General features: G+C 32.7%; 129 protein-coding genes, 1 tRNA gene and 2 pseudogenes (1 of these 132 running past the window's edge). 73 read left to right on the top strand and 59 right to left on the bottom strand.

Annotation, left to right across the window (positions count from 1 at the left end; translation table 11 throughout):
* The 3 genes from N5D90_RS00660 to N5D90_RS00650 all read right to left on the bottom strand — a co-directional run.
* A protein-coding gene (locus N5D90_RS00660) for a hypothetical protein (RefSeq protein WP_280061208.1) crosses the window boundary here: on the bottom strand, positions 1-462 show its 5' portion. Its footprint begins 24 nt before the window's first position; only the first 462 of its 486 coding nucleotides appear in the window; the start codon lies at positions 460-462; its stop codon lies off the left edge, out of view.
* Positions 463-913: 451 nt separating this feature from the next.
* Positions 914-1,396 carry a hypothetical protein gene (locus tag N5D90_RS00655; protein ID WP_147280010.1) on the bottom strand — a complete coding sequence of 161 codons (483 nt, stop codon included), beginning with the start codon at positions 1,394-1,396 and terminating at the stop codon, positions 914-916.
* Between the two features lie 311 nt (positions 1,397-1,707).
* A complete protein-coding gene (locus N5D90_RS00650) occupies positions 1,708-2,331 on the bottom strand; it encodes a hypothetical protein (protein ID WP_280061207.1) in 624 nt (207 codons plus the stop codon).
* A gap of 399 nt (positions 2,332-2,730) precedes the next feature.
* Between N5D90_RS00650 and N5D90_RS00645 the strand changes: the two genes are divergently transcribed.
* From N5D90_RS00645 to N5D90_RS00630, 4 genes are all read left to right on the top strand, one after another.
* The gene (locus tag N5D90_RS00645) at positions 2,731-3,534 is read left to right on the top strand and encodes a hypothetical protein (protein ID WP_280061206.1); all 804 of its coding nucleotides are present in this window, start codon (positions 2,731-2,733) and stop codon (positions 3,532-3,534) included.
* A 68-nt stretch (positions 3,535-3,602) separates the two neighbouring features.
* Positions 3,603-4,055 carry a DUF5675 family protein gene (locus tag N5D90_RS00640; RefSeq protein ID WP_280061205.1) on the top strand — a complete coding sequence of 151 codons (453 nt, stop codon included), beginning with the start codon at positions 3,603-3,605 and terminating at the stop codon, positions 4,053-4,055.
* 12 nt (positions 4,056-4,067) lie between these two features.
* The gene (locus N5D90_RS00635) at positions 4,068-4,331 is read left to right on the top strand and encodes a hypothetical protein (protein ID WP_074233821.1); all 264 of its coding nucleotides are present in this window, start codon (positions 4,068-4,070) and stop codon (positions 4,329-4,331) included.
* The gene (locus tag N5D90_RS00630; protein ID WP_280061204.1) at positions 4,321-4,593 is read left to right on the top strand and encodes a hypothetical protein; all 273 of its coding nucleotides are present in this window, start codon (positions 4,321-4,323) and stop codon (positions 4,591-4,593) included. Before N5D90_RS00635 ends, N5D90_RS00630 begins: the two co-directional genes overlap by 11 nt.
* Before the next feature lie 187 nt (positions 4,594-4,780).
* Here the strand turns inward: N5D90_RS00630 and N5D90_RS00625 are convergent, their stop codons facing one another.
* Positions 4,781-5,203 carry a DUF6943 family protein gene (locus N5D90_RS00625; protein ID WP_280061203.1) on the bottom strand — a complete coding sequence of 141 codons (423 nt, stop codon included), beginning with the start codon at positions 5,201-5,203 and terminating at the stop codon, positions 4,781-4,783.
* A gap of 1,322 nt (positions 5,204-6,525) precedes the next feature.
* Here N5D90_RS00625 and N5D90_RS00620 point away from each other — a divergent pair.
* From N5D90_RS00620 to N5D90_RS00600, 5 genes are all read left to right on the top strand, one after another.
* Positions 6,526-7,620, top strand: coding sequence for an ATP-binding protein (locus N5D90_RS00620; protein ID WP_280061202.1), 1,095 nt, complete (start codon positions 6,526-6,528; stop codon positions 7,618-7,620).
* 3 nt (positions 7,621-7,623) lie between these two features.
* The gene (locus tag N5D90_RS00615; RefSeq protein ID WP_280061201.1) at positions 7,624-9,987 is read left to right on the top strand and encodes a S8 family peptidase; all 2,364 of its coding nucleotides are present in this window, start codon (positions 7,624-7,626) and stop codon (positions 9,985-9,987) included.
* A 405-nt stretch (positions 9,988-10,392) separates the two neighbouring features.
* A complete protein-coding gene (locus N5D90_RS00610) occupies positions 10,393-10,521 on the top strand; it encodes a hypothetical protein (protein WP_280061200.1) in 129 nt (42 codons plus the stop codon).
* 24 nt (positions 10,522-10,545) lie between these two features.
* Positions 10,546-10,872, top strand: coding sequence for a YegP family protein (locus N5D90_RS00605; RefSeq protein ID WP_280061199.1), 327 nt, complete (start codon positions 10,546-10,548; stop codon positions 10,870-10,872).
* A 26-nt stretch (positions 10,873-10,898) separates the two neighbouring features.
* Complete coding sequence (locus N5D90_RS00600; RefSeq protein WP_209390671.1) at positions 10,899-11,072, top strand: hypothetical protein; 174 nt, start codon at positions 10,899-10,901, stop codon at positions 11,070-11,072.
* A 629-nt stretch (positions 11,073-11,701) separates the two neighbouring features.
* On the opposite strand, the gene N5D90_RS00595 is transcribed toward N5D90_RS00600, so the two are convergent.
* The 14 genes from N5D90_RS00595 to N5D90_RS00530 form a co-directional block, all read right to left on the bottom strand.
* A complete protein-coding gene (locus N5D90_RS00595; protein ID WP_280061198.1) occupies positions 11,702-13,876 on the bottom strand; it encodes a VapE domain-containing protein in 2,175 nt (724 codons plus the stop codon).
* Between the two features lie 39 nt (positions 13,877-13,915).
* On the bottom strand, positions 13,916-14,197 hold the full coding sequence (locus N5D90_RS00590; protein ID WP_165130411.1) for a helix-turn-helix domain-containing protein: 282 nt from the start codon (positions 14,195-14,197) through the stop codon (positions 13,916-13,918).
* Positions 14,198-14,286: 89 nt separating this feature from the next.
* The gene (locus N5D90_RS00585; RefSeq protein ID WP_280061197.1) at positions 14,287-15,195 is read right to left on the bottom strand and encodes a hypothetical protein; all 909 of its coding nucleotides are present in this window, start codon (positions 15,193-15,195) and stop codon (positions 14,287-14,289) included.
* A gap of 65 nt (positions 15,196-15,260) precedes the next feature.
* Complete coding sequence (locus N5D90_RS00580) at positions 15,261-16,382, bottom strand: ABC transporter permease (RefSeq protein WP_280061196.1); 1,122 nt, start codon at positions 16,380-16,382, stop codon at positions 15,261-15,263.
* Entirely contained in the window at positions 16,379-17,485 is a 1,107-nt protein-coding gene (locus tag N5D90_RS00575) for an ABC transporter permease (protein ID WP_280061195.1), read from the bottom strand. Before N5D90_RS00575 ends, N5D90_RS00580 begins: the two co-directional genes overlap by 4 nt.
* Before the next feature lie 2 nt (positions 17,486-17,487).
* On the bottom strand, positions 17,488-18,234 hold the full coding sequence (locus N5D90_RS00570) for an ABC transporter ATP-binding protein (protein ID WP_124803761.1): 747 nt from the start codon (positions 18,232-18,234) through the stop codon (positions 17,488-17,490).
* A 1-nt stretch (position 18,235) separates the two neighbouring features.
* On the bottom strand, positions 18,236-19,150 hold the full coding sequence (locus tag N5D90_RS00565) for an ABC transporter ATP-binding protein (protein ID WP_280061194.1): 915 nt from the start codon (positions 19,148-19,150) through the stop codon (positions 18,236-18,238).
* A 2-nt stretch (positions 19,151-19,152) separates the two neighbouring features.
* On the bottom strand, positions 19,153-20,055 hold the full coding sequence (locus tag N5D90_RS00560) for an HlyD family secretion protein (protein WP_280061193.1): 903 nt from the start codon (positions 20,053-20,055) through the stop codon (positions 19,153-19,155).
* Between the two features lie 22 nt (positions 20,056-20,077).
* Positions 20,078-21,361, bottom strand: coding sequence for a TolC family protein (locus N5D90_RS00555; RefSeq protein ID WP_280061192.1), 1,284 nt, complete (start codon positions 21,359-21,361; stop codon positions 20,078-20,080).
* Positions 21,362-21,444: 83 nt separating this feature from the next.
* Positions 21,445-22,089, bottom strand: coding sequence for an NAD(P)-dependent oxidoreductase (locus tag N5D90_RS00550; protein WP_124803753.1), 645 nt, complete (start codon positions 22,087-22,089; stop codon positions 21,445-21,447).
* Between the two features lie 54 nt (positions 22,090-22,143).
* Positions 22,144-22,746 carry a TetR/AcrR family transcriptional regulator gene (locus tag N5D90_RS00545; protein ID WP_280061191.1) on the bottom strand — a complete coding sequence of 201 codons (603 nt, stop codon included), beginning with the start codon at positions 22,744-22,746 and terminating at the stop codon, positions 22,144-22,146.
* 102 nt (positions 22,747-22,848) lie between these two features.
* Positions 22,849-24,066, bottom strand: coding sequence for a site-specific integrase (locus tag N5D90_RS00540; RefSeq protein ID WP_280061190.1), 1,218 nt, complete (start codon positions 24,064-24,066; stop codon positions 22,849-22,851).
* 474 nt (positions 24,067-24,540) lie between these two features.
* Complete coding sequence (locus tag N5D90_RS00535; protein ID WP_280061189.1) at positions 24,541-25,029, bottom strand: hypothetical protein; 489 nt, start codon at positions 25,027-25,029, stop codon at positions 24,541-24,543.
* A 107-nt stretch (positions 25,030-25,136) separates the two neighbouring features.
* Complete coding sequence (locus tag N5D90_RS00530) at positions 25,137-25,961, bottom strand: hypothetical protein (protein WP_280061188.1); 825 nt, start codon at positions 25,959-25,961, stop codon at positions 25,137-25,139.
* Positions 25,962-26,393: 432 nt separating this feature from the next.
* Here N5D90_RS00530 and N5D90_RS00525 point away from each other — a divergent pair, with 432 nt between their 5' ends.
* A complete protein-coding gene (locus N5D90_RS00525; RefSeq protein WP_038335831.1) occupies positions 26,394-27,035 on the top strand; it encodes a DUF6266 family protein in 642 nt (213 codons plus the stop codon).
* Between the two features lie 342 nt (positions 27,036-27,377).
* On the opposite strand, the gene N5D90_RS00520 is transcribed toward N5D90_RS00525, so the two are convergent.
* On the bottom strand, positions 27,378-28,148 hold the full coding sequence (locus N5D90_RS00520) for a tetratricopeptide repeat protein (RefSeq protein ID WP_160279596.1): 771 nt from the start codon (positions 28,146-28,148) through the stop codon (positions 27,378-27,380).
* 225 nt (positions 28,149-28,373) lie between these two features.
* Between N5D90_RS00520 and N5D90_RS00515 the strand changes: the two genes are divergently transcribed.
* From N5D90_RS00515 to N5D90_RS00495, 5 genes are read left to right on the top strand one after another with little or no spacing between them, the layout of a single operon-like run.
* Positions 28,374-28,781: a DUF6146 family protein gene (locus N5D90_RS00515; RefSeq protein WP_260392465.1), complete on the top strand. Its 408-nt coding sequence runs from the start codon at positions 28,374-28,376 to the stop codon at positions 28,779-28,781.
* Positions 28,782-28,814: 33 nt separating this feature from the next.
* Positions 28,815-29,213: a hypothetical protein gene (locus N5D90_RS00510; RefSeq protein WP_115000920.1), complete on the top strand. Its 399-nt coding sequence runs from the start codon at positions 28,815-28,817 to the stop codon at positions 29,211-29,213.
* Positions 29,214-29,239: 26 nt separating this feature from the next.
* Complete coding sequence (gene prfB, locus N5D90_RS00505; protein ID WP_280061187.1) at positions 29,240-30,340, top strand: peptide chain release factor 2; 1,101 nt, start codon at positions 29,240-29,242, stop codon at positions 30,338-30,340.
* A gap of 20 nt (positions 30,341-30,360) precedes the next feature.
* Positions 30,361-31,728, top strand: coding sequence for a Trk system potassium transporter TrkA (gene trkA / locus N5D90_RS00500; RefSeq protein ID WP_115000923.1), 1,368 nt, complete (start codon positions 30,361-30,363; stop codon positions 31,726-31,728).
* Positions 31,728-33,269, top strand: a complete 1,542-nt coding sequence (locus N5D90_RS00495; protein ID WP_280046507.1) for a TrkH family potassium uptake protein — start codon at positions 31,728-31,730, stop codon at positions 33,267-33,269. Before trkA ends, N5D90_RS00495 begins: the two co-directional genes overlap by 1 nt.
* Here the strand turns inward: N5D90_RS00495 and N5D90_RS00490 are convergent.
* Together N5D90_RS00490 and N5D90_RS00485 are read right to left on the bottom strand one after the other, a co-directional pair.
* Positions 33,266-34,240, bottom strand: a complete 975-nt coding sequence (locus N5D90_RS00490; RefSeq protein ID WP_180906654.1) for a glycosyltransferase family protein — start codon at positions 34,238-34,240, stop codon at positions 33,266-33,268. The genes N5D90_RS00495 and N5D90_RS00490 overlap by 4 nt on opposite strands.
* Complete coding sequence (locus tag N5D90_RS00485) at positions 34,241-35,065, bottom strand: UDP-2,3-diacylglucosamine diphosphatase (RefSeq protein ID WP_280061186.1); 825 nt, start codon at positions 35,063-35,065, stop codon at positions 34,241-34,243. It lies immediately after the preceding gene.
* Between the two features lie 92 nt (positions 35,066-35,157).
* On the opposite strand from N5D90_RS00485, the gene N5D90_RS00480 reads away from it, so the two are divergent.
* Positions 35,158-35,370, top strand: a complete 213-nt coding sequence (locus N5D90_RS00480; RefSeq protein ID WP_280061185.1) for a hypothetical protein — start codon at positions 35,158-35,160, stop codon at positions 35,368-35,370.
* Between the two features lie 58 nt (positions 35,371-35,428).
* On the opposite strand, the gene N5D90_RS00475 is transcribed toward N5D90_RS00480, so the two are convergent.
* The gene (locus N5D90_RS00475) at positions 35,429-36,199 is read right to left on the bottom strand and encodes a T9SS type A sorting domain-containing protein (protein ID WP_280061184.1); all 771 of its coding nucleotides are present in this window, start codon (positions 36,197-36,199) and stop codon (positions 35,429-35,431) included.
* A 138-nt stretch (positions 36,200-36,337) separates the two neighbouring features.
* Positions 36,338-37,729, bottom strand: a complete 1,392-nt coding sequence (lpdA, locus tag N5D90_RS00470; protein WP_038335929.1) for a dihydrolipoyl dehydrogenase — start codon at positions 37,727-37,729, stop codon at positions 36,338-36,340.
* A 90-nt stretch (positions 37,730-37,819) separates the two neighbouring features.
* Here lpdA and N5D90_RS00465 point away from each other — a divergent pair, with 90 nt between their 5' ends.
* Positions 37,820-38,167: a hypothetical protein gene (locus tag N5D90_RS00465; protein ID WP_038335851.1), complete on the top strand. Its 348-nt coding sequence runs from the start codon at positions 37,820-37,822 to the stop codon at positions 38,165-38,167.
* A 28-nt stretch (positions 38,168-38,195) separates the two neighbouring features.
* On the opposite strand, the gene N5D90_RS00460 is transcribed toward N5D90_RS00465, so the two are convergent.
* A complete protein-coding gene (locus tag N5D90_RS00460) occupies positions 38,196-38,393 on the bottom strand; it encodes a hypothetical protein (protein ID WP_038335852.1) in 198 nt (65 codons plus the stop codon).
* A 107-nt stretch (positions 38,394-38,500) separates the two neighbouring features.
* Between N5D90_RS00460 and N5D90_RS00455 the strand changes: the two genes are divergently transcribed.
* Positions 38,501-39,115, top strand: a complete 615-nt coding sequence (locus N5D90_RS00455) for an alpha-ketoglutarate-dependent dioxygenase AlkB (protein WP_280061183.1) — start codon at positions 38,501-38,503, stop codon at positions 39,113-39,115.
* Here the strand turns inward: N5D90_RS00455 and N5D90_RS00450 are convergent, their stop codons facing one another.
* The gene (locus N5D90_RS00450) at positions 39,116-39,652 is read right to left on the bottom strand and encodes a hypothetical protein (RefSeq protein ID WP_038335856.1); all 537 of its coding nucleotides are present in this window, start codon (positions 39,650-39,652) and stop codon (positions 39,116-39,118) included.
* A gap of 103 nt (positions 39,653-39,755) precedes the next feature.
* Entirely contained in the window at positions 39,756-40,502 is a 747-nt protein-coding gene (locus tag N5D90_RS00445) for a M15 family metallopeptidase (RefSeq protein WP_236688214.1), read from the bottom strand.
* Positions 40,503-40,571: 69 nt separating this feature from the next.
* Between N5D90_RS00445 and N5D90_RS00440 the strand changes: the two genes are divergently transcribed.
* From N5D90_RS00440 to N5D90_RS00425, 4 genes are all read left to right on the top strand, one after another.
* On the top strand, positions 40,572-41,849 hold the full coding sequence (locus N5D90_RS00440) for a hemolysin family protein (protein WP_280061182.1): 1,278 nt from the start codon (positions 40,572-40,574) through the stop codon (positions 41,847-41,849).
* Positions 41,850-42,236: 387 nt separating this feature from the next.
* The gene (locus N5D90_RS00435) at positions 42,237-43,295 is read left to right on the top strand and encodes a 3-oxoacyl-ACP synthase III family protein (RefSeq protein ID WP_115000940.1); all 1,059 of its coding nucleotides are present in this window, start codon (positions 42,237-42,239) and stop codon (positions 43,293-43,295) included.
* A gap of 339 nt (positions 43,296-43,634) precedes the next feature.
* On the top strand, positions 43,635-44,060 hold the full coding sequence (locus N5D90_RS00430; RefSeq protein ID WP_115000942.1) for a cold shock domain-containing protein: 426 nt from the start codon (positions 43,635-43,637) through the stop codon (positions 44,058-44,060).
* Between the two features lie 19 nt (positions 44,061-44,079).
* Positions 44,080-44,271 (top strand): cold-shock protein, encoded by a 192-nt coding sequence (locus N5D90_RS00425; RefSeq protein ID WP_135837000.1) that lies wholly within the window; start codon positions 44,080-44,082, stop codon positions 44,269-44,271.
* Positions 44,272-44,366: 95 nt separating this feature from the next.
* On the opposite strand, the gene N5D90_RS00420 is transcribed toward N5D90_RS00425, so the two are convergent.
* The 6 genes from N5D90_RS00420 to N5D90_RS00395 form a co-directional block, all read right to left on the bottom strand.
* Positions 44,367-45,080, bottom strand: a complete 714-nt coding sequence (locus N5D90_RS00420; RefSeq protein WP_280061181.1) for a GLPGLI family protein — start codon at positions 45,078-45,080, stop codon at positions 44,367-44,369.
* A gap of 49 nt (positions 45,081-45,129) precedes the next feature.
* A complete protein-coding gene (locus tag N5D90_RS00415; protein ID WP_280061180.1) occupies positions 45,130-45,855 on the bottom strand; it encodes a GLPGLI family protein in 726 nt (241 codons plus the stop codon).
* A gap of 6 nt (positions 45,856-45,861) precedes the next feature.
* Positions 45,862-46,614, bottom strand: coding sequence for a GLPGLI family protein (locus N5D90_RS00410; protein ID WP_052217824.1), 753 nt, complete (start codon positions 46,612-46,614; stop codon positions 45,862-45,864).
* Positions 46,615-46,759: 145 nt separating this feature from the next.
* Positions 46,760-47,539, bottom strand: coding sequence for a Cof-type HAD-IIB family hydrolase (locus N5D90_RS00405; protein WP_038335870.1), 780 nt, complete (start codon positions 47,537-47,539; stop codon positions 46,760-46,762).
* Positions 47,540-47,599: 60 nt separating this feature from the next.
* Positions 47,600-48,889 (bottom strand): L-lysine 6-transaminase, encoded by a 1,290-nt coding sequence (lat, locus tag N5D90_RS00400; protein WP_038335872.1) that lies wholly within the window; start codon positions 48,887-48,889, stop codon positions 47,600-47,602.
* Between the two features lie 12 nt (positions 48,890-48,901).
* Entirely contained in the window at positions 48,902-50,431 is a 1,530-nt protein-coding gene (locus N5D90_RS00395) for an aldehyde dehydrogenase family protein (RefSeq protein WP_038335873.1), read from the bottom strand.
* Positions 50,432-50,571: 140 nt separating this feature from the next.
* Here N5D90_RS00395 and N5D90_RS00390 point away from each other — a divergent pair, with 140 nt between their 5' ends.
* Together N5D90_RS00390 and N5D90_RS00385 are read left to right on the top strand one after the other, a co-directional pair.
* Complete coding sequence (locus N5D90_RS00390; RefSeq protein ID WP_280061179.1) at positions 50,572-51,738, top strand: acyl-CoA dehydrogenase family protein; 1,167 nt, start codon at positions 50,572-50,574, stop codon at positions 51,736-51,738.
* 72 nt (positions 51,739-51,810) lie between these two features.
* Complete coding sequence (locus N5D90_RS00385; RefSeq protein WP_280061178.1) at positions 51,811-53,490, top strand: PNGase F N-terminal domain-containing protein; 1,680 nt, start codon at positions 51,811-51,813, stop codon at positions 53,488-53,490.
* A 73-nt stretch (positions 53,491-53,563) separates the two neighbouring features.
* On the opposite strand, the gene N5D90_RS00380 is transcribed toward N5D90_RS00385, so the two are convergent.
* Positions 53,564-54,895 (bottom strand): amidohydrolase family protein, encoded by a 1,332-nt coding sequence (locus N5D90_RS00380; RefSeq protein WP_280061177.1) that lies wholly within the window; start codon positions 54,893-54,895, stop codon positions 53,564-53,566.
* A 110-nt stretch (positions 54,896-55,005) separates the two neighbouring features.
* Positions 55,006-55,881, bottom strand: a complete 876-nt coding sequence (locus N5D90_RS00375) for a DUF808 family protein (RefSeq protein ID WP_280061176.1) — start codon at positions 55,879-55,881, stop codon at positions 55,006-55,008.
* A 197-nt stretch (positions 55,882-56,078) separates the two neighbouring features.
* Here N5D90_RS00375 and N5D90_RS00370 point away from each other — a divergent pair, with 197 nt between their 5' ends.
* The 7 genes from N5D90_RS00370 to N5D90_RS00340 all read left to right on the top strand — a co-directional run bounded on the left by N5D90_RS00370 (position 56,079) and on the right by N5D90_RS00340 (position 61,767).
* Positions 56,079-56,663, top strand: a complete 585-nt coding sequence (locus N5D90_RS00370; RefSeq protein ID WP_280061175.1) for a Crp/Fnr family transcriptional regulator — start codon at positions 56,079-56,081, stop codon at positions 56,661-56,663.
* 54 nt (positions 56,664-56,717) lie between these two features.
* The gene (locus N5D90_RS00365) at positions 56,718-57,152 is read left to right on the top strand and encodes a carboxymuconolactone decarboxylase family protein (protein WP_280061174.1); all 435 of its coding nucleotides are present in this window, start codon (positions 56,718-56,720) and stop codon (positions 57,150-57,152) included.
* A 93-nt stretch (positions 57,153-57,245) separates the two neighbouring features.
* Entirely contained in the window at positions 57,246-57,959 is a 714-nt protein-coding gene (locus N5D90_RS00360) for an AAA family ATPase (protein ID WP_280051170.1), read from the top strand.
* A 9-nt stretch (positions 57,960-57,968) separates the two neighbouring features.
* On the top strand, positions 57,969-58,454 hold the full coding sequence (locus N5D90_RS00355) for a GNAT family N-acetyltransferase (protein WP_280061173.1): 486 nt from the start codon (positions 57,969-57,971) through the stop codon (positions 58,452-58,454).
* A 79-nt stretch (positions 58,455-58,533) separates the two neighbouring features.
* Positions 58,534-59,571, top strand: coding sequence for a sulfite exporter TauE/SafE family protein (locus N5D90_RS00350; RefSeq protein ID WP_038335887.1), 1,038 nt, complete (start codon positions 58,534-58,536; stop codon positions 59,569-59,571).
* Positions 59,572-59,652: 81 nt separating this feature from the next.
* Positions 59,653-60,936 carry an MFS transporter gene (locus N5D90_RS00345; protein WP_280061172.1) on the top strand — a complete coding sequence of 428 codons (1,284 nt, stop codon included), beginning with the start codon at positions 59,653-59,655 and terminating at the stop codon, positions 60,934-60,936.
* Positions 60,937-61,002: 66 nt separating this feature from the next.
* A complete protein-coding gene (locus tag N5D90_RS00340; RefSeq protein WP_280061171.1) occupies positions 61,003-61,767 on the top strand; it encodes an Eco47II family restriction endonuclease in 765 nt (254 codons plus the stop codon).
* Here the strand turns inward: N5D90_RS00340 and dcm are convergent.
* Both dcm and N5D90_RS00330 read right to left on the bottom strand, forming a co-directional pair.
* Positions 61,743-62,999, bottom strand: a complete 1,257-nt coding sequence (gene dcm / locus N5D90_RS00335; protein ID WP_407932330.1) for a DNA (cytosine-5-)-methyltransferase — start codon at positions 62,997-62,999, stop codon at positions 61,743-61,745. The two genes, N5D90_RS00340 and dcm, sit on opposite strands and share 25 nt — an antisense overlap.
* Positions 63,000-63,107: 108 nt before the next feature.
* Positions 63,108-65,492, bottom strand: a complete 2,385-nt coding sequence (locus N5D90_RS00330) for an outer membrane beta-barrel family protein (RefSeq protein ID WP_280061170.1) — start codon at positions 65,490-65,492, stop codon at positions 63,108-63,110.
* A gap of 166 nt (positions 65,493-65,658) precedes the next feature.
* Here N5D90_RS00330 and N5D90_RS00325 point away from each other — a divergent pair, with 166 nt between their 5' ends.
* The gene (locus N5D90_RS00325; RefSeq protein WP_280061169.1) at positions 65,659-66,213 is read left to right on the top strand and encodes a DUF4303 domain-containing protein; all 555 of its coding nucleotides are present in this window, start codon (positions 65,659-65,661) and stop codon (positions 66,211-66,213) included.
* Between the two features lie 37 nt (positions 66,214-66,250).
* On the opposite strand, the gene rpoN is transcribed toward N5D90_RS00325, so the two are convergent.
* From rpoN to N5D90_RS00260, 13 genes are all read right to left on the bottom strand, one after another.
* Positions 66,251-67,723: an RNA polymerase factor sigma-54 gene (gene rpoN / locus N5D90_RS00320; protein ID WP_115000980.1), complete on the bottom strand. Its 1,473-nt coding sequence runs from the start codon at positions 67,721-67,723 to the stop codon at positions 66,251-66,253.
* A gap of 81 nt (positions 67,724-67,804) precedes the next feature.
* Entirely contained in the window at positions 67,805-69,253 is a 1,449-nt protein-coding gene (asnS, locus tag N5D90_RS00315; RefSeq protein ID WP_115000982.1) for an asparagine--tRNA ligase, read from the bottom strand.
* 156 nt (positions 69,254-69,409) lie between these two features.
* Complete coding sequence (locus tag N5D90_RS00310; RefSeq protein WP_280061168.1) at positions 69,410-69,784, bottom strand: VOC family protein; 375 nt, start codon at positions 69,782-69,784, stop codon at positions 69,410-69,412.
* A gap of 142 nt (positions 69,785-69,926) precedes the next feature.
* Complete coding sequence (locus N5D90_RS00305) at positions 69,927-70,748, bottom strand: helix-turn-helix domain-containing protein (protein WP_280061167.1); 822 nt, start codon at positions 70,746-70,748, stop codon at positions 69,927-69,929.
* 361 nt (positions 70,749-71,109) lie between these two features.
* Positions 71,110-71,607 (bottom strand): hypothetical protein, encoded by a 498-nt coding sequence (locus N5D90_RS00300; RefSeq protein WP_280061166.1) that lies wholly within the window; start codon positions 71,605-71,607, stop codon positions 71,110-71,112.
* Between the two features lies 1 nt (position 71,608).
* On the bottom strand, positions 71,609-74,020 hold the full coding sequence (locus N5D90_RS00295; RefSeq protein ID WP_280061165.1) for a DUF5686 family protein: 2,412 nt from the start codon (positions 74,018-74,020) through the stop codon (positions 71,609-71,611).
* A gap of 76 nt (positions 74,021-74,096) precedes the next feature.
* Positions 74,097-74,651, bottom strand: a complete 555-nt coding sequence (gene frr, locus N5D90_RS00290) for a ribosome recycling factor (RefSeq protein WP_115000990.1) — start codon at positions 74,649-74,651, stop codon at positions 74,097-74,099.
* Positions 74,652-74,659: 8 nt separating this feature from the next.
* Entirely contained in the window at positions 74,660-75,370 is a 711-nt protein-coding gene (gene pyrH, locus N5D90_RS00285; RefSeq protein WP_115000992.1) for a UMP kinase, read from the bottom strand.
* Between the two features lie 50 nt (positions 75,371-75,420).
* Complete coding sequence (locus N5D90_RS00280) at positions 75,421-76,188, bottom strand: TatD family hydrolase (protein ID WP_115000994.1); 768 nt, start codon at positions 76,186-76,188, stop codon at positions 75,421-75,423.
* The gene (locus N5D90_RS00275; protein WP_280061164.1) at positions 76,178-77,167 is read right to left on the bottom strand and encodes a GSCFA domain-containing protein; all 990 of its coding nucleotides are present in this window, start codon (positions 77,165-77,167) and stop codon (positions 76,178-76,180) included. The genes N5D90_RS00280 and N5D90_RS00275 overlap by 11 nt, the downstream gene beginning before the upstream one ends.
* Before the next feature lie 3 nt (positions 77,168-77,170).
* Positions 77,171-78,142, bottom strand: a complete 972-nt coding sequence (locus N5D90_RS00270) for a polyprenyl synthetase family protein (RefSeq protein WP_280061163.1) — start codon at positions 78,140-78,142, stop codon at positions 77,171-77,173.
* A 39-nt stretch (positions 78,143-78,181) separates the two neighbouring features.
* Entirely contained in the window at positions 78,182-78,637 is a 456-nt protein-coding gene (locus N5D90_RS00265; RefSeq protein WP_280061162.1) for a hypothetical protein, read from the bottom strand.
* A 42-nt stretch (positions 78,638-78,679) separates the two neighbouring features.
* Positions 78,680-79,669, bottom strand: a complete 990-nt coding sequence (locus N5D90_RS00260) for an LLM class flavin-dependent oxidoreductase (protein WP_280049271.1) — start codon at positions 79,667-79,669, stop codon at positions 78,680-78,682.
* Positions 79,670-80,173: 504 nt separating this feature from the next.
* Here N5D90_RS00260 and N5D90_RS00255 point away from each other — a divergent pair.
* On the top strand, positions 80,174-81,751 hold the full coding sequence (locus N5D90_RS00255) for a tetratricopeptide repeat protein (protein WP_280061161.1): 1,578 nt from the start codon (positions 80,174-80,176) through the stop codon (positions 81,749-81,751).
* A 7-nt stretch (positions 81,752-81,758) separates the two neighbouring features.
* Here N5D90_RS00255 and N5D90_RS00250 read toward each other — a convergent pair whose 3' ends face one another.
* Both N5D90_RS00250 and N5D90_RS00245 read right to left on the bottom strand, forming a co-directional pair.
* Positions 81,759-83,567 (bottom strand): chloride channel protein, encoded by a 1,809-nt coding sequence (locus tag N5D90_RS00250; RefSeq protein WP_280061160.1) that lies wholly within the window; start codon positions 83,565-83,567, stop codon positions 81,759-81,761.
* 632 nt (positions 83,568-84,199) lie between these two features.
* On the bottom strand, positions 84,200-84,958 hold the full coding sequence (locus N5D90_RS00245) for a S24 family peptidase (RefSeq protein WP_280061159.1): 759 nt from the start codon (positions 84,956-84,958) through the stop codon (positions 84,200-84,202).
* Positions 84,959-85,131: 173 nt separating this feature from the next.
* Between N5D90_RS00245 and N5D90_RS00240 the strand changes: the two genes are divergently transcribed.
* The 19 genes and pseudogenes from N5D90_RS00240 to N5D90_RS00150 all read left to right on the top strand — a co-directional run bounded on the left by N5D90_RS00240 (position 85,132) and on the right by N5D90_RS00150 (position 95,661).
* Positions 85,132-85,326, top strand: a complete 195-nt coding sequence (locus N5D90_RS00240) for a hypothetical protein (RefSeq protein ID WP_280061158.1) — start codon at positions 85,132-85,134, stop codon at positions 85,324-85,326.
* A gap of 71 nt (positions 85,327-85,397) precedes the next feature.
* A pseudogene (locus N5D90_RS00235) lies at positions 85,398-85,470 on the top strand.
* Between the two features lie 16 nt (positions 85,471-85,486).
* Positions 85,487-87,622 carry a hypothetical protein gene (locus N5D90_RS00230; protein WP_280061157.1) on the top strand — a complete coding sequence of 712 codons (2,136 nt, stop codon included), beginning with the start codon at positions 85,487-85,489 and terminating at the stop codon, positions 87,620-87,622.
* 2 nt (positions 87,623-87,624) lie between these two features.
* Positions 87,625-88,551, top strand: coding sequence for an ATP-binding protein (locus N5D90_RS00225; protein ID WP_280061156.1), 927 nt, complete (start codon positions 87,625-87,627; stop codon positions 88,549-88,551).
* Position 88,552: 1 nt separating this feature from the next.
* Positions 88,553-89,203, top strand: coding sequence for an ATP-binding protein (locus N5D90_RS00220; protein ID WP_280061155.1), 651 nt, complete (start codon positions 88,553-88,555; stop codon positions 89,201-89,203).
* Between the two features lie 12 nt (positions 89,204-89,215).
* Complete coding sequence (locus tag N5D90_RS00215) at positions 89,216-89,563, top strand: hypothetical protein (RefSeq protein ID WP_280061154.1); 348 nt, start codon at positions 89,216-89,218, stop codon at positions 89,561-89,563.
* Positions 89,544-89,786 (top strand): hypothetical protein, encoded by a 243-nt coding sequence (locus tag N5D90_RS00210; protein WP_280061153.1) that lies wholly within the window; start codon positions 89,544-89,546, stop codon positions 89,784-89,786. Before N5D90_RS00215 ends, N5D90_RS00210 begins: the two co-directional genes overlap by 20 nt.
* Complete coding sequence (locus N5D90_RS00205) at positions 89,750-90,019, top strand: hypothetical protein (RefSeq protein WP_280061152.1); 270 nt, start codon at positions 89,750-89,752, stop codon at positions 90,017-90,019. Before N5D90_RS00210 ends, N5D90_RS00205 begins: the two co-directional genes overlap by 37 nt.
* Before the next feature lie 3 nt (positions 90,020-90,022).
* Positions 90,023-90,292: a hypothetical protein gene (locus N5D90_RS00200; protein ID WP_280061151.1), complete on the top strand. Its 270-nt coding sequence runs from the start codon at positions 90,023-90,025 to the stop codon at positions 90,290-90,292.
* 3 nt (positions 90,293-90,295) lie between these two features.
* On the top strand, positions 90,296-90,979 hold the full coding sequence (locus N5D90_RS00195) for a DUF3164 family protein (protein ID WP_280061150.1): 684 nt from the start codon (positions 90,296-90,298) through the stop codon (positions 90,977-90,979).
* 92 nt (positions 90,980-91,071) lie between these two features.
* Entirely contained in the window at positions 91,072-91,251 is a 180-nt protein-coding gene (locus N5D90_RS00190; protein WP_280061149.1) for a hypothetical protein, read from the top strand.
* 227 nt (positions 91,252-91,478) lie between these two features.
* Positions 91,479-91,874 carry a hypothetical protein gene (locus N5D90_RS00185; RefSeq protein WP_280061148.1) on the top strand — a complete coding sequence of 132 codons (396 nt, stop codon included), beginning with the start codon at positions 91,479-91,481 and terminating at the stop codon, positions 91,872-91,874.
* Positions 91,871-92,506 carry a class I SAM-dependent methyltransferase gene (locus tag N5D90_RS00180; protein WP_280061147.1) on the top strand — a complete coding sequence of 212 codons (636 nt, stop codon included), beginning with the start codon at positions 91,871-91,873 and terminating at the stop codon, positions 92,504-92,506. Before N5D90_RS00185 ends, N5D90_RS00180 begins: the two co-directional genes overlap by 4 nt.
* Before the next feature lie 50 nt (positions 92,507-92,556).
* Positions 92,557-93,027 (top strand): conserved phage C-terminal domain-containing protein, encoded by a 471-nt coding sequence (locus N5D90_RS00175; protein WP_280061146.1) that lies wholly within the window; start codon positions 92,557-92,559, stop codon positions 93,025-93,027.
* Positions 93,028-93,100: 73 nt separating this feature from the next.
* On the top strand, positions 93,101-93,745 hold the full coding sequence (locus N5D90_RS00170; protein ID WP_280061145.1) for a hypothetical protein: 645 nt from the start codon (positions 93,101-93,103) through the stop codon (positions 93,743-93,745).
* 1 nt (position 93,746) lies between these two features.
* Complete coding sequence (locus N5D90_RS00165; RefSeq protein WP_280061144.1) at positions 93,747-94,133, top strand: hypothetical protein; 387 nt, start codon at positions 93,747-93,749, stop codon at positions 94,131-94,133.
* Positions 94,117-94,338, top strand: a complete 222-nt coding sequence (locus tag N5D90_RS00160) for a hypothetical protein (RefSeq protein WP_280061143.1) — start codon at positions 94,117-94,119, stop codon at positions 94,336-94,338. Before N5D90_RS00165 ends, N5D90_RS00160 begins: the two co-directional genes overlap by 17 nt.
* A gap of 47 nt (positions 94,339-94,385) precedes the next feature.
* Positions 94,386-95,360 carry a hypothetical protein gene (locus tag N5D90_RS00155; protein ID WP_280061142.1) on the top strand — a complete coding sequence of 325 codons (975 nt, stop codon included), beginning with the start codon at positions 94,386-94,388 and terminating at the stop codon, positions 95,358-95,360.
* A 94-nt stretch (positions 95,361-95,454) separates the two neighbouring features.
* A complete protein-coding gene (locus tag N5D90_RS00150; RefSeq protein ID WP_280061141.1) occupies positions 95,455-95,661 on the top strand; it encodes a hypothetical protein in 207 nt (68 codons plus the stop codon).
* 18 nt (positions 95,662-95,679) lie between these two features.
* Here N5D90_RS00150 and N5D90_RS00145 read toward each other — a convergent pair whose 3' ends face one another.
* Positions 95,680-96,114 (bottom strand): hypothetical protein, encoded by a 435-nt coding sequence (locus N5D90_RS00145; RefSeq protein ID WP_280061140.1) that lies wholly within the window; start codon positions 96,112-96,114, stop codon positions 95,680-95,682.
* The gene (locus N5D90_RS00140; protein ID WP_280061139.1) at positions 96,114-96,647 is read right to left on the bottom strand and encodes a phage virion morphogenesis protein; all 534 of its coding nucleotides are present in this window, start codon (positions 96,645-96,647) and stop codon (positions 96,114-96,116) included. Before N5D90_RS00140 ends, N5D90_RS00145 begins: the two co-directional genes overlap by 1 nt.
* Positions 96,648-96,674: 27 nt before the next feature.
* Here N5D90_RS00140 and N5D90_RS00135 point away from each other — a divergent pair, with 27 nt between their 5' ends.
* Positions 96,675-96,884 (top strand): hypothetical protein, encoded by a 210-nt coding sequence (locus N5D90_RS00135; protein ID WP_280061138.1) that lies wholly within the window; start codon positions 96,675-96,677, stop codon positions 96,882-96,884.
* On the opposite strand, the gene N5D90_RS00130 is transcribed toward N5D90_RS00135, so the two are convergent.
* The 6 genes from N5D90_RS00130 to N5D90_RS00105 all read right to left on the bottom strand — a co-directional run bounded on the left by N5D90_RS00130 (position 96,868) and on the right by N5D90_RS00105 (position 102,405).
* On the bottom strand, positions 96,868-98,301 hold the full coding sequence (locus N5D90_RS00130; RefSeq protein WP_280061137.1) for a phage minor head protein: 1,434 nt from the start codon (positions 98,299-98,301) through the stop codon (positions 96,868-96,870). The genes N5D90_RS00135 and N5D90_RS00130 overlap by 17 nt on opposite strands.
* 212 nt (positions 98,302-98,513) lie before the next feature.
* Positions 98,514-99,731: a DUF935 family protein gene (locus N5D90_RS00125; RefSeq protein ID WP_280061136.1), complete on the bottom strand. Its 1,218-nt coding sequence runs from the start codon at positions 99,729-99,731 to the stop codon at positions 98,514-98,516.
* A 2-nt stretch (positions 99,732-99,733) separates the two neighbouring features.
* On the bottom strand, positions 99,734-100,201 hold the full coding sequence (locus N5D90_RS00120) for a phage protein Gp36 family protein (RefSeq protein ID WP_280061135.1): 468 nt from the start codon (positions 100,199-100,201) through the stop codon (positions 99,734-99,736).
* A 16-nt stretch (positions 100,202-100,217) separates the two neighbouring features.
* Positions 100,218-101,747: a hypothetical protein gene (locus N5D90_RS00115; RefSeq protein WP_280061134.1), complete on the bottom strand. Its 1,530-nt coding sequence runs from the start codon at positions 101,745-101,747 to the stop codon at positions 100,218-100,220.
* Positions 101,747-101,980 carry a hypothetical protein gene (locus tag N5D90_RS00110; RefSeq protein WP_280061133.1) on the bottom strand — a complete coding sequence of 78 codons (234 nt, stop codon included), beginning with the start codon at positions 101,978-101,980 and terminating at the stop codon, positions 101,747-101,749. The genes N5D90_RS00115 and N5D90_RS00110 overlap by 1 nt, the downstream gene beginning before the upstream one ends.
* On the bottom strand, positions 101,980-102,405 hold the full coding sequence (locus N5D90_RS00105) for a hypothetical protein (protein WP_280061132.1): 426 nt from the start codon (positions 102,403-102,405) through the stop codon (positions 101,980-101,982). Before N5D90_RS00105 ends, N5D90_RS00110 begins: the two co-directional genes overlap by 1 nt.
* A gap of 166 nt (positions 102,406-102,571) precedes the next feature.
* Here N5D90_RS00105 and N5D90_RS00100 point away from each other — a divergent pair, with 166 nt between their 5' ends.
* From N5D90_RS00100 to N5D90_RS00005, 20 genes and pseudogenes are all read left to right on the top strand, one after another.
* Positions 102,572-103,516 carry a hypothetical protein gene (locus N5D90_RS00100; RefSeq protein ID WP_280061131.1) on the top strand — a complete coding sequence of 315 codons (945 nt, stop codon included), beginning with the start codon at positions 102,572-102,574 and terminating at the stop codon, positions 103,514-103,516.
* Positions 103,517-103,538: 22 nt separating this feature from the next.
* Positions 103,539-104,426, top strand: coding sequence for a hypothetical protein (locus tag N5D90_RS00095; RefSeq protein ID WP_280061130.1), 888 nt, complete (start codon positions 103,539-103,541; stop codon positions 104,424-104,426).
* 15 nt (positions 104,427-104,441) lie between these two features.
* On the top strand, positions 104,442-104,807 hold the full coding sequence (locus N5D90_RS00090) for a hypothetical protein (RefSeq protein ID WP_280061129.1): 366 nt from the start codon (positions 104,442-104,444) through the stop codon (positions 104,805-104,807).
* Between the two features lie 16 nt (positions 104,808-104,823).
* Complete coding sequence (locus N5D90_RS00085) at positions 104,824-105,219, top strand: hypothetical protein (protein ID WP_280061128.1); 396 nt, start codon at positions 104,824-104,826, stop codon at positions 105,217-105,219.
* Positions 105,203-106,405 carry a DUF2586 family protein gene (locus N5D90_RS00080; protein ID WP_280061127.1) on the top strand — a complete coding sequence of 401 codons (1,203 nt, stop codon included), beginning with the start codon at positions 105,203-105,205 and terminating at the stop codon, positions 106,403-106,405. Before N5D90_RS00085 ends, N5D90_RS00080 begins: the two co-directional genes overlap by 17 nt.
* A gap of 5 nt (positions 106,406-106,410) precedes the next feature.
* Complete coding sequence (locus N5D90_RS00075) at positions 106,411-106,812, top strand: hypothetical protein (RefSeq protein WP_280061126.1); 402 nt, start codon at positions 106,411-106,413, stop codon at positions 106,810-106,812.
* Positions 106,813-106,937: 125 nt separating this feature from the next.
* Positions 106,938-107,003 (top strand) — tRNA-Trp (locus N5D90_RS00070).
* Between the two features lie 22 nt (positions 107,004-107,025).
* Positions 107,026-107,328 (top strand): hypothetical protein, encoded by a 303-nt coding sequence (locus N5D90_RS00065; RefSeq protein WP_280061125.1) that lies wholly within the window; start codon positions 107,026-107,028, stop codon positions 107,326-107,328.
* Between the two features lie 89 nt (positions 107,329-107,417).
* Positions 107,418-107,582: a hypothetical protein gene (locus N5D90_RS00060; protein ID WP_280061124.1), complete on the top strand. Its 165-nt coding sequence runs from the start codon at positions 107,418-107,420 to the stop codon at positions 107,580-107,582.
* Positions 107,582-109,549: a tape measure protein gene (locus N5D90_RS00055; RefSeq protein ID WP_280061123.1), complete on the top strand. Its 1,968-nt coding sequence runs from the start codon at positions 107,582-107,584 to the stop codon at positions 109,547-109,549. Before N5D90_RS00060 ends, N5D90_RS00055 begins: the two co-directional genes overlap by 1 nt.
* Positions 109,550-109,551: 2 nt before the next feature.
* Positions 109,552-110,208, top strand: a complete 657-nt coding sequence (locus N5D90_RS00050; RefSeq protein WP_280061122.1) for a DUF6046 domain-containing protein — start codon at positions 109,552-109,554, stop codon at positions 110,206-110,208.
* Positions 110,208-111,176 (top strand): hypothetical protein, encoded by a 969-nt coding sequence (locus N5D90_RS00045; RefSeq protein WP_280061121.1) that lies wholly within the window; start codon positions 110,208-110,210, stop codon positions 111,174-111,176. The genes N5D90_RS00050 and N5D90_RS00045 overlap by 1 nt, the downstream gene beginning before the upstream one ends.
* A complete protein-coding gene (locus N5D90_RS00040) occupies positions 111,176-111,679 on the top strand; it encodes a hypothetical protein (protein WP_280061120.1) in 504 nt (167 codons plus the stop codon). Before N5D90_RS00045 ends, N5D90_RS00040 begins: the two co-directional genes overlap by 1 nt.
* 1 nt (position 111,680) lies before the next feature.
* Positions 111,681-111,893, top strand: coding sequence for a hypothetical protein (locus tag N5D90_RS00035; RefSeq protein WP_280061119.1), 213 nt, complete (start codon positions 111,681-111,683; stop codon positions 111,891-111,893).
* Between the two features lies 1 nt (position 111,894).
* A complete protein-coding gene (locus tag N5D90_RS00030; protein ID WP_280061118.1) occupies positions 111,895-112,239 on the top strand; it encodes a hypothetical protein in 345 nt (114 codons plus the stop codon).
* On the top strand, positions 112,223-112,516 hold the full coding sequence (locus N5D90_RS00025; protein ID WP_280061117.1) for a hypothetical protein: 294 nt from the start codon (positions 112,223-112,225) through the stop codon (positions 112,514-112,516). Before N5D90_RS00030 ends, N5D90_RS00025 begins: the two co-directional genes overlap by 17 nt.
* Positions 112,516-113,382: a nucleotidyltransferase gene (locus N5D90_RS00020; protein ID WP_280061116.1), complete on the top strand. Its 867-nt coding sequence runs from the start codon at positions 112,516-112,518 to the stop codon at positions 113,380-113,382. Before N5D90_RS00025 ends, N5D90_RS00020 begins: the two co-directional genes overlap by 1 nt.
* The gene (locus N5D90_RS00015; protein ID WP_280061115.1) at positions 113,357-113,842 is read left to right on the top strand and encodes a hypothetical protein; all 486 of its coding nucleotides are present in this window, start codon (positions 113,357-113,359) and stop codon (positions 113,840-113,842) included. The genes N5D90_RS00020 and N5D90_RS00015 overlap by 26 nt, the downstream gene beginning before the upstream one ends.
* Complete coding sequence (locus tag N5D90_RS00010; protein ID WP_280061114.1) at positions 113,835-114,734, top strand: hypothetical protein; 900 nt, start codon at positions 113,835-113,837, stop codon at positions 114,732-114,734. Before N5D90_RS00015 ends, N5D90_RS00010 begins: the two co-directional genes overlap by 8 nt.
* A gap of 3 nt (positions 114,735-114,737) precedes the next feature.
* Positions 114,738-115,343 (top strand): annotated as a pseudogene (locus tag N5D90_RS00005) (hypothetical protein); the annotation flags it as partial.

The following is a 115,343-nucleotide window of genomic DNA, read 5'->3' as shown; positions in this document are numbered from 1 at the left end:
ATAAACGATATAGCCTAAAATTATAATTCTCAAAATTATACTAAAAAGTAAATTTTTTACATTTCCTTTTTCAAGTTTTAGAGGTAACGCATCCTGATTTATCCATTCCGGGTTAATTTGCATTCCAAATTGATAGTTTTTATTGTCTTTTGTTTCAATCGTCAAAACTTGACCATTTCCAAATAAAGAACTTATTTTAGTAAGTTTAGCAGTACTAATAATATCAAGAGGTACAATCCATTTACCACAAATAATATTCTTGTTTGTCAACATTAACACAGCTCTTTGAGATGTCACCCAATTAATTCCACGAGTTATTTCCTGACTTTCATTAGTTATTATGCCTTTACTAGCATCAGCAGCTAAAACTTTTTCATCTGCATTTTTAAGTTCAAAATTTCTTCTTTTTCGGTTTGTACCATAAATAATATCTACAAATCCTTTTAATATTTTATCAAACATTTTTGACTGTTCTCTTTTAAAAATTAAAACTAATTTGTTTTAAGAAACTTAAAAAAAATTAGTTCATTCAACAACAACTAATATACATAAATTAAAACACTCACAATAAGCTATAAAAAAAGCTCATAATCAAGAGTTTTTGGGTTATTCTTTTTAAAAATAGTTTTTTAACAATTTTTAAAAAATTATAATAGCAGTTTTATTAATAATTATCAGCTAGAAAATAAATGTTAGACTTATTCTTTATACATTCTTCACAAAACTTAATCAAATATTCATATTCTTTTCTTACTAAGTTTAATTCTTCATTTTTTTTTATCAATCGTAGTTAAATGATTTAAAAACTCATGTATATTTTCAATTAAAACTTCAGAATATACTGCCCATTCCTCATTTTCTCCAACATAATCCCTATCAAAGTATTTATATAGTAAACTATTTGTATACATTTTTATTCTTCTGATATTCTTAACTCCCAATCGTTCTTATTTACAAAATTTAAGAAAATGATTAAATCATTTATACAATTACTATCCCAAATATCTTCTTTTAATGCTTTTTTTTGATTGTCGTTAATTATTGGAATTATTTCTAATAACCATTTAAGTTCGGTTTCTAAAATTACATCTTCTATAAAGTCTACACCCCACCAGCCTTTACATTCATACCAATTTTTGATAAATTTTGGTAATTCCTGATAGTTATTTTGATTACCAATCAGTTTCCTTATCAATGTGTCAAAATACCCTTCCCAAAGGCTAAAAAAATATATATTGTTTTCTCCTTGATTTAATTGTACTTCGTAAAATTGATTTTTTGTAAGTTCTTTTATATTTCGTTTAAATTCAATGTCTTTTGAATTTGTGTAAAACCGTATTTCTTTTTCTCCTAAAAAGTCTGAGTAATAATCCAATTTTAAAAAATCAATTTCCATTAGTTACTTAATTTTTATTTACATTTAGTATTTACTTGGTATAACAAGCAACCATTTTATAAATTTTATTTTCTGAAAAATATTTTAAATCATATTCATCATTCAATAAATCAATAACTTTTCCCCAATCATTCAAAGATGTTTCTTGTATATAAATATCACTTAAAGGATCATCTGGTCTAAAAATCCAGCTAATATTGTCCCTTATAATTCATATTTTATTTTTATGGTTTATTTTATAAACTGATGCATTCTGTAAAAGTAAATTATATTTCACTTCGTATTTTATCAATACAATGTTAGCTGTAGTATCATAGTAACTCTATTTCTTTCGAAATATTTTCGCGTGCTTGTTTTTCATATTTATCTTTAAAATATTCGGTTTTGTATATTCTGTCGAACGTTAGAAAATGTTTCAGAACTTTTTTTCTACCTGAATTATATATAAAATCTGGATATATGGAATATTCTTTTCTTATTTGCTTTATATAAAGTTCATATTCATTCCAACTTTTACCTAAAATAGAAAGATCTGAATCTAATAAATAATTTGTGTCTTTTTGATTGGATAATTGATGAGATTTGGTTGCTAAAATTTGATTATATACCTTATCAATTGATACATCGTTATAATTTAATTTCCTCAATTTACTCTTTGCGTATTCAACACTTTTCTCTTCGTTATCTTTCGACGTACTCTTATAAATAAAATCATGATAGAATATAGAAAATAGAACAGAATCAAAATCTTCAATATCGTTTTGTACACTGCTTAATTCCATTATCATATTTTCTAAATGAATCAAATTATGGTAATGTCTACTTCTATGAGAATATGATTTTTCAATCTCATTCCAATATCCTCTAAAAATCTTTTCATTACTTGAATATTTAGAGCATAGATCTATGAAGATTTCCTTTATAGTTTCTTTCATTATTTATGGGAAAAATTGGTTTTTCATATTACATCTAACACTCAATTATCAGTAATTGTTTTGCAGATGTCTGTAAATCAATACGTTTTGCTTACTTTATTTTTTGAAGTACAACATAAGTACAACTTTTCACAACCTTTTTATTTTACAAATATCTACCGCATAAAAATAGCTAATTAAGAGTATTGAAACACTATACTTTTTCTGTTTTTTATCCTTGCTTCTTCCTCCGATTTCTCAAACTAATTGCTGTTCTGAATTGTGAAAATGGGTGTTTTCGGTGCGATAGCACCGCATTGCATTACATTGTACAACCTTGTGTATTGTTCATAAAATGAGATAGATAGAACTTTGTAGTAGCTATAGCAAAGCATTTATTAACTCTTAAATTTTAAAACAATGGCAAGACAAAAAGGACTTATGAAGTACGTTGGCACTATCGGTGATGTGCGACACTTCAAGATAAAAGGTCAACAAGGATTTTTCGCCGGAATGGTTGGCGGACCAACCGCAGAACAGGTAAACTCCGCACCGGAATTTGAACGTACTCGTGAGAATATGAACGAGTTTGGCGGATGTGCAAGAGCCGGAAAGTCTGTGAGAACAGCACTTTCGGCATTGATGTCAAAAATGGCGGATAGCCAGGTTACAGGTCGATTAACTTCTATAATGAAAAAAATCAATTTGGAAGACGGAACGGAAGCCAGAGGCTACCGAAAGGTCGAAATTTCAACCCAAAGAAACTATTTACTGGGTTTTGAGTTCGATAAAAAATTATCCATTAATGGCGTGTTCAATGCTCCGTATGATGTAACCCATACCGCAGGTAGAGAAAGTGCAGATTTCATCATCGCTCCGTTTAACCCTGCCGATTTGATTTCTGCACCTTCAGGAACTACACATTTCCGATTGATTAACGCTTTGGCGGTGGTTGCCGATTTTGTGTACAATGCAACAACCGGAACTTACGAACCTGATGACATCGTAAACAATGAGCTGAGCATCGTTGAGTATTCGGATTATATCCCTTTAAATACTGCTTATGCAGGCTCTACCTTAACTGCAACGCTTCCTGGTGCTCCAACGCTGGGCGCAAATGTTACAGTTATTCAGTGTATCGGGATTGAGTTTTTCCAAGAGGTCAACACCAATTATTATGCGCTCAATTCTGGCAACTGTTTGCGAATTGAAGATGCGTTTTAAGCCAACCCAATCCAAAGCCTTCTTCACAAGAGAAGGCTTTTTTAATTAATTCCAAAAACGATTTTCAAATGAAAGCAAAAATCATAAGAGTTGCCGAAGGCAAACAAAGCACATTAAGCCAGCTTTATATTGATGGTATTTTTCAATGTTATTTGTTGGAGGACAAAATCAGAGCCATCAAAATACCAAAACAAACCGCCATTCCTGAAGGAAATTATACTTTAAGATTAAACACCTGGGGCGGAATGAATGCCGAGTATCGGCAGAAATTCCCGAAGTTCCACAAAGGAATGATTGAGATAAACGGCTTGCCGAATTTCAGTTTTGTATACATCCATATTGGTAACAATTTCAGACAAACCGCAGGTTGTCCGTTGTGTGGTTTTGGGTTCGATTTTATCGATGGCGATTATCAAATCGTAAGAAGTAAAGATGCTTATCAAATGATTTACCCAAAGCTTTTGAGCGTTGCACAAAGCGAGGAAAATCAAATCAGCATCGAGAATAATTTTCAATTTTAAAACCCCGTAACAATGGAAAATGCAATCACATTAAACATCGTGTTCGGCTCTTTGATTAGTATGCTGTTGGCGATTGTTGCCTACTTCATCAAACAACTTCATTCCGATTTTAAGAATATGGAAAAAGATTTAACCGAAGTAAAAACGATGGCTTTGCTCATCAAAACAGAGTTTAAAAGCAGTTATAATATGCTCAATCAAAAGGTAGATTATCTGGAACACAGAGTAAACATTATTGAACAAAACAATTTAAAACATTCAGGCAATGAAAAATAATAATTTAAACTTAGTAGAGCGTGTAAAAGCTCCAACCCCAAAATGGTTCAAAATCGTTAGAGCCATTGGCATCACATTGACCGCTGTAGGCGGTGCAATCTTAACCGCTCCGGTGGCTATTCCCACCACTATCGTAACCGTTGCAGGCTATTTGGCATTGGGCGGAACAATCGCCACAGCAGTTGCTCAAACCGCCATCCAAGCGGAAGAAAGCAACAATACCGAAAGTAAAGACGAAGCGAAAAACGCTGAAAAGCCTTAATAAATAAAGCTTTCAGCGATGGTTAGTTTTTAAAATCCTGTCCTTTGGGCAGGATTTTTTGTTTTCTGCATCCGCTTGCATCGTTTTTATAAAACGGTGCTTTTATATTGCCTTTATATAGCTGTCAAAGTGCCAATAACGGTAAATCAGTGGGTATGGTAAACGCAAACGAAGGTAGCCGAAACGGCTACCTTTTTAAATGCCTTGAAATATACATTCGTTTTAGTTCGGAAATTAAAAGGAGCTGTTCGTACATCGCTCTTTCGTTTTGCGCCAAAGCTTTGAACTTTTTTACATCTTGCTGATAGGTTTTTTGTTTTTTCTGTAAATGTGCCATTTGCTCAAAAACGAGGTTTTTAAAATCTTGTATTCTGATGAATGGAATGACCGAACCGACAAAATATTGATGAAAAGATTTTGCTTTCCATAATCCAAATAATAAGGTGCGGTATTGGTCTAATTCTTCCGCATTACGACAGGAAATAACGAAGCAATTCGGGCAGGGGTTTTCTAAAGGTTTTCCGCTGTTTAAACCTTTGGAGAGTGCGTACAAATCAAATGCTGACTTTTGATTTTTTGGACTGTAGGTGTAGATTTTTGGAGTTTTCATACTATCTGCTTTAAAAATTTTGCTCCGCTCCGCTTCGATGAAATATTTTGAAAAGAAGAAAGAAAAAAAGGGAAAAAAAAGAAAAAAGAAAGCCGTTTAAAAGGTGGCGTGGCAAAAAAGCAAAAGGAAACGGAATAAGTCCCGAAGGGTGGCAAGGCAACGGAAAAACTCGGCGAAGCCACCATAAATGCCTTGCCATTATGCCGTAGTCTTTTGCTTTTTTTTGAGCGTTGGGCTTGTGGAAGCCACCTAACTTTGCTTACTTTTTTTTATTTATTGACCGGCTACTGATAACCAAATCTTCTTTTCATTTTCAGCTATCAATCAAGTTTCAATCGATGAAATTTCTTCTTTTCAATTCTTCAGAAAAAGTCAATCGGAAACGAAACTTTCTTTAGGAGCGTTGGCAATGGGGCAATAAACTCGCAGGGATAAAAAGGTATATCCAAAACTGTTAGCGGTGGGAAAAAGCAAGGTTATGCGTCTCGCAATACGCTTGCAGTGCGGTGCTGAGGCTGGTGCAAATCAAGCGAAGTGCAATGCAATGGAACTATGCTGTTTGCACCTGCCGTAGGCACTTGGGATATAAACAACTTATGCCTTTTTATTCCTGCACCGCTGAAATGGGTGGTGGGGAGCGTGGGAAAAAGCGTGGGCAAGGCGTTGGGAAGAAAAAATACGGCTTCCGATACACGAAAAATATGAGCGTTGGGATTGTGCGTTGGGATATTTTTTCGGGTAGCGGACTATGGCATTGGCTATTTTACATAATGTTATTATAGGACATTTTTGCGTTGGCGTAGTCGCCTACAAGCGTGGGAAAAATGTACTATAATAACATTATGTAACTTAGCTTCCACCGATTTGCATACTGGCATAAACGGAACGGTGGTGGTGGTTGGAGTGCAGTGTCTTTTTGCTTTGTTTTTTTGGTGTTGGGACAGCTCTTTGCCACCGCAGGAACGAGGATGGCAATGTGCTGTAGCGCGTTGGCAAAAACAACGCAAAAAGTATGACAGTTGCAAATCGGTGGCAATGCCATAGAAGACAGGCGAAGCGTTGGACTTGTGCGGATGGCGCCTGGCTTAAGCCGTATTTTTTCTTGGCGTGGGCAGAGCGTGGGTTCTGTGAATTGTTCTTAGAAAACTCAACTACCCTTTCAATATTCCGATTTTTAGAAATAATATTCCATATAAGATTACTTAAATAACGATTAGTGTAAAATAATTACAATTTTTGTATTTAATTTTACGATTTATTTGTTTTTATTTCCAAAATATAATATCTTTGTGTCATAAAAAGTAACTTACAATCGAAATATTATGTACACGGAAATACTAAGGATAATTGAAGGCGGGCTGAATAAAGACACTAAAAAGGTTTTAAATTATTCTAAAATGCTTGCTGAAAAGCTAGATGGCGACGGCGACCAAAAACTAGCTAAACTTATCCTAAAGACCATTGACAAAGGTCCGGCTACAACAATTACAATGGATGAATTACTTACTACGCCTGTTGACCAAGAAAGCCGGTTAAGTATTGTTGATGTTGAAGTTCCATCAAAAGATAAAAATTTAATCGTTTTGCCTCATCTTGTTGAGAATAAAATAGACGATTTTGTTAGTCTTGTTAAACATCAAAGCGAATTAATTAAAAACGGAATAGAAACTTCCAATACATTATTATTATTCGGAAAGCCAGGAGTTGGAAAAACAAGTATTGCAAGATATATTTCTGAAAGCACAGGGCTTCCCTTGGTAATAGCGAGATTTGATGCAATCGTTTCTTCCCTATTAGGAAATACAGCAAAGAACATCAGAAAAATTTTTGAGTTTGCTGAAAATAAACCTTGTATCCTTTTTCTTGATGAGTTCGATGCAATTGCTAAAGCAAGAGACGACCAATATGAATTGGGAGAACTGAAAAGAGTTATTAATAGTTTGCTTCAAAATATTGATGTTTTTGCTAAAAATAATATACTTATCGCAGCGACTAATCATCCAGAAATTTTGGATAAAGCAATTTGGAGAAGATTTAATACAGTTATAGAAATAGGCTCTCCTCAAGAAAATGAAATTGAAGAACTAATAAAAAACTTTGTTGATGACTTCAAAACCGATTTCATAAACGATGAAAAAAAGAAAGACAGATTAGTGAAACTTTTTGAAGGAAAAACACCATCAGATATTAAAGCCGTAATTAATAATGCAAAAGCACATACTATTATCCATAGTAGTCAAATCCTATCCTATGAAGATGTAATTATTGAATTGTATGAATTCAATAACAATGGAAATATTACTATTGAAAAACTTGTTGAGTTCCTAAATGAGAATGGAGTGCCGCAAGCAACTATTGCCGAGCGTATGAAAGTGTCATTAAGACAAATTAGAAACTACTTAAACAAACAAGCATAAACTATGGAAAATAGAAATTTGCCAATTAAATTCTTTCAGAAAAGACAGAAAGATGAAATGGGAACCGAAGCTGGTGGTGGTCAAACAATTCCTAAATGGGCTTCTCAAGGACAGATGAGAGAGAAGTCGGAATACATTAAGACAGTCTTGGCAGAAGTTTCCAATTCATTAGCCGAAAAAGTTAAGAAGAATAACTATATACCTTCAGTAGTAAAACTAAAGGTAAGCGGCGATGCTTTAGCCAAAACCTACAGAAAAGAAATTGGTAATCTTTTCAATGTTGGTAAGCTGAATATTATTGGTGTAAGCGGTGAAGATGAAGTGCTAATCAAAATTGATAATGAAACCGACTTGAAAAATATTTCAAATCGGTTTTCTGATGCCAAATTAGCTTTTCCTAATTATACAACCCTTGTAGGTATTTCAGCCATTAATAATATAGAAGAATTTAAACCGCAAATTGAAATTGAGGAAGAATACGAAGACCAAGTATATAAAGTAAAGCTTTTCAATTATGGCAATGCCGATTTGAACAATATCCTTATCAGAAGTTTTGAAAAATATTGTAGAGATAATGATATTGACTTTGAAAAAGCTGAATATTCAGACGAATTAAACATTTTCAGAATTAGCAAGGTAACTACTGATGATTTTGAAGAATTGCGTGACTTTGACGGTATCCAGCTAATTACAGAAATGCCTTCTTATAGTCTGACCTTGGATGAATTGACAGAGGAAAATGTTATTGAAATAAAACAACCAAAAGAAGGTGCTAATTATCCAGTAGTAGGAGTTCTTGATACAGGGATTTCAAGCATTCCGCACCTTACTCCGTGGCTACACAATAAAAGTTTTACCAAATATCACAAAGATTATATTAATAAAGGGCACGGCACTTTTGTAGCTGGTGTTTTGTTGTATGGCGATAATTTAGAGGGTAAAGACTACACTGGTTTTGAAGGATGCAAATTGTTTGAAGCCATTGTAATGCCTGATTTGACCAAGCAAAAAATATTTGAGGACGAATTAATTGAAAATATTAGAGAAGCAATAACTGACCATAATGAGATAAAAATATGGAACTTATCTCTTGGTACTGACAGAGAAGCTGATTTATATGAATTTTCAGATTTTGCAAAAGCATTAGATGAAATCCAAGAAGAAAACAATGTATTAATATGCAAATCTGCAGGCAATTGTAATAATTTTAAAATCAATGCACCAAAAAGCAGAATAGCAAAATCAGCTGATACCGTAAGAGGCCTTGTAGTTGGTTCTATAGCTCACGATAAATTGGAAACAGATTATGCTGAGAAAAACAATTCATCTCCTTTTTCGAGAATTGGTCCAGGACCATCAAATTTGATTAAACCTGATGTTGTTCATTTTGGCGGAAATGCCGGTTTAGATACTACTAATAAAGTTGTTATAAATCCTGTGAAATCATTTTCTTCTGACGGAAGTTTAGCAAAACAAGTGGGAACAAGTTTTTCTACACCTCGTATCGCTGCTATAACAGCAGGCGTTCATTCAATGTTAAACGAAGAATTTAACCCTCTTCTTTTGAAAGCACTTGTAATTCATTCTGCAAAGTATCCGGAAGAAATGAAAATGACTATTGCAGAAAAAATTGATGCAGCAGGATTTGGAATGCCTACAAATATCAACGATATTTTATTTAATCAACCCAATGAAATTACATTAATTCTTCAAGACAATATTGAGAAAGGTTCATTCATCGATATTCTGGATTTTCCATTTCCACAAAGTATGATAGATGATGACGGATATTTTTATGGAGAACTAACCGTAACACTTGTAACTTCTCCTATTTTAGAAGTATCGCAAGGAGCGGAATATTGTCAGTCAAATATTGATGTCTATTTAGGAAGCTATGATGAAAAAATTGAAAAAGATATAACCCAACCAAGGGTTAAAAACCCAATTGGAGCGGATGGAAGACAAAATGTTTTAGCAACAAGTGTTTACAGCAAAAAGGCTATGAAGGATTTTGAAACTTCTTTTGCAAGCGAGAGAATGTTACTTTCTTACGGAGATAAATTTCAGCCTGTAAAAAAATGGAGTGTAAATTTTGATGATTTTACACCAACCAATAAAGATAAGTTTTTAAAAGCACCTAAGAATTGGTACTTAAAACTTGAAGGGCTTTTCAGACATTTTACAGAAAGCAAGTGTGAAATACAAAAAACCGTACCAAGCCAGGAATTTTGTTTGGTCGTAACCATTAAGGACACCAAAAAAAGAGGAAATATTTATAATGAAGTTACGCAGCTGTTGAACAATTTTAGTTTCGTTCATAGCAACGTGAAAATAAGAGAAGAAGTAAGAATTAGATTAAATGGATAAAAATTACCAATAAAAAAAGACAAAAAAAATGTCTTAAAAGTTCCAGCTTTTAAGACAATAATTTAAACCGGAATGTAAAAAGCAGTGTGTAGCTTATCGGGGTTGGTAACCCTTTGGCATTCCAATATTGAAAAGTTTCGTTTTGCAAAAGTAACTGTTTATTTTAATAAACATAGATTTTAATTAGTTTTTCAATAAAAAGTACGCACCGGGTAAAATTCCTAACTCCGTGAATGTAGAGGATAAGTTATTAATAATTTAAAATTACATTTTATGACGTTCGAAGGAGCAGTATTAAAAGAGCAAGGAGTATCATTTGCCATTGTCGTGGTCAAAGAACACGTACTCAACAGCTCTTCAGAGTGTAACAATGCCAGAAGTGGTTTTCAAACTATTTTTCCAAGAATGCCAATCATTTTGATGGCTCAAAACAGCCGTGGTGTTCCAAGGTATCAAGGAAGAACAGATATTGTAAACTTCTTAGCAAACGTACATCCATCTAGAATACCTTGGAAAAGGTACAATTACAATTGATTAACTAATTAAAATTTAAAAAAAATGTCAAAGTACATTATTCGTAAAACGTCCAGCGGACAATATTGGTGGGTTTTAAAAGCTCCAAATGGAGAAACCCTATTAACAAGTGAAACTTATACTACAAAGCAAAACTGTCAAGGCGGTATTGCGAGCAGTAAGGTTAGTATTGCAGATGCTAACTTTAGACGATTGACATCGGTAAGAAATGAACCTTATTTTACTCAAAACTCTAATAACTATCAAGTATTGGGAACGAGTGAAATGTATTCATCAATATACAATCGTGACAATGGTATAGAAGCCGTAAAACGGTATGCTCCAAATGCGGTAATAGAAGATTTATCTTAATTATTAATTTAAAAATTTTAAAGAAAATGGCAACTAATCCTCCTAAAGGTGACGGACATCGAAATGGTGCTGTAAGAGACAGAAGTCAAACATATAATCCAAAAACTGAAACTTGGGTAAAAAGAGACAGTGATAACGGACGTTTTATGGATGTCAAAAAAGATGGTACACCATTTAAAGGTGTTCGCAAAGAAAAATAAGATGGAACTTATTTTTGTAAACAAAAGAGGTTATTCTGAAATACGGATAGCCTCTTTCTTTTTAAGTAAGTAGGATAACTACATTTCCACAAAACATATTTTTTGTATTTCTACGAAATACAAAAACCGATTTATTGGGATGATTGGAAGCAAAGCAACGAAGTACTTGTTTCGGTTTGCATCGAAAAGGTGCAAAGTGGCTTGTTTTTTATCGGAGATAAAAAATAAAAAATCTTTTTGGTCAAAAAAGGTTATCCTACTTATCCTCTCCAATTAAGGTAATGAGGTGCAGAATGCACCGATATTTTATTATAAAGCGAAGCTTTAGAAAATAGGTTTTTGCCGAAGGCAAAACCGATGAAGCAATGCAGTGCAAAATCCTACTGTAAGTAGGATAAGTACATTCAGTCAAAAAGATTATTTTTTATTTCGCAGAAATGAAAAACGGATTTATCCGATTAAAAGAATGCAAAACGATAAACCGCAGGTTTCCATTTGCACCGAATAGTTTTGTTATGGCTTGTTTTTTATCGCAGATAAAAAATAAAAAATGTTTTTGCCCGAAAAAGGTTATCCTACTTATCCACCCCAACGAATGAAAAAAGGTGCATTTTGCACCTTTTGAAAATTCAGAACGGTAAATCTGTTTGCTCTGGTGGTTTGGGCGGTTCGGGTGGTGGCTCTTTTTCCCTGTTTTGATTATCCACTTCTTCCCAACTCAATTCCCTTACTGCATACACATAACCGCTTTTTTTGGATAAACGCAAATAGCCGTGTTTCTTTAATGCTTTGCCTAACTTCATAACTGTACCGTCTGTGATATTTAGCTTCGCTCTCTCTGCTAATTTGGTTGCTATCTGTGTAGTGTTCAGAAAATTGTTTGCGGTATCTCTGTCGGCTATCTCAAACCACGTTAATAATAATTCTTCTTCGGGGCTTCTGATTTGGTATTGTTCGTTGTTCAAATTGATTTCTTTTATTTCTTCCTGATTGAACCAATAACGGAAACCGTCTTTATAGAGTTGCCTTGCCTGTGCATACGCTTGGTTGATGTCAATGTTATGTGTGTACTCGATATGCTCTACTTCAAAACATAAAAATCTACGTGAGCCTGTTGTATCGTTTAAGAATTGGGCAGTGTTTACACTGCCTGCAAACGATGCCCTGCGTGGCAGGGTTTCGTTGTTGTGTCCGTATGCTTTACGCACACGGATATGCGTTTTTGTTATCAGCTCTTTGAGTGTACCGATTTCGGTACGGTTTAAGTTTTCGAGTTCGTCCAAATTGATTAGCATACATTCCGCTAAATGTATCAAGGTGTCTTTATTGTTTGGGTTGATTGTTCCCGAAAACATATAATCCTTTAACGGCTTTGGTATGAGCTTTTCTATCCACGTTGTTTTTCCTACTCCCTGTTTTCCGCTAAATACAATTACAGTTTGATTGATTGCTTTATCATTGGTTACGCAAGCTACCATTGCGACAAACCATTTTTTAAAACATACCTGCCATAAATCCTGCTTTGTTGTTGTAATCGTATTTGCAAGCTCTGTGATGTAGTCGGTTTCATCTTCATTGTTTGGTAGGTTATCAAAATAGTTTTTGAATGGGTCGAACTGCTCGCAGTAATCGGAACGCAACAAATTGCGTAGTGTATTGATGTTGCACTTTACTTTTGCTTTTAAAATCTCACGCAGGATTGAGTTTTCAACAAAATCTGTTACTGGTTTCCAAAGTGTTCCTTTAGCAACCTTGTACTCCAATTTTCCCGAAACTACGTTATAGCGAAAGCTATAACGGAAGTTTAAAAAGGTTTCCAACCTATCAATGAAACTCGGCTTTTCTTCTTCCTCGTCCGTTTCGTCTTCAGATGATTTTATGCTTTTGGATTGCTCGGAAATTTCGCCATTTGGCGAAATGGACAAGGTGCTTTTGTTATGCTCTACAACATTTTTATAAGCACTATTTACGGTTGCTGTTACTTCCTTTGCATCATAATTATAATCAGAAAGGATATAACCCATTGCCATAGGTAATGGCACTCCTTTACGGTTGAGGTTGCAAGCCAATAAATGCACAAAGTTGTTTCTATTGCCGTTAATGTAGCTTTCTTTCTTCTCTGTAAACCTTACGCAATGTTCGTATGTAGCCAAATAATCGCTTGTGAAATTTTGCGTAGCAAAATCATTATTTACAATGGCTGTACTTTCTTGAATTACTTCTTTTGATTGTTCAATGTAAGGCATTAAATCTTCCGTAGAAATTACAGGATATACCGTTGCATTTTCATTCAAATATAAATCGGTATCGTAAGACACGAAGCAAAGGCGTGTAACGTCTTTGCCCGATTTGTCAATGGCTAACGATAAAAATTCTTCATAGAATTTCTGTAATGCTAAAAACGCTTCTTTGTGGTTTTCCTGTGATGAATTGACACGAACAAAGATTTTTAAACCGTTTCCCGATGGACTGATAAAAGCCGAATAAGTGTAGGGCGTTTCCTGTGCCAATGCTTTAGCATTGGTTAATTGTTCCTTTGTGAGCTTGTCAATGTCTAATACTACGATTTGAGTATATGCAGTAACAAACTCTAATTTCCTGCCACCATTAAAGGAAGCCGAAGGCGTGAAAGCGGGCAAAGATTTCTTTGCCCTTTCGTATGCTTCCATTTTGCTTTCTGCCAATGACTTTCTTAAATAAGTTATCACATTGATATACTTACCTGTTTTGATGTCGTTCAATACCTCAATGATTTTTTGGTTCTCTACCACTTCATTGAAGTTTTTAAAAATACTTACTACCATAGTCAAACGTTTTTAATTGTTCTGAAACTCTTACCTGCATTACTTTTTAGCAAATGCTTTGTTGTAATGTTCCTGCAACAGTTTTTCAACGTCTGACAGCTTGTAATAAATTTTGTTGCCTACCTGACTGAATGAAATACGCCCCTCGTCCCGCCACGTCTGGGCAGTTCGTTTGGAAATTTTCATCAGCATTAAAAACTCCTGATTGTCTAAAAACGTGTCCTTTTTGGGTTCGTTTTTTGCGTTAAGACGTGTTGCGATTTCGTCCAACCTTGCTACCAATTCTGTGTATTGGTCTTTGCTTAAAATAATTGCTTCCATTTTATTGAAATTTTATGTTTATGGAAGCAAAGGACAGCAATGTAAAAAAGTCCGAAAGTTCCGAAATGGTCTATCGGAACTAAAAAGTTTTAAAGCAATTTATCAATGTCTATTCTTTTGTGGGGTTTAGGGCGTTTATCGGTTTTGGATGGTGTGAGCATTGTTTTTACACTTTCGGGACTTAAATCTCTTCCATCTCTATCTGTAAAGCTATTTACAATTACTGAAGCGATGTCATTTATGTTACCATCAATTATTGGTTTTCCATCAACAAATACTTCTCTGTGGAGCTGGTAGAAAATATCTACCAACTGATTGATGTTGCAATTTATTTTGAGTTTATTAAACGGAAATCCGTTTGTATTCTTCTGCATTTGCTCTTTAGAAAATTCATCAGTTAAACGAATTAAATGCTGTATCTGGTCTATCTCTTTTTGACACTGGTCTGAGTAATCCGGTAATTTTGGGTTGATGAAATCGATACTTGCCTGTTCGTAATCAAATCTTTCGTTGGTCAAAAACATAATCTTGTCTGTGTAATCTGCCATTGCGTTTACTTTACTTTTTACTTCTCTAAATGAAAAATACCGTTCCTCACATTCTGCATTTATATATTGCATTGGTGGTTTTTGGTTAGTATGTCGGTTTCTTAAAATCTCTAATTCTTTTCTTTTGCTTTCAATAATTGTATAACACTTCATCATCCTGCCATCATTACTGGATGAATGAAATATCCCTTCGTTTTCAGAAATGAGTTTTTCAAATTTATTCAGCCATTTTATCGGGTCTTCCACAAAATCGCAATGATGAGAAAAAAAATCGGGCAATTTGGCGTAAGGAAGTTTTAGTATTCTGTTTATGAGTTCCTGGCAATAGGTATTATTATCTTTTACATCTTCTACCAAAATATCAAACAAGGTATTTTCCGACTGCTCTTTTGCAACTGCGGTATACTCTGTAAACTCTACTATCCGTTTTATTTGGTATTGATTATTCATAGCTGTATGTCTTATTCGTTCATTGTCCAAATTGTTTTTTTAAACCCTTGTTTACTGCATCATCCCTAACTTGTTTTCTTGTAATTCCAAATCGCTAAACCATTTAACAAAACGGCAAATCCAATCATAATAACGAAATGATATTTGATGTCGGCAAAACCGCTTCCCTTTAAAATTATCATTCTTACAACTTCAATAAAATACGTTACAGGAATGCTCTTTGCGATGTAATAAGCCCAAGTCGGCATACTGTCGATTGAGGTAAACAAACCGCCCATCAGCATAAATATCATAATGAAAAAGAAAGCGACTGACATTGCTTGCTGTTGCGTTTCGGCAAAGGTGGAAATGAGCAAGCTCATTCCTAATAAAGCAATCAGATAAATTGACAAATAACCATACAACAAAAGCAAACTTCCGACAGGAACAATGCCGTAAACGAAACGTGCCACAACGAAAAGTCCTATACTAAAAATAAACATTCCGATTGCCCAAAACGGAATGAGCTTGCCTAATACAAACTGATATTTCTTAATCGGTGTAACGTTGATTTGTTCAATAGTGCCGACTTCTTTTTCTTTTACAATGTTCAATGCACACATATAAGCCCCTACCATTGTTACCAATACAACCAATATGCCCGGAACCATAAAAAAACGATAGTTCAAAAATTTATTGAACCAATTTGATGAAGCAATACTGATAACAGGTGTCGCATTAAATTTATCGGGTTGAAGCCATTGCAAGCGAATATCAGCATTGTATTCCGTAATAATCTGATTGAGGTATGCACCGCCCAGACCTGCCTTTACGCCATTGATTGCATTAACGGCGACAAACAATTTTTCTGAATTTTCACGCACCAAATTCTTTTCAAAGCCCTGCGGAATTTCCAGTATCAAATCGGATTTGTCTTTTTCTATTTGCTGAAATGCCTGATTGAATGATGTGCCGTAATCTGCCAACTGAAAATATCCCGAAGCGGTAATTTTCGAAATCAATTGTTGGGAATAGGTAGAATGGTCGTGGTCAACGATTGAAATGTTGATGTTTTTTACTTCATAATCAGCTGCCAACGGCAGTATCAGCAACTGTACTATCGGCACAACAAAAATCAATGGCAACAAGGCTTTGTTGCGAAAGATTTGTTTGAACTCTTTTCGCAATAAAAATTTTAGCGTTCTCATACCAATCTGTTTTTAAAAGTTTTTAAACTGACAAACAGCAAAAAGCAAGTTGTTCCGAATAGGATAAGCGTTTCTTTCCATATCGCTGAAAAGCCCAAACCTTTTATCATTATTGATTTTACAATGATGTAATACCATTTTGACGGAACAATATTGGTTATTACCTGCAACGGAACAGGCATATTTTCGATAGGAAACATAAACCCCGTAAACAACATTGTTGGGACTAACATACCCATCATTGAAATAAGCATTGCGGATTGTTGCGATTGGGTATTATTAGAAATCAGCAAGCCCAATGACAAGGCACAAATGATAAGTAAAGTACTTTCGGCTATTAACAACCAAAGACTGCCATTTATTGGCATTTCTAACAGGGTAACGCTTAATATAAGTATTACGGAAAGGTTGATAAGCGATAGAAAAAAGTAAGGAATGGCTTTTGAAATGATTACCAAAAAAGGACTAATGGGCGAAACCAACAAAATTTCCATTGTGCCTGTTTCTTTTTCCCGAACTATGGACACGGCTGTCATCAGTACACACACTAATAACAGTACCAACGCCATAATGCCCGGCACAAAGTTGGTTGCTCCTTTCAGTTCGGGATTGTACAACATTCTTATTTCTGAAACAATGCGAAGCGGAATAGTATTGTTTTTCATCAATTCCTGCTGATAATCCATAATAATTGCCGTTGCGTAATTTGTTAATGTGTTGGCGGTATTCGGGTCTGAAGCATCGGCAATAATTTGTACCTGTGCTTTATTCAGATGTAACAAATCCTTATTGAAGTTTGCAGGAAAAATGATTGCCAGTTTGATGTTTTCTTTTTTGAAAGCATTTTCAATTTCTGTGTGGCTCATTATTGTTTTTGTAATCTTAAACTGATTTCCTGCTTCCAATTTGTTGATGATTTGCTGTGTGGCTTGGTCTTTGGCATAGTCGCAAATCACAATTTTTGCATTTTTGATTTCGTTGGTTACCGCAAAGCCGAATAACACTATCAATGCAATCGGCAAACCGAAGAGCATTAACAGCGTTTTCTTATCACGGAAAACGTGATAAAATTCTTTTCTTACAAATGATAAAAACTGTTTCATTTTTAATCTGATTTTCGTTTTGCACCTCTTGCCAATTCAAAAAATACTTCGTCCATTGTGTTTGCGGAAAATTGTCTTTTCAAATTGTCGGGTGTGTCTAATGCTTGTATTACTCCGTCCACCATCATCGAAATTCGGTTACAATATTCGGCTTCGTCCATATAATGCGTGGTTACGAAAATGGTAATGCCTCTGCCTGATGCCTGATAAATTAAATCCCAAAACTGTCTGCGAACAATCGGGTCAACTCCTCCTGTGGGTTCGTCTAAAAAAACAATTTTGGGTTCGTGAATTACGGCTACCGAAAATGCCAATTTCTGTTTCCAACCCAACGGCAATGAAGCCACCAACTTTTTTGCTTCGCTCTGCAATCCCAATGTTTCAATCAGTTCGATGCTTTTTGCTTTCAGTTGCTTATCGGATAAACCATAAATTCCGCCAAAGAATTGTATGTTTTCTATTACCGTCAAATCTTCGTACAATGAAAATTTTTGGCTCATATAGCCGATGTTCTTTTTTATTTCTTCGGTCTGCTTGTAAATATCAAAACCTGCAATGGTGGCATTGCCCGATGAGGGTTTTGAAAGCCCGCAAAGCATTTTCATTGCGGTTGTTTTGCCTGCACCATTTGCACCGAGAAAGCCGAAAATTTCGCCTGCATATACTTCAAAGGTTATTTCATTTGTAGCGATGAAATCGCCGAAACGCTTGGTGAGCTTGTCTGTTTTTATTACTACTTCGCTTGTCATATCAATTCATCAGCTTTATAAAGCAATCTTCAATGGTTGGTGTGATGTGTTTGAGTTCAATGTCTTGAAAACTGTCTTCCTGCAAGGTTTGTATCAGTTTCTTTTGTGAATGTTCATTATCGTTTTGAAACGTAATGTGATGAAAGTCGCCAAATGAAAAACAGCTTTTTATCTGCGTGTTGTTTCGCAAAGTGTTTTGCAATCTGCCCATTTCAGTTGCCCTTACTGCAAACAATCTTTCGGGAAACTGTCTTATGATTGCATCGGGTGTATCAATGGTCATTATACTGCCGTTTTGTATCAATGCGATGCGTTCGCAAAGCGTGGCTTCGTCCATATAAGGCGTGGAAACCAAAATGGTAATGCCCTGTTGCTTTAAGCCTTTCAGCATTTCCCAAAATTCTTTTCGTGAAACCACATCTACGCCTGTGGTCGGCTCGTCTAAAAACAATACGGTAGGACGATGAATTAAGGCACAACACAAAGCCAATTTCTGTTTCATACCGCCCGACAATTTTCCTGCCCTGCGATTTTTAAACGGCTCTAATTGTACATAGATGTCCTTTACCAAATCGTAATTTTCGACTACGGTGGTATTGAATACCGTTGCAAAAAAGTTGAGGTTTTCCTCTACTGATAAATCTTGATACAATGAAAATTTGCCGGGCATATAACCTACATTTTTGCGAATGGCTTTATAGTCTTTTACTACGTCAAAACCATTTACGGAAGCCGTACCGCTATCGGGAAGCAATAGCGTAGTAAGTATGCGGAAAATGCTTGTTTTTCCTGCTCCGTCTGCTCCAATCAAGCCAAACAATTCGCCCTTGTTTACCTCAAAAGAAACATCGTTTACTGCCTTTACTTCGCCTTTATTGTAGGTCTTTACAATGTTATTTAATACAACGTCTGCCATTGCTATTGGAATTTTATTTCGCCATACATACCTACTTTGTATAAACCGTCATTTTTAACTTTTATCTTCACGGCATATACCATATTTGCCCTTTCGTCTTTGGTCTGAATGGTTTTGGGTGTAAACTCCGCTTTGTCGTTTATCCAAATGATTGTACCTGCGGTTTCTTTGTAACCGCCTTTGCCGTCATCGGTAAGCACTTTTACTGTTTGGTTCAGTTTAATCTGTGTGAGTTGATTGCTTGTGATGTAAGCCCTTAAAATGATGTTTGACAAATCGGCAATTTTGTAAAGTGGTTTTCCTGTTGTGGTCATTTCGTTGGCTTCGGCATATTTGGCAAGCACTGTTCCGTTTGCAGGATTGATGATTTTACATTTTGCTAACTGGTCGTTTAACTGTTCCACTTGCACCTGTAATGGTACAATGTCTTTACTCAAACCCTCGCTTGAAATGCTTAATGTTGATTGTTGTGCCTCTATCTGTTTTTTCAGCACTTCAATCTGTGCGTTGATGTCGTCCAACTGTTTGGGTGTAGCTGCATCGCCTTTTACCAAATTAGCAACTCTTGTTCGTTCCCTTTCGGTAGTTTTTAGCTGTTCCTGTAAGGCGGATAGTTGGACAGGTATATTGGGCTTTTTTCCCAAAATGGCTGTAACCTGTGCTTCCAACTGCTTTTTCTTCAAATATAACTGCAAGCTGTCTATGTAGCCGATTTCCTGTCCTGCTCCTAATGTTTGCCCCTCCTCAATATTGAATTGTTTGATTGTTCCTGTGGCTTCAGATGAAATAATGGTTTCCTCTGCTTCAAAACTTCCTGAAGCATCAAATGAAACTTTATTGTCGTTGCAAGCTGTTAGTAATGCTGTAACAGCTGTTAGCAATGTGATTATTCTTATTTTATACATTGTTCTACTTTTTTTATTGTTACTAATTTCCTGCTGTTGTTTGAGCGTTGTACTCTGTCATTAAAAGCTGTATTTCGTGTAAAATCAAACTTTGCTTCGCCTGGTCTTCGGCATTTACCGCAATGAGGTAATCGTTTGTGGTTGCCGTACCATAAGTAAGTTGATTTTGTGTGGTGTTCTTTACGCTTTCACGAAGTATAACAATGCTCTTATCGGTTTCAATCAAATCCTGCATTTTGGTTATATCAGCGTTTTGCTGTTTCAATGTGAGGTTGGTATTGAACAAAAAAGTTTCTCGTTGTATGTCTATCAAACTTTGATTGTTAGCAAGCATTTTCTTTTCGTTCTTATAAGTATAGAAACCTGTAATGTTCCAACTCAACCGTAAACCACCGATATAGTAACCTTGAAAATCATTATCCAGCATATTCAAACCAGGTCTGCCAAAACCGCCTTGAAAAAATGCACTCAAACGAGGCAGGTTTTTAGCGGTAATCAGCTTTTCCTGTACGTCAAAGGATTTTTTCTGCAAGTCGAAAAGTTTTAGTTCTGGACGGTTGATTGTGTTGGTAAGCATTTGCCTATGTGGTTTTTCAAGAACGGTATTTTCATCAATCGACTTGCCGATGAACAAAGCCAGCATATCGGCATAGCCTTTGCGTGTGGCTTTCAGTTCAATGGTACGTTGGTCAGCTTTCAGCAACTCGGCTTTCAGGTTGTCGGCTGTGCTTTTCAATGCTACGCCGTTGGCAATGGCTACATTGGTTTTTTCGATGCCGCTTTTAATATCCTTTTTAAGTAGTTCGGTCTGCTGGATTTGGGCATCAATCAATAATATTCCGAAATAAAGGTTGTTGATGCGTTCCCTTAGCTTGTATAGTTCCACTTCTGTTTTTTGTGTTTCTATTTCCGAATTGGCATTGATATATTCCTTTTGGTCTTTAACGGTAAACAGGTCGGTAATGGACTGCGATACCTCGCCATATAACCTGTATTGGTCTTTGCTCACTGTAGGAATATCCACATTGGGCAATGAAATCGGGACTTGGGTAACAGCCGATTGATAGGTTGCCTGTCCTGCTATATTGAATTGAGGTAAAACCCCTTTTTGAGCGTTGGCAATAGAATATTCCTTTGTCTTTTCTATCAGCGTGTACTGCTTTATCAAAGGATAATTCTGCTTTGCCATTTCGAGGCAGTTATCAAGGGTCAATGAATTGTTTTGTTGTGCCATTGCCCAATGGCTGCACATCAGCAATAAGACAATGAGCCATTTTGATTTTTGTTTATGAATTACTTTAATCATTTTATTTAATTTTTAGTTTCAATCATTTGATTAATTGTAGAGCAAAAAAAATTGACTTTGCTCTATATAACCATTCTACCGAACTAATATGCAATAGCAACTTTCTGATGAATGTATTTATCTGAATTGATTTGCTTAACAATGAAGTCTGCTAAATCGCTTAGGTTTATTTTACTGCCACCTTTCGGGCAATGGTCGAGCTGTACACGATACTTACCTTTTTCTTTTCCGTTCAGTAGTCGGCTTGGTCTAATAATCGTCCAATCAATTTCCTCGCTGTTTTCTAAAATGGTTTCCCATTTCTGCATATCAGAATAGATGTTTTTGAACAATGGCTGAACGATATATTTTACAATGAAATTTCGGGTTGCAGGGTCGGTAGGGTCAAAAGCTCCTGCGGTCAAAGTTATAAGCCGTTTTACATTTGCTTTCCGCATTGCCGTAATAACCTGTTGCACGCCTTTTGAATAAATTTCTGTCGGCTTTCTTGATGTTCCTGTACCCAATGCAGAAATTACAAGGTCGCATTTACTTAACTCGTTTTGATACGTTTCGGGATTGTAAATACTGCCCTTGATTATTTTCAGATTGTCATCTGTAATGTTCAATGTTTCGGGATTTCGGGCTAAAACAAATACCTGGTGTTTTTGTTCTAATAACTTTATCAGGATTTCTTTACCTGTTCCGCCTGTGGCCTCAAATAGAAAGGTGTTGATTTTTTTAATCATTTTATTAATTATTTTGTTTTAATCATTTGATTAGTTTATATGCAAAAAAATATACTACGTTTCCAAAATGGCTTTTGCCCACTTCACAACTAATGTCTTTCTTTCTTCCATCAGGGCATTGAACCTTTTTGTATCTGAAAACAGAATAGGTTTAGCTATAAACGGGAAAATAATCATTCCCAAAAGGGAAACGATAAAGTGTACCGGTTCTACATCAGGTCTTTTCTCCCTTATCTGGCTGACAAAGGAAGAGTTTCTCAAAATATGTTGCACTTGCAATCTATCCTTAAATCTTTCCGGGTTTGCTCTTATTTCACTCAATATAAAAATAGGCAAATCAGAATTGTCAATAAGCAAATCGATATAGTTTTCGGCAAGGGTTTCCAATTTCTGTTCGAGCGTTAGTTCATCATTGTTGACTATGGGCAATACTACACTAAACAACTGTTGCAACTTTTCCACCATAACCAATTGGAATAGTTTTTCTTTGCTACGAAAATAATAGTTGAGCAAAGCCAAGTTTATCCCCGCTTCTTCAGCAATATCACGGGTGCGTGTAGCTGCATAGCCTTTTTCGAGAAATACTTTACGAGCTGCCTCTATGATTTTTTCTTCTGTGGAAGTATCTATTTTCTTCGGGTCTTTAGACTTCGCCATTATGCTCTAATATGCTTTAGATTGCAAATATAGAAACTATTATCTGATTTAACCAAACAATTTAATCGTTTGATTAAAATAATAACAAAATATAAAACTCTCCTAATTAATATATTTATCCACCGCATTATCCAATTCCTCGCTTACAATTTTGGCATATACCTGTGTTTGCTGGATGGAAGAATGGTCGAGCAATTTACTCACGTATTCAATCCGCATTCCATTACTCAAAGCATTGGTAGCAAAAGTATGACGGCTTAAATGGAAATGCAGGTTAAAAGGCAATTTCAAGTCTTCGCCCATTTTCTTCAGATGCACATCGCCCAAACGGATTTTGGAACGGATGCGTGTACTCTTGTGAATTTCATCGGCAAATATCTTTTCCGGATGTTCTAAAACAGGAAATATAAAAGCTTCGGGGTCTATCGTTTTAGGTTTGTATTTGTTGAGAATGACAATCGATTTTGCCCCTAATCTAAAACTGTGCTGTTTCTGTGTTTTCTGAATAACCTTGGTAATCTTTTGGGTTTCTTCGTCATAACATTTCCACTGCAATAGCATCACATCGCTGATACGCAAACCGCCACCAAAGGCACTGAACAAAAACATATCCCGATGCACCTGGGCTTTTGGTCTTTGGCTCAAATCTAAATTTTCTAATTCTTCAATCTGCTTTTTGTTGAGGTATTGGCGTTCTACCTTGCTTTTCGAAATATTGACTTTGTAGAAAGGAGAGGGTGCCATTTCAATCAATTCTTCTTCCATTGCATCATTGTAAAAGAAACTCAAAATTCTTATTGAGCTGAAAATGGTGGTGTTGCCATTTTTCAATTTCTTTTTGCAGTAGGTTGCATAATCGTTCAAAATACCCACATTGATATCCGAGAAATAAAACTCCCGATGTCCTAAGAATTTTTGAAACTTATTGATGTACATACCATAAATAACGGTTGTACGGTAAGAAACAATGCCTTTCAAGACTTCCAATCTCTTTTCGCAATACTCGAAGAAATTAGGGTCTGTTTTGCCTTTAATAGCTTCTTTAAGTTTACGTGCCGAAACTGATTTTTTGGTGCGTTCGTGGTCGGCTACCTGAGCTTCTGCATCGGCAACCTTTTGCGAAAGGAAAGCGTTCATCCTGGCGCTGTTGGTATAATTCTTTTTAAGCCTTTGCTTTTCATCATCCCATTCGCTTGCTTTGGCTTTAACGCCGGTTGCTACAAATTTGGCTTTTCGGTCTTTAATCAACCGGATGTAAATAGGGCTTTGACCTGTGGCGTCTTCCTGCTGTGTACGCAGTACTAATTTAATTGAAGCCATAATAAAGAAGTATTTGATTGTTGTACTTACTAAACTCAACGAGTGCAATCTGATGAAACCATTGATTTACTTGATGTTTCAAAGCGATGCAACCGAGTACTAAGGTACAACTTTTAGTACAACAAACCTAACATTTACTTGCTTTTTTATGCTTTAATCTGCATTGGTTTATTTTATAACTATCTGATTAATAGTATAATTAGGTGCAAATTGGATTTTTGAATTTGATTATTCGTATAACATTATTTTATACGAAATTGAATATACAAAAATTTAATAAATAAACACAATCAATACCCATTATTGTAAAACTACAATTCTACAAATTCTCTCCCACTTTCCTCTGTGTTTTCTTCGACCGTTCTTCGACGAGAATGCCGTTTTTCCGAAGGTTCGTCAAAAAAAAAAATTATCTATGAGATTCCATAAACCAAAAAGCTCCTGTGAAGGAGCTTTTTTTTGGAATTTAAAATACTATTTAAATATTTCTTTAAATTCATCTAAATATGACAACTTTTCGTATCCAAGATATTTTATTTTTTTATTGATTTCACTTTTTACTTCAAAATAGTTTTTGTGATAGAATTGTGATATTTTAATAGTTTTATCTTCATTTTTATATAAATAGAGATATTCGTATGTTTTACTATTAGAACTTAAATGGCTTACTTTAAATCCTTTTATATCAGATGATTTATAAATTTCAGTTTTAATCCCAAAAAAACGTTTTACAATTATATCATTATTAATGAATTCTACTGTTATACATTTAGTTCTAAATTCTCCATAAAAGAAACTAATAGTAGCAAAAGAAAAAAATACAGGTAAGAATATTTTTGGAAATAATTTATCATCATAAAATGGTGAAGTAAACACAGAATAAGTAAATATGATAAAAAAGATTAAGAAAATAAGTGAAAATAATAAAGGCATATATGCTTTTAATGTAAATTTAGTTTTCATTGTTTTGTTTCTACTTTTAAACTACTCTCAAATATACCAAAATTCCATCATAATAATCCTTATTGTAAAACTACAAATCTATAAATTCTCCTCTAATTTCGCTTACGTTATTTCAGAACTTTTACCTCTCCATTTACATATTCATAATCCCAACTAGATTCTGAAACATTAAGAGTAGGTTTCCCTTCTTCGTCATATTCTCTTGTTTGTGTTTTACGGAAGTTATTTTTAGATAAAGATTTATAATATAAGTCTGTAAACACACCTAAGTTTTGAAATGGGTTTTGCGATTGATCATAATTAGAGAAAGTGGTTACTTTGCGCTCTTTCTTCTTGTAGTTAATATATGGAGGGACACCTTCATCATAAAAATCATAGTCAGCATCTCTGTAAACCAAACTATCTAAATTTCCCTTTGCATTAAAGTAAAAATCTCTACGACTTCTTAAATCATTTGTGTAATAATGGTCGGTAACCAGAAAATCGATGTATTTTATCTGGTTATTTTCATAAGTATAAACATATTTTTCTGTATAGTTTGGTCTTGCCTTGTAAGTTAAAGTAGCCTCAGAAATTTGTTGACCACTCAACGTATATACGTGTGTATCATTTGGATATTGATACCAATCTAATTTAGAAAACTTAGTTAGACTTGCAGTTTTATCTATGTAGCTAATATTAGTTTCCAATGATTTAGAAAACTTGTAAACGTAGCTTGTATACGGATCTATAATATACCATTCACCAATTCGTTTGGTTACTTTATTGTTTTGATATTCAAATTTTATTGTATCATATCCATTTACAGTAGCTATAAAATAACCTTTTGGATAGGCCGTAAACGAATTATTTTCAACAGGTGTAATGACATCATCTTCATTATTGCACGACCATAATAAAATAAGTGGTAATAAGTAAAGGAATTTTTTCATCGTGTTATTTTTGTTCAGATTATTCAAGATAAATATTGAGTTTATTTCTTTCCCAAATATACCAAAAATCTCTTATCAAACCCTTTATTGTAAAACTACAATTCTACATATTTCCTCCCACTTTCGTTCATGTTTTCTTCGACCGTTCTTCGACGAGAATGCCGTTTTTCCGAAGATTCGTCGAACAATGGTCGAACGATGGTCGAACAAGCTAAAAATCAATCAAAAACACGAATCTTATCTACCTATGATGAATAGAGGTTTAGCGAGGTTTTTATTTTGCTATAATACTATTATTGAATAAAAAGCAACCGGACAAAAGTGGACAAATGTGGACAGAAGCGGACAAATGCGGACACAAAATGGCGTTTTTGTAAATGGTGTTGTTTCTGTTGCTAACTTTATGAATATTAACTATAAAAACTTCCAGTTATGGCAGAAATTAAAAAAGGAATCCTTGGTGGATTCTCAGGAAAAGTGGGAACTGTAGTAGGCGTTAATTGGCGCGGCAAAGACATTATTCGCAGTTTACCAAAAAAATCGAAAAGGCGACCAACTGATTTGCAATTGATGCAACAAATCAAATTCAAGCAAGTGATTGGTTTCTTGCAACCAATTCGTCCAGTTCTTAATCTGTATTTTGGGAATAGAGTTGGACTAAAATCGCGTTACAACATTGCGACATCTTACACGCTGAACAATGTGTTAGAAATGGTAAATGATTTGCCTGTTATTGTGTTGGAGCGTGTGTTGGTTTCGAAAGGTGACTTGGTTGGTTTTTTACAACCTACGATAGAATCGACTGGCGGGGATAGCTTCCAAATGAATTGGGAAGATAATTCTGGACAAGGTAATGCGCTACCAACAGATCTTGTGAATGTTATTTGCTATTGTGAGGAACTAAATTCGTTCGAAGTGTTGCAAAGTATCGAGTCGCGTGATGTTTTGGTAGCACATATTCCATTACCAACCTATTACAATGGTAAAAAGGTTAACTTTTGGGCGTTTCTGAATAGTGAAACGAAAACGATGGCAAGTACCAGTATCTATCTTGGCGAGCATACAATTGTGTAAGTGTAGTGGAGAAATTGAGTTTGTTAATTAAAGTGATTTTTCGGTACAATGCTCTGATTAACGGCGTAGAAGAATGAAGAAAAATTGTATCGAAAATAGAATTTTATAGATGTTGTTCAAATTTATTTTAACCACATAGAGACATCGTTTTAGTTGTGATGACTTGTAAAGATTAGTTAAAAATACGAATAGGTAAGCAACTAATTTCAACACAAAATCATTTGGTTCTATGTTTCTATGTGGTTGTTTTTTTGGGAGCGAGTCAAACAAATTCAAATGGTTTATATTTTATTAGAAATATAGATTTTACAAGAATTACCGCTATAATGAAATTTCTTTTAATTATAGCGAGTTTTTATATAATTCACTAAGATTATTTAATTTTCTTCCTAAAAGTTCTTCTGCATCTTTAGAAGCTTTTTCAAGTTCAGTTTTTGTTAAACCTTTTTCGAGTTCTTTAATTTCTTTAATAACTTCTTCTTGCTTCAAAATACTAAAATCAACCTTATTTTCATTGTAAATTAAATACCATAAATAACTTTGATAATAATCTTTCTCAAAGTATTCTCCATTTTTGTAAAAGTTGGCTAATTCTAATCGAGCAGATGTGATATATCCACTTTGTGAAAGGTTTTCAGGATTTGGAAGTTTTGCAAGCTTAATAATCCATTCTTTAAATTTTGAAATATCTTCTTTTACTCCATTGCCTGTTAAATAACTATTAACTACATTCCACATACAAGTAGCGTCGTTATTATTCGCACATTTCAAAGCATATTCAAATGCTTTTTTAGAATTTTGTTCAATTCCTTGTCCATTTCCATATGCCATCATCATTGCGTAATGACCATCATTAAATCCATTGTCAGATGATTTAGAATACCACTTGATAGCTTCTTGTTCATTTTTTTGAATACCAATACCTTCTTGTAAGAAAAAAGCATAGTTGTACTGAGCTTCGGAATTTCCTAATTCAGCTGTTTTTTTCACAATTGGAAGCGCTTCTTCAAATTTATTTTGTTGTATTAATTCTTTTGATTGCTGATTCAGTTCTTCTGCCGATTGAGCAAAAGAAAAACTTGAAATAAAAAGTAAAGTTATAATTTTAATCATTTGTACAATTTTGGTAAACATATTATTTGATAGACAATGTACGAACTAAATTGTACAAAATATATAATTTCTACCAAGTGAAGCTTATACTTTTAAAAAAATATAAATTAATAAAAAAACAATACTTTAACTATAAACCTCATCGAGTTTAAAACTTTCAATCATCAAACTAAATAGAATCAAGCTTCTCATTAATTTTCAGTATATTTAATTAAATTAAAAATTATGAAAAAGCTATTTTTATTTATCAGCGTTTCTCTCCTATTTTTTGCTTGTACAACCAATCAATCCACACAAAATTCAGTTCCGAATAAAGATGAGAATTCATTAAAATTCGAGCCGAATGAAGATGGAGATTATGATATTGTTGTATTTGATCCTCAATATGATATTTATTTAAAAACAACTGCATTACCCAAAGAATATTATTCAAAAGAATATTACGAACAAAAAAATCGCCAATATGTGATGATTTGGAATCAACGACATATGCAACCAATGACATATAATCCAGATTTGTATGCAGTAAGTATAGATTTGAATCCTTCGATTGACTATGGTTATGATTTTGAATACAAATTATTTAACTTTTTTCGATTCATTGAAACAAAATATCGTGTCAGAATTAGATAATATCGTTTATTTTTGCAAGCTAATTTCAGAAAGATGAACGATTTTTCAATCAAAATATACAATCAAATCATTGAAGCAATTCCAGATTTCACAGGGCTTCACAAGAAAGATACAGAATTATTAGAATTTCATATCGAGAATGAATACAAATCAACTTTTGTTGATCTTTATATTCAGACTTCGGATGATGATAAGATTTGGATCAAATCTTCTTTTCCTTTTACAACCTATGAAGTAGATGGCGTAGAAGAACTTGTTTATATTTTGGAAGGGTTGTTGTTCAACCAATTATTCTGGGTAATTAGTTATGATGATGGCGATTGGGACGATACTTTTTTGATGCTGAAAGACCAAGAAATTAAAACAGAAGAAGGTTTTACTTATAAAATTCTTTCTTGGAACGGAAAAGATGATAAAGTGATTAATGCTTAACCTCCTATTTTTATACATTTGCAATTATGTTTAACAACGAATTACTAAAAGACATCCAAAAACGTACACAAGATTTGCACGAATATTTGGAAATCGAACAAAAAGAAATCGAAGTGCAAAATGAAGAAGAACATGCTGCTTCTCCTGAATTTTGGAACAATCCGAAAGAAGCCGAAGCTTTTATGAAAGTTCTGCGTGGTAAAAAGAAATGGATCGATGAATACCAAACAATTGCAAATGCTGTAAACGATGTTGAAGTTTTAGTAGAATTTAATCGCGAAGGCGAAGTAAGTGACGAAGAAGTAATGGAACAATATACTGTTGTTGCTAAGCTTTTAGAAGATATAGAATTCAAGAATATGCTTTCAGAAGAAGGAGATAATCTTGGTGCAATTCTTCAAATTACTGCCGGAGCTGGAGGTACAGAATCTTGTGACTGGGCTTCTATGTTGATGCGTATGTATTTGATGTGGGCCGAAAAACATGGGTATAAAGTAAAAGAATTAAACTATCAAGCGGGTGATGTCGCAGGTGTAAAAACGGTAACATTAGAGGTTGATGGCGAATTTGCTTTCGGTTATCTAAAAGGAGAAAATGGTGTGCATCGTTTGGTGCGTATTTCGCCTTTTGATAGTAATGCAAAACGTCATACAAGTTTCGTTTCGGTTTATGTTTCACCAATTGTAGATGATACAATCGAGATTGAAATCAATCCTTCTGATATCGAATTGCAAACGTCTCGTTCTGGAGGAGCTGGAGGACAAAATGTAAATAAGGTTGAAACGAAAGTTCAGTTAACGCACAAACCTACAGGAATTGTGGTTGTTTGTCAGGTTGAACGTTCTCAGTTAGCCAATCGCGAACGTGCAATGGAGATGTTAAAATCTGAATTGTACAAGATTGAGTTAGAGAAAAAAATGGCTGCACGTAATGAGATTGAAGCAAATAAGATGAAAATCGAATGGGGTTCTCAAATTCGTAATTATGTGATGCATCCATACAAATTGGTAAAAGACGTCAGAACAGGAACTGAAACAGGTAATGTGGATGCTGTAATGAACGGTGATATAGACGAATTCTTGAAATCGTTCCTAATGTTAATGGGACAAAAAGAAACGTCAAAATAGTTTTATCCTAAATTTCTTTCATGAAAATATTAATCGGAGGCGCTGGAGAAGTTGGTTTTCATTTGGCTAAATTGCTTTCTAATGAAATGAATGACATCGTCATCATGGACATGGACAAGGACAAATTGTTGATGATCGAAAACTCGTTAGATGTAATGGCTTATCGTGGTGATATAACTTCTTTCAAGGCTTTGCGCGAAGTTGGAATTGATGATACAGATATTTTTATATCGGTCACTCATCTTCAAAACACAAACCTTACTAGTGCTTCGATTGCGAAAGATTTAGGGGCAAAACGTACATTAGCTCGAATTTCGAATCCTGAATTTCTTTACAAAGAAAATCAATTTTGGGTGCAAGGAATGGGAATTGATGCATTAATTAGCCCTGAGAAATTAGCGGCTGATGAGATTTATTCACTTGTTCAACAATCTGCTTTCAATGCGATGCATCCCTTTGCAAATGGTCAACTTTTTATGGTTGGAACTGTTTTGGATGCGGATTGCAAGATTTTGGACAAGCAATACAAAGACATGTATTTGACGACAAAAGGTGGTGAAGACAATCTTTTGATGCCAATTGCAATTATCCGTAGCAACGAACGCGGCGAATATCAAACCATTATTCCTGAAGCTGATACTGAATTTAGAATAGACGATCACGTTTATTTTATTGTAAAAAAAGCTGGAATTTTAGAAGTTTATAAAATCCTAGGAAAAAAACAAGAGTATTTCAAAAATGTAATTGTTTTGGGAGGAGGAAGTATTGGTGTCAAAGTTGCCAAACTTTTAAAAGATAACAAGCACAACGTTAAGTTATTAGAAATCAATCGAAACAAAGCTTTTGATTTAGCTGATGATTTAAATAACATTTTGATTATCAATGGTGATGGTCGAGATGGAGAATTGTTATTGGAAGAAGGTATTTCTGATTCAGATGCTTTTATTGCTGTGACAGGAAGTTCGGAAACGAATATTATGTCGTGTCTTTTAGCAAAATCAAAAGGTGTTAAAAAAACAATTGCTTTGGTCGAAAATATCGACTATATTCATCTTAGTCAAGAAGTTGGAATTAACGCTTTTATCAATAAAAAACTCTTAACCGCAGATAGTATTTTCCGTTATATTCGACAAGGTTCTGTGATGGATGTAACAGGAATTTCTGATTTAGATGCCGAAGTTTTAGAATTCCGTATTCACGAAAATTCTGAAATCGCATTCAAAAAAGTAAGCGATTTTCCATTTAAAGAAGGTGCTATTATTGCTGGAATTGTTCGTAGAAATGATGGATTTATTCCAACCAAAGATTTCATTATCGAACCAAAAGATCATGTTGTTGTTTTTAGTCAAGCGAATTTAATTCCAAAAGTGACCAAATATTTTAAATAATGAAATCACTTAACATCAAAGTAATCCTGAATCTTTCGGGTGTTTTATTACTATTAAATGCGCTCTTTATGTTTATTGCAACATGTGTCAGCATTTATTTTAATGATCATCTACTCTACCCTTTTTTAGTTTCGGGGAGTTTAGTGGGATTGTCGGGAGCTGCAATGATGTATTTTACGCGTGACAGAAGAAAACACATCAACAAACGCGAAGGTTATATCGTGGTTTGTGTCGGATGGCTTTTCTTGATTCTTTCGGGATGTTTGCCATATGTTACGTCGTTAATATTTTTACCAAACGATCATATCATCAATGAGAATTTCAGTTTTGTGAACATTGTTTACGAAACCGTTTCTGGTTATACAGCGACTGGAACATCGATTTATGATGATGTAGAAAGTCTCCCAAAAAGCATATTGTTTTGGCGAAGTACAACCAATTGGATTGGTGGTATGGGAATTATCGTTTTGACGATTGCGATTTTACCGTTTCTTGGAATTGGTGGTCGACAACTTTTTATGGCAGAAGCGCCTGGAATTTATACGGATAAAATTCACCCTCGAATTACAGAAACAGCGAAAAACCTTTGGTTAGTTTATTTAGGATTAACTGCTTTTTTTGCATTGTTGCTTTATTTTGGTGGAATGAATTTATTTGATGCTGCAAACCATTCGATGAGTGTGATTGCAACCGCAGGTTTTTCTACTAAAAATGAAGGTTTGATGTATTGGAATAACAATGTTTTTATTCAATATGTACTAATCGTGATGATGTTTTTGGGCGGAACAAACTTCGCTTTGATTTATTTATTGATTAAAGGACAATTCAAAAAAGTGTGGAAAAATGAGGAATTTCGCTGGTGGGTTGGCTTACTTGCTGTCGTTACATTTATCGTTTTTGTCGTATTATTTTTTAATATTTACCCTAGCTATTCCGTCGAAACTTATTCCTGGTTTAACTTCGAACATTCATTCAGAAGCTCATTATTCCACGTCGTTTCTATCGCATCTACAACCGCTTTGGCAATGGAAGATTACACAAGTTGGTTAACCGTAACCACACTTATTTTCTTCTCTTTGTTCTTCATCGGAGGTTCGGCAGGTTCTACATCTGGAGGAATTACAGTTATCAGACACGTCATTTTATTAAAAAATAGTTGGATCGAATTTAAGCGTATTTTACATCCAAACGCAATTATTCCAGTTCGTTACAACAATCGTTCGCTGAATCAATCTATTGTTTTCCACGTCATGGCATTCTTTGTTATGTTTATGTTTACATGGATTGTGAGTTCTATTTTGTTTGCGCTTTTGAATTATGGTATAACAATGAGTTTCCAAGATATTTTGGCCTCTTTAACATTAACTGCTTCCACTTTAGGAAACGTAGGTCCGGGAATTGGCGAATTTGGTCCGGGTACCTCAATGAATTCTTTAACGGATAGTGCAAAATTATTATGTTGTTTTTTAATGGTTTTAGGTCGATTAGAGCTTTATACAATCTTAATTTTATTTACGCCTGCTTTCTGGAAAAATAATTAATGAGAAGCTTCTAAAATTACTTTCTGAATGATTTCTTCAGTTTGATCTGGGAAATCTTTCTCAATAATTTTATTCGAATCCACCCAACGTTGCAATTGTTCGACATTCAAATCATACGAATAATCAACGCCAATCATTTTTAAAGCCTCGCAGTTACACAATTGTTCGTATTGACCTTTGATCGGAATCACAAAAAGTTTCTTTTGAAGATAAATACTTTCAGCAGGCAATTCGAAACCAGCACCACACAAAACTCCTTTACAATTTTCTAAAGTTTTGGTAAAAAGGCGTTCATCAATTGGATAAATTTCAACATTAAATTGACGCATAACTTCTTTCACAAAAGGTGAAAAAACTTTCCATTTTGAATCTTTAATAAATGATAATTTCTCCATAATTTCAGTTGGATGAAAACTTGGTAAATACACCAAATAATAATCTTTTTGTTTTGGATGCAATGCTCTAATTTTATCTCGAATGATAGGTAAAAAAATAGCATCATTATATTCTTCGAAATGAAAACCGTAATGCTTAGAAGTTGGTGCGTAATATTTCAAAATCGTCTCACCTGTTTTATTTTTTACTTTTGGCGTTTCATCAAATAAAAGCGAAGCTTGATGACTCAAACCAACAATATTTATCTTTTTCTTTCGTGCTGCATGTGCTGTAATTGGTTCAAAATCATTAATAATCAAATCATATTTTTCAATTGGAAAATGATTCACTTCATTCCAAAAAGATTTAAAACTATTCTCCTTAAAAATTCGTTTATACGAAACTTTTCCCATCTGATTATAAAATAATGACAATCCATTGTGATGTTTGAATTGATAATTTTCAAGTTGTAATTGCGAATTAGAACCGCTTACAAAAACATCCAAATCTCCATATTCTTCAAGGATTGGTAACATTTTTTGCGCACGAGCCAAATGTCCATTTCCCGTTCCTTGTAAAGCATATAAAATTTTCATTTACTTCTTATTGAGAATTGAAACAATCAGTTCATCCAACGAATAATTGAACTCGATTTCTTCTAAATTTTGCATCAAAGTATGTTTGTGTTCTTCAAAATAAAACACTGACCAATTTCCGTCTACACATTCTAAAGCCGATAAATTCTCAATCCAATCGCCTGAATTCATATACACACACGATCCTTTATCCGTTTTTACTTTTCGCAATTGTGGCTGATGAATATGTCCACAAACCACGTAATCATATTCATTTTCGATTGCTAATTCAGCAGCAGTTTGTTCAAAATCATTGATATGTTTCACCGCTTTTTTAACTGAGTTTTTAATCTTTTGAGACAGTGAATAACGTTCCCTTCCAAAAAACTCTAAACATTTATTGATAAAATAATTCAATTGAATTAATTTATCATAACCCCAACCTCCTAATTTCGCAATCCATTTCGAATGTTGAATCGAGGCATCAAACACATCTCCATGAAAAATCCATGCGATTTTATCATTCTGTTTCAACATATATTTATCCGTTAAAAGAATATTCCCAAAACGCATTGTCGTAAATTTACGCAACAGTTCATCATGATTTCCAGTGATATAAACGATTGGAATTCCTTGTTCAGATAAATTCAATAAATAACTAATGATTTGAAGATGCGTTTCTGGAAAATAACTCTTCTTGAAATTCCAAATATCCACAATATCGCCATTGAGAATAATTTTTTTTGGATTGATTGACTGTAGATAAGCTAACAGCTCTTGTGCTTTGCAACCAAAAGTTCCTAAATGCACATCCGAAATAACAACAACATCAAGATTACGCTTCATTGATTTTTATTTAAATTTCGAAATCAAATATTACTTAAACGTTTTTTTAATCTTATGAAATCTTTATAAATTTGAGTCTAAATTGTAAAGTTATGAGCGAATTGAAATTCAAAACAAATATAAATTGTGAAAGCTGTATCAAATCTGTAAAACCTTTTTTGGACGAAGCTGTAGGTGAAGACAATTGGAAAGTTGACACTTCTGATGAACGAAAAGTACTGACTGTGACAACAACCGAAGATGAAGAAGAGGTTGTGGAAGCTGTGACAGATGCAGGTTTTAAAATTCAGAAATTAGAAGAATAAATAAAAGCGATTCAGTAAACTGAATCGCTTTTTTGTTAGATTAAGAATATATTCTTTCTTATTTTTTTACTACTTTTTGAGTAACTTTAGTTGTTCCGTTATCAACTGAAACTAAATAAACTCCTTTTGATAATGATTGAGTATTGATAGATGAACCTACTTCAACTCTATTCGAAGAAACTAATTTTCCATCAACAGTATAAATATTAACCGTAGATTTTACTGGTAAATCAATAACCAATTTATCAGTAATTAAAGTATTCATTTTTACTTTATTTTTAAAATCAACATCAGATATTGCTAAAGTACCTTTTTCATAAGCAAGAATATCATCAAATGAAGAAGATTGACCTCCATAAGCTCTAAAAGCAACATCTAAACTTTTAGCATCTGCATGTGCTGGCATCTCTACAGTATATTTAGTCCACTCAGCAGCAGCTGGTAAATATTTATTTAATGATCTAAATGTATCTGTTGTTGCATCTATTGTTGTGTATACAGCAGTTCCCGCAGCATTTTTATAAATACTCCAGATTCTTGCTGCACTAGCACTAGAAGCTTTATACCAAAATTCGATAACATATGTTTTTGCTCCTGTAACAGCTACATTCTGAAAAAAACCAGTTGTTGCTGTAGCATTGTATATTGCACTATATGTTCCTGAATGTGCTCCTGTATTAGAAACTGTAGGTTCTGTGTAGCCTGAACCTGTACCTGCTGCCCAAGGTGATAAACTTCCTGTTTCAAAACCTGAATTAACAACTAGATTTTGTCCAAATGATAATGTTGATAATGCAGCAACTGCTACTAAAGAATAGAATTTTTTCATATTATATTTTTTTAAATTATTTCTGTAAAGATAGTTAAAAAACTAAATCAATATACAAGACGCAAAAAATTAACGATTTGGTAAAATAAAAAAGCAGCCATATGGCTGCTTCAACTATAAATTCTAATTTTTTATTTCTTAAATATGAATTGCATGTCCATATGCATCTTCTACCGCTTCCATAATAGCTTCTGCCATTGTTGGGTGAGCATGTACAGATTTCATAATTTCGTGTGCCGTCGTTTCTAATTTACGTGCAACAACTGCCTCAGCAATCATTTCCGTAACACCATCACCAATCATGTGACATCCTAACCATTCACCATATTTCGCATCAAAAACAACTTTTACGAATCCATCAGCAGCTCCATTTGCAACAGCTTTTCCGTTTGCAGAGAATGGGAATTTACCAACTTTAACTTCGTAACCTGCTTCTTTTGCTTTTGCTTCTGTAAGCCCAACAGACGCAATTTCTGGTGAACAATATGTACAACCTGGGATATTTCCGTAGTCAATTGGCTCAACTTTTTCGCCAGCAATATGCTCAACACATAAAATTCCTTGTGCTGATGCTAAGTGTGCTAAATCTGCTCCTTTTACAACATCACCAATTGCGTAATATCCTTTTACAGATGTTTCACAAAAATCATTGATAACAATTTTACCTCTTTCAGTTGCAATACCAACTTCTTCAAGACCAATATTTTCTGTATTTGGAACAACACCAACAGCAGATAAAACAACTTCAGCTTCGATGATCTCTTCACCTTTAGCAGTTTTAATTGTTGCTTTTACTAAATCTCCAGTTGTATCAACTCCTGTAACTTCTGCATTTGTTAAGATATTAATTCCAGATTTTTTAAGAGATAATTGTAATTGTTTCGAAATATCTTCATCTTCAACATTTACAATACGTGGCAAAAACTCTACAATTGTCACTTCTGTTCCTAATGTATTGTAGAAATGAGCAAACTCAACTCCAATCGCACCAGAACCTACAACAATCATTGATTTTGGTTGTTTTTCCATTGCTAATGCACCACGGTAACCAATTACTTTTTTACCATCTTGTGGTAATGCAGGTAATTCACGAGAACGTGCACCAGTTGCAATAATTATATTTTCTGAAGATAATTCGCTAACAGAACCATCTGCTGCAGTAACTTTTACTTTTTTTCCTGGTAAAACTTTTGCTTCACCTTGAATCACTTCAATTTTGTTCTTCTTCATCAAGAATTGAACACCTTTACTCATACGATCCGCCACTCCTCTACTACGAGAAACTACATTTCCAAATTCGAATGAAATATCTGAAGGTAAGTTAATTCCAAAATCTTCTGCATGATTTAAGTATTTGAATACTTGAGCAGATTTTAATAATGCTTTTGTAGGAATACATCCCCAGTTAAGGCAGATTCCTCCTAATTCAGCTTTTTCTACGATTGCTACTTTTTTACCTAATTGTGCTGCTCTAATTGCTGCAACGTATCCTCCAGGACCACTTCCAATAACTATAATGTCGTAACTCATTTTTTCCATAATTTGAATGCTAATTTAATAATTATAACCCGAAAAAAAAGGAATTCCTTAAAATAGATTAAAATTTCTTACTTTTGCAATGTGAAAATATTCTTTGAAAATTACGCTGACGACTTACTGGTCGAAACTGAATTACCTTTAGAAGGTAGTTTATCACAAGCTATTGAGATTTTTCATAACCTACCTGATTATGACGGAAGTTATATTGGTTTGATGAATCAAGATGGGAATACTGTTCAGATTTCGAAATATGATCGATTTTTATTTTTAGTAGAAATCCCTGTTTATCAAGAACAAGCTTCATATTCAGTATTATTTACTTATTTTCAAGTAATGCAATTATTGGAAGACTTATACAAAGGATTTGATCCTTACAACATAAAAGGATTGAAGTTTGAACAGTATTTAACAAAAAAAGCAACGAAATAATCGTTGCTTTTTTATTTAATATTATGTATTAATTCGCTAAATCCGTATATTTTTTTCTTGACTTTTTCAAACGAATTAATACATAAATTAAAGAGATTACAGAAATTGTAAACGTAGTATTTAATAATAAATCTGCAGATTCAAATTCTAAAATCTTAGTAAAACCAGCAATCACAACTAAAATAAAACTAAATACATAAATAAAAAATGGGTGTCTAACATTCATTTCTACTATTTTTTAACTTAAACTTAACATTGATAAAAATAAAAATAATTTTATAATTTCCAAATTATTTATCATCAATCAAATAAAATTTAACATAACTTCGCTCTATGGACCTATTCAACGATTTATTTGACGGACAAGAGAATCTACTTCCTAAAGATGGAACGGTAAATTATTTTGGGCAAATTATGAGCGACGAAGAAGCGCATCGTTATTATTCTGTTTTATTAAATGAAATTGAATGGAAGAACGATCAAGCAATTATTTTTGGTAAATTAATCGAAACTAAACGAAAAATTGCTTGGTACGGAGATTTTCCATTTGCTTATACCTATTCCAAAATCACGAAAACAGCTTTACCTTGGACTGATACTTTACTTGAATTAAAAAAATTAGCTGAGGAAAAAACTGGTGAAACTTATAATTCTTGTTTGATAAATTTATATCACGATGGTTCCGAAGGAATGGCTTGGCACAGCGATGGCGAAAAACAATTGAAACGTCATGGCGCAATTGCGTCGCTTAGTTTTGGTGCTGAACGTAAATTTGGTTTTAAACACAAAGAAACCAAAGAAGTAATTTCTTTAAATCTTGCAAGTGGTAGTTTATTGGTAATGAAAAATGAAACGCAGGATTATTGGCTGCATCGCTTACCTCCTACTAAAAAAGTAAATTCGCCACGAATTAATCTAACATTCAGAACAATCGATTTGGAGCAATAATTATTTTTGCTTGGAGATTTCAGCTTTATAAAAAGTCAAACTTTGTTGATTAAATTTATTCAGAAATGCATCATTAAAATCATTCAAAGAAATAACATCCAAATCAATTTTAGTTTTTAACGTCGGTAAAGCAATCACTTTATTTGATGATTTATCCAAACTATTCCATTTCGCAATAAATTCTTTTGTAGCTGTTATAAAAGTTGATTCGCCGTTTTCTTTCGAATAATCATCCGAAACTATTGAACGTTTTATAGCAGATAATTCAATCTTTTTTGTCTGACGATTGTATCGAAAATAAGATGTAAACAAAACATCTCCTATTTTATTGATAATCTTAAAACCTTTCTTTGTTTCCTCAATCTTCGCATTGTGATCCAATTCATGAAAAGCTAAACTACTCTGCTTTTTATATTCAGTATCAGAAAGTAAAAACTCTATTTTGTTCGTTTCAAAATTAATCGAAACCTTGTCAAACTTTCCATCTCCGTCCAAATCTTTCACAATAGATTGTTTTGCAAAAGTCAGTAGACTCATGCTCAAAAACAACGATATGAAAAATATTAACCTCATCAGAAAGTACAATGTTTTAATTTTTATCTAAAGATACCACAAAAAAAGCTCCAAAAAGGAGCTTTAACTATTTAATAACAGGATTTATATCAAGTATATTTTCTTTTCTATATTTTTCGATAAAATCATCTGTAAAATTTTCGCTTCCTAACAATTTATTTTCTTGCAAAACTTTTTTGATATCTAGCTTTTTGTAGGCTTGTAACATCGGTTCAGAAATCGCTTTGTACGTAAAATGCCACGGCTCATACTTGAATCCTTTTCTCGCTGAATTATCCGTGTATACCAAATAAAAACCATATTTCGAAGCGTTTTCATCTAACCAAAGCTTAAACTTATGCATTGATCCTCCTTCATTAAAATGTTTCTCATTCAACGGATCTGCTGGTATTCCACGCGTTCCGTCTATAATATCCAAATCAGTTCCCCAATGATGACGAGAAGTTCCTGGAATAGTAGAATATTCAATAATCTTTTCGATGTTTTCTTTCGCTGCAATTTTCTTCGCCTGATTCGCTTTATACTTGCGCTCCCAAATTCCGTTTTGGTAGGTATAATTTCTATAACTCGAAATCACTTGTATTTTAAAGCCTGCTTTTTGCGCATCAGCTTTCATCAATTCAAATTGTTTTGCAACTTCTGGCAACAATTTATACCCATTCCCCACCATCGTAGGATTTCCTTTACCAATCAATTCAGCGGTTGTAAAAGCAGGTAAAATAGTATCTGTTTCTTCTGGTGTTTGATCGCTGCTACCGAAAGCACAACCAGCATTTAGCATAAAAGCAAGTAAAATTAAATAAGAAAATTTCATAATATTAAATTGAGACATTATGGTAGGTATTAGATTTTGGTTTATTTTTATCAAAATTAAAGAATAAAAGTGGAGATTGTTATAATAATCGTATTGATTTTATTGAATGGAATTTTTTCCATGTCTGAAATGGCACTTGTTTCGTCAAGAAAATTCAAATTAGAAAATCAAATGAAGAAAGGAAGTTCTGGCGCTAAAACTGCCTTGGAACTTGCTGAGAATCCGAACAAATTTTTATCAACCGTACAAATCGGAATTACCCTTATTGGTATCTTGTTAGGGGTTTTCTCTAGTGATAAATTAACTGCAGATTTAACAGAATTTTTAACATCTATCGCTTTCATTGCACCTTACGCCAAAACACTTTCTCCAATTATTATGGTGGTTATTATAACTTATTTTTCGATTGTATTTGGCGAATTATTACCAAAACGTTTGGGAATGAAATTTCCTGAAATGGTTTCTACTATTGTTTCGAAACCGATGAAATGGTTATCTATCATCACTTCTCCATTTGTTTGGTTGCTAACGGTTACCAATGATTTTTTCTTGAAATTGTTTGGTATTAAAGATGATAGCAGCGAAGTTGTTTCGGAGGAAGAAATAAAAAATATCATCAAAGAAAGTACAGAAGGTGGTGAAATTCAGGAAAAAGAACACGAAATCTTAGAACGTGTTTTCGAGCTTGGAGATCGTCGTGTAAATACGTTGGCAACGCATCGTTCAGAAATTGCTTCATTAGATATTTCGGATGATTATGAGAAAGCCCGTGCAAAAGTCAAGAAAAATAAATATTCTGCCTACCCCGTTACGAAGAACAATAATTTGGATGAAATCGTTGGTATCTTGAAACTAAAAGATATGTTTGGGGTAAGTAAAGAAGATTTTAGCCTTAAAAAATTCATACACAAACCTATTTTTGTCAACGAGAATTCGTTTAGTTATCCGTTGTTGGAAATGTTACAGAATTCGCAGGCACATTTCGCCATTATTTTGGACGAATATGGTACAACGGCTGGTATTGTAACGATAAATGATATTCTGGACGAATTGGTTGGTGATACACCAGAGAACCAAGACGAAGACTACGAAATCGTAGAACGTGAAGATGGTACATGGTTGATCGATGGGCAATTTTCTATTTACGAATTCGAGAAATTTTTTGAGATTGATATAGACGAAGACATCGAAAATAGATACGTTACCGTTGCTGGGATTTTCTTGGACAAATACGAAACCATTCCAAATGTTGGGGATAAGGTAGAAGTAGAAGATTTGACGCTAGAAATTGTAGACAAAGATGGTAATCGTATTGATAAAATATTGGCATATCGAAAATTTAATTGAATTTTTTAAATTAATAGGATAACATAATTTGAATTTGTTTCTTGAAATTCAGTTTTATTTGTGCAACTCATGATTTAAACAGAAAGTAAAACTATTGAACCTAATAATAAAGGTGTGATTATTTTTTTCATTGTAATAGATTTTGAGAAATAGTTTTATCAAAAATCTATCTGAATAAATTCTGAAGATTAAAAATTTATTTAAAACCATTCTCAATAAAATTGTATTAATTAATTCTCGATAAAAATTTTAATTTGTTATTTTTTATCACCTTATTTTTAATAGTACATAATTTTTACGTTAAAAAAATAAATTTATACGATTTATTAAGTAAGTTTTTCGGAGATTGTAAGCAATTGTAGATTTAATGCTACAATTTATAATACTATGACAAATCACTTTATAGGAATAGGAAAATATATTCCAACCGAAACAATTTCAAATCAATTTTTTGAAGAACATCAATTTTATAATGAACAAGGAGAAATTTTAGACCAAAATAATGCTACAATTTCGCATAAATTAAAACAAATAACAGGAATAGAAGAACGTCGATATGCCAGAAAAGATCAAGTAACATCAGACTTAGGTTATATGGCTGCGGCTGCGGCTATCACAAATGCAAATATCGATGCCGAAACTATTGATTATATTATATTCGCGCACAATTTTGGAGATGTAAAACACGATACGATTCAGTCTGATATGGTGCCAAGTCTTGCTGCAAGAGTAAAAAATTTATTGAAAATTCAGAATCCTTATTGTGTTGCTTACGATGTTATTTTTGGTTGTCCTGGTTGGGTAGAAGGTGTTATACAAGCCAATGCATTTATGAAAGCTGGATTAGCAAAAAGATGTTTGGTAATTGGTGCAGAAACGCTTTCGAGAGTTGTCGATGAACACGACCGAGATACGATGATTTATGCAGATGGCGCTGGAGCTGTAATACTAGAAGCTTCTGAAAACAATAAAGGGATACAAGCCCATTTATCTGCCTCTTATGCAAACGAAGAAAAAGATTATCTGTTTTTTGGAAAATCATATAATTCAGAAAAATGTCCGAATACCAAATACATCAAAATGTATGGTCGAAAAATCTATGAGTTTGCTTTATCCAAAGTACCTTTAGCAATGAAAAAATGTGTTGATGATAGCACATATAATATTGACGATATCAGTAAAATAGTGATTCATCAAGCTAATGAAAAAATGGACGAAGCAATTGTAAAACGCTTTTATAGTTTATATGATCTTGACGTGCCAAAAAATATTATGCCAATGAATATTCATAAACTTGGCAATAGTAGTGTGGCAACAATTCCAATTCTTTTGAAAATGATTATGGATAATGATTTGGAAAATCACCAAATAAACGAAGGCGATGTAGTATTATTTGCATCTGTTGGTGCAGGTATGAATATCAACACATTTATTTATCAATTTTAACGATATCAATCATAATAAGATCAAAGTTCTAATCACAATTAGGTTAGAACTTTTTTGTCATATCGAATTCTCTAGGAATTAATACCATTTAATTCATTAAAACTTATTACCTTTGCAACGTACTTAAGAAGATATTTTGTCTTAATAGTTTACAATTGTATTCTTTATTTTACTTTTTTTAATTCACTAATTGACCTAGTCAATATAATTTTAACTTCTGTTTTCTAAAACGTATACTTGTAAGTTTTACTACATTATAATATAAATGTTGTTGGATAATTAATTCATGTTTTCTTAGGTTTTATCAGTATTAATAATAAAAAATCTATACAAACATTTATGGCAGATTCTACATCTAAAAAAGAAAATAGCAAAAAGAAAGCTTTAAAAAAATTAGAGAAATTAAACAAAAGAGAGAACAGAAAAGAGAATAACAACAAAGGAAAATCATTAGAAGATATGATTGTCTATGTTGATGTACTTGGTAATTTTACAGATGTACCACCTCATTTACAAGACAAAGAAGCCGATTTGCTGAATAATAAAAGATTAGAATCTGATAACAGAGATGTTTTTATAGAAGGTATGGTTGATATCTACAACGATTCAAAAGGTTTTGGTTTTATTAAAGTAGCAACTTCTAACGATAAAATCTTCTTCCACTTCAAAGAATCAAAAGAATTACTTAAAGTAGGAGATCAAGTGCAGTTCAAAAAAGAAATGTCTGAAAAAGGATTCAGAGCAATTCAAATATCAAAAAAATAAATTAATTAAATATACAACTATGCAAGAAGGAACAGTAAAATTCTTCAACGAATCAAAAGGTTTTGGTTTTATCTCTAACGCAAACGGAGGTGAAGATGTTTTTGTACATGTTTCTGGATTAATTGACAAAGTAAATGAAAATGATCAAGTTACTTTTGATATTGAAAAAGGAAAAAAAGGTCTTATGGCTGTTAATGTAAAAAGAAAATAATTGAACATATAATTATTTCTTATAAATCACAAAGTCCTTGTCTTTATTAGATAAGGACTTTGTGATTTATTACAAACCTATTAAAAGTATATCTCTTAATTTTTATCCACTCCTTGACTATTCATTTTTTGTTGTTTCTTAAAAAAAGCATCCATTTCTGCTTTATACGTTTTGAAATCAACAATTTTCCCTTTCTTTGGTTGATTTATTGTTACATTTTTCTTCGCTTCTTTTACAGATGTTGCTTTGTATGTAATAACCATATCAGCATCGTCGTTCGTTTTTCTTTCTAATTCTAAAATCAAACCAGGTAATCCCATATGCTTATCTGATCTTGAAGGAAAAGACAAAGAAGTAGCAAACCAAGCTGTAAACTCTTCTTTATTGATTTTTGCAGTAGCTTTACGAACATCAAAACCTAAGACTTTTTTTTTGTCGCGTGTTATAGTCCAATTAATTTTAGGAATAGAATCTTTGATAATTCGATCCATCCCAAAGCCAACCGATTCGTGCATATAATAATTTTCAAGCAAGTCTTTGTAATACAATCCATTTCCTTGTGTCGAACTATAGCTTACTGAATTTCCACCATTTAGTGTTGGTTTTTGATTATAATTAGAAGCGGTTTTATCCGTTATTAATATATAAGGTCTAGGAATTTTCATTTGTTCAGTAAAATACCTAATCGTCTCATCTTTAGTTAATTTTCGATTATCAATTGTAACTGAACCTTGAGTTTTACATGCGTCATATACTGTATATACATCATATTCTACTTCTAAAATATCTTGCGCATTTACAAAATACACAAACTGCTTAATACAATCAATAGTAATTTTTTCATAATTTTTATTTAGATTAATCTTTATCTACTCCTTGATGTTCATTCGAACTTTGTTGGTTATAATCAGCTTTCAGCTTTTCAAATTCTGCTTTAGAAATTTCCTTCGCCTTGAATAATTTCTTAAATTCTAAATGATCTTTTGTTGTAACAGAAGTTGCTTTCAAAGAATAAGATGGATCAATAATTCCATTTCGAATAGATTCTACTTTTAATACCAAACCTGGAAGATTAATAAATTCTTTTGGACCAAAACGTTTGGGTAAACTTGGTGCATACCAAATAATTGATTTATTATTATCATCATATTTTACAACTGCTTGTTTAACATCAAAACCCAAATAAGTAGATTTTTCTTGCGTTAATTCGTATTTATAATGTGTAGAAATGGTATCAGTTACAAGGTATTTTTTATTCTCTATCATCCATTCTTGTTTCATTTTATTTTGATTGAAATCTTGTTCAAAATTATACGAAAAAATACCATACATCGTAACCGATGCGTTACCTTGTGAATTATTAATTTTCTCAATCTTGGAAAAAACACTTTTTCCTTTTTCTATTTGTAGCACATAATTTTTTGGAACAGAAAGTGCTTTTATAAAATCATCATCCAATTTTTCTTCCTTCCCATCTTTTCCTATAATTCTAGGAATAGAAACTTCTTCGTATTCAATCTCTAGAGCTTCTTGCGCTTGAGCTAAACAACAAAAAAAACTAATAAAAATTACTAAATATTTCATTCAAAATTATTTTTTATCCACTCCTATCGAAAAAGATTCTCTCATTTTTTGACGAGATTCATCTTGCAATTTTTTAAATTCTTCTTGTGTTATTTCTTCACCTTTTAAAGGTTTAGTTTTAGACATTTTCTTAGGGTTTAAGGTAATTTTATCCGCTTCATAAGTCATAATCGAACCAAATTTACCGCCCGTTTCGCTCACCGTTTTCAGAATCAAACCTGGCAATCCATTCACTTGATTTGGTCCTGCATCAACCTTAATATCTGGCGCAAACCAAGCTGCTATTTGCTTACCTTTATCATTACCAATAGCTTTTTTTACTTTGTGACCCAAAATCGTATCTTCAATATCTGTAATTTTCCATTCATAATCTTTATATGGAGTAACCACAATAAAATTTTGTTTATCTAAAACGACTTCTTGGCGAAACGCTTTCTTACTTATTTCATTAATCAGATCTTTATATTCTCCTCCAATATTAATTGAAAAAGCCCCCATAGAGCTACCATTTTGATCATTATTGATAGTTTCTATTTTTTTGTAAATGGACTGATTATCATTATATTCTAATTGATAATAAATATTTGGAGACCCACCAATTTTTATTGTACCTCCTCCTTTTTGTGCTTGCTCTCTTTCAAACTCCTTTATTTTTTCTTCATCATGCTTTATATCGTATTTATAATCGACAATAAGCTTTTCTTGCCCAAAACCAAAATTCGAAAAAAGTAAAAATCCAGCTAGTAATAATTGTTTCATTATGTTGTAGTTTATAATTAATACTCTAAAATAATTTTTATTTTTTAATTCTACAATAATAGAATATATAATTAACACAACATTGGGAAAAGAAAAAAAATCCAACCGAAGTTGGATTTTTTTCTATATATATTAAAATAAGTTTCTAAATTATCTCAAAGTGTTTCAGCGCATTCCATATTCCGTGATTATCCGCAGAAGTTGTATAATAATCAGCGGCTTCACGAACATTCTCTTTCGCATCGCCCATGGCTACACCTATTTTGCAGCCTTTCAACATACTAATATCGTTACCGCCATCGCCAAAAGCCATTGTTTTAGATAAATCTAAATTATCGCGCTCAGCCATTCGTTCTATTCCGCGCATTTTACTGATATCTTTCGGATTTATATCGGCGAAATATTCTATCCAACGTGTTCCTACACTGTTTGTCAACACATTTTTCATCAAATAATCTTCTTGTTCTTCATTTACAAAAAAGTTCATTTGCATGATATTATCTTTCGGTAAAGTTCGAGGATCAACCACTTCTGGAACTTCCATTCCAAAATATGCAAACGATTTTTCTACATTTTCATTCACACGATTAATACTAAACGCTTCTTTGGTCATATACGAAAATGAAAAAGGATTTTCATCATCATATTGCAACAAAGCCTCTATATCATTAGGATTGATATAATCTACAAAAAATGATTGACGGTTTTCATCCGAGCACATTCCACCATTATTATTGATATAACCATCAAAACCATATTCAAAAATATGTTCGGGCATATCCACCATATTTCGTCCTGTTGCGATGTATATTTTTTTATTTTTTTGTTTTAATAATTTCAACGCTTCGATTGTCGAATCACTGATTTCGTGGTTTTCAAAACCTTGTAATGTTCCGTCAAAATCGAAGAAAAAAGAATCTATCATACTTTAGTTTTATCTTTTACAAAATTAAAAAAGCAACCTTTCTTTGGTTGCTTTTGCTGTTTATTTTAACGCTAATTTAATAATTTCTATTGCTTTATTGGTATCTTCTTCGGAAATGTTGAGATGAGGACGCATTCGCACAGAGTTTTCACCACAAGGAAGAATAATCATGTGATTTTCGAAACATGTTTTGATGAACTCTGAACGATCCAAATCTGATGAAAAATCAAATGCGATGAACAATCCTAATCCACGAACCGAATGAATTTTCTTCGTTTCTTTTGCTATTTCATTCAATTTTGATAAAATATATTTTCCTTTTTCTGCCGCATTTTCAACTAATTTTTCTTGTTCAATCACTTCTAAAATTAATTTGAAACGCAACATATCGATATAATTCCCACCAAAAGTCGAATTGATTCGACTTGATTCCTTGAAAACATTATTCGGAATTTGATCTAACTTTTCTTTATTCGCTAAAATTCCACAAACTTGCGTTTTCTTTCCAAACGAAATTACATCAGGAATCACATCATAGTGCTGAAAAGCCCACATTTTACCAGTCATTCCCATTCCTGTTTGTACCTCATCAAAAATCAATAAAATCTCTTCTCGATCACAGATTTCTCTCAATTTCTGAAAAAATTCTTTTCGAAAATAATTATCTCCTCCTTCTCCTTGAATCGGTTCAATAATAATACAAGCAACTTTATTTTTTCGCGTTTCTAAAACATTTTCTATTTGCTCAATCGCTCGTTTTTCAGCCTCAACAACTTTGCATAAATTATCCTCTGTAACTGGAAAAATTCGTTTCGGATTTTCAATTCTTGGCCAATCAAACTTTGGAAAATATTCGTATTTACGAGGATCTTTCGTATTCGTCAACGACAATGTATAACCAGAACGCCCATGAAACGCTTGCTTAAAATGAATGACATCACTTGCTTCTTTCTCAATTCCTTTCGAAAAATTTAATCTTGTTTTCCAATCAAAAGCCGTTTTCAGTGCATTTTCTACCGCCAATGTTCCACCAGAAATAAAGAATAAATATTGCAATTCTTTTGGCATCGCAACACGCTCAAATGTATCAATTAAATCGGCATAATCTTTTGTATAAATATCTGACATCGCAGGTTTATTGACAGCATTTCGACCTAAAAAGTCAACTTTCGCCATCAAATGTGGATGATTATAACCGATTGCCGTCGAAGCAAACATCGAAAATAAATCCAAATATTCTATGCCATTTTCGTCTACAACATAGGAACCATGCGACTTATCCATATCCATAACAATCGGATATCCATCTGCCAATATATGTTTTGCTAATCTTTCGTGTACTGTACTCATCTGTGTAAATTTTTAAAAATCAAACTTAATTCCTTGCGCCAATGGCACTTCTGTCGAATAATTAATTGTATTCGTTTGTCGTCGCATATACGCTTTCCAAGCATCCGAACCTGATTCACGACCACCTCCAGTTTCCTTTTCTCCACCGAAAGCACCACCAATTTCAGCTCCAGAAGTTCCGAGATTTACATTTGCAATTCCACAATCAGAACCTTGTTGACTCAAGAATAATTCAGCTTCGCGAAGATTATTTGTCATGATAGAAGACGATAAACCTTGCGCTACATTATTCTGAATTTCTATTGCATTTAACACATCTCCAGAATATTTGATTAAATATAAAATTGGAGCAAAAGTTTCGTGTTGAACAATTTCGAAATGATTCTCAACCTCAGCAATTACTGGCTTTACATAACAACCACTTTCAAAGCCATTTCCTTCTAAAACACCACCTTCAACGATAATCTTTCCTCCTTCTTGATTAATTTTTTCCAAAGCATTTGAATACATTTCAACCGCATGTTTATCAATCAAAGGACCTACATGATTTGCTGTATCCAACGGATTACCTATTTTAATTTGTTTGTAAGCATTTACTAACGATTCTTTTACTTTATCATAAATCGACTCGTGAACAATCAAACGTCTTGTTGTAGTACAACGCTGTCCAGCCGTACCAACCGCACCAAAAACAGCTGAAGTTAACATAATTTTTAAATCTGCATCTGGCGTAACAATAATCGCATTATTACCGCCTAATTCTAAAATTGTTTTACCCAAACGAGCAGCAACAACTTTATTCACTTCAATTCCCATTCGCGTAGAACCTGTTGCAGAAACCAAAGCCACACGAGCATCTAGCGCAATTAATTCACCGATTGTTTTATCCCCCATTACCAAAGAAGAAACTCCTTCAGAAATATTATTTGCTTTTAAAACTTCTGCTAAAATATATTGACACGCAACCGCGCACAAAGGTGTTTTTTCACTTGGTTTCCAAACAACAACATCACCACAAACCATTGCTAAACATGTATTCCAAGACCAAACTGCAACTGGAAAATTAAACGCAGAGATCACCCCTACAATTCCAAGCGGATGATATTGATCGTACATGCGATGCAGCGGTCTTTCCGAATGAATTGTCGAACCATATAATTGACGAGATAATCCAACCGCAAAATCACAGATATCGATCATTTCTTGCACTTCACCTAAACCTTCTTGATAAGATTTCCCCATTTCATATGAAACTAATTTTCCCAAAGAAGCCTTTTTTTCACGAAGTTTCTCTCCAAATTGACGCACAATCTCTCCACGTTTCGGAGCAGGAATCATTCGCCATTCTTTGAAAGCAACTTGCGCTTTTTTTATCACTTCTTCATAATCATCTTTTGTTGATGATTTAACTTTTCCAATCAATTTTCCGTCTACTGGCGAGTAAGAAGAAAGCTCTTCACCTTTTCCAAACCAAGTATTTCCTGTTGATGTTCCGAGATTTTCGGAAGAAATACCTAATTCTTTTAATTCGTTTTCTATCATTTTTTTGTGTTATTTTGTGTTTTAACTTTTACCTAAATTAGTCAAAAGTTTCATAAATTAAAATTTTTAATAAATATTATTCAGAATAATTTTTAATTTAATGAATAATCGTTAGATTTAATAAAATAAAACCGCATAAAATGAATTCAACTACAGATTATTTTAAGATTGATGATTTATTAACCGAAGAACATAAATTAATTCGTCAATCTGTTCGAGATTTTGTGGACAACGAAATAAAACCTGTGATAGATGATGCTGCTCAACATCATAAAGATATTCCAGATTTAATGAAAAAATTAGGCGCAATTGGTGCTTTAGGACCGTATATTCCAGAAGAATATGGAGGCGCTGGCTTGGACCAAATGTCGTATGGATTAATCATGCAAGAATTAGAACGTGGCGATTCGGCTGTTCGTTCTGCTGCATCTGTACAATCTTCGTTGGTGATGTATCCAATTTTTTCTTTTGGATCAGAAGAACAAAAACGCAAATATTTACCAAAATTAGCTTCAGGAGAATTCGTTGGAAGTTTTGGATTAACTGAACCAAATCACGGTTCAAATCCTGGCGGAATGGAAACTCGTTTGACTAAAAATGGTGATCATTATATCTTAAATGGAGCAAAAATGTGGATTACAAATTCACCAATTTGTAATATTGCAGTTGTTTGGGCAAGAGATGAAGAAGGAAAAATTCGTGGAGTTATTGTAGAACGCGGTATGCAAGGTTTTACAACGCCAGAAACATTGAATAAATGGTCATTAAGAGCTTCAAAAACAGGTGAATTAGTTTTCGAAAATGTAAAGATTGAAGAATCTCAAATTTTACCAGAAGTGAGTAGTTTACGCGGTCCATTATCTTGTTTAAATTCTGCTCGATACGGAATTTCTTGGGGTGTAATTGGCGCTGCAATTGATTGTTACGAGTCTGCTTTGAAATATTCATTAGAACGAACACAATTTGGAAAACCAATTGCTTCTTATCAATTGCAACAAAAAAAATTAGCTGAATTTATTACAGAAATTACGAAAGCTCAGTTGTTATGTTGGCGATTAGGAACGTTGAAAAACGAAAATAACGCAACTCCTGAACAAATTTCTATGGCAAAACGCAACAATGTAAAAATGGCTATTGATATTGCGCGAGAATCTCGTCAAATTATTGGAGCAATGGGAATTGTTGGCGATTTTCCTATGATGCGACATGCTGCAAATCTGGAGTCTGTAATTACTTACGAAGGAACGCACGATGTCCATTTATTGATTACTGGAGCAGATGTGACAGGAATTAATGCTTTTGTATAAGATATTTTTTCATACAATCAGATATTTTTATAGGTTTACAATTCGTTTGTAAACCTTTTTTATTTATCACACATGAAATTGAAATCAATTCTACTTATCATTTTTTGTATTCAGGCTATTGTTCTTGATGCACAGGAAACCTACAAAATTACGTATGAACGCTTTTCGAATGGAAAGAAAGTCGAAGAAAATAACCCCATACAAGTTATTGCGAATACAAAAGAAACAGTTATTGGAAAGCAACAAAGTTTTAGTAATTCTTCAAATTATCCTGATGAAATGTTTTATTATACCAAAACAAATCCATCAATTATTTCCTTGATTACACAATTTGACCCGACTAATTCTATTATTACAAATGATTCTGTTGCTTTTAATAAATCTATTTTCACGATTTCTAAAGAAACAAAACGAATTTTAGGTTTACGTTGTAAAAAAGCGACGACAAATATCAATTCGAATACAATAGACGTTTGGTTTGTTGACAATATGGAATTGAATGCCTCTCCAACAATGGTTGGAATGAATTTAGGTTTTGTGTTAGAACTTACACGAAATAATAATTCAACGATTCGAGCTTCGAAAATAGAACGCGAAAAAGATTTGATTCCAAGTCAATTTATCCAAAAAGAATTGCATCAAAATCGGGTTGATTTGTTGACATATAAAGACATTATTTGGAAAAGTAAATTTGTCGATATACCACTTTTATCACATCAACAAGTTAACTTTAGTAAAGATTTTTCGTCAAATGATTCAATTTATCGCTTTGCAAATGGAACTGTTGTGGTTCGAAAAATTAAAATTCCTCAAATTAAAGTAGGAAGTCAAGTTTTCTTAAATGTTTCGCAACAATCGAATGGTGATGCATACGATAGAACGGGTTCTGTATTTTTGATTCCGCGTGATTCTAAAATTACGTTTATGGATGGTTTACAAAAAGGAATCAACGAATTACCTGTTTATACATCGGCAAATAATAAAAAATACCAAGGTTATTTTTTGACAGAAAATTATTCGCCAACGATAGAATTAATGCGCTTTTTCACACCTTTTGGAATTAATAAATTCAATCATATTCAATTAAAAAATCAAACTTGGGAAACCGAAGCAAAATATCGTCAAGAAATCACAGAATTTCAAGGTTTATTATCTAATCAAGAAGTTTTGATTGGTTTCTTCATTGGAAATTATGATCAAGGCGGACATACAATTACTGCTAATATTTCTATTCATCCGTCAAGTTCAACGACAACGTTGCCTATCAAAAAAGTTTTACCAATTTTCAATACTGCAAATGTGATGGAAATGGCTGGACAGGAATATCCTACTTTGTTCGAAAATTCGAATGGTTTTACAGTAGAATTCACGTTGAAAGAAGATTACAACAATGCTAAATTGCGTTTTACAACAACTGGACATGGTGGTTGGGAAAATGGAGATGAATTTGTTCCGAAAGAAAATAGTATTTTTCTTGATGGACAAAAAGTATTTAATATCGTGCCTTGGAGACAAGATTGTGGTTCGTATCGCGCTTACAATCCTGCTTCTGGTAATTTTGACAATGGTTTATCATCATCTGATTATAGTCGTTCTAATTGGTGCCCTGGAACAATCACAAATCCATATTTTATAGATTTGGGCAATTTAAAAGCCGGAAAACATAGTATACAAGTAAAAATTCCGCAAGGAAAACCTGAAGGAAATAGTTTCAGTTATTGGAATGTTTCGGGAACAATTATTGCAAATTAATTTTCACTAAATCATATTCAAAAAAATAAGCTGTATCAATGATACAGCTTATTTTTTTTGAAATTATTTTATATTATTTTTTCGCTTTGATTGTGTTTTTATAAATCTGACCATCTTTAATAATCACTAAAAAGTTTTTATCAGGATTGGCGATTAACGATAAATCTTTCAATGGATTTCCATCAACCAAAATCAAATCTGCTAAAGCTTGTTCTTCTACAACACCTAATTTCCCAGGATATGGGCTTCTTAAACCAGATAACTGTAATAATTCACCATTATCTTGAGTAATCATTTTCAGAATTTCAGCATTTGTAAACCATTTTTGAAGACGTAAAATATAACTATTTTGCTCATCATTTAACTCAGGTTCAAACAAGAAATCCGTTCCCCATGCGAGCTTCACACCAAGTTTTTTTGCTAAAGGCCAAACTTTATCTTGACCATCCAAAACTGGTTTACGCTTTTCCTTGCGTTGCTCGTCCATGTTATCATTATTATCCATCAAATTCTGAAGGCTTAACCATACACCTTTTTTAGCAAGAATTTTCAATGTTTCTTCATCCAACATTTGACCATGCTCAATTGACTTCACTCCTGCTTCCACAGCGCGTTGCACAGCTCTCGGCGTATAGGCATGTACCATCACATACGTTCCCCAATCTTCTGCAGCATCAACAGCCGCTTTCATTTCGTCAAAAGTATATTGAGTAACATCAATCGGATCATAAGCAGAAGACGTTCCACCGCCTGCCATTAATTTGATTTGACTCGCTCCAAAACGTAAATTTTCTCTTGTTGCTGTCAAAACTTCATCTCTTCCATCAGCAATAAAAGTAGCTCCTAATTCCTCTGCACGAGATGCTTTTCCAAAAAAACGACGCGAACGTTCATCAGGAGTTCTAAAATCTCCGTGACCAGCCGTTTGACTAATCGTTGCTCCTGAAGGCCAAATTCTAGGTCCTGCAACTTTACCTTTATCAATGGCTAGTTTCAAAGGAAAAATTGGTCCTCCAGCATCACGAACACTCGTAAAACCGCGCATCAACATTTTGTGAGAAGCTTCACCAATCTTTGAAACCAACATTTCTTCAGACATATCTGGTGACATCATTTGCGCCATCGTCAACGAACCAAATACCATGTGTACATGAACATCGATCAAACCTGGCATCAACGTTTTTCCTCCTCCATTAATTTTTACAACATCTTGATTAGGTGAAGAAATTTTTGCAGAACTAATTTTTTCAATTTTTTGACCAGAAACTAAAACATTCATCGGTGATGTTAATGCTTTAGTTTGATGATCTAAAATTCTAACATTTTCAATCAGAATCTGTTTTGTTTGAGCAAAAGTAAAAGCGGTAGCGAGAAAAAAAAGTGCTATTATCGACTTTATTTTCATAATTTATTGTTTAATTGTCCTAAAGATACGTTGAAAGTGTGTATTTGAGGATAATAAAGTTTATTTCTTAATTAAATGGAAACAATTCTTTTCTAAATCTATTCTATCTCCTAACCTTTAGCTAAACCTATTATTTTCTTAACTATTGTGACAAGTAACACAACCAATAATCCTGCAACTAATGCAATCAAAGCTTCGTTAATCATCATTGGAATTGCTGTAGGTAAATGATGATGAATATAATCGATGTTGTGAACAAATATTCCGCCTGAAACCAATAAAAGCGCAACAGTCCCTACAAATCCTAAAATTTTAATCACATAAGGCAATGCATCAACCAAAAAGTGTCCCAATTTAGAAACAGCTCCTTTGTCATGCGATGCTTTTATCAGTTTAAAACCAGCATCATCCATACGAACAATTAAAGTTACAATCCCGTAAACACCAATAGTTGCTAAAATTGCAATAAACGAAACTGTAAAAACTTGTGTCAACATTGGTTGTTCCAAAACTGTACTCAATGCAATAATCACAATTTCTATCGAAAGAATAAAGTCTGTAATAATCGCAGATTTCACTTTTGCTTTTTCCGAAACTTGTTTCTTATCTTCTACTTTATCTTCATGAATAACTTCTGAACCTTTTTTTGGACGGTGAAAAATAAACTCGATTATCTTCTCAACACCTTCAAAAGCTAAATAAAAACCTCCCAAAATCAAAACATATTTTATCACTTCTGGCATATAATGATTTAGTGTCAAAACAATTGGAACAATAATCAATTTATTGATAAAAGAACCTTTTGTAATTGCCCATAAAACAGGTATTTCACGCGAAGACAAAAATCCCGTCGCTTTCTCAGCATTTACAGCCAAATCATCTCCTAAAATTCCTGCTGTTTTACTCGCTGCCACTTTACTTGTAACCGCTACATCATCCATCAATGCTGCAATATCATCTAAAATTGCAAATATTCCTGAAGCCATATTATTGTTATTTTTTGGTTCGTAAAAGTAAAAAATAATGACAAATCTTAACAGATTATTTTCATGTTCTTTCAACGATTCATTTCAAGCAAATTGCACTCCAAATTTTGACTATAATTCTGATTAATTTTGAACTAAATTAAGTTCTTTCGGAAACTAATCATTAATTTTAAAGAGGAATACATTAAGACTATAAAATGGAAAATTCTTTTAATCAGTTAAAGAAACATATGCAAATTTTCACTTCAATTTCTGAAGAAGAATTTCTTGATTCAGTCCAATATTTTGAAGAGTTTTCGGTGAAGAAAAAAGAAATGATTCAAAGAGCAGGAACAATTAGTACATATAATTATTTTATTGTTTCTGGATGTATTCGATCATTTTTCATCAATCAAAAAGGTGTAGAACAAACCATTGATTTTGCTATCGAAAATTGGTGGTTGACAGATTTGTTTTCTTACATTAATCAGCAAAATTCGGAGTTTTATATTCAAGCAGTAGAAAATTCTATCATTATAAAAATGAGTAAAACGAATGAAGAAATTTTATGTGAAAAACATCCTATTTTCAATTCATATTTCAAACAAATTTATCAAAAAGCAAATGCTGCTGCTCAAATGCGTTCCAAATATTTGAAAGAGTTTTCGAAAGAGGAGTTTTATCTTCATTTCAAGAAAAATTTTCCTGAGTTTTTACAACGTGTTCCGCAATATTTATTGGCTTCTTATTTAGGTTTCACACCCGAATATTTAAGCGAAATCCGAAAGAAAGAGTTTTCTTAAACCAGCTTAATTTTATTGAATAAATAATCGACGAACTTTGTTAAAAATTAAGAAATGAAATCACGATTAAACATTCAAAAATTAGAACCAAAAGCTTACGAAGCGATGTATGGTTTAGAGAATTTTTTAGCAAATTCTGAATTAGACAAATTGCATTTAGAACTTATTAAAATTAGAGCTTCACAAATCAATGGTTGCGCTTTTTGTATTAATATGCACACCAAAGATGCGATGAAATTAGGCGAAACAAATCAACGTATTTTTTTGTTGAATGCGTGGCGAGAAACGACACTTTTTACAGAAGAAGAACGTGTAATATTGGCGATGACCGAAGAAATTACAAATATTAGTCAACATGGTTTATCAGAAGAAACGTATCAAAAAGCATTGACACTTTTTTCTGAAAATTATATTGCGATTATCGTTATTGCAATTACCACGATTAATGCTTGGAATAGAATTGCGATCAGTTCTCATATGATGGTTTAAAATTTTAGCTTCAGAAATCTGAAGCTTTTTTTTTGCTAAAAATCGGCTTTCGGATTAAAATAGTTTAATTTTGAGTCTTGAAGTAAAATTGATATGAATATTTACGATTTAATTGTTGACGATAAGGAAGAAATTTCTTTGAATGATGTTTTTTTGGATGATCAAAATCTTGCTCAAGTAAAACAACTTATCAAAGAACATCGATATATAGAGGAATTGAGTAAATATAATTTGCCTGTCAATAATAAAATTTTGTTGCATGGATTTTCGGGTTGTGGAAAAACAACAACTGCAAAAGCAATTGCAAATGAAATCGGAAAACCTATATTGATTCTGAATTTAAGTAATATTGTTTCGTCAAGAATCGGTGAAACTTCACAAAATATTCGAATGCTTTTTGATAAAGCTGCTCGTGAAAAAGCAATTCTATTTTTGGATGAGTTTGACCAAATTGGAAAAGCGCGTGGAAATGACGACAAAGATGTTGGCGAAATGCGTCGTTTGGTGAACACGGTAATTCAATTAATTGATTATTTACCACAGAATTCATTGTTAATTGCCGCAACAAATCACCCGCATATTATTGATGTCGCATTGTTGAGAAGGTTTCAGTTAAAAATTGATTTCAAAATGCCAACTTCCGAAATGTTAGATGTTTATTACGACAAACTTTTAAACGATTTACCAAAAGATATTCAATCGCTTAAACGACAATATAACGTTTCATTTGCCGAAGCAAAAGATTATGCGTTAACAAATGCAAAAGCTTTATTGATTGAAAAATTAGAACGTCAAGCAAATTCTTAAAACCAAAATATGGAAGACGAATTAATTTATTTCAGAGAGCTTTTGGATACTGATGTGACACGACTTTTCGAAATTTATTCGAATGCTGAAGCCATGAAATATCGCGAAACCACACCAATGAAAACGATCGAAGATTCGTACAAAATGCTGGAAAGAGATAAAGAAAAAAAGAATTCTGGATATGAATTTCGTTTTGCTGTTATCGAAAAATCTTCTGAAACCCTGATTGGTACTGTAATGTTTCAACCTGTGCACGACAAAGCGATTATTGGCTATTCGATTGATGAACAATTTTGGAACAAAGGTTATGCAACACGAATTATCAATCTGATTTCGAAAGAATTGAAATCGAGAAAATATATGCTGATTGAAGCTTGGGTAAAAAAAGAAAATATCGCCTCGTCTAAAGCTTTATTAAAAAATAATTTTCAACAGATTTCGCAAACAATTTATCCAAAAAATCATCTTTTTCAATTAAGATTTGCCTATTCTTAAGTTTTACTTAAGATGAGTCTTTAAGCATTTATTTCTAAAATCATCGTCCTAATTTTGTGTCAGAATAAAATTTCTGATCATGATTTTTACTATTTTTCTCCTATTTATTGGAGCAATTTTAGCATTTTGGATAAGTGCAATTTGTGGCGGTGGCGCAAGTTTAATCTTAATTCCAATCCTCAATCTTATTATTCCAACTTCTCTAGTCCCTTTTTCATTAACAATCGGAACATTTACAAGTTCTGCCTCTCGAATAGCGGCTTTCAGAAAATCTGTACATTGGAAAATCTTCTTTTGGTTTGTGCCATTTTCAATTCCAGCAGTTTTAATGGGTGCTTATTTAATCAAATTTATCAACCCAATTTATTTGCAAATTATTGTTGCTGTATTATTAATTTCAAATGTTCCACAATTATTTCTAAACAAAAAACAACAAGATAATGAAGAAAAACCTTCGCCAAAATATATTTTAGCTATTGTTGGTTTTTTAGCTGGATTTGTATCTGGAATAACAGGTGCAATTGGTTTATTGTTCAACAGATTTTATTTGAAATATGGTTTAACAAAAGAAGAAATTATTGCAACACGAGCTGCCAACGAAATTATACTTCATATCATAAAACTAATCATTTATATTGTTCTTGGTTTATACTCAAAAAACGCTTTATTACTTGGGTTGACGATTGCAGTTGCTTCAATTATTTCTTCTTATACGGTCAAATATATTTTACCTTATTTTAGCGATTTTATTTTCAGAAAAGTTGGCTATGCGGCAATGGTTATTTCTGGAATTACACTTTTTTATACAAGTTCTCAAAAAATCATTCAAGAAGATAAGGTACAACTTACAACAACAAGTAAAGGTGACGAAAATGAAACAACTTTGAAATGGCGAAACAGCGATTTTGTGATGGAATATTCGTTAGATGGTGAATTTGAGATTGAACGTCCAATTCAACCGAATGAATTACCTGAAAAATTATTGAAAAAATACAATGAAATTTTACCTAATTACGATAAAATCCATCTCGAAAAAGTATTCAAAATTGGAGAAGATAGTTATGAGTTTTATTGTTACAAAGACAATAAACTGACCAAATTTGAACTGAAAGAATAGAAGATTGAACAATTAATTTTTACGAAACATTATTTTTGATAAATTATTCTTAAGTTTAACCAACATTACTATAAAAAATTTATGAATACAAAAGATAATCCCAAACTAATACGAGCTTGGATTTCTTACGACTGGGCAAATTCTGTTCATTCTTTAGTTATTGCCTCTGCTATTTTTCCGGTTTATTATACTTTAATGACCTATGATGCGAACGATCACCCAATTAAATTTTTAGGATTATTACCAGAGTCCGCATTCAATTTTTCATTGGCAATTGCTTTCTTTTTTGTGATTGTTTTGTCGCCTGTTTTATCTTCAATTGCAGATTTAATCGGAAATAAAATAAAATTTCTTCGCTTTTTTTGCTATTTAGGATCTTTCTCATGCATCGGAATGTTTTTCTTTACATCAAGCGATTTAGTTTGGTTAGCTTTATTACTCAATATCACTGCAAGCATAGGTTTTTGGGGAAGTTTAGTTTTTTACAACGCCTATTTACCAGAAATTGTCTCAGACGAAAAAATGGACAAAGTTTCGGCTCAAGGTTATATGTTTGGTTATATTGGTTCTGTCATTTTATTGACGATTTGTTTGGCAATGATACAATTCGCCCCAGAAGAACAACAAGCAATGTTTACTCGAATAAGTTTCTTATTAACAGGAATTTGGTGGTTAGGATTTGGACAAATTGCATTAAGTAAATTACCAAACCACAAATATGATCGCGAAATTCCAAAAGATATCATCAAATCGAGTTTTAGAAATTTAAAACATACCTTCAAAGATCTTAATCAATACAAAAATATTCGTGTTTTTTTGGCTGGATTTTTCTTTTACAGTTTAGCAATGCAAACTATCTTTTTGATGGCGGCAATGTTTGGAAGTTCAGAAATAGGAATGGAATCTTCAGAATTGATTATGACCATTTTATTAATTCAAATTGAAGCTGTTTTAGGTGCATGGTTATTCTCTTTTCTATCAGGAAAAATAGGAAATAAGAAAACTTTATTAATCGGTATTTTTATCTGGATTATTACATGTATTATTGGTTATTTAATTAATAAAAATGATCCTAATGTAAAAACTCAATTTTACGTAATGGCTGCAATGGTTGGTCTTGTAATGGGAGGTTTGCAAGCTTTATCACGTTCTACATACGCCAAATTATTACCAGAAACAGAAGACACAACAACCTATTTTAGTTTTTATGATGTGTTCGAAAAATTTGCCTTATTTTTAGGTTTAGTTATTTATGGATTATTGATTGAATATTCTGGCGGAATGAAAGCTTCGGCTCTTGCAATGGGCGTTTCATTTGCGATTAGTTTCGTTATTTTATTGTTCTATAAAATGGAAAAGAAGTAAAGCATAATTACATTTTTATATAATCGAATAATTATTCTAACTTAGCAATATTATACAATACTGGTAATGAAAAATAAATATGTAAACTTTATTTCAGATGAGCATTTATTAAATTGCATTGAAAATTTATATAAATCTTATCAAAAGGCTAAAAGCAAAATTTCTAAAAAAAGTTTTTATACAAATAAAGTTGATACAATTAAACTAACCTTTGATTCTAAATTCAATAACATTGATGAAGAAGATTTAATTCAATCAGAAATTCTTAGACAAATAGATAAGTCTATTAATAATTCTATCGGAACTTTTCATGAACAAATTTTAGGAGGTATAAAAGGCTTTGAAGTTGGAAATTTAAGTGGTTTTGATATAAAAGCAAATGATGATACACTTTTTGCAGATATCAAAAATAAACATAATACAATGAATAGTAGTTCTGCGGAAGCTCTTTTTCAAAAATTGGCTCGATATGCTGATGATTACAAGAAAGCTAAATGTTATTGGGTTCAGATTTTAGCGAAAAATAGTTTTAACGAAAATTGGAAAGGTGAAATTAATGGTAAAGAATATAGTCATTCGAGGGTTTTTAAAATCTCTGGAGATCAATTTTATGCTTTATTAACTGGAGAAGAAGATGCTTTCTATCAACTTTATAAAGCACTTCCAATTGCAATAAATGATTTTTTAGAAACCACAAAAAAAGAACAAAACGAAAATGAAAATTCGGCTTTAGAAGAAATTACTTCAGAAACCGAAAATTCAAAACGTTCTATTCTTGATCAAATTTCCTTTGATAATTATTCTTATTATTCAGGTTTTGACAAACTATAATATTGATTAAGAAAATTAATTATAGAGTAACCAACCTCTTTTCCTAAATTAACAGGAACAGCATTACCGATTTGCTTATATTGTTGAGCCATAGGTCCAGAAAATTCCCATTCATCAGGAAAAGTCTGAATACGAGCATATTCTCTTACTGTAAAAGGACGAGTTTCATCTGGATGGCAACGCTCTGTTTGCTTTTGAGCAGGGCTACATGTTAGCGTTAAACAAGGTTCGTCCCAGCCTATTCTTCTTGCCATTCCTGTTTTTCCTCCGCCTAAATAAAAACTTGCTCCCATAAATTCTTTCTGAATATCAAGAGGTAAATCTCTCCAATAGCCTTTTGGAGGAACTAAATCTAATACACTTTTCTTGCTTTCAGGATATTTAGCTCCAGTAGATTTCGGAACATTACAATCGAACAATTCTCCTTTTTTCAACGCATCAGAAAGATTATATATTTTTTTGTACGGCGTTGGATAGTGATAATCTATTGGAATATCTTTGCGAATTCCTACTAAAATTAATCGTTCTCTTTTTTGTGGAACATTATAATTAATTGCTTTCAAAACCTCTACTGGAACTACTTTATACCCAATTTCATCTAAAATTGAAATCATTCCACGTAAAGTATTACCATTATCATGATTCAATAAACCTTTTACGTTTTCTCCAATGCAAATAGGTGGATTAACTTCTTTTACAGCTCTTGCAAATTCATAAAATAAAGTTCCTCTTGCATCTTCTAAACCAAGTCTTTTTCCTGCGTAACTAAAAGCTTGACAAGGAAATCCTCCTGTTACAACATCAACTTTATTATAATATTCAGAAAAATTAAAATTCTTAATATCACCTTCTAAGACATTCCAATTTGGTCTATTTTTTCTTAGAGTTTCGCAAGCGTGTTTATCAATTTCATTTAATGCAACACATTTCAACCCTGCTTTTTCCATACCAATTGCCAAACCTCCAGCTCCAGCAAATAATTCTAAGACATGAAAATCTTGCGTTGGCTTTACAAAATTTGAAACAGTTTCTTCAATATCTGTCTGCAAAAATTCAGCAAACAACGTCTCTACATCTCTTCTCCTATAAACTCTATAATTACTTATAGGTTCTCGAACAGCCGATAACTTCCCTTCTTCATCCCAACGACGAAGTGTTTTTGTACTTTTATTAAGTAATTTCGCTGTTTCTGAAATAGTTAAATACTCACTCATAACCAAATTATACAACATTAGACATTGGTTACAAAATAAAAGAAAAAAAATAGAATCTCAAAGAAAAAATTATAAAAAAAACAAACCTCAATATTTTAATCAATATTGGGGTTTGTTTTTAACAATTTACAGTCTTCCTTTTTCTGAACTACTTTTTGATTGTTCTATTGTAAATGATTTTCCGAAATTGTATCGAATTCCAACGCGATAATAGCGAGCAGATTGTCCTGTATAAACAAATTTTGTATCGTTACTAAAGCTTTCATCTTGCCAAGCTCTATCTTTAAATACATTATTCACATTAAACGAAACTTCGAATTTTTTATCCAAAAATAACGCTCTCAAACCAAAAGCTGTACTCCAATTAGCGCGACTTCTTGACATGGCATCAATCGTTTTTGTTGTATAATTTGTGGTATGATTAAATAATAATGTTTTCGATTTATTCAATTCTAAATTATTTGTCAAACGAAATTCTCCATTAAATCCATCCAATACATAATTGTATTCAGGGATTATTCCTTTCGTTTTTTTGTAATACAAATCAATCGCTCCATTGACTTTCCACCATTTTACAAGCTTGAAATTTAGATTTTCACTAATCCCAAAACTCTCCGAATCAGCATAATTATATGGAATCCAATTTTGTGTATTTTCTGTTGGATTTACAACTACAATTTGATTGATTTCATCCGTAGAATTTCTGTAATATAATGTTGTAACTGCCAAATCTTTGTATGCATATTCCAACTCATAATTATACGAATAAGAAGGTTTTAACTTCGGGTTTCCTTCGGCAAAAGAATAAGGAGAATAAATGGTACGAAACGGATTCAATTGTCCCATAAAAGGTCGATCAATACGGCGCCCAACATTTACACTTAATGAATGATTTTCAGCTGGTTTATACATCAAATAAGCCGTTGGGAATAGCCCATCATATTTATAGGTATCATGTTGATTTTCTTGCGGAGAAAAACCTTTTGCATCTGTATTTTCGTATCTCAAACCAACTTTTGCAGACCATTTTTCTGAAATATCTTTTTCGATACTCGCATAAAAAGCTAAAATATTTTCGTCATAATAAAAACCATTACTCAACTTTTCATCATAAACAGGTGAACCAGACGAAGTATTGTAAAATAAATTATCGCTATTATTTTTAGTCCAACTATAACGTCCACCATAATTTAGTTTCCAAGTATTAACGGGATGTTCCATATCAATATTCAAACTATAATTGTTTGCTTTTTGATCGGACAAACTTTTATTTCCTTGATATTCTGCTGTATTCTCAACATTATTTGAGTCAAAAAATCGATTAGAAGTTACACTTGTATTGTTGTTATTAAAATTTACCCAATCAAAATCAAATGTCAGTTTTTTTCCGATGGTATCCATTTTATAAATCACGTGATAATTTAAAGTATTGTATTTCGTGTTTCCTTTGCTCCCATTTCGATCATTCAAAATATAACTCAACAATTCGTTCTTATCCAAACTATTTATCATTGTTTTCGTACCACCAGTTCCTTTTCGATTTCCAGCATATAAATCAACCGTAAAACCAGTCGTCAATTTCTCCGAAATTTTATAATCCAACCCTAATTTTCCGCCAATATTTCTATTTTTACCACTATTTTTTTCTCTTTCGGTCCAAACTTCATTGGTTTTTGTAAAATAAATATCCGATTGTCCAATTCCGTCATATTCACCAAAACCTCCAAAAATATTAGAGACTAATGTCCATTTATTTTTTCGATAATTAAACGATGCACTATTGTTCCAATATGGTTTGTTATAATGTTGCAATGATGACGACAAACTCCCATTCCACGAGTCTTTTTTACCAGATTTTAATACAATATTGAGAATTCCACTATTTCCTATTGCTTGATATTTCGCTGGCGGATTTGTAATTACTTCTATTTTCTCGATATCATCTGCACGAAGTGTTTTTAAATAATTTGTCAATTGATCACCAGACATTTCCAACAAACGATCGTCCACCATCACACGCAAATTACTTTTACCAATTATCGAAACAACATCATTATCAACCTTCACACGAGGCGCCAATTTTAGCAAATCTAACGCATCTCCACCTTTTGCTCCTTCTGCTAAATCTGCATTAAAAACAAGTCGATCAACTTTCTTTTCAATTAATTTTTTTTGACTTTTTACAACTGTTTCAGTTAATGTAATGTTTTCAGTTTTTGGAAGAATTATTACGCCTAAATCTTGATTTTGTCCACATAAAATCGTTTGAGTATAAAGTAAAACTCCAGCTTCTTCTATTCGAAACGTATAATTTCCTTCGGGTAATTCGACCACAAAATTTCCTTTATCATCAGTTGAAATTTCATCAATAATTTGATCATCTTTCAGAATAATCACATCAGCCAAACTAACAGACGTTTGATTCGCATATTGCAAGCTTCCTTTATATTGTTGTTGCGCAAAAATCGAGGTCGAGGCAAATAATAAAATTGGTATATATAATTTAGACATATTAGGTTTGTTTACTATAATGACGTGTGAATTGTAGAAAAGTTACATAGAAAATGAATAATAATTGAATTTGTCTTTAAAAAATAAATTAACAATGATTTAATATTTAAAGAATTTTACTACATTTCAAAAAAATAATTTTAAACGATTAAAAAAATATAAATGAATGGATTTTAATGAATTAAAAAACAAATTAGTGCAATCAACCAAACAAGCCTTTTTGAAAATTTATAACGAAAATCCTTCCCAAGACCTTTACGCTTTTGCCTTGTGCAATAACGACTCGAAAATAGCTATTCATCCTTCGGCAAATTCTGTAGAACATTTAGAAAAAGTTTCGGATGAAGACGATTTTTGTTACTACAAATACGAGCCTTCTGAATGGAAATATGATTATTTAGGAGCTGAAAATTCTTTTCAAGAAATCAATCAAATATGCAAAGAAATAGTTGATAAACACGACGATGACGAAGATTGGTTTTATCAATTTCAGAATAAAATTAATGAAAAATGTATCGAAGTTTTAGAAGAATTAAAGAATGAAAATTTCTTTTCAAAATTAATCGGTAAAGATATTTTCTTAAATTTTTCTGTGATTGATGATGATTTGAACAAAGAAAAACAACAAAAAATTATTACGCAATTAAATGATAATTCATATAAAGAAGATTATTTTGAATGGATGACAACTTGGGGTAAAAACAAAAAAAGAGCTTTATAAAAAGCTCTTTTTTTGTTTGATTATATGTCTAAAAATTTTAGATTTCTTTTCTCAATCGCGCAACTGGAATATTTAGTTGTTCACGATATTTTGCAATTGTACGACGAGCAATTGGATAACCTTTTTCTTTTAAAATTTCAGTTAATTTTTCATCTGTCAAAGGTTTACGCTTATCTTCATCTGCAATTACATCTTGCAAAATTCGTTTGATTTCGCGCGTTGAAACTTCTTCACCTTCATCATTTGTTAACGATTCTGAGAACAAATCTTTAATCAAAAATGTTCCGTAAGGTGTTGTGACATATTTTGAATTCGCAACACGAGAAACTGTCGAAATATCCATTCCAATTCTGTCTGAAATATCTTTCAAAATCATCGGTTTAATTTTCGTTTCATCTCCTGTTAAGAAATACTCTTTTTGAAATTTCATAATCGCTTCCATCGTGTACAAAAGCGTGTTACGACGTTGCTGAACCGCATCAATAAACCATTTCGCAGAATCTAACTTTTGTTTGACAAACATCACAGCTTCTTTCTGTTGATTCGATTTATTTTCGGTTTTTTTATATGTATCTAACATTTCTGCAAACGCACTCGAAATTTTCAATTCTGGTACATTACGTCCATTTAACGATAATTCTAAATCGCCATCGTTGATATGAATTGTAAAATCTGGCGTTATTTGCTCTACAATTTTACTACTACTCGAAAATGATTTTCCTGGTTTTGGATTCAAACGTTCAATCTCCGAAATTGCATCACGCAACTCGTCATCATCCGCATCATATTTTGCCATCAATTTAGAATAATGCTTTTTCGTAAATGCATCAAACGATTCTGAAATTAATTTTTCGGCTAATTCTACTGCTTCAGTTTGATTTTTATTTTCTAATTGAATCAATAAACATTCTTGCAAATCACGCGCACCTACTCCAACTGGATCCATTCGTTGAATATAATTAATCAACAAATTTTCAACCTCTTCTGGCGAAGTGTAAATATTTTGCGAGAATGCTAAATCGTCAACCAACGATTTAATATCACGACGCATATAACCATCATCGTCAATATTTCCTAAGATAAATTCAGCAATTTGAAATTGTTCCGAAGTTAATCGATTCGTATATAATTGTGATGTCAAAAACTCGATAAAACTCTCTCCTTGTGCGTAAGGAACAGATTTATCTTCGTCATCATCACTATAATTATTCGTATACGTTTTATAATTTGGGATGTCATCATCGCTCAAATAATCATCAATATTGATATCACTTGTATCAATCACTTGCTCATCGCCAAAATCATCACTCTGATTGTCCCATTCTTCCTGCTCTCCTCCGTAATCTTCATCATATTCAGAAGATTGATCATCCAAAGCAGGGTTTTCTTCCAACTCTTCCTTTACGCGTTGTTCAAAAGCAACCGTAGGAAGTTGAACCAACTTCATTAATTGGATTTGTTGTGGCGATAGTTTTTGTTGTAATTTTAAATTTAATTCCTGCTTTAACATATTTTTGGGTTTGGCTTATATAAAAAACGGATTTAGCTTAAAGTTACAATTTTTAAGCATAAATCCGTAAAAATATTTTGATTAAAATTCAGCGTTATTCGGTGTTCTAGGGAAAGGAATTACGTCACGAATGTTACCCATTCCTGTTACAAATAATACCAAACGCTCTAAACCTAAACCGAAACCTGAATGTGGCACAGAACCGAAACGTCTTGTGTCGCGGTACCACCATAATTCTTCTTTATCGATTCCGAATTTTTCCATTTTTTCATCTAAAACTTCTAAACGTTCTTCACGCTCAGAACCTCCGATAATTTCTCCGATTCCAGGGAATAAAACGTCCATTGCACGAACTGTTTTTCCATCATCATTCATACGCATGTAAAATGCTTTGATTTCTGCTGGATAATCAAATAAAATAACTGGCGTTTTGAAGTGTTTCTCAACTAAATAACGTTCGTGTTCAGATTGTAAATCTGCTCCCCAACCTTCGATTGGATATTTGAATTTACCTTTTTTATTTGGTTTAGAATCTTTTAAGATATCAATTGCTTCTGTATAAGTTAAACGAATAAATTTGTTATTTAAAACATATTCTAAACGCTCAATTAAACCTAATTCAGAACGCTCTGCTTCTGGTTTTTGTTTTTGCTCTTTGTCAAAACGTTCAGCTAAGAATTTCAAATCATCTTTACACGTTTCCATTGCGTAAGTGATAACAGATTTCATGAAATCTTCTGCCAAATCCATATTTTGATCTAAACGGAAAAACGCAACTTCTGGTTCAATCATCCAGAATTCAGCTAGGTGACGAGAAGTATTCGAGTTTTCTGCGCGGAAAGTAGGTCCAAATGTGTAAATTTTCCCTAATCCCATTGCTGCAGTTTCTCCTTCTAACTGTCCAGAAACCGTTAAATTAGTCGATTTACCAAAGAAATCTTGTGTATAATCTACTTTTCCTTCTTCGTTTTTAGGCAAGTTTTCCATATCCAAGTTTGTGATATGAAACATCTCTCCTGCTCCTTCAGCATCAGATCCTGTAATAATTGGCGTGTTGATGTAAACGAATCCACTTTCGTTGAAATACTTGTGAATTCCGAACATTAACGCATTACGAACACGCATAGTTGCAGCAAAAACATTAGTTCTGAAACGTAAATGTGCTTGCTCACGCAAAATCTCTAAGCTGTGCTGTTTTGGTTGTAAAATTGTTCCTTTTAAATCATCAGATGGCGCAGTTCCTAAAATTTTGATTTCTTTCGCAACAATTTCAATATCTTGACCTGCTCCTTCACTTTCTACTACTTCTCCTTTTACTTGTAAAGAAGCTGCTGTAGAAATTTGTTTTATAATTGATTCGTCAAAATTTTCGAAATCTACTACTACTTGAATATTATTAATTGTAGAACCGTCATTCAACGCGATGAAACGATTACTTCTGAACGATCTTACCCATCCATTTACAACTACTTCCTGTAGCAACAAATCCTTGCCTTTTTCTAATAAGGCTTTAATTCCGTACGATTGCATAATTCTTTAATTTATCCTTACAAATTTAGTTATTATTTAAAGTTATAAAAATTATAGGCATAATTTTTGCGAATATTTTTCAACCAACCTAAAAATCCTTTACAATTTCAATGAAAATGTAAAGGATTTTTAATTTTAGTTTATTTTTTGAAGTGATTATTGAGGTGAATAAGTCACAATATCAATTCCTACTCCATTTGGATCTTTTATTGCAAAATGTCGATCTCCCCATGGTTCGTCTCGCAACACAATTATTATTTCTACATTTTTAGCTTTTAATCTTTGATAAACCTCATCCACATTATCAACTTCAATTGTAAGGTAAACACCTTTTCCGTCAAATTTTGATTGAAAAAGAGGTTGTTGACTTGGGTGGTGAGGCAGTAAAAAACTAATCTCATTACTTTTATCCGGCGTATGAAGCAAAAGATAAAATTCATTTTCGAACGTAATTCCAAAATCTAAAACTTCGGTATAAAACGTTTTGGTTTCTGTTAATTTTTCTGTTATAATTCCAGCATTTAATTTCATTGTTTGAGTTCTTGGGATTTGACAATTTATTTTGATTGAACCAAATAATAGAATTGTGATTATGATTAATTTCCTCATCTCTACTATATTTAAAATCAAAATTGAAGAAAATCACTTGTTTAAAATAGTAAAAAATGGACAATCATCGATTGTAAAATTTTGAAGGCGTTACCCCACAGAAATTCTTAAAATCTTTAATAAAATGCGATTGATCGTAGTATCCGTAATCATAGAAAAGTTTACTCTGTCGTAGACTTTGTTTGGAAGGCTTTGCTCTTAATATATTTTGAAACTGAACAACTTTACAAAATGATTTGATATTTGTTCCTACATAATATTCAAATAATCGACTTAACTGTCTTCTACTAATTCCAAAATCAACAGACTCTTCGATAGATAGAACGCCATTTGACTTCAGTATCAATTCAAGATTTTTATATAATCGTTGATCAGAATCAATATCAATCTTATTTAACTCATCAATAAAAAAATCATCTAATTGTTTACATATTTTATAATTTGTGAAATTTGAATCAAAATTTTCCTTTATAAAATTTGAAATTTTAGGTAATACATTTTCTACTAATTGAAATTGATTACTAAGTGAAGAAGCATTAATCTTAAATAAATTTGTAAACATTGAAGGTAAAAATCTAACACCAATGTAATGAAATCTATTTTCAAGAGGAAATTCTGTATATTTTTTACAAAATCCCATTACATAAGATTCTGACAAGAAATGGAGATCAAAATAAATATCAATACAACCATCTGCAACAACTCTATAAATAAACGGTTCTGTTAATTTATCGATTGTTTTTAATTCCCAGTAACAATAAATATACGACTGTAAAATAGGATTTGGTAACATTTCAGAATAACATACAGATTTATCACCATATTTTATTGATGGCTGACTTGGAGCAAAATAGGTTCTAATATTTCGAAAATCTTTGTCAAACATTATTTTAAAGTTAGTGATTCAATTTATACAAAATTGAAAGATCCTTTACAATTTCAATGAAATGTAAAGAATTTTAGTTTATTTTTTGAAGTGATTTTTATAAGCCTATTCTATATCCATTATCAATTAAAGAATAAACTATACCAAGTAAACTAGAATACCAAATCAACATACTCAAAAATAATTCAAATTTCTTTTTAAATAGCAATACTAAAATATCTATTACCGAAATTAAAAAAACTATTATAAAATATGCAAATAATGCATCTAATTTAGAATATATCAAGAATAATAGAAAATATAGTATAACAGAAATTAAAACTCTTACTAGAATACTATTTTTTAAATCCATAACAAATGTTTAATTAATCGAATCTGTCTTTTGATATTTTCCGTTTTTCATATAATCAACAGCGATTAATTTTCCGCTCAAATCATATTGTTTTATAGTTCCATTTCCTTGATGTAAAGTTCCACAATCTAATTTATTGCTATTGCCATCAAAACAATTTTCTATATCTGATAATTTATTGTCTTTGAAAACATAAGTATTATAAGGTTTTCCATTTAGGTGAAAATTATAAAATTTATCCTTTACAATTCCATCTTTAAAAATAGTCTTACTTGCTAAATTACCATTATTGTGATAAAATTTCATTTTACCATTTATCACATTATTTCTGTAATTAATAATACGTTGAACCTTTCCATTACTGAAATAAATTGTAGATTTTCCTTGTTTTATCGAATCATTTATAAAATGTTCTATTTTATATTCTCCATCAGATAATTCGGTTCTAACTTTTGTTGAACAAGAACAAATAATCATTAAACATAGAATAAGAAAAGTCAATTTCATTTTACAAGAAATTCAAATTGACAGTTAATTTTAAATAGAAATTATCTTGGAATTTTTCTTCTGAATAAGCACCTAAACGGTAAAATGCTCCCAATCCAAATGTCTTGAAAATTAAATTATTTACCTCAACACCTGTTTCGTGATAATAATGATTTAAGGTTTTGAACTCTAAATTTTGATGATCTGCTCTATCTTTCATATCACCCAAAACTCCACGGTAAACGAATTGTGGGAAAATAATTTTGTTTCCAACCTTAACGCCAGCAAAAATATGTTTCAACTGAAATGACACAAATCGATCAGAATAAAATTCACCTGGACGCATTGTTTCGAAATTCGTTAAACCTCCTACTCCAAAATTCAAAAAATCATTTCGCTTTGCATTTCCTTGTCCTTCGTACAAATTCATCAACGGCATTTTTCCTTCGACCCAACCCGCATTTACATTGAAATTTGTTTTACCAACTCGCGTATCAAACACATCAAAATAAGAAACATTGAAACGAAGCGGATCATAATCAGAATTGAAAATATCCCAATATTTCGTCAGTGTTGCATAGAAAACAGATTTCCCGCTATTCACCGTCACTTTTCCGTAAGGCGTGCGGATAAACTTGTCTTTTGGCGCAAAACGAATCGCTAATTGCGTGTTATACAAATCGTACCAACCAATATTATTCATGAAAGAATAATCAAATTCTGCTTGTTGTTTTTCGTAATTTGCCGAGATATTAAAGGTTACATTCTTGAAAATATCTTGCTCATATCCAAACGAATAACGTTTATAAGAAAAATATTCGTGGTTATAAATATTACTAAAAGCTCCAGAAATTAGACGTGTATAATTCGATTGTAATAAAATTGGCGTTTTCCCAGAAGCCGAAACATCTTGCGAGTATTTTGCAAAAATTCGACCCGAATAAGGTTTATTTACATAATAATCTCCACCAAATCCAAACTTGAATGTTTCATCTTTGAAACCATAAGCCGAATAAGCATTCAACGAATATTTATCGCTCCAATTTTCGTTTGTATTAAACGCAGCACCAAGTCTAAAACCTTCGTAATCGTTAAACGCTAAGATTTTTGTTAAATCTAAATCAACTTTTCCTAACGATAATTTTCCACCAGAATTGATGATTCGCGTCAATTTCATTTGACGTTCTAACTTATATTTATCGCCAATACTATCAATTGTCGTGTATGTATTTCGCTCTTTGTTCGATAATGACGAATCACGATAATCTTCCATCACATTGTCCCATTTCTTTTCGTTCATATTTTGAAAAGAAATTTCGTCTTCGTAACCTAAAAATTCGTTGCGTTTGAAATGAGCTGGATTCTGAATATCCTTGAAAGTTGTTTCGAGATTAATCCAAATTTTTTCTTTTTTATCAATAAAATCATCATCAGCTAGTTTCTCTGTAATCTTGAAATTACCAGCTTCCATGCGATATTTTTGTTGATTTGGAATCCAAGTTCCATTATTCAATTTCCAATCTGCTTCTAATTCGGCAACATAATTTGAAATCGTATTTTCTGCTTCAATTTTGATTAAAGCATACGTTCTATCATCAATCCAAAGTGTTCCTTTAATTTGTCTTTTATCTGTTTTGATTGATGGAAAAAAGCTAATAACAGCCGTTTTTCGTCCATCAATAAAAATATCTTCTTTGAAACCATAACGGTAATGCGAAAGACCTTCGCGACTTACTGGATTAATAATTCCTTTGAAGAAAAAATTGATTTTATCTTGATCAAAATTGAACGCAATTGGTTGCATCGCCAAATATTCGTACAAAGGCGAACGCATTCCAGAAATACGAGAAGATTGAACGATATTTTTTAGTCCAAAACGCTTCGAAACTTTGTGATCCATTGCACGTTCTCCCAAAAATAAATGACTATTGTCTAACAATTTTTTCCATTGATTATTGACAGAATCTTTGTGATTTTGAGGTTGAATGATAAACGGAATCGAATCATTATTTACGGTACTCCAAAATTTTGTGTATGATTTTAGGAAAATATTTCCGCCATTTCTGATTGTATTTTTGGATTGATTGCGAATTGCTTTGATAATCAAATTACGACCAACAGAATCATTTGTCGTAAAACTAACCTCGTCCAAACTAATGAAAGAAGGTTTCATCATAATTTCGACCAACTTTTTACCGTCAGTCTGAATACTTTCTGAGAAATATCCGTTTTTGATTACATCAATAAAATGAACAGAATCATTGATATCCAATTCTCCTAATTCGTCGGTTTGACCAAGGAATTGTTTGGTATCGCTGTAAACGTTTGCACCTGTTAAACGAAATTCGTCTTGAGCATCGAATACTCTTACTTTAATTTGAGCAAATGTGGCAATTGAGATACAGAAATTTAGCAGGAATATATAATTCTTCATCGTTTGAAATTGATTATGCAAATAAATAAAAAAAGCAGCGAAACGCTGCCTTAAAATATTTTTTTTTCAAGAAAGATTAAACTTTCATGATTTCAGCTTCTTTTTTCGTTAAAGCTTCTTCTAATTTCTTAGAAAACTTGTCTGTTAATCCTTGTACACGTGTTTCGTAATCTTTCACCATGTCTTCAGAAGCTTCTTTTACAGCTTTCAATGCTTTATTGGCATCTTGGCGTGCATTACGAAGTGAAATTTTTGCAGTTTCCATGTCCGATTTGGCCATTTTCACTAACTCTTTACGACGTTCTTCTGTTACTGGAGGAATACTGATAATGATTGTATCTCCATTGTTAGAAGGTGCAAAACCTAAATTAGCATTAATGATTGCTTTTTCGATTTCGTGAATTAAATTTCTCTCGTATGGTTGAATGCTCAATGTCATTGCATCTGGTGTATTAACATTTGCAATTTGAGTTAACGGAGATAAACTTCCGTAGTAATCAACACGAACTGAACTTAACATTGCAGGAGTAGCTTTACCTGCTCTTAATTTGTCGAATGCAACCTCTAAGTGACTTACAGTTCCCTGCATTTGCTCCTTAGCCGTTTCTAAAATAATATCTAATTCTTCCATTTCGGGATTTATTTATTTGTTACTAGAGTACCTACGTTATCTCCTAAAATTAATTTTTTCAAGTTACCATCTGTATTCATATCAAATACAATAATAGGTAAATTATTTTCTTCACTCAAAGTAAAAGCTGTCATATCCATTACTTTTAAGTTTTTATCATAAACTTCTTGATAAGAAATTGTTTCGAATTTCTCTGCTGTTGGATCTTTTTCTGGATCTGCAGTATAAATTCCATCAACACGAGTTCCTTTCAAAATAACATCAGCTTGCGTTTCAATTGCTCTCAAAACGGCTGCTGTATCTGTTGTAAAATATGGATTTCCTGTTCCTGCACCAAAAATTACGACACGACCTTTTTCTAGATGACGCGTTGCTCTTCTTTTGATAAATGGTTCTGCGATTTGCTCCATACGAATAGCCGTTTGTAAACGCGTATTAACGCCAGCATCTTCCAAAGCTCCTTGCAATGCCATACTGTTAATCACAGTTGCTAACATTCCCATATAATCTCCTTGTACACGATCCATACCAGAAGCAACACCTTGTACACCTCTAAAAATATTACCACCTCCGATTACGATTGCCACTTCGCAACCAAGTTCTGCAACTTCTCTAATTTGTTGCGCATATTGTTTCAGCATATTTGGATCAATACCATATTGTAAATCTCCCATTAATGCTTCACCACTCAATTTAAGTAATATTCTTTTGTATTTCATCTTGTCAAAGGTTTTCTTTTGCAAATATAATTTTTCTATTCTGATTTATCCTAACGTTCGAAAATGTCAAACGCATTTTTTGTTGTAATTGCTGCAATTTCAGCTGGTGTTTGATGATAAATATCGACCAACTTATCGCAAACATGTGTCAAATAACTACTTTCATTTCGTTTTCCACGAAACGGAACTGGAGCTAAATAAGGTGAATCTGTTTCGAGAACGATATGTTTGATATCAAAATCTCCTAAAAATTGATCTATTTTTCCATTTTTGAAGGTTACAACTCCACCAATTCCTAATTTCAAATTAAAATCAATTGCGCGTTGTGCATCTTCTTTTGTTCCAGAAAAACAATGAAAAATTCCAAATAATTTTTCATCTTTCACTTCTTCTAATACTTCAAAAACTTCGTTGAAAGCATCACGGCAATGAATCACAATTGGTAAATTCTTTTCTTTTGCCCATTCAATTTGCGTTTTGAAAGCATCTTGTTGCGTTTGTAAAAAATCTTTTTCCCAATACAAATCAATTCCGATTTCGCCAATCGCTTTAAATGGACGTTTATCAATCCATTCGCGCACATGAGCCAACTCCTCCTCTATTGTATCTGGATGAACCGAACACGGATGCAAACCCATCATTGCAAACATCGAATCTTGATGTTGACTTTCTAATGTCAACATTCTCTCCGTGTAACTTTTATCAATTGCTGGTAAATAAAATCGCTCTACTCCATTTTGCTTTGCTCGCGCAATTACCTCATCTATATCATTCTCAAATTGCTCCGAATATAAATGTGTATGTGTATCAATTAACATGTTTTATTTTTGATTTCAAAAGTTCTTTTTCAGCAGAAAAATCAAGTTGATTTCCTTTTTCTAATTCATTCATCAATGCAATCGTTTTTACTAAAAATTGTTGATGATTGTCTGATTCTTCATTAAAAGGACGATGATTAATCGCTGAAATAACTTTGTTTATTTTTTGAATAATTGTTTGCGTTGATTGTTCGAAATAAGTCTCCGAAAACCTTTCCCAAATATAATCAACGGCTTGTTTTGATGGATGAATCAAATCTTCTTTGAAAAAACGATAATCTCTCAAATCATCTAAAACCAATTCATACGATGGAAAATATTCAACTTGATTATTTTGAAGACTCAATTGATATAAAGCGTCTAACAATCTCGCTTTACTTACATTATTTTCGACCATTCCATCTTTTGTGTGACGAACAGGACTAACTGTTGTAATAATGCGAATTATTGGATTAATTTTCTTCAAATCTGAAACAATTAATTCCAACGATTTTAAATTTTCTTCTGTTGTTAATAATCTTTTTTCAAATTGTTTTGCCTCAACTTTATGACAATTCGCGACAACTTGATTAGATGTTTTCCATTCATAAATCCACGATGTTCCCAATGTAATCATCACAACATCACAAGAAAGAATGTAATCATAAACTTGATCTAAAGTCGAATTTAATTCCTCTAGAACAGCTTCTTTCGTCAACGCATTAAACGACGAATGTACATCGAAACAGAAAAATTCTTCTCCGTTTTGATGTACATCTGCTATTGTAAAATATTTTTTATGAATGCTTCTTTCGATTAAATTTTGAATAGAATGTGAATTAAAAATCACTCCAAATGGATTAATTAATCCATCAAACTTCAAATCGGTCAAACGTTTTCCAATTTCATCTGAAAAACAAGAGCCTATCGTCAATATTTTACGTTGATGATTGAGCTTAAAATCAGAAGATTGAATTTGAAAAGTCGTTCGAAATTGCATTTTTTATCCTTGTCGATCAATTAAAACTTCGCTTAATTCTCTCAAATAAGATTTACGTTCTTCTGGAACATCAATTTGATCCAAATAGCTGTGCGCTTTATTTGTATATTCTCTAATTAACGTCGAAAGTTTACGGTTAACATTCAGTTTTCTGAATAATTTTTCTACCGCATATACTTTATCGATATTATCTGTATTTGAACTATACCAATATAATAATTCCTCTTTTTCTTCTTCATTTGCTGCTTCTAAAGCAGAAATGTAAAGAATCGTTTTCTTGTTTTCGAAAATATCTCCAGCGTGTTTTTTACCTAAATGTTCAAGGCTACCAAAAACGTCCAAATAATCATCTTTCAATTGATATGCGATTCCTAAATTCAAACCATATTGGTACAATTTATCCGAATCCTCTTCCGAAGCATTTCCAATCATTGCACCTAATTTTAAAGCACAACCAAGTAAAACACTCGTTTTTAGAGAAATCATTTTGATGTAATCATCGTACGAAACATTCAATTTTGTTTCATAATTCACGTCCAATTGTTGTCCTTCACAGACTTCTAAAGCAGTTTTAGAAAATAATTTTGTCGAACTTTTAAATAATTCTGGTTCTAAATCTTCTAAATATTGATACGCTTTTACCAACATTGCATCACCAGAAAGAATCGCTGTATTTAATCCAAATTTTTCGTGAACTGTTGGTTTACTTCTTCTTAATGAAGCATTATCCATAATATCATCGTGCATCAACGAAAAATTATGAAAAAACTCAATCGCTAACGAAGGTTTCAATGCTTTTTCAACTTCACCATCAAACAAATCAGTTCCCAATAAAGTCAAAATTGGACGAATTCTTTTACCACCAATATTCAAAATGTAATCCATCGGTTCGTATAATTCTTCTGGATTTTTAGAAAATGGATTTTTATCAATTGTTTCGGCAATTAATTCGTGAAATTTATCAAATGAGTACATAGTTTGATTTTTGTAAAAATTAAGTTTTGGCAAATATAACTAAGAATGATTGATTTTGGGTTGTTTTCTTTTATTTTTGATTGAACCTAAAAATTCGATTCCGACAATCAAATACAAAAGAATTTGACCAATAATCGCAGCAATAAAATAAGGATGACCTTTTTGTAAAACAATCTCAGCACTTTGCAACGAAGGAATTGTCCAAAAATAAGTAGAAACAATTACTAAAAGCAACGCATTAAGCCTAAAAATCCAAATTTTATTCATTTTATATGTTCCGAAATGGATAAAAAAAGCGCCCAAAAAAGTATAAGCCAACACCTCGAAAAATTCGTTCAACACAAATTGTTCTCTAAATAAGCCAAAAATATCTTTGTGACTTACAAACAAAAACTCTTCTGGAACAAGGTAACTCCAATGGTTTGCAATAAAAAATAGAACAAGATTTAGCATCAAAACAATCGTCAATTGATCTTTGAATTGATCAACAAACATTGAATAATACTTGAACTTTGAGATTGACTTCTTTGATTTCATTTAACGAAACAATTCACTTACAATTTGATACGATTTTCGTTTTGCTTTTTGATCAAAAACATTCGTTGAAACCATCATTTCATCAATTTTAGATTCAAAAATAAATTCATCAAAACTCTGCGCCAATGCACCTTTACTTCCAATAAAAGACAAAGCTGTCATTCCTTTTAGCATATATTTTTGCTCAGGCGAAGCCAATTCTAACTGTGTTTTTTCGGGAGGAACAATTGGCTGACGTTTATCGGTAATAATATTCAAAAAACCTTGGTACATCGACATCGATAAATAATGTGCTTCTTCGTCTGTATTCGCCGCAATTACATTGACACAAGCAATCGTATATGGTTCTTGCAAAAATTCAGAAGGTTGAAATTGAGAGCGATAAATCTCTACCGCATTATAGAATTGTTGTGGCGCAAAATGACCTGCAAACGCATAAGGCAAACCTAATTTAGCCGCCAAAAAAGCCGAATCTGTACTTGATCCTAGAATATAAATCGGCACATTTGCTCCTTCTCCAGGAATTGCACGCACTTTACTTTCTTTATTATCTAAACTAAAATAGTTTTGTAGATTTTTGATTTCAGCTTCAAAATCATAATTCATAAAATTATCGCCTCTACGCAAAATAGACGCCGTTAATTGATCTGTTCCTGGCGCACGACCTAAACCTAAATCGATACGATTTGGATAAAGCGCATCTAATGTTCCAAACTGTTCTGCAACTGATAAAGCAGTATGATTAGGTAACATGATTCCTCCCGAACCAACTTTAATTCTTGAAGTTCCATTTGCTACATAACCTATTAATAAAGAAGTTGCCGCACTCGCAACATTTTGCATATTATGATGTTCGGATAGCCAATAACGACTATACCCTATTTCGTCGACAAATTTTGCGTTATCTAACGTGTTTTTGAACGTTTGATTTAATGTATCCCCTTCTCTCACATAAGCCAAATCTAACACCGAGTAATTTATTTTTCTCATCCGTTCTTCTCTAATTAAAATATGAAACTAAATTACAAAGAAAAAATTTAAAAAAAATTCCTCCATAATATACATTATAGAGGAGATAAATTTGATAATTGGATTTATAAATAGGTTTAAGTAGTTGAGAGCGTTTAGTTTTTAATTAATAGTTTGATGATAGATTAGTAATCTTTCGAAATACATAATTCAAAAATAGATTATAAATCAAAAAAAATTATATTTTCAGGGGGGACAATTGAGGGGACAAATTACATTTAATTCATTTTCAATTATTTATCCTTTACAAAAAAAGGATAAAATATTTTAAGATTATCTAAAATAAACTAAATATTAAAATTATATTTGAAAAAAAATATGCTCAAGTCCTCTATATTTTTTACTTTTTTACTAAACCTAATACTTTTATTCTCATCATTTGAATCATTTCATACTGTATATGATGATCAAATTGCATTAGAAAAAATCATATTTCAAAATAGAGATGTTGAAGATTCGTTACAATTGCAACTTAATTTTAATGAAATTAATCGTCAATCGACTTCTAATTTTAAACAAAAAAATCAAATTATTTATCAAGTATTATTAGCAAATATTTATGCTCAAAACTATGATAAGTTAAATGTAAAAAGCGAATCATTATATAATTCCGCATTAAAAAAGGCTAAAAAATTAGATTCGAACATTCAGATTTGGGTGAATACACAATTCGGATTCTATTTTTATAATTTCAGTCAATATCAAAATGCTTATCCATATTTTATGGAAGCTTCGAAACTTATCGACTTGACAGAAGATGAGAAAATTTTGTCTAAAAGTGATGTTTACAAAAAAAACGCATTTTACTTTATGAACGTTAAAGAGTATGATAAAAGTGAGAAATATCTTTTGTTGGCATTAAAATATACGGAGAAAAATGATAATGAATATGGTACAATTCTGAATGCAGTTGGACATAATTATTTGAATAAAACCAATTTCACCAAAGCAAATTATTATTTTGAGCTGACCAAAAAATATGCTTTACAAAACAAAGACGAAATTCGTTATGCAAAAGCTTTGGGTGATATCGCTTCTATAAACATACACAATAAAGATTATTCACTTGCTATAGATAATCTAAAAAAGGATATCGAAATTTCTAAAAATCTTGTAAATCATCGAAATCTTATGTATGCGAATATTCAGCTAGGAAAATTGTATTTGCAACTTAATCATTTGAAAGAGGCAAAAAATATTTTGATTGAAGCAAAAGAATATGCTGCACAAAAGAAATATTTAAATAGCTATGAATTTGACATTTACACCATTTTATTAGAAATCGCAATACGAGAAAATAACGAAGCTGACGAATTATTTGCAAGAAGAAGGTTGAGTATTTTAGAAAATGAAATTCAAAAATCAGACGGAAAAGATGTTATAAATGAAATAAATTGGAAGATTCAGAAAGAAAATTTCAATTATAAATTTGAGACCGAAAAAGTAAAACAAGAAAAAGCAATTTTATTAAAAAACGCTTTACTTTTGATTACATTATTATTGATTATCATCATTTTATTTGTCATCATTTCCTATCGTAGAAGAATAAAAATTCAAAATTCTAATTATGAAAATAAGGTTTTATCAATTCAAAATGATAAACTAAAATCTGAGAATAAGTTAAATGAAACGACCAAAACACTCGAAGCTTATAAAACTTATTTATCCGAAAAAAATAAACAAATTGTTACGCTGAAAAAAGAAATCAATACAGTTTCGAATTCAAATTTCTCAAATAAAGCACAGCAATATGATGAATTAGTTAATTTATTAGATTCTCATCTTATGACAGCTAAAAACTGGACAAACTTTAAAAGTATTTTCGATCATGAGCAGAAAAATTTTATTGAACATTTAGATCAAAACTTTCCTGGATTAACAGAATCTAATTTGAAAATCATTTACTTGTTAAAATTAGGTTTAACCAATATTGAAATATCTCAACTTTTAGGGATTTCTGCAGATTCAGTCAAAAAATCGAAACAGCGCTTAAAAAAGAAATATGAAAATTTTGAGTTGATTTTTAAAGATAATGATGATTAAGAAACAATTATTCAATTCTCAACTTATTCAAATTACTTCGATAACTTTCTAATAATAAACTTTCGGTTACATAACCTTCAAATTTACCTTTTTTAGTGAGTAAAATATAATCTATTTTTTTTGCTTCCATCATTTTCATCACGTTAGCTGCATTCGTAAAAATAGATGTCGAAGTTGCTTCTGTAATACATTCCAAGTAGCTTCTATCAATATTATCATTAAAAATAAATGATCGAATATTATCTAAAACTATAATTCCATGAATCGATTTATCTTCATTCAGAATTGGAATAAAGTCTTGTGTTGTAGTAGAAAAAATTTCTTTTATATCTTCAATTGAATTGTAAACTGTCAATGTTTTGATATTCTTGATATAAATCGAAAACAAATCAATTTTATTGAACAAATTTCGGTCTTTATCAGATGTAAAAACAATTCCTTTTTCTGCTATTGCGTATATATCCATCGAATATTTGTCGTATCGTTTTGAAATTGCAAAACTTATTGAAGAAACAATCATTAATGGAATAATCAATCCATAACCTCCCGTAATTTCGGCTATTAGGAAAATCGCTGTTAATGGGGCGTGAAACAATCCACTTAAAACAGCTGCCATTCCAACAACTGTAAAATTACCAACAGGAACTTCTTTGAAACCGATTAAATTAAAGAATTTTGCAACGACAAAGCCAAGATAAGACCCAACAAATAATGATGGCGCGAAGTTTCCTCCGTTTCCTCCACTTCCTAAAGTTAGACCTGTTGCAATAGATTTGATTAAAATTGTGACAAAAACAAATCCTAAAACTATCCATTGATTGGTTCTAAAACTCTCTAATAAAGAGTTATTTAAAATAAAACCCGCTTCATCATTTGCTAAATACTTTATACTCTCATAACCTTCACCAAATAAAGTTGGGAAAAAGAAAATCAATATCGCTAAACTTCCCGCTCCAACAATCGCTCGCCAATATACATTATCCGAATAATTTCCTATCAAATGTTCTACTTTACGAAATAATCTAGCATGATAAACTGAAACAAACCCCGCTAAAACACCCAAAATAACATAGAAAATAACATTATGATAATCAAATCCTAACGCATAACGAAAGGATAATAACATATTGCTTTTTAAAGTTAAATTAGCAATTAAAGCCCCTGTTGCAGAAGATAACAATAAAGGAATAAAAGCAGTAACACTCATATCCGCTAATACAATTTCTATCGCGAACAAAACACCTGCAATTGGCGCATTGAATGCAGTCGCAATCCCAGCTGCAACACCACAAGCTAATAAAAGTGTTCTTTCTTTGTATTTGAATCTGTAATATTGTGCATAATTAGAACCAAAAGCAGCACCAGTAATTGTAATTGGGGATTCTAAACCAGCCGAACCACCCATACCTACTGTTAAGGAACTCGTTAAAATCTGAGCATACATTTGTTTTTTAGGCATTATTCCAGATTTTTTAGCTACAGCAATCATAATTTGAGAAGTTCCCTTTTCTATCGAACCATCCAAAAATTTCTGCACTACAAAAACCGTCAACAAAATACCTATAATTGGCAATATACTATTGATGTAAGGCAGTTTGACTAAATTATTAATATAAATAGTAAATTGAAAAACATTGTGCGCAAAAGTTTTTAGCACAATCACTGCAAAAGCAGATGAAATAGCTACCAAAATACAAGATAAATACAAAAATTGTCGCTCTGATAAAACCAATTTTAATAGGTTCAACAAGTTTTGAAAAAAATTAAATGATTTTTTAATGTATTGAAAAAACTTTTGTTTTGTAGAAAGTCGCATACTTCAAAAATAGTGTACCTTTTGTTTATTGCCTAATTTAACTGCCACGAATTACACAAAAAGTAAACCAATAATACATAAAAGAATAAAATTTTTGAAAAAAAAAATAATTAATCATCTAATACCCCCATATATAACAAATGTCCATAAATAAAAAAACGATTTTTTGTCTGAAAGCCTTTGTACATGCAGTATAAAGGCTTTTTTTATGTTTGAATGATAAAAATTAGAAAAGTCCTATTGTACCTTATACTTCTCTTTTACTTCCTGTAGAACCAAAATAAAAGCCCAGATCTAAACAGATCTGGGCTTTATAGTTCTTATTTGTTCTTAATGTCTTATAAATAGTGAGTTTAATAACTTTTTAATAATAATCTAAAGGCCTTTTAAAACATGTTTATTCACTCAAATTAAATGTTTATAAAATGTCCAAAATAGCCCTTTTTTACATAATGCTTTGTCTAATGCTTTGTGTAATGCTTTGCCTTAATGATGTGAAAAAGTATATTAAGTAATACCCTTTAGATACGAATATTTACAATGAAATACATAAAATATATGTTTAACAATACCGATAAAACATATTAATTAGTTGCAAAACTAATGGAAACCTGCTTAAACAAAGGGATTGACTAGTTATGTATACGTATTGATGCTCTTACTAATGCAATAGCGGCTATTTGTTTTAATTCAATGTCCATAGGTGGGTGATGTTGATTTTGACTTACAAGTCGTAAATATTCTGGTCCCAATTCTGATTTCTGAACAAATTTGATCGTCTTATATGTACTAGTTTCATCAATTTTGATTGATAGTAGATAAATCTCTCCATAAAAAATACTATTAGGATCTAAAGCGATACGTTTATATGCAATTAGATCTCCAGCTTTCAAAAGTGGGTACATCGAATCTCCAGTCGCAGAGGTCGCACCGTCACAACTTGGTAAATTTGGAATAGAAATAAAATCAATTATTTTATCTTCATCAACTCCATTATCATTTATCATTGGTACTAATCCCATTGTTGCATCAAGATTGTATACAGGTACTTTTTGAGATTCATATAATTTGTCTTTCGTTTTTCGATAGATTTTAGCTGATTCTGCAACAACAGAAGCATCACTCATAAACATGTTTTTATTTTGAGATTTTAATTGTGGTAACTCTCCAATAGCTAGCCAATTAAAATTAACATCATTCCATCTTTCTACGATCGCTTGCAAAATATCTAATGTCACAACTGGATACTTGTCACTCCTATTATCTAGGTTAAATAAACGATTGATTCTTGGTTGACTAACATTTATTTCTTTACTAAACTGACTTCTATTGCCATCGCAAAACAAATCTATTAATTCTTGTACTCTTTGATTTTCAATTGGTAGGTCCATAAATAAAAACATGTTTTTAAAATAAATACAAAAATGTTTGTTTTAAATAGAAATATGTTTATATATTTGTAGAAACAAGTTTGTATTAGTAATTGTATTTGTAATTATAAGATACAAACATATAAATAATTGTTTAGAATAAAGTATTAAATGTTGTTAAAAACAAACATGTTATGAACGAAATATTATTACATCCTAGATTAAAACATCAGTTAGCTAAAGATTTCAAGACTACAAAACAAACTGTTGATATGAGTTTGAAATATTTTAACAACAGTGATATGGCTATAGGAATTAGATCTAAAGCACTTGAATTATTAGCAAAAGAAAGTAAAAAGCCCTTGAGTTATGTGGACGAAAGAAACTAATGATGCTTTGCAAATATTTTTTGAAAAATTATTAATCAGCATTAACGAAGAAATTTAGTAGTTAGGTTGGTTTCCTTGTAGCTCAGTGGTTAGAGCGGTCTTAATTCCTAGATGACGTCGCAGGTTCGATTCCTGTCAAGGAGCAAATTAATAAATGAGTATGGAAAAGAAAGAAGTACCATTTGAATATCACGAAGAGAAACTGGGTGTAAAAATTAAGTTTCTAATTAAAAGTGATAAAGTAGTTACCTCTCATTCGAAAAGCCTTGAATTAATAACATACAACGCTTTGTATTGTAGAATGAAAAGTAAAACATGCAGTGAGAAAGAACTGCGACGAGCCTCGCTCGGATTTGAAGCATTGGTAATTTACGATTCCCTCTGCGAAGACTGGCGAAGTAAGTTAGTCGAAAAATTTGGAAAGCCACCAGAACAGGTGCGACAGTCGTTCTTTGGAAAATATTATTTGAGAGATCAAGCCGCGTTAGATTTTTATTTAAGTCATCGATATGGTGATGATAATTCGAAACGATTAACGCCAGAGTTAATTGAGCGATATACAATTAATGCATCATTGTTGAATACACTTCTTGAAGTGAAATCAAACCGCAAGGCGTATGCAAAAGCTATCGGAGTTGTTGGACAGTTTGATATATGGGATTCTTTGAGTAGAGATGTTAATGCTTATCACGAAGTTGAACACGATCTACCAACCAATAAAGATGCATTGCGTCGTAAGGTTGGAAAGTATCAAAAAGAAGGTTATGCCAGTTTAATTTCTGGAAAGTTGATGACGCGAAATGCAGCAATTATCAAAGAGGATCATCAAGATGCCTTGTTAGAAGAATTATTGGCACAAGCAAATAATTTAAATAATGAACAAGTCGCGAGAAACTTCAATATAGTTGCGAATCAGTTGAAGTGGCGAAAAATAGATGCTTCAATTGTTGCTCGAAAACGCAAGGAAGTTGAATTGTTTACAAAATCATTGACACGTGGAGCAACAGAATTGATGCATACGAAGTTGATGCAGTTCAAGCGAAGTCGACCATCTGCACCAATGTTATTCTGGGTGCATGATGGTTGGGATGCAGAGTTATTGTACCAGAAAACTGAAATCAATAAAAAAGGTGATAAAGTGACAACTTATCATCATCGTGCAACAGTTGTTATGGTTATAGATCCTTACAATGATTACATCGTTGGCTATGCAATTGGCGAATCAGAAACACCAGATTTAATTCGAAAGGCTTATAAAAATGCAATCAATCATACACAAGAATTATTTGATTCGAGATTTCAACCTTATCAAATTCAATCCGATAATTATCAAATTAAGCATTTACAACCATTTTATGAATCGCTGTGTAAACACTTTACACCTGCTGCGGTTAAGAATTCGAAATCAAAAGTAATCGAGCCGTTTTTTGACAAATTTAATGAGAAGCATTTTCAAGAAAAAATGATACCTAACTGGTCTGGACACAACGTAACAGCGAGTAAAGAAAATCAACCAAATGGTGATTATTTATCAAAAATTCGCCATCAGTTCCCAGATTATGTGGGTGTGCAAAAACAGATCATTCAGGCTATTGAAAATGATCGCGCTGAGAAACGCTTGCAGTATGTTGAGAACTTCGCTAATGTGCAAGAAAAACACTTATTACCAATGAGTTTCAATAAGTATATGCATGTTTTTGGTGAAACAACTGGATATACCAATCGTATGGAAGGCGACGGATTAGAAATAAGCATTTTAGGTACAAAACACTGGTATGATTGCTTTGATATTAACTGGCGAAAATACATGCATTTGGATTGGTTAGTCAGATTTGATCGAGATGATTTGAGTAAAGTAGTTGTAACGAATGCAAAATCACGTAATGGGCGATTAGTAGAGGAAATCGGAGATGTTTCTTTTGTATTACAAGAAACATACATTCAACCAATGGCAATCGCGGATAAACAAGATGGAGACGGCGAACAACGTGCATTAATCCATGAGTATAACAAAGGAATTAAAACCGCAATTGTAGACAGAATGATTGAACGCAAATCAACGATTCAAGATCTATTCGACCATAACCCAGAATTAGAAATGTTACAAAAATTCTTAATTCCAGATAGTATGGGACAACATAAGGATCACAAGTCGGAAGAGCGTAAGAAGAATTGCCAAAAGAAGTTGCAACAATTCGAGCAACAGGATGAAAAACGCCAATTAAAAGATTGGCAAAAGGAACAAGAAGCGTATTTGAACGCGAAAGTTGATTTATCTAACTATTTAAATGATTAACAATGAAATTAACAGAACAACAAAAAAAATCTATATCAGAAGCGTTGAATTCTTATTTGCATCAGCATGAAATGTCAGCAAATGAATTCGTAAAAAGATCTGAAATCAATGAGCGTTACATCAGTGCTATTTTGAAAGGTCAAATTATAACAGGTAATGTCTTAATATCTGATAAATGGTATAAAATGATTGCCGAAAAGATAAACTTTTCATTGAAAAAAGAATATTGGGAGATTCGTCCAACCGCGCAAATGATACGCATGTTGGATACTCTACAAGAAGCGCGCGAGCATAGTGCTACTCATGTAATTATTGGTGAAACTGGTTGTGGTAAAACATTTACAAGTGAATTATTCAAAAATAAATTTCCAGTTGATACCTACAAAATTACTGTTGGATCACTTGATACAATTGGCGATTTATTAGACAAAACATTGGAAGCAATGAAATTATCTACGCCAAAAACCAAATCGAAGAAAATTACTGCGATTGCTGATTTCTTAAAGAAAAAGCAAATGATGGGCGAATATCCTACAGTGATTTACGATGAGTGCGAGTATATGAAGCAACCAGCTTTATGCTCGATGAAAGAATTGTACGACGGCTTAATTGGGTACTCAGCACTTGTATTAATTGGTACAGATCAATTGCTTGACAACTTGGAGCATCTGCGCAAAAAGAATCGTTCTGGTATTCCTCAATTTTATCGTCGAATCAAATTTGGGATTAGAGAATTAAACCCTATCGATCGCAGTTTTGAGCAGTTCATACAATCTATTGAAGATAAAGAATTGAAAGTTTGGTTAAAAAAGAATTGCGCGAATTATGGTGAGTTGCACGATGTATTGGTTCCTGCAATGCGTGAAGCTGAACGATTAGGTGAACCATTAACATTATCACTTGTTAGAAAAATCTTAGGCATACAATAAAATGAAATTAAAACGCGCCTTGACTGTACAAAATGTACAGGATTTTAAAACAATAAAAATCAAATTCAAAGGTCGGTTTTATGATGTGTTTGGACATCCTCAGAATAAAGGACGATGGATTGTTTTAGGAAACTCTGGGAGTGGAAAATCGTCCTTTATGATGCAGTTGGCTAAGGAGTTCGCAAGAGAGGAGAAAGTCATTTATAATTTTCTTGAAGAGGATTTAGATGATGACAATGTAAAAGATCGCTTGACATTATTTCAAATGCACGATGTAGCTAAAAACTTTAGCATGGTATCAGAACCAATAGATGTTTTTACAGAACGCTTAAAAATGCGTAACAGTGCACAAGTAGTCATCATCGATAGTGCAATGTATTTCTTTCGAGGATTCACCTTTGATAAGTATTTAGAATTTACTCGTCAGTTTCCTAAAAAGCTGTTTGTTTTTACAGCTCACGGAAAAGGAACACAGCCTAGAACTGAATTTGAAACAAGTATTTATTATGATGCCACTCAAAAGGTATTTGTTAATGGATTTTTAGCCACGAACAAAGGTCGGAAATATGGACCAAATAATAAGTTTTTCATCGTCTGGCAAAAAGGCTTTGAAGATCTACAAGGAAAAAATAAAGAATTCGAAACCGATTAAAAACACTCAACAATGGACAAGACAACGGTTAAAATCAAAATTATTGCAGCACTTGGAATGGATTCAAGGCAATACAGAAACTTTACACGCGCCCTATTTGAATTATGGGCAACAGTGATCGCACGGCAACAAAACTTATTGTTGGAAAGTATTACCACAAATGCCTCATTATGGCAATGGTATTTGAATGAGTTTGAAATTATAGAACAACGATTTTATAACGAAAATAATGCTTATGTAGACGCTTTACTTGATGCAGCAATCTTAAATGATGTACTGGTGTCAATGACTGAGGAAATCGAAGAATATTATCCAAGTGCATTAATCAAAATGTATTGCAATGAAACGGACGATTACTAAAGTAGAAATAGCCTCAATTATAGTGCAATTAACACAATGGTTAGAATTAGAAAGTCCATTTCACTATATGTATATCGTGATTCATAATGAACTGAATAATTACAAAGCTCAATTGGCACTAATGGAAGAGCAAAACGAAAACGAATGGGATAATCAAGTCCCTACAGAATACTATAAACAATTAGAATGGACAGACGATACAGCGAGGATGATATTTTGTTGATCCTAAACTACGATACACACGGAAAAGAGTGTTTGACATTGACAGAAAGATGTCAATTGCACCAAGTATCAAACGATTTGCATTTTAATCGTCCAAGTACAATATCAGATCATCTGAAAGGCTTAATCGCTTTAATCCTTACAGAAATTAGTCATAGAAATTATGTGTATGTCAATGCGCACTACACATTAGATAAAGAAAAGCAACAATTATTATTAATACAAACATTTTAAATCATGTCACAGGAACCAAAATCAATCCCAACAGAAAACTTAGAATCATTATTTTATTTATCAGTAAAAACGAATAAAAATGGTGAGTCACAATCTCAAGTACAATTACATGGAGAGAGCATTAAAATAATGTCAGATTTAGTATGTGTAATACTTTCAGAACCAGAAGTTGAACACTTCTTAAAAAATGCTATAAAAGCCGCTAAAGGATTTAAAAAACACGATCCATCGGCAGTGAGAAAATTAAGAAACCGAGCAAAAGAACAAAAATAAGCCATGACAGCAATAGACTACTCACAGATGAGTGAGGCGGATTTGAAAGCCGCATTGAAAGCCAAACAAGAACAACGAAACGTAGATCGCGAAGCGTATAAGAATCTAGTCGATGAAACCGTGCCAAGTTTGGTTGAGAAAATAAAAGATTTATCTCTTTTATTATCCGAAGTGAAAGCTGATATATATAGTGCTTTTGAAGATTTGTTGAAATTGAAATTTGACATCTATGATGTTAAAGAAGAGCAACAAAGTCACACATTTACAACATCGAAATCTAATCTTTCAGTTTCGATTGGTTATAATGTTAATGATGGATGGGACGATACTGTAAATAGTGGAATTGCAAAGATTAATGAATATATCAAATCTTTGGCGACGGAAGGAAATAAGGATACCATTACAATTATTAATCAATTGTTGAAACGTGATGATAAAGGACATTTAAAAAGTTCACGAGTATTAGAGTTAGCAGCCTTAGCAACTAAATTGCAAAATCCGATTTTTTCGGATGCCGTAGAAATTATAAAAAATGCTTACCGACCTGTACGTTCATCATTTTTTGTAAAAGCTTGGGAAATTGATAAAGCAGGAAATAAAGTGTATTTCCCTTTGAGTATTTCATCAGTTCCTTTCCCAGAAAATTTCGATTACTCATTTGTAATACCAACTGCCGATGAGCAATAATCAAATAATCTCACTTGTATTATACAGCGTCATTGTGGCGCTGTTAATCTACAAAACAATCAAAAATAGTAATAATCAAAACAACGATTAAAATGCCAATCACAATATCAAAATTAACAGATCAAGGATTCTTGGTAAATGGCAAAGCAGTTTATCAAAATTTGGACGGCGTTTGGAAACCCGAAACGAAGTTAGAATACTTCGAGCTACATGCTTTTAAACAGCATTTAAAAAGTGTTTATCCAAGTGGACAAAATGTAATTCAAAATTAATATCATTATGAAAAAGTCAAGTTTTTTAGTAGGTATAATCTATATTTTAGGATGGATTTATCTAATTATATCATGGATAGTTAATCTTGTAAAATTCATCAATTGTGATTTTTCATCACCTTACAAAGATGAAATAATTCATGGCTTAGGGATTTTTATAGCTCCTATATCTATGATTACATGCTGGTTTTAGTATGAAAACTAAACCACAATTAATCCAACACTTAATGACAATAGTGTCACAGAAGTACAGCGACCGCAATGCGCGGTTGACTGACTTCGGTAAAATACTCGGTTATAAAGTCATTTCAACTACAGATTTAACCGAAATAGAATTGAGCGAATTAATTCATTGCTACACAACAGGCGAATTGCCAAATCCATCTATTTATGCATACTTCGAGAAAGAAAATCCACAACACACCAAAGTTTTATCATTAGCCTTACAATTGGGTTGGCGTAGTGAATCCAACCCAAAATATGCTAATCTACACATCTTAGGTTGTTGGTTAAAAAGCTTTAGAAGTCCAGTAACCAAACCACTCAAAACAATGAAACCGCAAGAAGTTAGCAAAGTAATATTCGCATTAGAACAAATGGTAATTAAAAAATTTAGAAGATGAAAATATTAAACTTACATGCTGGTATTGGAGGTAATCGGAAAAAATGGAAAGGACACCAGGTTACAGCTATTGAAATAGATGTTGATACCGCTGAAATTTATAGAAATTTATATCCAGAAGATGAAGTAATTGTGTGTGATGCAATGTCTTTTTTATTAGAAAACTATAATAAATACGATTTTATTTGGTCAAGTCCGCCATGTCCTACACACAGCAGAATTAATACAACTATTGTATCTAGTGGTCAGCAAAAACCGCGTTTTGCTGATATGCAGCTATATCAGATTATAATTTTTTTATCACAATGGTATAAAGGCAAGTTTGTGGTTGAAAATGTAATTCCTTACTATGAAGTACTTATCCCGGCTAAAAAAATTGATCGACATCTATATTGGGCAAATTTTGCGATTGGAAGTTTTGATGTCACAAAAAAACCAAATCATGAAACTGCTACAGTTAAAGATTTAGAAGAGTTTTATAATGTCGATTTGTCAGAATTTAATCCAAAGGGTGTAAATACTAAATTAAAAATGCTCAGAAATATGGTTCATCCTGATATTGGAGAATACATTTTGAACTGTGCATTAGGAATTATCTATAAAGAAAATGTAAATCAATTAGAGATTTTTTAATATGCAAAAAGTAGAATTAAAAATGACAATTTTATAAAATTGCTATAATTATGACAAAAGAAAAGCAATTCATCAATAAAATAGCCAATTTAGAAGTTGGCTATTTACCAACAGTTGGCGAATTTGAACAATTGATTTTACAAGCTCGTCAATTGCAATCTAAGTCAAGTATTCATCCAGAGGCAACAGATGTTTTAGATTATTTAAACAAACTCGCAAAACGTCGATTTTCAGCACGTAGAAGTAATCTTATATACATCAATGCTCGTTTGCAGGAAGGCATCACCGCTCAACAATTAAAACAGGTGATAGAATTAAAAGTTTATCAATGGGCAAATGATTACACCATGAAAGCGCATCTTAACCCAGAAACCTTATTTCGACCGTCTAAGATTGAAAAGTATTTGCAAGAAGTAGAAGATATAGAGAAGAATCCACAAAAATTCAAACAGCATGTCGAACGAAATCACCAAGAAGAAAAGCGACAACGCGATCGTGACTTCAACCCATTGGCAGACTGATTTTTTTTCAAAAAGCATTGATGATATAAATGGACGATCAATGGTGATTCTCGAAAAGGAATCCTCCATTGTTTTGGCAGAAACAATCGAATATCGAAAGTTAAACAGTTTATTACGTGCTGATGATGGACTTTCCAAAAAACAAGTTTTACAGATTTTACAAATCGCTATTCTCAATACGGCACGTTCTTTCAAATATTCCGAAAATATGACTTTCATGCAGTCTTCTGTTTTAGCTGAGGATCTACTCGATAAAATGAAATATGAAAGTTTAGAAGATGTATTGTTGATGCTAAAAATGGGGCGACGTGGCGAACTTGGTTCTAACAAAGGTCGGTTTGATAGTGATGTTCTATTTACGCTCTTTCTGCCTGCTTACAATGAGATCAAAAGTTTGCAATGGGATGAGAAAATTCGGATTGAAAAGTTGGAACGAGAAAAAAAAGAAAAAGAGGATTTAGCAGCGCCTCGCGATTCGAATACTGATTATGTTGACCAGTTGCATAAAGCTTGGAAAGATTCTCAGAAACCAAAAGTTTTGACAACGAAATCATCAGTACCAGAGAATAACGATCATGTACAATTTATGTTTAATCTTAAAATGATTGTTAGCTCGATGACGAACTCGGAACTACGTACAGAAATGATCCGAGCGAAAAATAATAAGGCGTTTGATGCCTATGAGATTTACGAATTGGAATTAAATAGTAGAAAATAAAATGGGATATATAAAACATCACACAATTGTAGTTACTTCTTTTGACTTTGAAAAAGTAAAAGAAGTTCATAAAAAAGCACAAGAAATTTTTGTAGAAAAATGTGCACACGAAAATGGAGTTATTCAGAAAATTATTGCGAGCGGATTAATAAGTCCTATCATTGAAGGAATGGCAAATTCTCAATTTAGTTTTTTCATCGCTCCAGATGGTTCAAAGGAAGGTTGGGGTACTTCAAAAGATGCAGACGTTGCAAGAAAAGAGTTTTTAGACTGGTTAGATAAAAATAATGCTTACTGTGATTACTTCGAAGTAAGATTCGGAGGCGATGATGAAGATTATCGTATTACAAGATCATTAGAAACATATTTGAATGATGAAACTGAATAAAGAACTATTCACAAAGCTGAATGATGCTAAGAAAAAAGCTGACGAAAAAGCGATGCATATTGATTTAGCTATCGAAAGTTTACAGAAAATCTGCGATCATGAATGGGAATCAGATCCGTTAGCTTACCAAGAACCACCCAGTTGTAAAATATGTGGTGAGGTTTTAGAAAACAAACATGTTGATAAAGACTACTCAAATGAGTAGTCTTTTTTGTTTATTAATGTTGTAAATTAGCAACTTAAACAAATACTATGAAAAAAATATATCTATTTCTATTCTTTCTGTCTTCTATGTTTGTTTTTTCTCAAGAATTCAGACTAAACCAAGATTCAAAAAATAAACTTGGAAAAATAGATAAGGAGCTACTTAATAAGGTTTTATTTATTGAACATTTTTTAAATGAAAAAAACGATCCTTATTTTTCTGTTTTGTATAATTATTTGAATACTGCTAATTTAACATCAAAACAATTAGAGAAATTCAATACATTGGTTTGTGTAGAATGTTACAAACGTGAATGGGACGCTATTTTATTAGATAATAAAAATAAATCATTAGCTGAAAAAAGAATATTCGATAGTATCCGAAATGAAAAAAATGAATTACGTCGAATAGAAGAATTAAATAGAATAGAGTTTCAAAGAGTTTCTGAGGAAAATAATAAAAGAATACAGGATTCTATTAGAAGTACTCCATTATTTAGTAATCCTTATGATGCTATATATGCATCAGTTAATAAAATGAAACGTAACACTGAGTATTTGACAGTATTCAGAGGAATGGATTATAATTTTGCTGGTGGAAATTTTCAAAACTATATGCAACGTCGTTTTGGTTACGGAATTAGTAAAGATTATACATTAACATCTACTAAAATTATTGAAAATTATATTTCAAAAGTATCATCAACAGATCAAAAATTAAAAGTGGTATATAATGTTTCTGAAAGAAAGGATATTGTAGGTTATTATCCTGCTGACAAAGTGTATTTGATTAAAGATGTAATGATTACTGGAACAAATAATGAAGTTGTTAATTTGTTTATTAAATATTGGCCTAGTGAAATAAAAGTAGGCTCATATAAAGAAGGTATTATTGCAACAAAACAACTTTTAGGTGATAATATTCAATTAGAGGGATATAAAGGTAATTATAGGATATATATAACAAAAGGTAATATGGATGTAAATTATGAAACATCTTGGGGTATTAATAAACTAAAATAATAAAAGCCACTCAAATGAGTGGCTTTTATTATTTAGAAAATTCACTTTTCTCGTTAGGTATCAATAATTGCATTCAAATTAAATATTTGTTATCTTGCAACTATCTACACAAACAGCCATGCCAACATTTGATAATACTAAAATACGCTACCGATTAATCAAAGAACTGTATCGTAAACATGCGCATCCAGATATTCCATTAACGCGAACGTTTAAAAAACACGTGAAACCTGTTTATCCGATTTCACGTGCTACATTATACAAAATCCTTAATACACCTGATGAAGATTTGAGGTTTTAAAAAGATTTTAAAAACTTTTTAAACATCGTGAGCAGCTAAAGTGTAGATGATACGATGTTCTTGCATTCCGTCCGTTCTGCGAACTCTCTTCCCACCTGTACGAACTAACTTCCCATTTCCTACAATTTGCCCTTGTAATAACTTATGAGCATCTTCGATTAATTCATAAATCAACCACGCTTTATCGCGTTGCAATTGTGGTGCGTTTGCTGATGTATTGGTAATTTTTAATGTAGCAATCGTCAACTCAATATTTATTGTTGCTTCTTGTCGCAATGTTGGTGTTTGTCGGTAATCATTCCCTAAATTACTGTAAGCTGCGTTGTCACAATCAATCAATGCACATGGATATTTTACAGGTGGTTGTGGTAAATTTAGTTGTCCCCAGTTTTCGTCAACATAAGCAAACTTTGCTTTTAGTTTGGTTTGTATTTCTTCTAAAAAAGTTTTCATTATTGTGGTGTAAATTCGTTAAATAAATCACGTTCTATTTCTTGAAAATTCTCATCTATAACATCTTTTATAAAATCATCAACTTGTGGATGATCTCCGATAAATTGTCGTTGTGTAATTTCTATTTTAGATCCAATAGGTTTTAAAGCCATTGCTTTCCAAATTGCCGCTTGTCCTGCTATTTGAGTATTCCAAGCGTTTGGCATATCAGCAGATGTTTTGTTTTCGTAATATTTTGCCCAAAAATATTTTTTCATTTTTGCTGTTACTGGAATTTTCCCACCTTCATTGTGAATGCTGGCATAAGGTAAATTTGAAGTAAAAACAACGCCATCGCCTTGTATGGTTGAATTGATGGAACTTCGTAAATTACCAGAACGCATCATTAATGATCCGTTATGATTCTGCCATTTTGTTTCGTCCCATTGTTCATCAAAAAATGCTTTTCGTTCAAAGTTTTTATCAAATTCATCAGTTGCCTCAATCTGTACATCTTGTAAAATTTGTTGAAAATATTCGATTATCGGTTTCATATTGAATTATTTTGTAATTTTGTGATTATGTCGAAAATTGATTATACATATCAGAATCTTGATCTAAGAAAAATTACTCAGAATGATTTAGCTGTTTTGCTAAAACTTAATCCTGTTATGATTTCTACTGATCCATCATCCAAAACAGACGAAAGGGTTTTGGGACTTTTTTGTTTTGCTGAGTTACACAATTTAGGTGACTTAATGAGACAATTAAATTCTATTTATCCTTCTTAGTTTTTTCAAGTCCTTTTAAAACTTTTTTGTTGTGTTCTAAGATTGCATTGAAATCTTTCTCACTATAATCTTTAGCCCATTTTAGTAAGCTATCATAAGTTTTTGCTTTTAACTTATATGCTGAATGATCTGATATTGCATTTTTTAAATATTTTTGTTGAAGTTTGTAATCACCTTCAATCAAATTCTTCTTAACATCAGATAATACTTTGCTTTCGTCAGCATCTACAAAACGAATTAAACTATCAAAGTTTCTTACCATTGTATTGTATCCTGTATTCTTTCTATCTGACATTAGAATTTCATGATTTAATTTTCCACCCATTTTTTTCATAAAATCAGGTAAAGTTTTACGTGATACAAATTCATTAGCAAGCTCCATATATCTTGTTTCTGTCGAAGTTAAAAGATTCGAATAATGAATACCTTTTTTGTTCGAGTTATGCATGATTTCATGATAATATGTACCAAATGCTCTTTCTTGTTCAAATGTTGTAGGTATATTGTTGTTAATATTATTTATACCTCCTATCAGATCATCAATGATATTTTGTCTAAGGTTTATAGTACCATTCATGTCTGTGTTTCCATTAATGTCTTCCCGTAATGTTAGATTAACTTTCTTAAATCCTCGATGGAATAATTCTGGATTTTTATTTGATAAATCATTAGTGAAATTGCTTAGATCTTCAACCGTTTTTAATTTCTCAACATCATTTTTCTTAATTAACTCGTTTATAACTTCTTTTTTCACCTTATCAGCATCCTTGACTTTGTTGTATGGATGATTTGGAGGAAAAACACGTTGTTGTTTACCAGAATTAAAACGGAAAATTTCTAAACGATTCTTATTGTCTTTACCTATTTGAGTTGTCGCAATATCACCAGCTTTTAAAGCGTTTTCTTCGTTGGTTGCAGGATATTTTCTTGCGCGAACTTGTACAGCATTACAACGACAGCGCCATCCATTCGGCGGGTAGAACTTGTCCCAAAAAGGATTGTTCATTGGTAAAGTAATCCCATGCAAAGGCTGATGAGAGATACGAACTTTATCATCTTGTGCCGTTCTGTATTGCAAATTATAACGATCGCTTTCTACATAGTTTTGCCATTTTTCACCCATTTGCACCGATGAAACGGCGAATTGATATTCGGCTTGTAAATAGTTTTCGTTATATAAACCATTGATTTTGGCAATATCTAATTTGAATCGATCAAAGGATTTTATTTTGCCGTCATCAGTTAATAATAAACTACCAGCTTCCTGTAATTGTGCATGCGTGCGTAGATGCGAAAAAATGAAAATATCATTCTTAAAAGCATCTTTCATAAAACCAGTAACATTGTTATCTGTAACCGCTTTACTTAAGAAACTATTCGTTTTATTAATTAAATTCTTATACGGTTCCTGGTCCAAATCTTTGTAATTGTATGAACCTTGCGCATGCAAATGTTTTAAGGCTTCTAAACCTGCTTTGATTACATCATCTACGCTGTTGTAATTTGCTGCAAGATTAATGATCGTATCATTTTTACAATCTTCGCAATCGCAGTTATATAAATCATCTATGCGTAAGTGTAATGACTTATAATATACTTGCGGGCTGATAGGTCGTAATCTGTCAGCCCTTAGACGAAAAAACCATCATCAGCAGATAATTTTTCTTGTTGTACAGGTGTTGCACTTTCTCTTTCGCCTGTTATTTTTATTCCAAATTTTTCTTTTACCCATTCAGGATCTACAGTAAAATGATTTAAAGCCTGTACGGTCATTTTCCATAGTTCTTCCGTGTCTTCTGCGATTTCGTATTGAAAAATATAGTTTTCAGGAACTACACCAATTCGCGCTAATGCAGGCATTACACGGGTATTCATATACATCTCAACCATTGCCATATCAGCCATGACTAATTTTTTCAAAGTATCTTGACCTGCACGCTCTTTGCCATAGCTTCCATTTTGCGTGTCTTGTCCTAAAACAGCTCCGTTTAAGGCTATTGAAATTTCATTCGTACATAAACGAATTAAGTTATTGTAAACATCACCATTTGTTTGTACGCCTTGTGCCCATTGAAATTCCTCGGTACTATCTATGATAAACCAAGCTGCCGCACCCATCTGTTGCATCATCTTTTTACCACGTGCTAATGCTTGTGGGTCCTGCGTGTCTGTTTTCATTACACGTGGTGGAATACCATATATTTCGCACAATTCTGACCAACACGATTGCGCAAACTTTTTGAACAAAACATGTGGTACAATTTTATTTAAAAGTCCTAAGTCATCGTTTTTTCCAAACTCTAAAATCCATGTTCCATATTCTTCTAAACCTCTATAATCGATTTTTTCAGCATCATTGTAATTTTTAACAAACCAACCTTTTTTTGCAATGATATTTTGACGAGGAATTAGTGTAGATTTTAATAAATTTTCACCTGTTGTATTATCCCAATCCAATTCAATAACACTATGTCCAAAAAAACGTGTGTAGACTATTTGACGAATGATTTCGTTGATAAACTCTGCATTTTGCAATTCCTCTGTTAGATCTACATCAATATCACCACCTTTTGGTCGAAGATTGAAATTTGCAGAAATTGCCTCTAGGGTTCTGTTTTCAATTTGAGATGTAACAGTTGTATCGTTCATTACATCATCGTACAAATTGTATAACAAGTAAGACATTGGAAATTCAACAGCTTTGATAGCATTCTCAGCCATACGCCATTTTGAAATATCTTGACGTGTTTGGAAAACATATTGCTCAACCAATTGCGTGCTCAATTTTGCACGTTGCTGTTGCTGTTGTTTTGGTTGAGTTCTTTTATTTCGATTTCTTCTTGCCATGATTATTCGTAATTAAATTTTTCACGCGAACCATACATAAAAGGATAAGTGTCTTCGATGTTTTCGTCGTCTGGATTAACTGGAGGTTTTATTTGTGGCAAACTATCCAATGAGATGTCGCCTTTTGCTAATTGATTAAGGTATTTAATCGCTCTATCATAGCGTTCTTTCGCTTGTTCATATAGAATATCAACATTAGCTAAATCAATGATGTGCCATTTCGCAATGATGATGCAATGAGATAAGATCAAAGCATTTCGTTTAGTTCCTGTAGCTGAGAAAATAGCATCTAAATCGTATTTTAATCGACCGTCTTGCCATTCTTTTTTATTGTTCGCGGCTAAATATGAACGACATTCATCTTCTGCCGCTTGCAAGGCTTGATGTACAATTGCATCATCACCTTCTGTAATATCTTCAACTTGATAATTGTATATGTTGTTTTTTAGATCTTCTTTTTGTAAAAACATTTTAAAAAGGTTTTAATTAGTATTTTCTGCTTTCAACTGTCCCAACCGCATAGTCTGTATTTTGTTTTGTTACTCGGTTTTCGATTAACCAAACACCACCTTCCCACATATCTGGACCATCCATTTCTTTGCAGTCCTCCGAAACTGCTAACATTTGCTCTACAAACAATTGCATGTGTGGATTGTCTTTTTCAGCTTCGTTGCAGTATAATTGACCGCTGTTATGTTTTGGTTCTAATGTTCCTTCTATACGCTCGAATTTTGCTGGTTTTTTACGTTTATCGGGACGAATAGGAATGCGATATTTTGTCCGTTGATAAAATTGATTGACTAATGGAACCAACACTTGTGTGTAATGAGGATCTTGCAAAGAGTTATTCTCAACGTAGACACGTTTAGGATCTATCTTTCGAAAATCTAAATACAAACATGCTTGTGATAACCAATTGACAAACTCTGCATTGGTAGCATGACCTAACCATACTTTATATAAATAGTATTCGCCAGCTTTATAGCCAATTACTCCAACTGCTTTGGTTGAGTTTTTGGCTTTTGTGTTATTTGATGGTGATGGATCTCCATATATCAATACTTTTTCGCAATGACGTAACTGAGGTAATTTTTTGAAATGAACTTCTTTAAATGTTGTTCCTTCTGATTGTGGATCATTGAAATACTCTTTTTTCGCTGATGATGTTGGCATTAATGATAATACACGGTCAATAGCTGCCTCAGTATTTTTTTGTGGCCATGTTGATTTTCCGTGTTTATCTCGAATATTAACGATGTCCCATTTATCAGCCTTTTTTCCAAGCTCTGTAACAGTACAATATTTTGCGATGATGTTACCACAAACAATCATTAACAGAGGATTAGAGATAGAGCGCGTTGCATACAACGCCTCGAATACCCATTTTACTTTGTTTCCAATTCTGTCTTTATTTCGGCATTCTTCATCAGTGTCAATGTCATCAATCAAAATAACATCTGGACGAATTGCATCGTTACGTGTACCACGTGGCGACTGTCCTGCACCTAATGCACGAAAGGCTACACCGTTCTGCGTTTTGAACTCATCAGCTTCCCAATTGCCTATGCTTTGCTGTTTTCCATAATCGTTAATAATTCGATTATTACTTTCTAAAATAGCTTTGTATGGCAATAGTAAACGTGCTGCATTATCAAGCGTATTCGATACCATGATGATGTTTTTCTTTTTACCTGTTAAAACAAGTTTTAAGATTTCCATCATCGTACGTCCAGACTTCGATAATTCACGCGCCCACGAACGCACTTCGAACCAGTCAGGATTTTGCATCACTCGTTTGGTCGCTTTCTTGTGAAATGGTGCAGGTTCTGAGGTGTAGAAATTTGGAAAATAATATTTAAACCACGCCTCGTCATCTTTTTCTAACGCTTCGATTCGGCGTTGTTTTTCGATTGGCGTCTCATTCAAATCAACAGGCGTTGCAAGGCTGATATTCTTTTTGAATTTCTGCCATTGCTCCAGATACTGTTTGTCGGTTAGTTTTCTTTTCTTCGCCATTATAAAACTTTTATAAAACCGTCGTCCAAATCTTTTCGACTTATTGTTAATTGTTCTGAGCTGTCATCTTCTGCAACCAGCGTAATTTTACTATCTGAAATTTTTTTACGTTTGTAATATTCCCAACCGTAAATGCTCCAAGATCCGTTACGATATTCGTGCGCAATGCCTACATGAAATACCTCTTTGCTATGGAAAAATTCGCGTTGTTTTTGTGTGAATTTCTTAGCCATTACATACGAGTTTGAATGAATAAATCAGACCAGTGCGTTACTTGTTGTGCGAGTTCGGGGTGATGTACTTGAAGGAATTCAATAAACTTGATCTGTGTATCGATTACTTCGCCAACGCCAGTTTCAACCTCTAATGCTTTAATGGAATTTGCTAATTTGATTAAGATGTCTGTTTGCTGACTTGTCGCTAAATCATCACCTATTTTCAATTGCCACAACTCCATTTGTCGTTGTAGATTGTTAATGATTGATGAACGTGTCGTAGTTAATGCAGATCTCAATGAATCCCAATTCTCATCATCTTTCCATTTCCCTATCGTTTTGGTTGTTACATCAACTTTTGCTGAAATTTGACTAAGGTTTAATCCGTGTTGTGTATACAGGATTTTTGCGAATTCTTTCGCTTGTGTTTTCTTCAATCCCATTTCGTCATTTTCGAACAAATTTGATTGACTTATACCTTATTATTTTATGAAGTGTCGAAGTTCTAGACACTATTGTAAACCTCTTAAACAGTAGTGTTTTATTAGTTTACAACTTGCATTTGATTGATTCGTAAACCGCTAATCTTTGTGGTCAATAATCGAAAGAATGTCAAAAGTAAAATTCATATTAAACGATGAAACAAAAGTTAACCAGAAAGGTTTCCGTATTCTAAATGCGGGACTTGATCTGGAACGATTCAAAGCTAATCCTGTCATCTTAGGTGAGCATTTTAATTCTATTTCTGGTGTAATTGGTCGATGGATTAATATTCAAATCGAAGGACATTTATTAACCGCAGAACCTGAATTTGACTTGAAGTCTGAAATGGGTAAAAAAGTCGCTCAACAAGTAGAAGATGGTTTTGTTCGTGCATGTTCTTTGGGTGTAGATCCAATCACTCGCGACAACTTTATGGTAGAACCTTCTGGTACATTAGTCTTAATGCGTGGAGAGGTTTACGAGGCTTCAATTGTAGCAATTCCAAACAATGCCAAAGCTTTAATCAAATTATTTGCTTCAACTGAAAATATGACTTCTGAGGCAGAAAACGAACTATTCAAACAAATTAAAAATCATAATCCAATGAACAAGATTTTATTATCAGCTACGGCTGCATATATCGCTTTGGGCTACTCAGAAGCAAAAGAGTTGACAGCTAATGAAGTTGAAGCGGGTATTTTAAAATTAAAAGCTGATTTAGATTCAGCTAAGACAGAACGAGATACTTACAAAGAGAAGTATGAAAAATTGAATGAAGCTCAAAAAGCTGAAAAAATTCAATTAGCGGCATCATTAGTTGATGAAGCTGTAAAGGCTGGTAAAATCGATGCAACTAAAAAAGCCGAATATCAAGAATTAGCCTTGTTAAAACCTGAATTATTCCAAGAAATTTTTGGAAAGAAAGCAGGTAAACAAAATCTATCTGCAACAATTGAGACAGAAGGTGCATCAACTGTTCAAAGTCTTGATGATTTCTTGAAGTTATCATTTACCGCTCAAATGGAATTCAAAACGAATTTCCCAGATGAGTATAAAAAAATCACTGAGTAATTAATAATAAAAACGAAATAAAATGCCAGCAAATTTTCCAGAAGCGTGGTCAAAAATAGTTCGCGAAAGATTGACATCTTTAACTAATGCACCTTGGTTGAAAGGTGTAGAAGAATTGGATGTAGAAGTAACAGTAATGGGAGAAGGCTCTGCTAGTGAGCAGAATTTGATTCACATACCTATTGCTTTGGTTGATCCAAAAGTATTAATTGATAATACTACTTACCCATTGCAAGTTGTGTCTTACGATGATACAGGTGTAACACTTCGATTAAGAAAATTCCAAACAGAACCAACATCAGTGTCTGATGATCAGATTGAAGGAGCATCTTATTCTAAAATTGATACAACAACACGTGGACACGTTAGAAATATCATCGAAAGTAAGTATCAAATTGCTATTCATGCATTAGCTCCAGATAATGATACAGCTACAACACCGATTGTTAAAAAATCTGACAATGCAAACGATGTCTACAAGTCAATTGTTGCGTTAAAAGACAAGTTCGATCAATTACAAGTTCCTGCGGAAGGACGTGTTTTGGTGTTGTCTTCTGACGATCATAATGCTTTATTGTTAGATCGTGAGCGATATGGTAATTTATTATCAAATATTAATACAGGCGAAACCGCTCCAGTAATTTCAGGGTTTAATGTGTTCACATATTTAGGTAATCCATATTTTACCACTGCTGGTGTAAAAAAAGCCTATGGCTCTATTCCAGACGTAACAGATGCGCGCGCAACTGTAGCTTTTTCTTTGTCTAATTCGGTTCAAAAAACAGGTAAAACAAAGCAATATTTCCGTGATTCATCTATTGATCCAGAAAATCAAACGAATGTGATTGCTTACCGTCACTACTTTATTGCTTGTCCTGTTGAAAAGAAATGGTTAGGAGCAATTATTTAATCAATTCATAACACCATGAACGAAATACTAATCACAGGTATTTTTTCTCTCGTTACAGGTGTTGGTGGGTGGTTTGTGGCAAGACGTAAAAATCTTGCCGAAACACAAGCCTCTGAATTGGATGTAGTCGAAAAATCTGTTAAGTATTATCGTGAAATGGTCGATGATTTAGGAAAGAGATTGAAAGACGCAACTAATGAATTAGCGGATGCTACCGAAAAACATCGCTTAGCTATTGATGAATTAACAGAGGCTAAGAATGAATTAAAATCGGTAAAAACTGAATTAAAAAGCCTTGAAAAGAAATTTGAGGATTTGGCACAAGAAAACCGCTATTTAGTAACTGAATTGAAGAAATACAAACAATTAAGAGTTAATTAATTTCAAAAAAAATACAATGTCACAAGATATTTTTAAAAAATACGAAGCACTTCAAGTCTATTACAAGACTGCGGATGGACAACCTTTTTTTCAAGAATCTGACGCACGTAATCATGCGAAAACGTTGGATAATAAAAAAGTAGAAACAGTTGAGCGTCCTATCGAAGAAATCGAAGGTAAAACAACAAAAGAAGTGAGAGAATATGCAATTAATGCGAAAGATTCTATCGCTTTGATTAAAGAAGCTACAACAGTTGAAGCATTAGAAGTTTTTGCTGATGATGAGCGTAAATCTGTTGTAGAGGCTTATGCAAAGAAGTTTGCAGAATTAAACGAGTCAACTGATGATTTAGGATCTGTAGAAGGTTCTGATGAAACTAATAAAGATTCTGAAGATGAGACCAAAGATTAATACAAAATTTGACAACGGAACAATTGGCGCAGTTGCGCCGTTGGCTGTTGGTTTACTTGGATTATTAGCCAGTGCGGTTGGAGTTGCTGAAACGTTTGTTTTAAACACACCATACTCGATTAAATCGGTTAATGATGCAAAGAAATTAGGTTTAGTCGATTCTATCGATAATCATCGATTGTATAAAACGATTTCTGAGTTTTACGATGAAGCTGGCGAAGGAACTGAGCTTTATGTTATGGGTATTCCCAAAACATCAAAGTTATCAGATTTCTTTAAAGCGGGTGTTCAAGACTTCTCGCCAGCAGAAAATTTATTAAATGCTGCAAATGGAGATATTCGAGGTTTAATCACTTCTTTTGATCCAGATGTTTCTGTTGTCTCAACTGTTACAGGTGGCATGGATGCTGATGTTTTGGAAGCTGCAAATGCTGCGCAATTGTTGTTCGAAAATTATTCTGCTAAAAAGTATGCGCCTTTCTTCACGATTTTAGAAGGTTACAATTTCTCAGGTTCTAAAGTCGAATTAACTGATTTGACAGCTTACGAATATGATTCTGTAGGAATTTTAATTGGTGATACTGAAACTCGCACAGGAACAACCGCAAGTAAAGGATCTGCAATTGGTGTAATTGGTGGGCGTATCGCGAGATCTTATGTTCGTGAAAACATTGGTAAGCTTCGAAATGGGGCTTTGTCTGCAACTGAATTATTTATCAATGATACACCTGTTGAAAATTATGATACAGAAGCATTATACGATAAAGGTTACATCACATTTGTAACGCATCAAGGGCGTACAGGTTATTACTTTATTGATGATCCATTGGCATGTGCTGAGGATAATGATTACCATTATTTATCTCGTAGACGTACAATCAACGAAGCGTACAGATTAGCATATCAAGCGAATCTTGATTATTTATTGGATGAAGTTCCTGTAAATGCAGACGGTACTATTAACGCAGCTTATGCGAAATCTATCGAACAAGCTGTAGAATCGAAAATCATTGCAACGATCGGAGATGATCTTCAAAATATTGATGGCGATTATGGTGTAAAATGTTTTGTCGATGCTTCACAAAAAATTGTTCAAAACTCAAAACTTTCTGAGGTAGTACGTATTCGTCCATGGGGTTACAACAGATGGATTGATGTTTTAGTTGGTTATGAAATTCAAAATTAAAAATCATGTTTAACAGTAGAGAATACGAATGGGCAGATATTACGGTCATTTTAGGCGGTCGAGATCTGACAAAAATTCGAGCAGTAAAATATAAAGAAGCTCGCGAAAAAGAACCTGTTTATGCAAAAGGTCGTAAGCCTATAGCTATTCAAAGTGGAAATGATGCGTATGATGGTGAAATCGCTCTATTACAATCAGAATATGAAGCATTGAAAAAAGCAGGTGGAGGTTCAATCATGGGATTAAGTCTTGATGCTGTTGTTTGTTATGGAAACCCAGCAGAGGGAAATGCTATTCAGACTGATAAGCTTTTCGGTATTCAATTTACAGAAGCTGAAAAAGATTGGGCGCAAGGCGATAAATTCAAAGAAATTAAATTGCCAATCTTGTTTTTAGATCTTAAATAACAACACTTTTTTTTAATATCCAAAAGGCTTTTAACTGCTGTTTAAAAGCAATGTAAAAGCCTTTTTTTCTTAGTGTCCCATTATTCATATTTATGCTTTAGTGCTGCACTTTAAAAAAATACTTTGATAGTTTAATTGGTAAAATAACGGTCTCCAAAACCGTAGTTCGAGGTTCGAATCCTTGTCATCGTGCAAATTTAATACTCAACAATTATGTCATTTACAAAAGAAAAAATCGCTGATTTGAAAGTTAAACACGGCGAAAATCTATTTATTATTAAGTCAGATAGTGGTGCACAATCTATCGTTCGTAAACCAACATTAAAAGAATTAGAAGCTTTACAAGGTTTATTGTCATCTGGTCAATTAATGACTTATAATATTGCTTTATATCGAACTTGCCTAGTTGAAGGTGATAAATTCGAAGATGAGAAGAACTATAAAGATTTAGTTGGTATGTCTGGAAAAATGGCAGAAATCATCGAGGTAGCAACTGCATCTGTGGAAAAGCTTTAGCGCAAGCCGAATTTGGCTGGCGTGAGCTTGCGCCTGACGAATTAGCCAGTGCACCTGTTCAATCGAAAAAAGTAAGTGAGCAAAGATATATGCGCTTACTTTTTGAATGGGTTGAAGAATTTCGTAAACACAACATTTCCCTCCAATATTATTTACATATCAATCCTTATGAGCTCGAACTAAATGAGTGGGCTCGTAAAGTGAAAGAATTAGAATGGATTCGTCAAGAAGAGGCGAAAGCAAATAAGACCTAATGAGTAATTTACTGCAATATACTATCCAATTGCGCGATCAAATGTCAAGCGTTTTAAACCGATTAAATGGTTCAACACGTACGACAAATAATACGCTAAACCAATTACAACGTGATACGTTGAATGGTTCGCGTGCTATGCGTGAGGCTGGTGCAAGTGCTAATATATTACGTCAAAAATTAGAACAATTACGAGGTCAACGCGAGTTTATTCGTACATCTGATGTTCAAAATATTCAACGCTACAATCGTGAAATGCAATTGTTAGAACGTCAGATTTCTCGTATTGAAAATACAGGTGGTCGTGGAATGGTTGGCGGTCTAATGGATGCGTTGAAATCTGCACCTTTTGGTGAAGTCTTAACCAATCCATTGTTTGTCGCGGGGGCTATTGGCGCAAAATCATTGAGTTTAGGTATTCAGCAAGATTTACAAAATACATCATTTGAAGTTTTATTAGGATCAAAGGAAGCTTCACAAAAGATGGTCGCTGATATTACAAAATATGGTATGGAAACACCATACGATAAAATGGGACTTGGCGAAGATGTAAAAACATTACTTGGTTTCGGTATCGCTGGTGAAAAAGTAATGCCTGTCTTGAAATCTATTGGTGACTTAGCGATGGGAGATGCTAATAAAATGCATTCATTAACATTGGCTTTTGCTCAAATGTCGAGTACAGGAAAATTGCAAGGTCAAGATTTGTTACAGATGATTAATGCTGGTTTTAATCCTTTGAATGAAATATCAAAGAAAACAGGTAAATCAATTGGACAATTAAAGAAAGAAATGGAAGATGGTTCTATTTCTTCTAAAATGGTTGAAGATGCATTTTACGCTGCAACTGGAGCTGGCGGACAGTTCCATGAAATGGCAAAAAAACAAGGTGAAACGCTTGGTGGTAAATGGGCTCAATTTCAAGATTTGGTTAATGAAAAACTCTTAGTGTTATATCAAGTTTTGGGACCTATCGCCACAAAAGGTTTAGAAGTCGCTAATATATTCATAGAGTTTGCAGCTAATGGACTTGGTAAAATGTTTACACTTATAAAAGATGGTAACCCATGGATGTGGGGATTAGTTACTGTTCTTGGTGCTTATGTTATTGGAATGGGCGCGGCAGTTGCGATTCAAAAAATAAAAACGGCGTGGGATTTTATTGCAACAGGTGGACTGTGGACACAAGTAACTGCATGGTGGAACTTAAATGCAGCAATGTATGCGAATCCTGTTGGTTTAATCATCGCTGGAGTTATTGCCTTAATTACATTAATTGGATATGTTATTTATAAAGTTGATGGTTGGGGCAAAGCATGGGAATATACTGTACAAGGTGCAAAACTGATTTGGGCAACTTATGTAAGTTATGTAAAAGCACAATTCAATACAATGGTTGGAGGAATTATGATTGGAATCAATAAAATTCAAATTGCTTGGTACAAATTCAAAAATGCAATTGGTTTAGGTGATAGTTCTCAAAATAATGCAATCATTGATGCATTAAATAATAATGTTGATACACAGAAAGAAAAAATAAAATCTTCTTGGAAAGAAGTTAAAGATAACGCGGTTGCAAGTGGTACAGCTTTTAAAAATGCGGCTGGTTCTCTTTCTTGGAATTCTGATCGTTCATTAGGTAATGTTGTTACTAAAATGCGCGATAAGTTAGGTATGGGAGGTTCTACTACTGGTGGAGGTATCGCACCGCCTAAGACAGGTTTAGGAACTGGAACTGTAGATACTAAACTTGATGGTAAAAAAGGTAAAAAAGGTGCTGAAAAAACTAATCAAGCTACTACAACAGGAGGTTCTAAATCAAATTACATTACAATTAATCTTGATGCTTTAATCAAAGGATTAACAATTAATAGCGAAAATTCTGACGATTCATCTAATCAATTACAAAATAAAACAACTGATGCTTTATTGCGTGTTTTGGCAATGGCAACTACAGCAGGTGCTTAATTATGAGATTTACAAACGAAAATATGTTGATTGCGAGTTTACTAGGTTCTAAGGTAGTCGAGCAAATTCCACGCTTTGAAAAAGTTGAAAATTATTTAGAAACACATGTAGGTGTTCCAATCCCTTTTTTGCCAATTCGAAACGAAGTTGTTGTACGTGATGCAGAACGTTTTGAACCACAAGAAGTTTGGAATGGTCCTAAACCAATCAGCGAAGAAAATCAGTTTTTCCCTTTTTCTTTTAAAAAAGAAACTGACAAGTCATGGTTCTTATTACCGTGGGAGCCAATGATAAATATAGAAGCTAAAAATATTATCGCAAAAAGATATGTAGCAAAACAGGGCAAATCAAATATTGGTTCAATAAAAGAACGCTGGGCGGCTGACGATTATGATATAACAATTACAGGAACTTTATTTGGTTTAAAAGAACGTGGAAAAGTTGAAGAAACTTATCCACGAAAAGATATGGAACGTTTACGTGATTATCTGTTAAGTGGTGAAGCTTTACAGGTGAATTGTGAGCCGTTGCAGATTTTGAATATCAATAGAATTGTGATTGAGACAATGAATTTTCCTTTTACGAAAGGTGAAAATGTACAAGCTTACGAGATCAAAGCTGTTAGCGATTTTGAATTTAATCTTTTAATTGAAAAGTAATGTATCAGTTAGATTGGGACATCCGATTTTTTACAGATGAAAAACAATTTCAATTGGGAATATTGGCAGAATGCGAGATAGTTAAATCTGTTGAAAATCTTGTCGATACGGCTACTATTATTTTGCCAGAAGCGATGTTGAACACTGTTTTTGATTTGCAGAAAAAAATAAAACGAGGTTCGGAGGTGCATATTTATTTAGGTTATAATGGAAATCTTGTAAAAGAATTTACAGGCTATGTTCGTCAGATTAATACGAATGATTCGAGTTTGCGATTTGAATGCGAAGATGCGCTTTTCTTATTTCGTAAAGGCGTAAAAGATGTACAGTTAATCAAAACAAAAGTATCTGTAATAGCTCAGTATCTCATCTCTCAATTAGGAGTTGATTATAAAATAAGTTGTGATTATGATATTACGTTTGACAAGTTTGTTATTCATCAAGCAACAGCTTATGAAGTGCTTAAAAAACTACAGGAAGAAACAAGTGCTAATATTTATTTCGATACCGAAAAAAAGACATTACACATTCATCCTCCATTTACAGAAAAGAGTGGAGATGTAATTTATGATTTGCATCAAAATGTCGAAAAATCATCTTTAGAATATAAAACATCCGAAGATCGTAAAATTGAAGTAACAGTAGAATCTGTTGATGCAAACGGAAAAGTTATCAGTTATACAACTGGGACAACAGGTGGTGAGAAACTTACAAAAAAAGTTTCTTCTATTGGTAAAGAGGGAATTATAATAATCGCAAAAAACGAATATACCAATCGTTTACAAGATGCTTACGAAGGTGATTTAACAGCATGGTTAATTCCATATTGTGAGCCAACATATACCGCTGAAATTCGTGATAAAGATTACCCTTATAAGCATGGGTTTTATTATGTGAAAGCGACAAAAGTAAATTTCTCTCAAAGTGGAGGAATTCGAACAATAACACCAGGAATAAAATTAAGCTAATGGATTTTGTAGAAGTAAAACGATTGATTCGAGACATAGTCGGTGCAGTCCCAAATTTGCCTATTCAAGCAATAGTTACAAAAGTGGATGATTTTACAATTTCTGCAAAAATTGGCGATTTAGAAATAGATAATATTCTGCTAAAAACGCAAGTAGAAAATAACGACAATTTTATGGTGCAACGCCCTAAAATTGGAAGTCCTGTTACATTGTTGAGTGTTGATGGTACTTTAAACTCTTTGCAAGTAGTGAAAATCAACGAAGTTGAAGAGTTTGAGTATCATCATAACGGACTAACAATTAAACTGGATGGAAAAGATGGTAAACTAATCGTTAAAAACAATGAAGTCAATTTATATCAATTGATGACAGACTTAGCAACGATAGTTAAACAATTAAAAGTTTACACGGCTGTGGGGCCTTCTGGGACACCTTTACCCGATACAATTGCTCGAGTAGAACTATTTGAAAAAGATTTTAAACAACTTTTAAAACCTTCTTAAAATGGCATTAAATAAAGCAGATCTAAAAAATAATATTATCACTATTATGCAAGATATGATGAAGCGTGAAGAAACTTCAATTGAGGAATTTGCAGAGCGTTTAGCTAGCGTTATTGATGTTTATGTAAAAGATGCAGAAATAGTGTATAAAACTGGTTTAACGTCAGCAACAGGTGGTGTAGTTACAGGAACTTTTGAAGGTAATCTTAAATAATATGAAAAGTAAAGCGACAGGTATACAGTATATCGATAATCAAGATCAAGGCGAAATTTTCGATTTGAAAATAGATGTTGTTCGTGATGAAAATGGACAGATTTTGAGTGGTTTGGTTTTCGGATCCACACAACACCAAAATGAAGCCAGTATACTTATCGCTCGTAAAGGTGAATATAAGTTAAATCCATTGCTTGGTGTTGGTATTGGTGATGCTTTGTTGGGTGAAAATCTATTAGAATATCGTCATAAAATACGCGAGCATTTCGCTTCAGATGGTTTAAATGTCAAACATTTAGATTTCTATAATCTTAAAAACTTTTCAATAGATGCAGAATACGAGTAAAGTACAGCAAGGACAAAGTTTTATAGATAAGACTTTGGAGCTAACAGGAAGTGTCGAAAGTTTGCTTGAAATGGCAATTTTAAATAATGTTTCAATTACTGATGATGTCTCAATTGGTAAAGAAATTTTAGGAACTCAAATATTGAAAAATAGCATAGTTGAAGGTTTGACGAATGAGTTAATCGCAACTAAAATAACTTCTGATATTAATCAAGTTATACCAGAAGATTTAGGAATCGGAAAAATGGCTATAGAATCAACATTTATAGTAAGATAATGAGAGTAATCAGTGATATAAAGTTAGCAATTACAAAAAGTTTCATTGCAAACGAAACTTTTGCCAAAATATATGGTTTAGATCAATCAAAATCATTTGAAGATCAATTTTCGAAAGTGAGTTTTGAAAGTGTTTTGTTTGACATCATGTCAATAGCTATCTATGCTTTTGAAGTGATATTAGACAAGCATTACAGCGATGTTACACAAAAGTTGACTGAGGAAAAAGCACACACAGCACGATGGTACCGTTCCAAAGCTTTGGCGTTTCAATTTGGATTTGATTTAGTGGTTGATTCGGACGAATTCAATAACACAAATTATACAACTGAACAAATTTCAGAATCAAAAATTGTGAAATATGCAGCGGTTGTAGAAGCTGAGAATGATAGTCGTTTGATTGTGAAAATTGCTGGCGAAACGGATGGCGAATTAAATCGATTAAACGAGCAACAAGTAGCATCATTTAAAACATATATGCAGGAAATTCGAGATGCAGGCGTTAAGCTCACGGTTATCAATTACGAAGCTGATAAGTTGTTTTTGGACTTGCAAATCAATTATGATCCGTTGGTTTTATCTGCGAATGGTCAACATTTAATCAATGCAAATTATCCTATTGTGGATGCAATTAAAGCTTATATGAAAGAATTGCCTTTCAACGGAGAGTTGGTTCTTGCACATTTGGTTGATAAACTTCAACAAGTTGAAGGGGTTTTGATTCCAACAATAATGAGCGCATCTACATCATGGATTGATGAGAACACGAATAGTTATGGTGATGCGATTGGTATTGCTGTAAAAGCTATTCCTGTTAGTGGATATTTTAAAGTAGAATCCTTTGATAATATTCGTTATGTGGTTTAAAATTTCCTTTGATAAGTTAGTTATTCAGTTGTTGCCAACGTTTTTGCGCAAACCTCGAATGATTGCTTTTATATCGCTTTTCTCAAACGAATTAACTAAGTTACATAATGCGTGGCTAGTGAAGAAAACAGCAGACGAAACGTGGTTAAATCATAACTCACAAGTCTGCAAACTAAGAAAAATTCTCAACGATGAATTTGATGATTTAGAAAGAAGAATTAAAATAACTGATGGACAACTCTACGAAAGAAAATATGTGTACACACTTGGCGAAAAGAAGCCAGTCAAATTGGGCAAACTCTACATTCGTCAAGCCACAGATTATGCGGACACGGGTATCGACTTTTTTGTTGTCGTGCCTGTCGAAATTAATATCGAACAAAACAAATACAAATTAGAAGCACTTATAAATAGGTACAAACTCGCTTCAAAACGCTATAAAATCATAAACAATGGATAAGGTAATATACGATCAAACAGAAGGTTTTCCACTCGATGTCAATATTCTTGATTTCGGACAAAAAGCCAATCAAATTACGCAACAATTAGGCGAAATCATTGCTCCATTGGCAATAGTAAAAGGCTGTTTAGAAAATGGAAATAATGTTAGTGATGGCTTAGTTTATATCAATGGCGAATTATTACCATTTAAAGGAGCTTTAAAACAAAATGTTGTTAGAATTGTTGAAGTATCTGAAAGTCGTGTTTTTGAGAATGGGAATAGTAAACCTGTTTTAGTCACTCGTTACGCAACTTTCGGTGCGGGTGCAGGAACTTCATACAATTGGACAGACTTTCACCGAACAATGTCAATCAAAGAAATTCAAAAACGATTGATGCCTGTAGGTTGTATTGTTTTGGATTATTACGGAAAGACTGAAGATATACCTGCTGGTTATCAATTATGCGACGGAACAAACGGCACACCTGATTTACGAGGTTTGTTCGTAGTTGGTTATGATAATCGTATAGAAGATTACGATACTATTGGTAAGATTGGCGGAGCAAAAGAAGTTACATTGACTACTGAGCAAATGCCAAAACATAAACATAGTGGTAGTACTTCTGATGCAGGTTCTCATTCGCATAATATGTTTACAAATGATGGGCAAACAAATGCTTATAGAGTACCGAATTCGGGCTCTACAATAGTTCCGTTCTTTCGGGATGGTTCTAATGCGAACGGTTATTCATTGTCAGCATCAGTCAATAATCTAAACGCAACTATAGGGATGACATCTAGTTCAGGTTCACACTCTCATAATATAGAAATCGACGAAATTGGTGGTAGTCAAGCCCACGAAAATAGACCGCCTTTTTATGTATTGGCGAAAATAATGTATAAAGGATAGATTATGGCATTAAATTACACAGATATAAATACGATTAAAAACTGGTTTAAAACTGGTTTGAAACCTACACAAAATCAATTCTGGTCAACGTGGGAAAGTTATTGGCATAAATCAGAATCTTTGCCAATTAGTTCTATTAATGGGCTTGGTGGGTTACTTGATGGAAAAGCAGAAGAAAATCACACGCATTCTGAATACGCTACAAACGATGCGACTTCGTTAACGGCTCAAAATATTACACAATGGCAAAATAAATTAGGAATAAATGATCTTGATTATGTAGTAATCCCAACAGAAGATGCAACAGTAGAAAGTCATCCGTATGTTGTTGTAATAGATAACGAAGGTAAATCAGCACGACGAAACGCAACTGATTTCGGTAAAGTAGATACGATTGACGGGATTGAAGCAGACGAAAATAAAGATGTAAAATTAGGAGCGGTTCGAAAATCTGAATCAAATACTGTAACAGCTGATTTTTCAATGCAGCAAGAAAATGGAGTATTTGTATCAATTGGATTAAACGGTTTAAAAGTTGGATTTGGTGGAATTACAGCCACTTATGGAACTACAAGTATTTATGTCGACAATTTAGTTCCAGAAGCCGCT

It is taken from the genome of Empedobacter sp. GD03797 (assembly GCF_029842105.1).
GTDB lineage: Bacteria > Bacteroidota > Bacteroidia > Flavobacteriales > Weeksellaceae > Empedobacter > Empedobacter falsenii_C.
The sequence above is the reverse complement of the archived record's forward strand: the minus strand, read 5'-3'. Positions and strand labels throughout refer to the sequence as shown.

Bases quoted from the DNA above. Each gene is read 5' to 3' on its own strand.
- N5D90_RS00295 (WP_280061165.1), bottom strand. From the start codon at position 74,020: ATGAAGAATTATATATTCCTGCTAAATTTCTGTATCTCAATTGCCACA.
- N5D90_RS00410 (WP_052217824.1), bottom strand. From the start codon at position 46,614: ATGAAACAATTATTACTAGCTGGATTTTTACTTTTTTCGAATTTTGGT.
- N5D90_RS00595 (WP_280061198.1), bottom strand. From the start codon at position 13,876: ATGGTAGTAAGTATTTTTAAAAACTTCAATGAAGTGGTAGAGAACCAA.
- N5D90_RS00055 (WP_280061123.1), top strand. From the start codon at position 107,582: ATGAGTAATTTACTGCAATATACTATCCAATTGCGCGATCAAATGTCA.
- N5D90_RS00260 (WP_280049271.1), bottom strand. From the start codon at position 79,669: ATGAGAAAAATAAATTACTCGGTGTTAGATTTGGCTTATGTGAGAGAA.
- N5D90_RS00040 (WP_280061120.1), top strand. From the start codon at position 111,176: ATGGATTTTGTAGAAGTAAAACGATTGATTCGAGACATAGTCGGTGCA.
- N5D90_RS00100 (WP_280061131.1), top strand. From the start codon at position 102,572: ATGTCAAAAGTAAAATTCATATTAAACGATGAAACAAAAGTTAACCAG.
- N5D90_RS00625 (WP_280061203.1), bottom strand. From the start codon at position 5,203: ATGAAAACTCCAAAAATCTACACCTACAGTCCAAAAAATCAAAAGTCA.
- N5D90_RS00535 (WP_280061189.1), bottom strand. From the start codon at position 25,029: ATGAAAACTAAATTTACATTAAAAGCATATATGCCTTTATTATTTTCA.
- N5D90_RS00515 (WP_260392465.1), top strand. From the start codon at position 28,374: ATGAAAAAGCTATTTTTATTTATCAGCGTTTCTCTCCTATTTTTTGCT.
- N5D90_RS00135 (WP_280061138.1), top strand. From the start codon at position 96,675: ATGTCGAAAATTGATTATACATATCAGAATCTTGATCTAAGAAAAATT.
- N5D90_RS00620 (WP_280061202.1), top strand. From the start codon at position 6,526: ATGTACACGGAAATACTAAGGATAATTGAAGGCGGGCTGAATAAAGAC.
- N5D90_RS00220 (WP_280061155.1), top strand. From the start codon at position 88,553: ATGAAATTAAAACGCGCCTTGACTGTACAAAATGTACAGGATTTTAAA.
- N5D90_RS00300 (WP_280061166.1), bottom strand. From the start codon at position 71,607: ATGAAATTGACTTTTCTTATTCTATGTTTAATGATTATTTGTTCTTGT.
- N5D90_RS00120 (WP_280061135.1), bottom strand. From the start codon at position 100,201: ATGTTTTTACAAAAAGAAGATCTAAAAAACAACATATACAATTATCAA.
- N5D90_RS00095 (WP_280061130.1), top strand. From the start codon at position 103,539: ATGCCAGCAAATTTTCCAGAAGCGTGGTCAAAAATAGTTCGCGAAAGA.
- N5D90_RS00140 (WP_280061139.1), bottom strand. From the start codon at position 96,647: ATGAAACCGATAATCGAATATTTTCAACAAATTTTACAAGATGTACAG.
- N5D90_RS00245 (WP_280061159.1), bottom strand. From the start codon at position 84,958: ATGGACCTACCAATTGAAAATCAAAGAGTACAAGAATTAATAGATTTG.
- N5D90_RS00575 (WP_280061195.1), bottom strand. From the start codon at position 17,485: ATGAAACAGTTTTTATCATTTGTAAGAAAAGAATTTTATCACGTTTTC.
- N5D90_RS00355 (WP_280061173.1), top strand. From the start codon at position 57,969: ATGGAAGACGAATTAATTTATTTCAGAGAGCTTTTGGATACTGATGTG.
- N5D90_RS00430 (WP_115000942.1), top strand. From the start codon at position 43,635: ATGGCAGATTCTACATCTAAAAAAGAAAATAGCAAAAAGAAAGCTTTA.
- N5D90_RS00165 (WP_280061144.1), top strand. From the start codon at position 93,747: ATGGGATATATAAAACATCACACAATTGTAGTTACTTCTTTTGACTTT.
- N5D90_RS00195 (WP_280061150.1), top strand. From the start codon at position 90,296: ATGACAGCAATAGACTACTCACAGATGAGTGAGGCGGATTTGAAAGCC.
- N5D90_RS00175 (WP_280061146.1), top strand. From the start codon at position 92,557: ATGACAAAAGAAAAGCAATTCATCAATAAAATAGCCAATTTAGAAGTT.
- N5D90_RS00275 (WP_280061164.1), bottom strand. From the start codon at position 77,167: ATGCAATTTCGAACGACTTTTCAAATTCAATCTTCTGATTTTAAGCTC.
- trkA (WP_115000923.1), top strand. From the start codon at position 30,361: ATGAAAATATTAATCGGAGGCGCTGGAGAAGTTGGTTTTCATTTGGCT.
- N5D90_RS00615 (WP_280061201.1), top strand. From the start codon at position 7,624: ATGGAAAATAGAAATTTGCCAATTAAATTCTTTCAGAAAAGACAGAAA.
- N5D90_RS00390 (WP_280061179.1), top strand. From the start codon at position 50,572: ATGAATTCAACTACAGATTATTTTAAGATTGATGATTTATTAACCGAA.
- N5D90_RS00145 (WP_280061140.1), bottom strand. From the start codon at position 96,114: ATGAAAACTTTTTTAGAAGAAATACAAACCAAACTAAAAGCAAAGTTT.
- rpoN (WP_115000980.1), bottom strand. From the start codon at position 67,723: ATGTTAAAGCAGGAATTAAATTTAAAATTACAACAAAAACTATCGCCA.
- N5D90_RS00485 (WP_280061186.1), bottom strand. From the start codon at position 35,065: ATGAAGCGTAATCTTGATGTTGTTGTTATTTCGGATGTGCATTTAGGA.
- prfB (WP_280061187.1), top strand. From the start codon at position 29,240: ATGTTTAACAACGAATTACTAAAAGACATCCAAAAACGTACACAAGAT.
- N5D90_RS00475 (WP_280061184.1), bottom strand. From the start codon at position 36,199: ATGAAAAAATTCTATTCTTTAGTAGCAGTTGCTGCATTATCAACATTA.
- N5D90_RS00010 (WP_280061114.1), top strand. From the start codon at position 113,835: ATGGATAAGGTAATATACGATCAAACAGAAGGTTTTCCACTCGATGTC.
- N5D90_RS00045 (WP_280061121.1), top strand. From the start codon at position 110,208: ATGTATCAGTTAGATTGGGACATCCGATTTTTTACAGATGAAAAACAA.
- N5D90_RS00605 (WP_280061199.1), top strand. From the start codon at position 10,546: ATGTCAAAGTACATTATTCGTAAAACGTCCAGCGGACAATATTGGTGG.
- N5D90_RS00215 (WP_280061154.1), top strand. From the start codon at position 89,216: ATGGACAAGACAACGGTTAAAATCAAAATTATTGCAGCACTTGGAATG.
- N5D90_RS00370 (WP_280061175.1), top strand. From the start codon at position 56,079: ATGGAAAATTCTTTTAATCAGTTAAAGAAACATATGCAAATTTTCACT.
- N5D90_RS00450 (WP_038335856.1), bottom strand. From the start codon at position 39,652: ATGAGTCTACTGACTTTTGCAAAACAATCTATTGTGAAAGATTTGGAC.
- N5D90_RS00210 (WP_280061153.1), top strand. From the start codon at position 89,544: ATGAAACGGACGATTACTAAAGTAGAAATAGCCTCAATTATAGTGCAA.
- N5D90_RS00655 (WP_147280010.1), bottom strand. From the start codon at position 1,396: ATGGAAATTGATTTTTTAAAATTGGATTATTACTCAGACTTTTTAGGA.
- N5D90_RS00115 (WP_280061134.1), bottom strand. From the start codon at position 101,747: ATGGCGAAGAAAAGAAAACTAACCGACAAACAGTATCTGGAGCAATGG.
- N5D90_RS00305 (WP_280061167.1), bottom strand. From the start codon at position 70,748: ATGTTTGACAAAGATTTTCGAAATATTAGAACCTATTTTGCTCCAAGT.
- N5D90_RS00155 (WP_280061142.1), top strand. From the start codon at position 94,386: ATGAAAAAAATATATCTATTTCTATTCTTTCTGTCTTCTATGTTTGTT.
- N5D90_RS00630 (WP_280061204.1), top strand. From the start codon at position 4,321: ATGAAAAATAATAATTTAAACTTAGTAGAGCGTGTAAAAGCTCCAACC.
- N5D90_RS00345 (WP_280061172.1), top strand. From the start codon at position 59,653: ATGAATACAAAAGATAATCCCAAACTAATACGAGCTTGGATTTCTTAC.
- lat (WP_038335872.1), bottom strand. From the start codon at position 48,889: ATGAGTACAGTACACGAAAGATTAGCAAAACATATATTGGCAGATGGA.
- N5D90_RS00030 (WP_280061118.1), top strand. From the start codon at position 111,895: ATGAAAAGTAAAGCGACAGGTATACAGTATATCGATAATCAAGATCAA.
- N5D90_RS00105 (WP_280061132.1), bottom strand. From the start codon at position 102,405: ATGGGATTGAAGAAAACACAAGCGAAAGAATTCGCAAAAATCCTGTAT.
- N5D90_RS00090 (WP_280061129.1), top strand. From the start codon at position 104,442: ATGAACGAAATACTAATCACAGGTATTTTTTCTCTCGTTACAGGTGTT.
- N5D90_RS00180 (WP_280061147.1), top strand. From the start codon at position 91,871: ATGAAAATATTAAACTTACATGCTGGTATTGGAGGTAATCGGAAAAAA.
- N5D90_RS00405 (WP_038335870.1), bottom strand. From the start codon at position 47,539: ATGATAGATTCTTTTTTCTTCGATTTTGACGGAACATTACAAGGTTTT.
- N5D90_RS00550 (WP_124803753.1), bottom strand. From the start codon at position 22,089: ATGATTAAAAAAATCAACACCTTTCTATTTGAGGCCACAGGCGGAACA.
- N5D90_RS00270 (WP_280061163.1), bottom strand. From the start codon at position 78,142: ATGTACTCATTTGATAAATTTCACGAATTAATTGCCGAAACAATTGAT.
- N5D90_RS00385 (WP_280061178.1), top strand. From the start codon at position 51,811: ATGAAATTGAAATCAATTCTACTTATCATTTTTTGTATTCAGGCTATT.
- N5D90_RS00425 (WP_135837000.1), top strand. From the start codon at position 44,080: ATGCAAGAAGGAACAGTAAAATTCTTCAACGAATCAAAAGGTTTTGGT.
- N5D90_RS00225 (WP_280061156.1), top strand. From the start codon at position 87,625: ATGAAATTAACAGAACAACAAAAAAAATCTATATCAGAAGCGTTGAAT.
- N5D90_RS00265 (WP_280061162.1), bottom strand. From the start codon at position 78,637: ATGTTTGTTGATCAATTCAAAGATCAATTGACGATTGTTTTGATGCTA.
- N5D90_RS00510 (WP_115000920.1), top strand. From the start codon at position 28,815: ATGAACGATTTTTCAATCAAAATATACAATCAAATCATTGAAGCAATT.
- N5D90_RS00495 (WP_280046507.1), top strand. From the start codon at position 31,728: ATGAAATCACTTAACATCAAAGTAATCCTGAATCTTTCGGGTGTTTTA.
- N5D90_RS00035 (WP_280061119.1), top strand. From the start codon at position 111,681: ATGGCATTAAATAAAGCAGATCTAAAAAATAATATTATCACTATTATG.
- N5D90_RS00230 (WP_280061157.1), top strand. From the start codon at position 85,487: ATGGAAAAGAAAGAAGTACCATTTGAATATCACGAAGAGAAACTGGGT.
- N5D90_RS00280 (WP_115000994.1), bottom strand. From the start codon at position 76,188: ATGTTAATTGATACACATACACATTTATATTCGGAGCAATTTGAGAAT.
- N5D90_RS00110 (WP_280061133.1), bottom strand. From the start codon at position 101,980: ATGGCTAAGAAATTCACACAAAAACAACGCGAATTTTTCCATAGCAAA.
- N5D90_RS00645 (WP_280061206.1), top strand. From the start codon at position 2,731: ATGGCAAGACAAAAAGGACTTATGAAGTACGTTGGCACTATCGGTGAT.
- N5D90_RS00530 (WP_280061188.1), bottom strand. From the start codon at position 25,961: ATGAAAAAATTCCTTTACTTATTACCACTTATTTTATTATGGTCGTGC.
- lpdA (WP_038335929.1), bottom strand. From the start codon at position 37,729: ATGAGTTACGACATTATAGTTATTGGAAGTGGTCCTGGAGGATACGTT.
- N5D90_RS00360 (WP_280051170.1), top strand. From the start codon at position 57,246: ATGAATATTTACGATTTAATTGTTGACGATAAGGAAGAAATTTCTTTG.
- N5D90_RS00080 (WP_280061127.1), top strand. From the start codon at position 105,203: ATGAGACCAAAGATTAATACAAAATTTGACAACGGAACAATTGGCGCA.
- N5D90_RS00310 (WP_280061168.1), bottom strand. From the start codon at position 69,784: ATGAAATTAAATGCTGGAATTATAACAGAAAAATTAACAGAAACCAAA.
- N5D90_RS00540 (WP_280061190.1), bottom strand. From the start codon at position 24,066: ATGGCTTCAATTAAATTAGTACTGCGTACACAGCAGGAAGACGCCACA.
- N5D90_RS00380 (WP_280061177.1), bottom strand. From the start codon at position 54,895: ATGAAAATAAAGTCGATAATAGCACTTTTTTTTCTCGCTACCGCTTTT.
- N5D90_RS00075 (WP_280061126.1), top strand. From the start codon at position 106,411: ATGTTTAACAGTAGAGAATACGAATGGGCAGATATTACGGTCATTTTA.
- N5D90_RS00600 (WP_209390671.1), top strand. From the start codon at position 10,899: ATGGCAACTAATCCTCCTAAAGGTGACGGACATCGAAATGGTGCTGTA.
- N5D90_RS00205 (WP_280061152.1), top strand. From the start codon at position 89,750: ATGGACAGACGATACAGCGAGGATGATATTTTGTTGATCCTAAACTAC.
- N5D90_RS00190 (WP_280061149.1), top strand. From the start codon at position 91,072: ATGCCAATCACAATATCAAAATTAACAGATCAAGGATTCTTGGTAAAT.
- N5D90_RS00525 (WP_038335831.1), top strand. From the start codon at position 26,394: ATGGCAGAAATTAAAAAAGGAATCCTTGGTGGATTCTCAGGAAAAGTG.
- N5D90_RS00025 (WP_280061117.1), top strand. From the start codon at position 112,223: ATGCAGAATACGAGTAAAGTACAGCAAGGACAAAGTTTTATAGATAAG.
- N5D90_RS00200 (WP_280061151.1), top strand. From the start codon at position 90,023: ATGTCACAGGAACCAAAATCAATCCCAACAGAAAACTTAGAATCATTA.
- pyrH (WP_115000992.1), bottom strand. From the start codon at position 75,370: ATGAAATACAAAAGAATATTACTTAAATTGAGTGGTGAAGCATTAATG.
- N5D90_RS00590 (WP_165130411.1), bottom strand. From the start codon at position 14,197: ATGGAAGCAATTATTTTAAGCAAAGACCAATACACAGAATTGGTAGCA.
- N5D90_RS00460 (WP_038335852.1), bottom strand. From the start codon at position 38,393: ATGAATGTTAGACACCCATTTTTTATTTATGTATTTAGTTTTATTTTA.
- N5D90_RS00580 (WP_280061196.1), bottom strand. From the start codon at position 16,382: ATGAGAACGCTAAAATTTTTATTGCGAAAAGAGTTCAAACAAATCTTT.
- N5D90_RS00060 (WP_280061124.1), top strand. From the start codon at position 107,418: ATGCGCTTACTTTTTGAATGGGTTGAAGAATTTCGTAAACACAACATT.
- N5D90_RS00610 (WP_280061200.1), top strand. From the start codon at position 10,393: ATGCCAATCATTTTGATGGCTCAAAACAGCCGTGGTGTTCCAAGGTAT.
- N5D90_RS00555 (WP_280061192.1), bottom strand. From the start codon at position 21,361: ATGATTAAAGTAATTCATAAACAAAAATCAAAATGGCTCATTGTCTTA.
- N5D90_RS00445 (WP_236688214.1), bottom strand. From the start codon at position 40,502: ATGAAATTTTCTTATTTAATTTTACTTGCTTTTATGCTAAATGCTGGT.
- N5D90_RS00560 (WP_280061193.1), bottom strand. From the start codon at position 20,055: ATGTATAAAATAAGAATAATCACATTGCTAACAGCTGTTACAGCATTA.
- N5D90_RS00565 (WP_280061194.1), bottom strand. From the start codon at position 19,150: ATGGCAGACGTTGTATTAAATAACATTGTAAAGACCTACAATAAAGGC.
- dcm (WP_407932330.1), bottom strand. From the start codon at position 62,999: ATGTTGTATAATTTGGTTATGAGTGAGTATTTAACTATTTCAGAAACA.
- N5D90_RS00640 (WP_280061205.1), top strand. From the start codon at position 3,603: ATGAAAGCAAAAATCATAAGAGTTGCCGAAGGCAAACAAAGCACATTA.
- N5D90_RS00570 (WP_124803761.1), bottom strand. From the start codon at position 18,234: ATGACAAGCGAAGTAGTAATAAAAACAGACAAGCTCACCAAGCGTTTC.
- N5D90_RS00240 (WP_280061158.1), top strand. From the start codon at position 85,132: ATGAACGAAATATTATTACATCCTAGATTAAAACATCAGTTAGCTAAA.
- N5D90_RS00395 (WP_038335873.1), bottom strand. From the start codon at position 50,431: ATGATAGAAAACGAATTAAAAGAATTAGGTATTTCTTCCGAAAATCTC.
- N5D90_RS00125 (WP_280061136.1), bottom strand. From the start codon at position 99,731: ATGGCAAGAAGAAATCGAAATAAAAGAACTCAACCAAAACAACAGCAA.
- N5D90_RS00480 (WP_280061185.1), top strand. From the start codon at position 35,158: ATGAGCGAATTGAAATTCAAAACAAATATAAATTGTGAAAGCTGTATC.
- N5D90_RS00050 (WP_280061122.1), top strand. From the start codon at position 109,552: ATGAGATTTACAAACGAAAATATGTTGATTGCGAGTTTACTAGGTTCT.
- N5D90_RS00650 (WP_280061207.1), bottom strand. From the start codon at position 2,331: ATGAAAGAAACTATAAAGGAAATCTTCATAGATCTATGCTCTAAATAT.
- N5D90_RS00585 (WP_280061197.1), bottom strand. From the start codon at position 15,195: ATGAATAATCAATACCAAATAAAACGGATAGTAGAGTTTACAGAGTAT.
- N5D90_RS00455 (WP_280061183.1), top strand. From the start codon at position 38,501: ATGGACCTATTCAACGATTTATTTGACGGACAAGAGAATCTACTTCCT.
- N5D90_RS00185 (WP_280061148.1), top strand. From the start codon at position 91,479: ATGACAATAGTGTCACAGAAGTACAGCGACCGCAATGCGCGGTTGACT.
- N5D90_RS00340 (WP_280061171.1), top strand. From the start codon at position 61,003: ATGAAAAATAAATATGTAAACTTTATTTCAGATGAGCATTTATTAAAT.
- N5D90_RS00350 (WP_038335887.1), top strand. From the start codon at position 58,534: ATGATTTTTACTATTTTTCTCCTATTTATTGGAGCAATTTTAGCATTT.
- N5D90_RS00325 (WP_280061169.1), top strand. From the start codon at position 65,659: ATGGATTTTAATGAATTAAAAAACAAATTAGTGCAATCAACCAAACAA.
- N5D90_RS00250 (WP_280061160.1), bottom strand. From the start codon at position 83,567: ATGCGACTTTCTACAAAACAAAAGTTTTTTCAATACATTAAAAAATCA.
- N5D90_RS00520 (WP_160279596.1), bottom strand. From the start codon at position 28,148: ATGATTAAAATTATAACTTTACTTTTTATTTCAAGTTTTTCTTTTGCT.
- N5D90_RS00065 (WP_280061125.1), top strand. From the start codon at position 107,026: ATGTCATTTACAAAAGAAAAAATCGCTGATTTGAAAGTTAAACACGGC.
- N5D90_RS00330 (WP_280061170.1), bottom strand. From the start codon at position 65,492: ATGTCTAAATTATATATACCAATTTTATTATTTGCCTCGACCTCGATT.
- N5D90_RS00365 (WP_280061174.1), top strand. From the start codon at position 56,718: ATGAAATCACGATTAAACATTCAAAAATTAGAACCAAAAGCTTACGAA.
- N5D90_RS00490 (WP_180906654.1), bottom strand. From the start codon at position 34,240: ATGAAAATTTTATATGCTTTACAAGGAACGGGAAATGGACATTTGGCT.
- N5D90_RS00635 (WP_074233821.1), top strand. From the start codon at position 4,068: ATGGAAAATGCAATCACATTAAACATCGTGTTCGGCTCTTTGATTAGT.
- asnS (WP_115000982.1), bottom strand. From the start codon at position 69,253: ATGCAATCGTACGGAATTAAAGCCTTATTAGAAAAAGGCAAGGATTTG.
- frr (WP_115000990.1), bottom strand. From the start codon at position 74,651: ATGGAAGAATTAGATATTATTTTAGAAACGGCTAAGGAGCAAATGCAG.
- N5D90_RS00085 (WP_280061128.1), top strand. From the start codon at position 104,824: ATGTCACAAGATATTTTTAAAAAATACGAAGCACTTCAAGTCTATTAC.
- N5D90_RS00020 (WP_280061116.1), top strand. From the start codon at position 112,516: ATGAGAGTAATCAGTGATATAAAGTTAGCAATTACAAAAAGTTTCATT.
- N5D90_RS00160 (WP_280061143.1), top strand. From the start codon at position 94,117: ATGATGAAACTGAATAAAGAACTATTCACAAAGCTGAATGATGCTAAG.
- N5D90_RS00545 (WP_280061191.1), bottom strand. From the start codon at position 22,746: ATGGCGAAGTCTAAAGACCCGAAGAAAATAGATACTTCCACAGAAGAA.
- N5D90_RS00375 (WP_280061176.1), bottom strand. From the start codon at position 55,881: ATGGCTTCAGGAATATTTGCAATTTTAGATGATATTGCAGCATTGATG.
- N5D90_RS00435 (WP_115000940.1), top strand. From the start codon at position 42,237: ATGACAAATCACTTTATAGGAATAGGAAAATATATTCCAACCGAAACA.
- N5D90_RS00415 (WP_280061180.1), bottom strand. From the start codon at position 45,855: ATGAAATATTTAGTAATTTTTATTAGTTTTTTTTGTTGTTTAGCTCAA.